Origin of the sequence: Acinetobacter sp. Ac_3412 (assembly GCF_013072675.1) — a bacterium.
Taxonomy (GTDB): domain Bacteria; phylum Pseudomonadota; class Gammaproteobacteria; order Pseudomonadales; family Moraxellaceae; genus Acinetobacter; species Acinetobacter higginsii.
In genome coordinates, this window is the sequence record NZ_LXUJ01000001.1 from 115,343 (window position 1) to 230,685 (window position 115,343).

Here is a 115,343-nt window from a genome sequence, read left to right on the forward strand (position 1 = left end):
TGACCAATGATAAATAGACTCAAATAAATGCTGATCAATATGATGGCATTCCCCAATGCAATGCCTGCACAGGTGAATCTCGCGGCCTTTTTCTGGTTCTGTATCAAGGTCTTTAAAATTAAAAAGAAATCTGCGCCGGGCGTCAGTAATGCAATAAAGTGGGTGATGGCGATGGTTAGAAAAAGCTCCATAGATGCTCTCCAAGTGAATCGGAGTCAGCTTAGAAAAGTGCGGTGCTTTGTTCTTGTATAAAATTGCGTGGGCTAAGATTTTTTATAATATTGCTTGGGTGTTATGCCTGTATGTTGCTTAAAAACACGATGAAAATGGCTTTGATCGCTAAAATCGAGTTCGTATGCCAATCGTGCTAAATCACGATCAGGTTCTCTTAAACGCTGCCGAGCTTGGTTGACCTTATAGTTCAACTGATAAGCATGTGGGGTTAATCCAAAGAAATGTTTAAATAATCGTATCAAAGCATAACGACTCATGTTCATCTTTTCGGATAGCTCTTGCAGAGACAGATTCTCAATATTGTCTTCAAGGCATTCCAATAAGTCTGGAAGGTGCTTCTGAAAATAATGAGAGGAATGTATCTTTTCCCAATGAAAACTCGGTATTAGAATCTCTGTTAAGGTTTGAATTAAACACTGTTCTTTTTCGAGTACTGAGATCTGCTCGTTAAATAGTAGCTGATTCAAAGCTGTAAATGCGTCGTAAGCTTTTACATCATGAGCAATCGTTGGTCTTAACTGAGGGAGATATATTGTTTGTCTGTCAGTTTCTAAAGCAATATCTTGGTGCAGTTCTTCAATCAAGGTGATTAACCAAGCAGCATCCAAATGCATCATCTGGTAACTCCATGCCTGATCAGGTAAAGGATTACAAGAATGTTCTACGTGCGCAGGAATAACCACCAAAGCCCCTGCCTGAATGACTTGCTCTTGTGCAAAAGTACTTGAAAAGCGGCTCTGTCCAATATCAACAGCACCAATTGAAAAGGTCGGATGGCTGTGGGATTTATAGCAAATTCGACTTTGACATGCCCTACGCGTTTCAACATAAGGCATGTCTGGATCACTCCAGAATTCAACAGTTGAGTCCAAAAGAATTCAAACCTCAACCAAAAACTTTGCTCATTTATTTCTTCGCCAATGCTTTTTCGATATCAGCTTCCAAAGCCTCTGGCTTAGTTGTTGGCGCATAACGCTCTAAAACCTCACCATTACGCCCCACCAAGAACTTAGTAAAGTTCCATTTGATATTTCGGCTCCCCAAAAGACCTTTTGCCTCACGAGTCAAATAACGAAAAATCACATGTGCTTCAGGCCCTTTGACATCAACTTTGGCAAACATAGGAAAACTGACCCCATAATTACGCTGGCAGTATGCGCCAATTTCCTTATTTGTCCCTGGATCCTGTCCTCCAAATTGATTACACGGAAATCCTAAAACCTCTAAGCCTTGAGCATTATATTTTTCATAAAGTTTCTCAAGTCCCGCAAACTGCGGAGTAAAACCACACTTGCTTGCAGTATTTACAATCAGCATGACCTTGCCTTTATAATCAGCGAGCGCTTTTGTTTCTCCCTCTAACAATTCAGCTTCAAACTGATAAATGTTACTCATGGATAAGTTTCCTCGTCGTTCTTTTCTTCTGTTTTAAGTTGTAATGATGCCGAATTCACACAATAACGCAGTCCTGTCGGCTGTGGACCATCCTCAAACACATGGCCCAAATGTGCATCGCAATCATGGCAGACAATTTCTGTTCTGACCATACCGTGTGATAAATCTTCATGTTCTTCGATTGCAACACTGTCAATAGGTCTAAAAAAGCTCGGCCAACCACAACCACTATCGTATTTTGTTTCTGAAGAAAACAATTCCGCACCGCAACAACGGCAAACATACGTACCATGTTGTTTATTGTTCCAATATTGTCCTGTAAATGCGGGTTCTGTGCCCTTTTGACGAGTTATGCGATATTCTTCAGGTGATAATTCTCTTTGCCATTCCCGGTCTGTTTTATTCACTTTTCCCATAACCTGCACCTTTTATTCTGATGTTAGAACTATCTTAATGATCAGGTTTTATATTTACGCCATTCAAAAAAAAAACTCTAGTCTCAGATCGTATAATTTGGTGAAATTTAAGCAATAAAATCACAAAAAGCAAAAAGAAAGCAAATTAAATCCATACAGTAAGCAATTTTTAACAATATTGTCTTTTGCGTAAGCAAATATGGTGTTATTCTAATTTCGCACGGTTGTATAGGACAAACAATGTCTCAGAAAAAAAGTGTGGTTTTCCAAAACTTATTACCAACCATCAGACAATATCAACAATCAGGTTTCACCCATGAAAAAATTGTTGAATTGCTGAGAGATCAACACGATCTAAATTTGGTAAGTGTTGAAACCTTTAAAAGTTATTTATACCGATATGCAAAAGTGAATCCAGCTATGTCAAAAAATACTGTTGTTCCCCAGTCTAATCAATCAAGCCGAGAAATTAAAAAATCATCTAAGCTTGAGCATGTTTGTTACGACATCCGTGGACCAGTATTACGCGCCGCCAATGAAATGGAGGAGCAAGGACATAAGATCATCAAGCTGAATATCGGCAACCCTGCACCTTTTGGTTTTGAAGCCCCTCAAGAAATTATTAACGATGTTGCATTAAACCTTCCAAATGCAATTGGCTATACCGACTCAAAAGGGATTTTCCCTGCACGTAAAGCCATCTGCCAGTATTACCAACAGAAAGGCATCTTTGATATGCATGTCAATGATGTGTATGTTGGCAATGGTGTTTCTGAACTGATCGTGATGGCGATGCAAGGTCTGCTTGATGACGGTGATGAAATGCTGGTACCTATGCCAGACTATCCATTATGGACAGCAGCAGTGAATCTTTCAGGGGGCACTGCAATTCACTATAAATGTGATTCTGAAAACTACTGGTATCCTGACATTGCGGATATGGAAAGTAAAATCACACCGAACACCCGTGGTATTGTGATTATCAATCCGAACAACCCTACGGGTTCTGTCTATCCACGTCATGTGTTAGAACAAATTGTTGCGCTAGCGAAAAAGCATGACCTGATTTTATTTGCTGATGAAATCTACGACAAAATCGTTTATGACGGCATTGAGCATGTAGCGGTTGCGGCTTTAGCTGGCGATCAACTGTGTATTTCATTCAATGGTTTATCAAAAGCATATCGTATCGCAGGTTATCGTGCAGGATGGATGGCAATCACGGGTAATAAAGCACGTGCTGCAGACTATATCGAAGGCTTAGATATGCTGGCTTCGATGCGTTTATGCGCCAACCATCAAGCGCAATATGCAATTCAAACTGCTTTAGGTGGCTACCAATCAATTAATGATCTAATTCGACCAGGTGGTCGTTTATACGAACAACGTAATATTGCATGGGAAATGCTGAATGAGATCCCGGGTGTGAGTTGTGTTAAACCTGATGGCGCAATGTATTGCTTCCCAAAACTCGACCCAACAATTTATCCAATTGAAGATGATGAAAAATTAATGTTGGATTTATTAAGAGCAGAGAAAGTTCTCTTGGTACAAGGCACAGGGTTTAATTGGCCAACACCAGATCACTTCCGTGTAGTGTTCTTACCTGCTGAAAATGAACTACGTGAAGCGATCAATCGCTTGAGTCGCTTCTTAGCCAAGATGCGTTAATAAAAAAAAGCCCCCATTAAATTTTGGGGGCTTTTTTTATTTAAGAATCAGAATCCTGTAACTCATCCCACTGCGCTTCATATTCTTTCGATTTTTTTAGGTTTTTAGTCAAACCATAACCACCTTTTTCATATAACCGAGCCAAATCCAGTAAGGCTTCGTCCTCACCTTGTGCCACTGCGAGCTCATAAAACTCTGCTGCTTTTTTATAATTCTTTGCAACACCTTTGGCCTCTTCATGGATATACGCAATATTAGAAGAACCCAAACCATTTCCTGCACCAGAAGCCAAACTAAATAAACGTAAAGCTTCTTTATAGTCTTGTTTTAATCCAGCCTTGCCTTCTAAATAAAAAATACCTAAGTTATTAATGGCAGAAGACTCTTCTTGTTTCACAGCTAACTGATAATAATGCAGTGCTTTTTTGAGATCTTGTGGCACACCTTCTTCACCATCATTGTATAAATGACCGAGTTCAGCTTGCGCCATATCCAAACCAGCATCAGCTGACTTGGTCATCCACTCCACTCCTTTTTTGCTATTTACACTCACACCATCATCACCATAGAGATATAAATAACCTAAATAGTATTGTGCATAGAGCTGACCCTTTTGTGCCGCTTGGGTATACCACTTCAAAGCAGTTGGATTATCTTCTTCTGTACCTTCGCCATAATCATACATATAGCCAACTGAAAAAATCGCATCTGCATTGCCTTTTGCTGCCGCTTTTTTAAACCATTCCAGTGCCTTACCAAAATCTTGATCAATCTCGTTTCCATAATAATAAGCATCACCTAAATTGTTCTGTGCCGTCGCATCACCCGCTTTCGCTTGTTGTACGAGTTCTTGGCTAAAGGACACATCATCCGCATGAGTGAAGGTAAATAAACTACCAGTCAATAATATTGAAAATACGATGTTTTTTAATTTCATTATTTCGCTCACATTGCTACATTTTTATTCGATTACATTCTAGCGGCAAAACACTTTGTGTAAATAGATATTTATATCTACTGATAAATCAAAAACTAATTTTTAATATTTTATAAAAATAACAAAGCAAACACACGGTTTGCCAAAATATTAAGCATGTCATTTTCGGTTTGCATGCTAAACTATGCGTTGCTTTAAAAAAGGATAGTCCTTCTATGCGGTTTGTTCATCTCGGTATCCACACAGAATTTTCGATCACGGAATCGATTGTTCGCATACCTGATTTGGTCAAGGCTGCCGTAACAAACGAAATGCCCGCACTGGCATTGACTGACTTATCCAATCTACATGCTGCAGTCAAGTTTTATGAATCCTGTTTAAAAAAAGGCATTAAGCCTATTCTAGGCAGTGTCATTCGCTTAAATGATGCTGAACATCGTGCAACCTTATTGGCCATGAGCAGTACAGGTTGGCGCAATCTGACTGAAATCGTGTCGCGCGGTTTTATTGAAGGCCAGCAACTCAGTCTCCCTTGTGTACAAAAAGAATGGGTACTTGAGCAAGCTGAAGATTTGATTGTTTTGCTGGGCCAACACAGTGATGTTGGTAAAATGCTCTGCTCTTCCAATCCACAAAAAGCAGAACCTTTATTAGAAGCATGGATTGAAAAGTTTGGAAATCGTGTCTATTTAGCTTTAACACGGACTGAACGTGTTGGTGAAGAAGATTTTATTCAACAAGCAGTAAAACTTGCCGCTAAATATCAAATTGGTGTAGTCGCGCATAATGATGTGCACTTTGTTAAACAAGATGATTTTGAAGCACATGAAGCTCGTGTTTGTATCGCCGACGGCTATGTTTTAGGTGATGATAAACGTCCTAAAAACTATAGTACTGAGCAGTATTTCAAAACTGGCGAGCAAATGTCTGAGCTATTCTCAGATATTCCAAGTGCGATTGAAAATACCTACCATATTGCAAGACGTTGTAATGTTGCATTGCAACTCGGCACTTATTTCTTACCTGACTTCCCGATTCCAGATGGCTATACCATCGACACCTATTTTGAACATTTGTCTCGTACAGGTTTAGAGGAACGTTTAAATCATCTTTATCCAATTGCTGAACGTGATGAAGATTGGGCTGAGATTCGGAAGCCTTATGATGAACGAATCAAATACGAAGTTGATATCATTCTCAAAATGGGATTCCCTGGCTACTTCCTAATCGTCATGGACTTTATTCAGTGGGCTAAAAATAATGGTGTACCTGTAGGTCCTGGTCGTGGTTCGGGTGCTGGTTCATTGGTTGCCTACAGTTTAAAAATTACCGATCTTGACCCATTACGATATGATCTACTATTTGAACGTTTCTTAAACCCAGAACGTGTTTCGATGCCCGATTTCGACGTCGATTTCTGTATCGCAGGTCGTGACCGTGTCATTGAATATGTAGCACAAAACTATGGCCGCCAAGCGGTATCACAGATTGCGACCTTCGGTACCATGGCAGCAAAAGGTGCGATTCGAGATGTAGCACGTGTCCTTGGTAAGTCTTATGGTCTTGCTGACCGTATTTCAAAAATGATTCCAACAAAACCGCTGGGTGTCGATTTGGTCACAGCGATTGACATGGAGCCGCAGCTTAAAGATATCGTCACCAACCCATCCAACCCTGACAATGATGATGCTGCTGAAATCTGGGAAATGGCACTCAAACTTGAAGGTATTACCCGTAATACAGGTAAACATGCGGGTGGTGTCGTTATTGCGCCAGGTAAAATTACCGATTACTCCGCGGTACTGTGTGATGCAGATGGTACTAACCGTGTCGCACAATACGATAAAGATGACGTAGAAGCAGCAGGTCTGGTAAAGTTTGACTTCTTGGGTTTACGTAACCTGACCGTGATTGAAGATGCGGTTCAAAATATTAATAAAAGAATCAAGGCTGAAATACCACTTAATATTGCCGATGTCCCACTGGATGACAAAGATGCCTATCTGGTCTTTGCAAATGCAAATACCACAGCGGTATTCCAGTTTGAATCCGTCGGCATGAAAAAAATGCTTAAGGAAGCAAGACCAAGCAAATTTGAAGAAATTATTGCTTTCGTATCCTTATATCGACCAGGTCCTATGGATCTTATTCCTGACTTTATCCACCGTATGCATGGTGGTGAGTTTGAATATCTACATCCTTTATTGGAAGGTGTGTTAGAACCGACCTACGGGATTATGGTTTACCAAGAACAAGTCATGCAGGCTGCACAGTTCTGTGCAGGTTATACCCTTGGCGGCGCGGATTTACTTCGTCGAGCTATGGGTAAAAAGAAACCTGAAGAAATGGTCAAGCAACGCCAAATCTTTATTGAAGGTGCATCGAAAAAAGATATTGATGAAGCAACTGCTAACCATATTTTCGACTATATGGAAAAATTCGCAGGTTATGGTTTTAACAAATCACATGCCGCTGCCTATGCCCTAGTTGCCTATCATACGGCTTGGTTAAAAGCACATTACCCTGCTGAGTTTATGGCGGCGGTTTTATCATCGGAAATGCAGAATACGGACAGTATCGTATTCTTGATTGACGACTGCCGTAATAACAAGTTAGAAGTACTACCACCTTCAGTGAATATGTCTTTATATCACTTCCATGCCAGTGACGAACAAACCATTGTCTACGGCTTAGGTGCAATTAAAGGTGTTGGTGAACAGGCGATGCAATCGGTCATCGATTCACGAATTAATGAAGGCCCATATAAAGATCTATTTGATTTCTGTCATCGTATTGATCTGAAAAAAATCAATAAGCGTACCTTAGAAGCTTTGATTCGTGCCGGTGCGCTGGATTGTCTTGGCATTGAACGCTCAAGTTTAATGGCTCAATTACCTGAAGCAGTCCAAGCTGCTGATCAAGCTCGAAGCAATCGTGAAACAGGTATCATGGACTTGTTTGGTGAAGTTGAAGAAGTTCAGCGTAAACCTGCCAAGCCTGTAAAACCATGGGCAGATGAAGTCCGCCTCAAAGGTGAAAAAGATACACTTGGCTTGTATCTCACAGGTCACCCAATTGATGTTTACCGCCCTGAATTAAAATCATTCATTTCTGCCAAACTGAATGAACTCACTCCGACACGTCGTGGTGTAACTACGGTTTTTGCAGGTCTGGTGGTTGATATTGCCAACTTCCCGAACCGTATCATGATCACACTCGATGATGGTACAGCACGTGTTGAAATTAGCTGTAACCATGAGCGTTTCCAACGCTATAAAGATATTGTTCGTTTAGAACAAGTTGTGGTGATTGAGGGTGAAATTTACGAGCGTGAAGGCTTTGATCGCCCGATGGCACGATTAAGTAAAGCTTTTAATTTGAATGAAATTCGCCAAAAACGAGCGCAAAGCATTCAAATTCGCCTCCCTCAAGATTTGATGACCAAATCTTTGGCCAAGGATCTACAGGCGATCCTATTACCTTATTGTAATATCGATATGTGTCAGCATATTGGTCTGCAAATCCTGCTTGAACAAAGCTTCGCAACTGCTGAATTACATTTAGGTGCACAATGGAAAGTTGTGCCATTAGATGAATTACTTGGAAAATTACGCGATTATTTTGGCAAAGAAACCATTTTCATCGAATACCAAGTGAAATCGAAGGCTGCAAAAGCAGCTGAGGCACCTAAAGTTGCAACGGTAGCTCCTCCACCAGACAATATGTCAATGGATGAAGCACTGGATCTTTATCAAGCTGAAGTCTCTCAATACTCTTAATTTTGGATAATATATGAACCTGTTTGACTCAAACAACGTGTCCAAACATTTGGATCATGTGCGTATTGTTATGGTCAATACCACCCTACCAGCCAATATTGGTAGTGCCTTACGCGCAATGAAAACCATGGGTTTATCAAAACTTGTACTCGTCGCACCTAAGACCTATCCACATCCGGATATTGATGCACTGGCAGCAGGCGCGCAAGATTTAATTGAACAAATTGAAATTGTTGAAACTTTGGAACAAGCCATTCAAGATTGTCATATGGTGTTTGGGACCAGTGCACGTAGTCGCACGATTCCATGGCCATTGCTAGATGTTCGACCTGCTGCAAAAGAAGCATTAGATGCTGCAACCAAACAACAAAATATTGCAATTGTGTTTGGGCGTGAAGATCGTGGACTCACCAATGAAGAATTAGCCCTAGCCAATTATCACTTAACCATTCCAGTAAACCCTGAATATGGCGTACTCAATGTCGCGCAAGCGATTCAAGTGGTTTGCTATGAGTTAAGAATGGCTGCGCTTGAACAAAATACTCAAGTTCAAGACAAGCCAGATGACCACATGCAACTGAAGCAACAACAAAGCATGGAATGGGATGAACCATTGGTTACACAACAACAAATGGAACAGTTTTATCCTCATTTAGAAAAAATGTTGACTGAAATCGAGTTTTTAGATCCAAATAATCCCCGTTTACTCCCATTACGCTTGCGTCGTCTATTCGGAAGGATACAATTAGATCGTATGGAGTATCATTTATTACGTGGAATCTTTAGCCGCGTACAGGCTTTAGCCCAAGGTTCATGGAAAAAGACCAATACGGAGGATCATAATCATGATTAAACAGCTAAAAGAAGATATCGAAGCTGTATTTGCGCGTGATCCTGCGGCTCGCAATACATTAGAAGTCCTGACCACCTATCCAGGTATCCATGCACTGATTATGCATCGCATGGCACATGAGCTTTGGAAAAAAGAATACAAAGGTACCGCCCGCCTACTTTCTTCTTTTAGCCGCTTTGCCACTGGTATTGAGATTCATCCTGGTGCAAAAATCGGTAAGCGATTTTTTATCGATCACGGCATGGGTGTGGTGATTGGTGAAACAGCTGAGATTGGTGATGATGTAACGCTTTATCATAGTGTCACCTTAGGTGGAACCACATGGAATAAAGGCAAACGTCATCCAACACTTGAAGATGGTGTGGTTGTTGGTGCTGGTGCAAAAATCTTGGGCCCATTTACAGTACATAAAGGTGCAAAAGTCGGCTCAAATGCAGTTGTAACCAAAGAAGTTCCTGCTGGTGTAACTGCCGTTGGTAACCCTGCCCGTTATATTTTCAAAGACAAAAGTCAAATCGAACAAGATGAAGTCAATCGCCGTGACTACGCGGAAAGTATTGGTTTCGAACCTTATGCGACAACACAAGATCAGTCTGATCCTATTTTAGAAGGCATGCGCGTTTTACTCGATCGTATGCAAAAAAATGAAAAACGCATGAACGTACTTTGCCAACGTCTGTCTGAACTTGACCCTAGCTTCACCTCGCAAAGTTCAAAAACTCAACCATTGAGTAAAGAAGAACTTAAAATTATTGAAGAAGTTAGACGTGAGTGCGAAGCACAGAACAAAACTTCGGCAACCTAGTCAAATATATAAAAAATGTAACAAGCTTCTCATTGCAAGTTGGTTTTGCTTTTCCTAGACTGGTGAAACCAACGATCTACTTCTCATTTAACTAAAATTAATGGATGTAAAGCATGAATTTTAAGCCTTTGGCATTACTTGTACTTTCAACTTCTTTTTTGACGGCCTGTGGCGTTGCCCCTGTTAAAAAAGAGAAGGTTGCTGAACCCTTTGTGTTCAAGGAACCAGACCCAACTCCTCCATTCTATGCTTTAAATCCAACCAAGTATGATGCCCCACCAAGCTTTGAAGTTGCGATCAAAGATGCTGCGGCTCAGCCTGTCACGAAAATGGTCGTGTCATTACAAAATGATCCATCAAAATCAACAACCTTGGATATCAACAAGCTCATTGTTCCAACGATTGACAACAAACAACGCAACATGAAATATGCGGTTCTTGCTGGTGAGAATGAAATTGATGTCACTGAAATCGATGACTTTTTACAATTAGTTGAAGGTAAAGCACGTCACTATCCACCTCGTTTCCCAGAACGTCAAGAACGTAAGGGCTATGAAGTGAAATTAAAAGAAACCACGCAGAAACTAGATGCTTTAGCCGAACAGCCAAATGCTTCTTTAGATATCTTAACTCGTGCGTTTAAAGCAAGCGTAATGGCACGTAACTTAGACTTAGGTACATCTTATACTTCAAAGTCATTAACTTATGCGCAACGTATTCTCGCGATCAGCCCGAATGACCCTGAAACAAACTTCTGGTTTGGTTTTGGCTTATCAGAAGGCGGTGGCCAACGTGAGGCTATTCCATATTTAGACAAAGCAATGAAAGGTGGCGTTCAAGAAGCTTACCTTTCTGCTGCCAATAACTATTTATGGTTAGAGCAAAAGAAAAATGCGCTTCAAACCTTGAAAAACTATAAAATCAACTATCCTGACGAAGCAGAAGTGACTGATCGTTTGATCAAAGAAGTGGAAGCTGGAAAACGCTGGAATGTGTGGCAAGTTCTGAACTAATTGGGCTTGTAGAATTGCATTACAAAAATAGACTGCTGTGTGCAGTCTATTTTTTTATCTATGATTGAAAAAACATTCGATTTTCGTATTATAGCTACAATCTTCCAGCGAACTTGCTGACATACCATGCTAGCATTTACACCGAATAAGCGTCTATTTTTTATCTCTCTCCTAAGCACCGTCGTGATGAGTGGCTGCCAAGTTGTCAGTATCAAACAACAAGCTCTCAATGTGACGATTGCCAACGAACGTAATAGCATTCTTACGCAAAAAAAACTTAGTGAAGCCAGCCTCAATGTCTTGTCGATGTCTGGCAAAGAAGCCAAAGTGTGTATGCAAACACCAAATGAGTGCATTGCAGATCTACACAAAATTCCGCAAATTCAGGATGAGCAACTTTTATCTACAGCGAGCGAACTCTATCTCTCAAAAGCGCTGAGTCTGTCCGACGCGTCCGAATGTAAAATCAGTAAACTGACAAAACATAAACCTGAGGAAGAACAGAAAGCCATACAAAAGACCTATGAGCAATGCTTAGATCAAGAGCTTGAAGCTTTAGATAAAAGCATCCGTTATAGCTATGCATATTTGTTCAAAACGGCACGACAACCGCAAGAACGCATTTTTGATAACCGTCAGGTCCAGATTCGAGACTTTTACAACCAAGCTTTAACCAAATTGGTGAATGTGCATAGTTTAAGAAATCCGTCTAAAACCATTAGCCCTACCATTCAAATTGGTAAAAGCACCTATACAATAGACATTCAATCCTATCAACGCTTACAAAATATGAAGCTGGAGAAATTTATCTCCAGCTATAACATGAACTTTTCAGGATTGAGAGCCATTAACCGCCGTGATGGTTTCGGTTCAGATTTCGTAGCCGTGTTTCCTTCAACGGATGCAACCCATGGCGAAAATAAATATATTCTTGATCCATTAAGTTATAGCTACCCAAATGGACTTAACCCTAATATTCATAAAGCACGTTATTTAGCTGCAACCATTATTGCGCAACCCAAGAATGCAGCCGCAACCATTAATGATGTTTTAAATAATCCAAACTTTGAAGTAAAGGTCTATGACCCTTATAGCGTAGAGAAAGTCAGTATTGCAGGTAAAGAATATTCGCTTGCAGCCAATTTCTCTGCACCTTATGGACTCTGGTTAGCTGAGAATAATTTAGGTGCATCGGCTTATTTAACTTTAATTGATCGTGATCAGCATCTGACCATGCCACATCTCTATATGCTTGAACCGTATAATCCGAATAAGAAAGTGATTGTATTGGTGCATGGTCTTGCCAGCAGCCCTGAGGCATGGATTGCGGTCACCAATGATATTATGGGTGATGCGGTACTACGTGAACACTATCAAGTCTGGCAAGTGTTTTATTCAACCAACATGCCGATTCTAGAAAGCCGTTTTCAAATTTATGCCTTATTAAAACAAGCCTTTGGCTCACTCAACAATAAAGATGCTGCAGCTCAAGATGCAGTTTTAATTGGGCATAGTATGGGAGGCATTATCAGTCGACTCTTAGTGAGCAATGCTGATATTTCCAAGCAGGCGCTCACCATGATGAGTAGCCGTCAACAAACACGTTTGCGTAAGCATCCTGTAATTGGTGAACGACTTAAAATGCAGCCGATTACTAATTTTGATCGTGCCATTTTCTTGGCTGCTCCACATAAAGGAACTGACTTTGCTGATCGCTGGTTTACACTGGCAGCACGTAAAATCATCAAACTACCAGCAACCTTCTTGACCACTTTGGCAGATACACTCACTAGTGATGATATGGATTTAAAAGAATTCGTTAAAACACTGACCAATGATGTGATTCAAAATGGGCCAAGTGATCTCAGTAAGAAATCTAAATTTATGGAATTAACCGCCTCTATTCCGCCTGAAAATGGACTGGTTTTTCACTCGATTATGGGCAACATTACCAAGAGTGATGATCCAAATGTCATTACAGACGGGATTGTTCCTTATAAGAGTGCACATTTAGATGGTGCTGTTTCCGAGAAGATTTTCACGGGCGGCCATTCAATTCAAGAGACCCCAGAAGCAGTTCTAGAATTACGCCGCATCTTACGTGAACACCTTGTCGATCACGGTTTATATAAACCTAAGAACTAAACACAATAAAAAAGCCCCAAATAATTGGGGCTTTTTTTAAGGGATTACTTACACACCAGAACGGATCATATAATCAAAGGCAGACAGCGATGCTTTGGCACCTTCACCTGTGGCAATGATGATTTGCTTATAAGGCACGGTAGTACAGTCACCTGCAGCAAAGACACCTTTGACATTGGTTTCGTTACGATCATTAATCACGATCTCACCACGGTTGCTGAGTTCAACCGCACTGTTATTTAAGAAATCTGTGTTTGGTAATAAACCAATCTGTACGAAGATCCCTGCAAGTTCAACTGTGTGTTCAACATCAGTGGCACGGTCTTTGTATTTCAATGCCGTCACTTGAGCACCATCACCAACCACTTCAGTACTAAGCGCATTCAAGATCACTGTCGTGTTTGGCAAGCTATTTAATTTGTCTTGCAATACTTGGTCTGCACGAAGTTTGGTATCAAACTCAACCAAAGTCACATGCTCAACAATCCCTGCAAGATCAATCGCAGCTTCGACACCAGAGTTACCACCACCAATCACCGCAACACGTTTGCCTTTGAATAATGGACCATCACAGTGTGGGCAGTACGCTACACCACGAGTACGGTATTCAGCTTCACCCGGTACATTCATTTCTCTCCAACGTGCACCTGTAGACAGGATGATAGTTTTCGATTCAAGCTTGGCACCATTCTCTAGTTCAACCTCAACTAGACCATTGGCAGTTTGATCTGCACCTGTGATCTTGCTGACACGTTGCAAGTTCATGATATCCACACCATATTCACGGACATGGGCTTCCATGTCTTGAGCGAACTGAGGACCCACGGTTTTTTGAACAGTGGTAAAGTTCTCAATGTCCATAGTATCCATCACTTGACCGCCAAAACGTTCAGCCACAATACCCGTTTTGATGCCCTTACGTGCTGCGTAAATCGCTGCTGTACCACCCGCAGGACCACCGCCAATCACCAATACATCAAATGCATCTTTGGCATTGATTGCTGCTGCATCTTTCTCAGCCGAGTTGCTATCCAACTTGGCTATGATTTCTTCCAAAGTCATACGACCTTGACCAATATGCTGATTGTCTTGGAACACCATAGGTACAGCCAAGATTTTGCGTTCTTCAACTTCGTCTTGGAAGAAAGCACCATCAATCATGGTTGCCGTGGTATTTGGGTTGTTAATCGCGATTAAGTTGAGTGCTTGCACAACATCTGGACAGTTATGGCAACTGAGCGATACAAACACATCAAAGTTCGCTGTTAAGTTTAAGCCTTTGATCTGAGTGAGTACTTCATCAGACACTTTAGGCGCATAACCTGATACTTGTAATAATGCCAAGATCAAAGAAGTAAACTCATGTCCCATCGGTAAGCCAGCAAAGAACACACGTGGTTGTTCACCTGCTTTGGCCACACCGAAACTAGGACGGCGAGCATTTGAACCGTCAAAACGCGCCGTAACTTGGTCAGACAGTTCAGCAATTTCAGTCACGAGTTCTTTAATTTTTTCTGCTTTGTCGGAGTCATCTAAAGCGGCAACCAACTCGATTGGACTTTCTAAACGTTCTAAGTAAGCTTTTAATTGAGTTTTAATATTTTGATCTAACATGTATTACTCCAAATTCTAAGACGTTCAAATCAGCTAAATTCATTCAATGACGCTATAGTACGCAAAAGTACTGAATAGGTAAAACAGTATGTTTTTATGAGTTTGATCGGATAAACCGAACTTAAGATTAAGAGACATCCAATTTTTGACCAATCCGCACACGACGATTTTTCAAATGTTTGGCGAGAACATATAAAATTGCACTTAAAGCAACAGCAAATACAATCAAGCCCCATAAAATGACATTCACAATCTGAGAAATACGTTCGGCTTGCTGTGCACGCAGGTCTAAGGGCTGCGTGATTGAGGTAATACTTTTACCGTAAAGCTGCTGTTGCATGACCCACAACTGCTCTGGCTTAAAATCATACGCTTTAAATTGAGTTGGATTGGTTTTCTCTGCACTAATTAATTGATTCACGTAGACATTAGCGGTCTTGCGATCGACAGGTTGATGCAATAAGGCCACTTGCGCCAAGACATAAGCTTTTTCAGTCGAAGAAATATTGGCCTGCTGTAAATCTTGAGCAATCTGACTTTCAACAATATTGTTTTGATAGCTCATCCATTGTTGATAAGCCTGCTTAGTTTCATCTTTCCAGTCATACTGGATGTAGGTCAGACCTGACCAAAGTAAAATAAATGAAATCACCCACGCCAGAATACGCTGTGTCCATGCCTGAAAACGTTGCTGAAAAAATTTAAATTTCTTGGCCCAACTAAGCAGTAAAAAAGCACCAATAAATGAGACAAAAAGTTTTAGGAACAGCCAGCCAAACCATGATAATAAATGAAAAAGATAATCGACAGGTTGCTTAAAAGGAACAAGATCCTGTACATGATAAGGCAAATCTAAAGCCTGTAGATGTACAGAAAGATCAAAGAAACGATAGATAAATTCTTTTTGCAAAAACAGACCAGCGATTGTAACAACGATGAATGTACTGGTCAGAAAAAACCAGATCATTAAGTTGCGTTGACGTTTTTTTAACACATCTAAACGCTGGTCAATCGGTTGTACACTAAAATCTTCTATGGGTGACAATGATCTTTCCTTCAAAAATTAGCAGTATCAAGATTTAGGTGGTTGGCTATTCTCAAGCACCAGATGATTCAAATTCTCTTGCAAAGCACGTAAACGAGTTGTTGCTTCGGCACGCTTTTGCATCCCTTCTTTCTGAATCTGAATCACATCATTTACTGTTTTAATGAGGGTGTTTTGTACATGTTCAAGTGTTTCAACATCGATCACGGAACGCTGATTGGCTTTTGCCGTATCAACAGAGTTTTGATGCAATAACTCAGCATTACGACGTAATAATTCATTGGTGGTATCATCAATGGCTTTGGCAAGCTGGACGCTATTCTTTTGCTCTTGCAGCGAAATTGCCAAACTAATTTGATTTTTCCAAGCTGGTAATGTGATGTTTTTAATCGCGTAAAATTTATCCACCAACATCAAGTTATTCGACTGGATAATCCGAATCATCGGCAAAGTCTGCATTGCAGACTGCTGTAAAACATGAAGATCACTGACTCTTTTTTCAAGATTATTTGCCACATGATTGAGATCATAAATCTGTTGAGTGGTCTGTTGATCTTGTTCCTGGCTTGTCAGAGTCGTAATTTGCTGTTGAATATCCTGCTGCTTCAACTGGCCGGCTGCAATATAAACCCCCAGTTGTTTATACTCATCTTGCACCGCATCAAACATTTTATCCAATGTCCCAACACGTGCTTTCAAGCCTGATTGTGAGCTTTCAATTTCTTTGACCAGTACATCAATCTGCTCTTTAGTGGTATTAAAATGCTGATCAAAATTTTGTTTAGCATTCTTAAACTTACTCAACAAACCACCTAAAAAACCAGAACTTTTAGATTTATTTAAAATACTTGAAGTATTTAACTGCTGAGCAACTTGCACCACTTCATTGAGTTTTTGTCCAGTTGCATCAAGGTCTTTGTTCTGTACCAGATTCAATAATTCATCGGTATAAGTTGAGGTTTTATTGGCAATATTTTTGCCATATTCTGCAACAGCAGTGGTACTGATATCGGCCAGTTCTTTATGCGCATCCATCACTTCAGCAAAATCTTGAGGTTGTAGGCCTAAGTCTTTTAAGTTCAACTGCTCAAAACGCTGCTCTGGCTTAATTTCAAGCTCATGAGATACCTTACTCAGTTCTGAATCTGACATCATATTTCCCTCTTATTTCTGTAATGATTTTTTCAAATTTTGGATTAAATCTTCGCGGCTTTTATCCAACTGTTCAATCGTCGCAGTCGAATTGGATTCCCGACTTTGCTTTAAATGATATTGCCATGCTGGAATTAAAACCTGTTGTGCCTCTTTAAAACGATCAAGCAAGCTAAAAGATAAATGCTGTGAAAGCTGCATCTGTTTGATTGCAATATCATTACTGGTCTGTAAGGTTTGTAAAGTATTTACCTTTTTAGATAAGCGCTCCACAAAATGATCCAGCACTTGCTGCTTACTAAACTGAGGATACTCAATCAAGAATTGATCGGCTGCCTGAATATAAGCAGCCATCTGCTCTCTTAAACCCAATACCTGCTGTAAACGCGATTGTGATTTTTGGATTTCAATCTGCAAACGTTGACTCAAATAATTCGCTTCATTAATCAAACGATCTAAATCTTTAACATATTTCACTTGCCCAGCATCATATTCAATATCAATGCCCAACCATTTTTGCAGTGCATTAAAACGGCGTGTGCCTAAAAACTTTTTGGATAAAGACAACTGCTGAATAATCTGAGTGATCACTTCGCTGAGCTGCTGATTTAACTTAGGATCGACACCATTCAGCAAGACGCTTTGAGCTTGAACCAAATGATCTGCGTAATGACTTAAACGATGCGGATCGTTCAATAAAGGTAATAAATCATTACGCTTGATCGCTAAAATATGTTCTTGATTTGATTCAATTTGCGATAAAGGTGTTAAGTCGAGCGGTAGCGTCATATCAATAGAAAATCGTGAGCACAAATAAATTTGAACAGCTTAGTTGTAGCATGTTCTTTGACTTTCTCATATCTAAATGTTGTTATGTTTTTTAAAATATAGTGTCGCCTTACTGACTAAAAACCCTCTAAATTACAATCAATAAAGAAGGTTCATCAATCAAATCATGCGTTACTCATCATTGAGCGCACATTCAAAGTTATTTGGATTTTGTTTGCAGCGAACTTTTTTCAAGAAGTTCATCATTTTTGGATCATAAATTCCTGCTTTAGTGAGTGAGATACGTGCTTCACGCATCATCTTCATATAGTTGACTTGTTCTTCAGGTGGGATAATCATCCAGTATTTGGTTGGAATTTCTTTTTCGTATTTTGAAATAATATTAAACGTTCGACCGAGTTGCCCCGCCACCCATTCACGCGATTTCTGCCCAAACCCGTCAGGAAATTTATCCTTTCGAATAATGAAATTTGCCGAAATTTGCGTCAGTGGAAATTTGACAATTCCGCCTTTATCACCGAGTCCCTTATAAAGCTCAAAAGGCTTATAAGCAACAATTGGCGCGGGAACAATATCAATTTGATGATTATTAAATTTTGCCCCTGCATTGGTCACATCGACTGAAACAGCTTGTGCACCTATTTGTGCAACCAATTTCGGTTGAGCTTCATCATAAGCAAATACACCAACTTTCTTACCTGCAGCCTTAGCCAAAGTATTTATATTACGATCAGCAACAAACAAATACGCAGGTCCAATCGTTCCAAGACCCGCAATTTCATAAGGGCCATTGATCATACTTTTTGCCGCTTGAGGCTTAGAGAGCAATTGATAAGCAAGAATTGCCGTTTTCAAATCAGTTAAAGCGCCAACTGCATCAAGTGAACCGACATATTTATTGAATTGTCGACCACGTAATCCACTGATAATTGCACCATCACATTGCCCTACTTTTAAATCTTCAGCTGCAACACGCTCATCGACATAGGCACGCAAATCAATCTCTGCGCCCCACTTTTTTGCTTCTAATGCATAATCTTTTGCCAGTGCAAATGCATCACCCGATTTACCAACTGGATCAAATACACAAACTGTTTGCTTCGCCTGCGTTGTTACAGCGAATCCGAATAATGCCAAAGCAATAAAACCGTTTTTAATTATCATCTCGTTCTTCCCAGATAAGATTTCTTTTATTTCTTTATCTCAACCTATTTGTGGATACTATCCTATGACGAGATTTTTATTTTTAACGGATTTACAGCCAATCATTCAGTTGCGCGAGTATTTTGAACGTTTCATCCGCCTAAGGTCGATGGTGAACTTTGTGGTAGTGCATAAGTTCCAATTACATGCGCAACTGGTTCTTCATCATCCAGAGAATATAGCCAAACTTCACCTGTGACCAAAGTTTTCCCGACTTTAATCAACTTACACACAGCCCGAATATCCCGATTACCATTGGGTTTACGAAAAAAATTAATGGTCATATTGGTGGTGACTGCCATTGCAACCAGTCCCAGATGCCCCAAGATGGCAATATAGAGTACATAGTCTGCAATCAACATCAGCGTTGGGCCAGAAACAGTTTGTCCTGGACGCAGATCCCCTGCATCGACACGATAAAGTAGCTGTGCCCCCTTAGGAGGAATCTCCTCAATGGTACTTTTTTGTAACGCCTGCGGAAATTCTTGTGCTAAAAATCCAATAATTTCTTGTTTATCCATTGCCATATGTTTTCCAACTTATTTGTCGTGTTATGTATAAAAATCTAAACCCCAGACCTAATCGACTTGATCTGAAAGCTCATTCAATACCTGCCAATACGTCGGTGGCGCAGATACATGTCCACGTTCACGGAGCATTTGATGCATTCTTGGCAATTTAAAATAAGGTACAGCTGCCATCAAGTGATGTTCTTTATGATAATTGACATTGATTGGTGCAACCAAAGCACGTGCGAGATAGCCCGCCTTGGTGGTACGGGTATTGGTTAAAGCACTATGACTGGTTTCCATTCCTGCATGCTCTGCCATTGAACGGACTCTGAGGAATAAAGGAAATGGAGTCAAATACGCCACGACCCATAATGCATAAAGTTTAGGATGCCCCGCTGCCCACAACGCTGAAAATAGAGCAGCGTTAGTTGCAATCGCACCGCCACTATTTTTTAGGAATGCTTTAGGATAATCGCTCCAGTGTTTGCCTTCCTGAGAAATCCAGCGGCGGTCGTTTGATACCGTCCACTCCATTTTTTCAATATCCATCAACACTCGGCCGACCGCAAACTTAAACCCCGTCACGCCAGACAAATCACGCATAAATTTGCGCATTAAGGATTTTTTCGTGGTTGGAAAACCTGTCACTAAGGATAAATCAGGATCATCGACCGTAGAGGTTTTACTATGATGACGCATATGATGGGCACGATATTTATGTAGATCATTCCAAATCGGACGCGCGCATAACCAATCCGTCAAGGTATCATTCAACCATTTGGTTTTAAATAAACTTTGATGGGAAGCATCATGCATGATGATCGCGAGTGCCAACTGACGGCCAGCCAAAATGACCAAGGCTGCAACACACATGAGTAATTTACCCCAAGCAGGTAAATACTCCCAAGAGCTAGCCACAGCTGCAAAAGTTCCACCAATCACAGCCCATGTCGAAAACACAGCCCAACTGCCGTGCGCATCAGACTTGACTGTTAACTCAGTAATTTCTTCTCGCGAGAATAAATCACTAATCGCTACACGTGTATTCATATCCCTATCCTGCATTTGTTTTATTTTTTAAAACTACACAATTTATATTTTTATTCTAAATTAAGTAATATTTCTGTCAATAAATTAAAATTAAATTTTATGTAATATTTGTAATGAATATTTACTCAAGACTACTTTCATAAAACTTCTGCCATGCGTCCAAACCTGTTTGATCCAACTGTTGTACACTCTGCGCAAATTGCTCGCGAAGCTGCACATCAACAAAACCTTCTGGCAATAATGGATCATTCATCAGCAAGGAAATGGTTTGTCGTCCCAATAATAAAGATTCTCGAGCTGCGTCTTCCAAACTGAGCTGATCAACAGTAAACAACCACTGTTGAATCATTTGGCTGTATTTTTGGTAGTTTTGATTCAGCGTTTGTGTAGACCAAAGCTCAACAATCGTAGTCAACGTTTCGGTATCAAAATGGTTAATCTGGCAAAACTTTGCACTACTTTCTAAACCAGAAGTTTTTAATTCCGTAATCAGTTGATCAAAACCAATCACCAAATTATCAGGACGGATATAAATACCTTGCTCTAATTCTTTAAAACCAAAATGCTTGAGTGCTCTTTCACGACGATTTAATGCAGTACGATCAACCCGCCCAAGCTGACCCGTAAAAACCGCTAGATACTGCTGATTCCATACTTTGGTTTGTTTAATTCCATGCTTACGATTCAGCATGACATTTGCCCATTCATGCGATTGAACTGTAAATTGATAGACGCCACGTTCAATGGCTTCAATCACGCCATCACTGGATAACCGTGTCACAGCAACCCGAATGCTATTTTCACTGATTTCAAAAAGCCGCGCTGCAATAATGATTTGTTTAATTGAAATCGCTCGACCTTGAAGTCCTAACAGCAAATCAATAATTAAGTCTCGAGCATTCATTTTCACTATTGTCATTGTGCTATCGAACCAGATCTGAAGGATTTAAAATAAAGAATGGGGATTTTAACTGAGAATCTCCCTTTTCGCAGTTGCCAAAAGGGAGATGTTTTTATTTTTATAAAAAGACAAATAACAGAATAATACCAAGCACAATACGATACCAAGCAAATACTCGTAAAGTATGGCGCTCCACAAATTTCACTAAGGCACTGACCACCAATAATGCAGAAATAAAAGCTGCTACAAAGCCAACAGCAATATTCAGCATATTGTCTTGCGTTAAGACATCCGCATTACGGGCCAAATCAAATACCGCCGCACCCAACATGGTTGGCATCGCCAAGAAGAACGAAAACTCGGTTGCTGCCTTACGAGACAATCCAGAGAACATCCCACCAACGATGGTCGCACCTGAACGTGAAGTCCCTGGAATCATCGCAACACATTGCGCACACCCCACCAAGAATGCTTGTTTATAAGTGATCTTGGTCGCATCTGTCGTTTTATGATCAAAATTCTTTGATTCAACCCAGAAGATAATCAGACCACCCACAATTAAAGCAACAGCAACCACCAGCGGGCTAAACAAGACACTCTTAATGAAATCGACCGCAAAAATACCAATCACGACTGCTGGAATGAAAGCGAGTAAGACACTAAAGGCAAAGTGACGTGCTTCCGCATCTCCACTAAAGAAACCTTTGACCAAGTCAAAAATCTTTTGACGATACAACCAGCACACAGCCAAAATCGCACCAAGCTGAATCACAACTTCAAAAACACGACCATCATCTGAATGAAAGTCGATCATATGACCAAATAAAATCAAATGACCTGTGCTTGAAATGGGCAAGAATTCGGTAAGACCCTCAATAAAACCTAAAAACAAGGCTTTTAAAATTTCAATATGTTCCATAACTTACTCAAAAGAACGTAATAGCAGAATAAAAATAAACGGCAAGCTTAACCTGAAATGTCATCATTTTATGTGTTTGTCACGTAACCTTTTAGCAAAAAATATTCAGACAAATGCCTGAATTTCTGTTAAATAATCATCAAACTATTTTTCTTCTGCATCTGTTCGACCACTTCATGTGTATCAAAGCCTAAACGCCAATACAAAAGCCCTAAAACATCTAATTCATCTTGGGTAATAATTCGATCATTCCAGAGACATCTTTCAGCGATTGACAAGATATTAAGGCGATCGCGTAATAACAAACCAGAGACATCATTTAAAATTTCCGCCAAGTCCAAAGGCTCATCTGAAATATCGGCATAAATTTGCATTTCATCTTCAGTTAAAAGCATCTGCAAGATACGTTCACGAACTTCGAGCTGGTTCGGACTATTAATTTGCTGTACATGCAGTAAGGCATCGATCAAATGTACAATCTGAGATTTGACATCTTCAAAAGCCGCAGGCAAATGTGCAGGCATTAAATTGAGTTCATGTTTCACCCGTTCCAACAACAATGCATCAAGCAAACCGACTTCACCATCTTCTTGAATGATACACGCCAACTTGGTTAAGAATTGACGTGCAATACTGGTCGGCATATGCCCAATATTTTTACAGGCATCATGGAAAATCTGCACATGAATACGACCATCCAAATTCAATAAAGCATCGACAATCGCATGGCTGACCGGTGCTTCTTGCGGAATAAATTCGCGATACTGACGAATCATCAAAATCGCAACCATCACCTCACGAGAACCTGTCGCTGTTTGCATTGCCCGTTGAATTAATTCAGGGCGTTTCTTATTCTTTCGAACTTCTGGATTAAGTGGTTTGATTGCATCATTTAGTGCAAAACTAATCGGTGATAAACGCAATAAAGGTAATGGCTGTGGCGAACTCCATGGCATGGTGAGCTCGGCACTTTCCTCTTCTAACGAGCGAAAGAGGCTGAATAACGGGCGATTACGAAGCTTGCGTAGATTTTCTAATTGCAGATCTTGCAACAAAGTTGGATTTAATTCGTAGATTCGTTCTTTAATACTGGGATGAATATTCATCCAGCTCTGCGGACTCAACGAGTTAGCAAAGCACATATGCGAAATCGACTCAGAATAAGCACTATGGATCTGCGAGCCCGAGTGATGCACATAAATCCGTAACAAGGTTTGAATATTGGCATTATTATTCATCAAGCGCATAGTCTTGAGATCATTACGGAAGGTACGGCCACTTAAGGTCAAATATTTAATACAACGTGTAATTAAAATACCCAAACTACCGATTAACCAAATTACCCCACCAATCGCAACAAAGATGGTCTCAAATTTATTTCGATAAGTCGTTGCATAGGGATTATAACCCGCCTGAGCAAGCTTACTGCCCCACTGGCTAAAAGTAGTTAAACCACTATATAAAATTTTTAGCTTGGTATTTTCAACAGCTTCACCTGATAGAATCTGATTAAACTCATAACTGAGTAAGCCATAAAGTTCAAGTTCATCCAGATTTTGTAATGCACCCCAAGTCAAAATAATCACAATATCCTGTGATCTAAACCCTGCAGTTAAAGCATTCACCCCAACTTCATCAGGGAGTACATAGACCGCTGGCGTATCAATATCAAAACTCTTGGCGACCTGTTCTACAACTTTTAAGGCGGTACTTTCTTCTGGCGTACTTTCATCGAAAACCAAGCGACGTGCTTTTAGCTGCTTTGCCAGCGAGTGACCGCCCTCACGTAATACATATAGCTCCGCGCCTACAGACCAAAATAAGACCAAAACAAGCAAACCGATAAAATACGGACTAAGTACATGCCACCAAATCGGTTGGGTATAATCAAAGAAATGAACGACCAAACCCAAAATTAAATTTAGAATAAAGACGGTTAATAACATTGCGATAAGACAGAAACTGACTGACCATGCAATATTTTTATTTTCAATTAAATAATGGCTCATTTCTTTCAATGTAAGTTTTCCTGATTACATTGTTTCAGTTAGGGTTTCCGTACCCACTATCATAAAATAAAAAAGCGGGAAATTCCCGCTTTTCTATAGATTAAGATGAGATTACTCTTCTTTGATCCCAGTTAAGTCAACTGATGCGGCATCGATATTCACATCGATATAGCCATCTGATTTACTTTTCGCAGCATCACTACGTTTTTGCTCAAGTGCATCTAGATATGCCTTATCAATACCACCCGCGACATAGACACCATCAAACACCGAACAATCAAATTCAGTTAAATCTGGTACCTTGCTGGTACGAACCGCATTTTTCAAATCTTCCAAATCTTGGAAAATTAAACGGTCTGCACCGATATTTTCACGGATTTCTTCGACTGTACGACCTGACGCAATCAACTCAGCCTTCGCAGGCATATCAATACCGTACACATTTGGATATTTCACCATTGGCGCGGCAGAAGCAAAGAAGACTTTCTTCGCACCAGAATCACGTGCCATCTGGATAATTTCATTACATGTGGTACCACGAACAATTGAGTCATCGACCAACAGCACATTCTTGTCTTTAAACTCAAGTTCTACAGGGTTCAATTTTTGACGAACCGATTTTTTACGTTGCTGCTGACCCGGCATAATGAAGGTACGTCCGATATAACGGTTTTTCATAAAACCTTCACGGAATTTCACACCTAAAATATTTGCCAGCTCTAATGCAGAGGTACGACTGGTATCTGGAATTGGAATCACAACATCAATATCATGCTGTTCGCCCCATTCTTTCAAAATTTTGTAAGCCAGCTTTTCACCCATTTTTAAACGGGCTTTATAAACTGAAATTCCATCAATAATGGCATCAGGACGAGCAAAATACACATATTCAAAAATACATGGACGGTATTCAGGATTCACAGCGCATTGCTTGGTAAACAACTGACCTTCTGAATCGATAAAAATCGCTTCGCCTGGTGCGATATCACGTTCAACTTTAAAACCAAGTGCTGTAATCGCAACAGATTCAGATGCGATAATGTATTCAACACCTTGTTCAGTTTCACGAGAACCATAAACCAAAGGACGAATCCCGTTTGGATCACGGAAACCGACCAAGCCATGACCGGTGATCATCGCTACAACACCATAAGCCCCTTTACAACGCTCATGTACGCGAGATACGGTGTGGAAAATATCATCTGGGCTTGGGTTTAAAGTTCTGATCTTTTGTAGCTCATGTGCGAAAACATTGAGTAAAACTTCAGAATCCGAATCAGTATTCATATGACGTAAATCTGTTTTGAACAGATCGTCATGAATTTCGGCAGCGTTGGTCAAGTTCCCATTATGAGCAAGTGTAATGCCATAAGGTGAGTTTACATAAAATGGTTGCGCTTCAGCACTGCTTGATGAACCAGCAGTTGGGTAACGAACATGTCCGATCCCGTAGTTACCAAGCAATGCACGCATATGACGCGTATGGAATACATCACGTACCATACCGTTATCTTTGCGGAGGAATAAACGCCCTTGATGGCAGGTTACGATCCCTGCAGCATCTTGTCCTCGATGTTGCAGCATCGTTAAGGCATCAAATAACATTTGGTTCACTGGTGATTTACCGGCTATCCCAACAACTCCACACATAGCAACCTCGCGACAAGCTAGCGATTAATAAAAAGGATTTTTCGTCGAATGATCAGAACGCTCATCAACTGAAGCACGTTCTGACTGGTCCATTTCAGTCGAAGGGCGATGTAACAACGCACCTTCTGATGTCATTTGATTTAAAGCTTGATTTGCTGCATCTTTGGACAATTCAGTTGCCAAAGGTGCATAAGGTAATAGAATTTGTACAAATTTAGACTGTTTCCAGTGCGGTGAACTCTCAACCCAAGGCCCTAAACCCTGCATTGCGATCAGCACAATCAGTAGTCCTTTGAGAGAACCAAATGCACCACCTGCTAAACGATTTAATGGGCCCAATTTCAGACTTTTCAAGAGCCCATTGAGTAATGCAGACACAATCCATGTACACACCACAATGATCAACACAATAAAGGCAAATGCTGCGATTTTTTGCACAACAGGATCTTGGCTTAGACTGCTCATCGCAGGTGCCAAAACCACAGCGTATTTTGCCCCAATGATCAATGCGAATATCCATCCGATCAAGTTCGCAAAGGCTTTGATAAATCCTTGACGCAAACCGTTCAGCCCTCCAATGAGCAAAATGACCAGAATGATGATATCAAGTGTGTTCATTTCACACAGTCATCGCATTAACACAATCTTTTACAAGTGTTGGGCCGGTATAGATCAACCCGCTATAAACTTGTACCAAACTCGCTCCAGCTTGCTGTTTGGCAACCGCTTGTTCACCAGACAAAATACCACCGACACCAATCAATGGAATTTGACCCGCCAATACTTTGGCAAATTGACCTAAACATTCGGTACTCTTTTCAAATACGGGTGCACCTGACAAACCACCTGCCTCGTTTCCATTTGGCAAGTTTTCAACACCTTCACGCCCTAGCGTGGTATTTGTTACGATTAGTCCATCAATTTTAAATTGCAATAATTGTGCTGCAATGAATTGAATATCTTCTGAAGTTAAATCTGGTGCCACTTTAAGAACGAGAGGAACATAATGATTATATTGATTTGCCAGTTCGAGTTGGCGATCTTTTAAAGTTTGTAACAACTCAGTGAGCGCATCACCACTTTGCAAACTACGTAAATTTTTTGTATTTGGTGATGAAATATTAACCGTAATATAAGAAGCGTAATTATAAACTTTTTCTAGGCAAATCAAATAGTCAGATACTGCATCTTCAACAGGTGTATCTGCATTTTTACCGATATTGATCCCTAAAACACCTTTAAATTTTGACGCTTTTACATTTTCAATCAGTTTATCCACGCCATCATTATTAAAACCCATGCGGTTAATAATGGCTTTTGCTTGAGGGATACGAAATAAACGTGGTTGAGGATTACCTGCTTGTGGACGTGGAGTAATGGTTCCAATCTCGATAAAACCAAAACCTAATGCAGCTAAAGCATCAATATGTGCACCATTTTTATCTAAACCGGCCGCAAGACCAACAGGATTTGGAAATTCAATTCCCATACAGGTCACAGGTTTTGCCGCAACTTTCTGATGCATAAAGCCAATTTTATGGGCTTTATCGAGCATAGAGAGAGTCAGTTCATGTGCACGCTCTGGTGCTAAAGTAAACAACAAAGGGCGAGCCAATGAATATAACATACCAATCACAGTCTACTGATTTTCAAGTAGGCACATTATAGGCATAGGCGTATCAAAACGCCATGCCTGACATAGGGTTTTTAATTGCTTACTGTACTGTTGCAGTTAATTTAATCTGATTATTGTTAGAGACCATATCCATTTTTTGGATACTGATACCCATTTGAGACAACTGCATCAAAAAGTTAGCCAACACAGCATAATTCTGGTGTTCTGCAACAAGCTGAATCTGCTCACCATTTTGCTGTGAAGAAACAGCTAAACCTTGTTGTTGGGCCGTTCGTTGTATTTTATCAGCTGCAGTCAATCCCACATCATTTGCAGGTTTCATTGTCGCCGCATTACTCTGCATCCACACGGTTAGATCTTTTAATTCATTTAACCGTTTTTGTTGTTGATCTGCCAATGCATGCGTTTTCCACAAAGCAAAACCAATCACGGTCACAATGACAAAAATGGTGGTAAAAATCACCATTACCCGTTCACGGACAGATAAGCCTTGTAAATATTCATTTAACGCTTCGATTTTCTGATCAAAGCTATTTTGTAATCGTGTTAATGCTTTCATTATTTTACTTTTACCACCCCAATTGCGCCAACTGTATCCGCCTGAATATTGCCTAATTCAGCTTGGAAACCTTGTTGGTTTAATTGTTGAGTTAATCCTTGTAAATCATCCGCAGATTTTGCTTTAAGTGACATAGCCAAAGTTGAAGCATCATAACTCACCTGCTGAGCAACGATTTGTTTTTGCATCAAAATTGGTCCAACACGGCTTAACAGCGAAAGTGCTTGCGTATCACCAAGTTGACTCATACGCAATTGGCTTTCAAACTGGCTTTTAATATTTTGTTCGGTGACACGGCTATTCTCACCAAACCAATATTTATATTGCTCAATCGCTTGGCTTGCGGTTTGATCCGCAACTTTTTTCAGCTTCGACCAACGCAAGGCATCATAACCAAGCTGTACAACAATCACAGCCAACAATACGGCAGCCGCAGCTTTCCAATATCCTGACCATTGTGTTTCAGCATTTTTAGCTTTAGGTAAAACATTGAAAGGATGCTGTTTAGGTCTTAATAGTTGTTCAAATTGATAACTAAATTCGGTCCGCTGATCTTTACTAGATGCGGTAGCTAAACTTTCCAGTTGGCTGGCATTAAGATTGGCAAATTTATATTGTGTTTCTGCAGTTTGAAATTCAAGGTATAAGGCGAGGTCATCGACTGAGTTTCCAAACCAAGTATTTTCTCTCACCAGCAAATGATCATAAAGATTGAGTAGTACCACTTGATCCTGTTCTGGTTCAGGTGCAATCAAAAAGTCAGGCAAGAATGCTGTAATCTGGATCGGCAAAAGACTCAGTGCATGTTGCCATGTTTCAATCGAATATTGCGCTACACCCAAGATATTGAGCTGATCATTTTGAAAATGATGAACTACTTTCATTTGATCAATTGGCAAGGTAACAAACTCTTCCAAGAGGTATTTAACGCCCTCCTGTCCTAATTGTTTGTAATGTGCCTTGGTCATTGGTTGTTGTAATAATTGCGCATTTCGGCTTGGAAAATAAACCACAGCCTCTTTTCCATGATGCTCTTGCAAGTCCTGAATCAACTGTTCAAGACTTTGTGCCTGCAACCAATTTTCCCCTGCCGACCAATACCATGTTCCATTGGTTTCGGGCATCCATAAATACAGCATCGGTGTTCAGTACCCTTATCCTATTGCGGATATATAAAAATTATAATGTTGGTGTAAAACGATTCTTTTGTGTCGACAAACCATTCGCGATCACAGCTTGATCATAAATACGTGCTTCTGCCAATGCAAATGGATTAAAGCCTTCATGCGTCAATTGTTCTTCAATATGTGCCACAACATTCATATGGCACACCACTGCAATCGATTCATAGGGTAATTTTGACAGCCATTCAATCGCATCTTTGGCATCATCATCAGGTTTAATCTTATCGCAAATTAAAACTGGAATACCGTGAAAATGCGCTTTGATATGGGCCAAAGTTTCCTGTGCACGTAATAAAGGACTCACCACAAAGATTTCTGGTTGAATCACATCTTTTAAGAAATGTCCTGTTTGCTCAGCTTGTTGATGCCCACGTGGTGTGAGTGGACGCTGCATATCATTTCCATTGATGGCTGGAGAGGCTTCACCGTGACGAACTAAAGTTAACTGCATAAAACGACCTTATTTTTTATAGCTGCATCATAACGCGAATAGATGACAGTTTTTTGATTAGACTTCATGATGCGGTAAAACAAATTCCACATCACTGCGATGACCATTTTTCATCAAAGACAACGCAATGGTCATTGGTGGCGCACCTTCAAAAATCACATCATACAGCGCATTGGTAATTGGCATATATACATCCAGCTCTTCCGCTTTGGTTCGAACCTGAACGATGGTATTAATCCCTTCCGCAGTTTGACCCAACTCTTTAGTCGCTTGGTCTAAGGTTTTCCCAGAACCTAAAGCAAAACCAATTTGGTAATTACGGCTTAATGGGCTGTTACAGGTGGCAAATAAATCACCGACACCAGACAGACCGAGGAAAGTCAAAGGATTAGCCCCTTGCTTCACTGCAAAACGGCTCATTTCTGCCAAAGCTCGGGTCAAAATCATACTTTTGGTATTTTCACCAATCTTATAAGCCCCCCCCATGCCCATGGCAACTGCATAAATATTTTTTAATGCGCCGCCTAGTTCAACACCATGCACATCGTCGCTACCAAACACGCGGAATAAAGCACTATGCAAAGCGTGTTGCACCGCATAACGAACTAGTTCTGACTCACTGGCGATAACCGTTCCTGAAGGCATACCCGCCATGATTTCTTTGGCAAGATTTGGACCAGATAAAACACCGTACGGCACTTCTGGTAATTCTGTGCGAATAATATCACTCATAAAACTAAAGGTTTTTGCTTCAATGCCTTTGGTCAATGAAACCACAGCCTGAGAAGTAATAAACGGCGCAATCTGTTTGAGTACATCTCGGAATGAATGACTTGGAATGGCAACCAAAATAATATCACGATCGCGTACAGCAAGCTCTAAGTCAGCCACTGCACGCAAAGCAGGTTCCAATGGATAATCAGGTAAATAGCGTTTATTGATATGCGTTTGATTAATTTCTTCTGCAACAGCAGCATCACGAATCCAAATCATGGTATCGCAACCATTTCTGGTCGCTAAATTTGCCATTGCCGTGCCAAAACTACCACCGCCCAAGACCGTAATTCTTAATGCTGTTTTCTGATCTACGGCAACTGGCTCAACTAAATCACTAAAATTTAACTCTGTCATTTTTTATCCTGAAACGAATTTCTTTCTTTAATCATGCAAAACAAAGCTTAGGTTACTTGCCATACTTTTACAAAATCTTGACTGTCTATTTCTGCTCTTGGCGCAATCGCTTTCGCTGCTGTTCCAATATAAATAATTCCAGAAATAAGATCCTGTTGTTTTAATCCCAATTGCTGTTTCAACCAATTCGATTCAACCACAGCCCCAGAACGCCACATGGTTGCAAAGCCTTGCGCTTGTAATGACAACAAGAAGTTTTGAATCGCAGCCCCTGTACTTAAAATCTGTTCAAAGTGTGGAACTTTAGGATGATCTTGAATCGTGGTTAATGCTAAAACCAACAAAGGTGCACGAAACGGATGCTGTTTCACTCGATCAAGTTGTGCAGAATCTGTCTCACCCAAATCTGCTAAAGCACTCGCCAATTGCTCACCAAAAGCCGCGCGTAACTCTGGGGTGACAACCACAAAACGAGTTGGTTTTAAACGATGATGATCAGGCGCAGTCAATGCAGCTTGCACTGCTTTTTCGAGTTGTTCTGTATTTGGTGCAGGCTCAATCAGTTGCCCAATAGATTGACGTTGATGAATATTTTGATGAATTGTCTCTATATTTGAGTCCGTCATTGAAATGAATCTAACTAACACAAGGATGGCGCTAGATTAGCATAATCTGAATGATTTCCACTATGCTTAATTCATGCTTGTCACAGACGTCTATATTGAATTTCGTGAGTAAATAACAAATATCATCATCGCTAAACTCATCATTCATTTGAGAAAATTTACAGAGTGTCTGCACAAACTGTACATAACCTGCAAAAGCGCTCAGAAATTCTATGTTCCAATAATACAATTATGTAACGACTTGAGAACAAGTAATGAAAAAAACCTTAATCATGAGTTTAGTTGGTGGTTTGGCACTCGGATTGACAGCATGTGCATCTACACCGACCAACACGTTGGCAATTCAAAAAGAAAATAATCAGTACGAAGTCACAGGTATTGGTAAAACCAACCTGATTGCAAAAAACAATGCAGTAACTGCCGCTCAAAAAACCTGTACCCGTAACACAGCCCCAGTCGTTGTTGACGAAAAAACCGCGTACCAAGGTGTATTAAAAGGTGTGGTCAATGAACAAACAGGTAAAATGGTTGAAGCTGCAGCAGGTGTACTCGGCACACTTACGGGCAAGAATGCCTCTTTAGCTCGAGATGATGATTATCAAACCACGCTTACCTTCTACTGCAAAGCTAATTCATAAATACAAAAAAGCCGATGTAAAAACATCGGCTTTTATTTTCTCAATTACTTAGTGCGCTTCGCTCGCAGCAACATCAGTATTCTTTTCATCTAAATTCGGTTTATCAATCGCATCAATTGCAGCTTGTTGCTCTGGGGATGTCTGTGTTGATACAGCAGCAGCTGTTTGGTCTTGCTGTTCAGCATTTTTCGCTTCTTCTTTCTTTGCACATGCAGTCAGCATGATTGGAGCAATAATTAGAGCGGCAAGGGTTAATTTAAATTTCATCACGGCTTTCCACAGTTACTTGGTTAAGTTATGACAATCATATTTCAGATATATGACATTTTAATGACGATAACGTTGTACAAAAGTAAAAAGAGCCGATAAATATCGACTCTTTTTAAATTATCTTATTATTAATCAATAAATTAAAACTTGATTAAGCACGCTCAAGTAAAACAGCAACAGCAGGTAAAGTTTTGCCTTCTACGAACTCTAAGAATGCACCGCCACCTGTTGAGATATAGCCAATTTGATCAGCAACTTGATATTTATCAATCGCAGCAAGCGTATCACCACCACCTGCAATCGAGAAACCAGCAGATTCAGCAATCGCCAATGAAAGTGTTTTAGTGCCTTCACCGAATTGATCGACTTCGAAAACACCCACTGGGCCATTCCAAAGAATTGTTTTAGACGATTTTAAGATGTCTGCAAATGCTTTAGCCGTTTCAGGACCAACATCCAAAATCATATCGGTATCAGTGACATCAGCCACGTTTTTCACAACAGCTTGTGCACTTGCCAATGAACCAAGGAAATCTTCAAAGTTGATTTGGCTTGCATCTGCAACCACAACATCTGTAGGTAATGGAACACTCACTTTTGCCGCAATTTGTTTTGCCGTTTCAACCAAATCCGCTTCGTAAAGTGATTTACCCACATTAAAACCAGCTGCAGCCAAGAAGGTATTGGCAATACCACCACCCACAATCAATTGATCACAGATTGTAGACAATGAAGTCAACACATCAAGTTTAGTTGATACTTTAGAGCCTGCAACAATTGCAACCATTGGTTTTTCTGGGGTTTGCATTGCACGGCCTAGCGCATCTAACTCAGCTGCCAATAAAGGACCCGCTGCTGCGATTGGCGCAAAACGTGCAACACCTTCTGTTGATGCTTCTGCACGGTGCGCTGTACCGAATGCATCCATAACAAATACATCGCATAACGCAGCGTATTTCTTCGCAAGCTCTTGGTTATTTTTCTTTTCGCCGTGGTTGAAACGAACGTTTTCAAGTAACACAACTTGACCCGCAGCCACTTCAACGCCACCTAAATAATCTGTGAATAATTTAACATCTTGACCCAACGCTTTGCTTAAGTAAGCAGCAACTGGTGCAAGTGATTGTTCTGGTTTTGGCTCACCTTCTACAGGACGACCAAGATGAGAAAATACCATCACTGCTGCGCCTTTTTCTAAAGCCGCTTTAATAGTTGGCAATGCAGCACGTAAACGTGCATCACTGGTAATTTCCCCATTTTTTACAGGAACGTTTAAGTCTTCACGAATAAGAACTCGTTTACCTGCTAAATCAAGATCAGTCATGCGCTGAAAATTCATGGATGGCTCTCTAGTTGATTTTAAAAACGGCGTAATTTTAAATGATTCTCTCAAATAAAGGTGAGTTTTTTTGCAGAAAAGCTGCCGAAAGCTTCAGTTTTGATTATGATAATCACCGTCACTAAATCTTTCTATTATTATGTCAATTCATCCAGATCCAAAAATTAATCGTTTAAACGTGCTTGGCGAACCTTTAGCCAGCTGTTGTTATGACCCGATCACTGGGTATTTTCGTAATGGCTTTTGCCACACGGCGGTCACCGATTTAGGTCAGCATACAATGTGTGCCCAAATGACCTCAGAGTTTTTAAATTTCTCGCAAAAAGTCGGTAATGATTTGATCACCCCTCTACCCGAGGTTGGCTTTCCTGGTCTCAAACCAGGTGACTTCTGGTGTATCTGTGTAACGCGTTGGGTTGAAGCTTATCAAGCAGGACAAGCACCGCCGATTAAGTTGAATGCTTGCCATAATGCCGTTCTGCATTATGTTCCCTTGAATATCCTTGTGGAATATGCAGTCTAATGCCTCAGCATGAACTGATTTTGGCATCCAGCAGTCAAACCCGCAAAGATCTGATGGATCGTTTAAGGTTGGATTATCACTGTATTTCTCCTGATATTGATGAATCAGCAACAGGTGAAATACATGCCGATGATTTGGCTAAACGTCTTGCTTTTGAGAAAGCAGGTGTGATTGCTCAGCAACATCCTGATGCGATTGTGATTGGTTCAGATCAAGTGGCTTGGCGCGAACATGCTCCGTATGACTTTATTGGCAAACCACTGAGTGTTGAAAATGCCATTCAACAATTACAAGCCAATTCTGGTCGAACTGTATTTTTTAGTACAGCACTCAGCGTACAACATTTGCAATCTGGCTTTGAAACCACATTGGTTGAACATTACCAAGTCAAATTTCGTCAGCTGACATTGCCAGAAATTGAACGTTATATTGAAATTGACCAACCCTTGCATTGTGCGGGTAGTTTTAAATGTGAATGTTTGGGGATTAGCTTATTTGAAAAAATGGTGGGTGATGATCAAACCACCTTGATGGGCTTACCCATGATTCAATTGTGTAAGATCTTACGTCAGTTTGGAATAAGTGCACCTTAACAAACACCCTGACCTAAACTCAGTTTAGATCAGGGACAGAGATTACTCTTCGACTACAGTGACTCTTTTTGGCAATGCAAACCAAATAAAAATCGACAGAATCAAGAACAACAGCGCAGCAACGTTCAATACAGAACGATGTGATTGACTAAAGGCCTGTTTTGCAGCTTGAATCAAATGCTCAGCAATTGTTGGCTGTAATTGTTTCGCCACTTGAATCGCTTCTCCAATTGAACTACTCGCCTGCTGCAGCATGTTATTCGGTACATCGCTTGGAATCACAATCGAGTTGGCATAGAACCATGACAACATCAGACCGAAAAAGGCAATTCCTAAACCTGCACCTAACTCGTATGCCATCCCTTCAATCGCACCTGCGGCAGTGGCCTTGCTCGGTGGAACAGAGGACATAATTGCTGAGGTTGAAGACAGCAAGGCAATTTCCACACTTAAACCTAATAACACCATCCATGCCCATGCGTGGATTTGTGCTTGCATCAAATTGGTATTGGCCAAGCCCCACAGACTGATTGCACTCATCAGCATACCAAGCGATGCGACAGAGCGTAGACCAAAGCGATTCACCAACATACTGGCAATAGGACCACCCAAACTAATCGCAATCATAAACGGTAGAATAAATGCCCCTGCGGCCAATGGCGAAAGCTGATACACAAATTGCAGTTCTTGCGAAACCAATAGCTCGAATCCAACCAAGGCCATCATCGAGACAATCGCCATAACGACGCCTGTTGCAATCACAGGATGTTTAAACAATTGGATATCGATCATTGGCGATTTTGAAGTCAACTGCTGACGAATAAAGCCAACCAACAAACTGAAACCGACGGCAAAAATTAAAATCGACCACACAGTAAAGCCATGCATTACCGATTTCACCGCGTAAATCATACTCAGGATGGCAACCACCAAGACCAAGGCTTGTAACAAATTCAGATTTTGCTTTGGCTGGCCTGTTTGCTTCGGAATCAGCAATACAGCCAATACCACTACAGCAATCATAATGGGCACATTGATGAGGAACACTGAACCCCAGTGGAAATGCTCAAGCAAAAAACCACCCAGTAATGGGCCAAAGGCAGCACCACCACCGCCGACTGTCGCCCAGATTCCTAAAGCGAAGTTACGCTGTTTTTCATCAAGGAAAGTATTACGCACTGCTGACAAAGTTGCAGGCAGAATCATTGCCCCGCCCACGGCCAATAAAGCACGTGAAGCAATCAATACCCATGCGGTTGGTGAAAATGCGGCTGCCAATGAGGCCAGACCAAATAACACCGCACCAATGATCATCAAGCGTTTATAACCAATACGATCCCCTAAGGCACCCATCGGTAAAATCAGCCCCGCCATGACCAGTGAATAAATATCAATGATCCATAACAGTTCGTTGGCTGAGGAAGAAAGCGACTCGCTCAAAGTGGGTGTCGCCACATGTAAAATGGTTGCATCAATCGCGACAGGAATATAGATCAATACAACAATTGCAAGAATTAACCACTTGCGTGACATAAATGCCTCTAAATTGGACAACTGTTCAAATTGGCGTTATTATAACCAAAATTGAACACATGTCCAACTTTTAAAGTTGAGTTAATTTGTCTCTGATTTGTATGTACTTATAGGTGCTAAAAAAGAATGGCTTATTTAAACCGCGAACAACGTCGTGAAATGATTTTACAAGCTGCGATGCAGGTCGCATTAAACGAAGGTTTTTCTGCAATGACAGTTCGTCGTATCGCCACTGAAGCCCAAACATCAACTGGGCAAGTGCATCATCATTTTGCATCTAGCTCACAGCTTAAGGCCGAAGCTTTTATTAAATTGATGCAACAATTGGACGAAATTGAAAATCAGGTGACAACGGTCAATTATCTACAACGTCTTTCTCTATTGCTCGGCTGTGAAAATATTGAACAAATTCAACCCTATTTACGCTTATGGAATGAGGCTGAAGTTTTAATTGATCAAGATCAGGAAATCAAACAGGCTTATAACATTGCCATGCAGGACTGGCATCGTTCAATTGTACGGATAATTGATGAAGGTCAAGCATTAGGTGAATTTCATTTTGAGACCAATAGCGATGACATCGCATGGCGTTTGATTGCTTTTGTCTGTGGCCTAGAAGGGATTTACAAACTGGGGTTGATTGGCTTAAATGAAAACGATTTTAAACGCCACACCGAAGCCATTATTCAGGCAGAATTGTTTAAAAAATCAAAATGAGTAAACAATGAAACGAGCATTATTACAAACAGCAAGACTCGATTTATTTGTATTTCAAATGGATGATCTTGTTGATATCTACCCTTGCGTGACAAAAACGTTAACCCGTTATATGGCTTGGGAGCCTGCTCAAAACCTCGCAGTCCAAGAAAAAATTGGGCAACAATGGCTGATCGCCGAAACAAACCATACCGATCGCCATTTTGTATTACGTCGTAAACAAGATCAGCTGTTTATTGGTCTCATCGGTGTGCATCGAATGCAGACATCAACACCTGAAGTGGGATTATGGATTCGGGAAGATTGCCACAATCAAGGCTTTGCCAAAGAAGCGATTTTAGAAGTATTTCGTTGGGCCTCTACTCACATATCCGCCCAATATTTCCTATACCCTGTTGCAGTGGATAATCAACCAAGTCGTAAACTGGCTGAATTTTTAGGTGGAACTATTGCTGCATACAAGACTGAAAGCAAATATGAAGCCGTGATTTACCACATTCCACCCTTTCAAATTAAGGCAAATTAAAACCAGCCTTTTCGACCTGTTAATATTTCATCTGCACAGCGGAGCGTTTCTTGGCTCAAGCCCCATAGACGATAGTCCCCTGTTGCCGAGGTAATATTAAAATTATGGGTATAAGCAAAACTGAGTTCACGATCAAAATCACACCATGCTCCTGAGCCATTAAAGCCAACATGTCCAAAACCATGCGGTGCACGTTTACCCATCGTTAAAATACGGTGATAGCCCAAACGCCAATGCATTGGAATCGGCATCACGCGATCACGTGCTTTGCTTTGTACCGTACTGAGTTGTTTAAACACTTCTGGGCGAATCAGTTGTTGCCCCTGCCATTGCCCTTGATTGGCTAGCATTGCATAAACTTTTGCCAAACTATCGGCAGTAAATACCCCATTGGCCGCAGGAATAACAGCTTGCAAACCTTCATCACTGTAGAAACTAAAATGACGCATGCCTTTTGGAATCATGGCATCTTGGAAATCTTGTGGATTTTGCCCAGAGAGCTCCAATAAGCGTTCTGATAAGGATGCTTTACGTGGTTGACTGTTTTTCTTTTGCTGCGGTTTAGCTTGAGGTGCCGTTTTCGGTTTTTCCAATAAACGTGCAACACGATTTAATTCTGCTGTTGGTGTCCCAAAATACGCACCATCCAGTTCAAGCGGTTGTACCAGATAGCGTTGCATCAGCCAACTTAAGGGTTGTTTGGCTGCTTTCTCAAGCACACCACCCAAAATCCAGCCATAGGTCAAAGGCTGATAAGCAAAACTTTGTCCAGCAGCAAAACGTGGTGTCGCTGCGGCAATCACATCCAGCATATGCGACCAATCCAGCATTTCTGTTGCAGTTTCAATGGTATTGCGAATGTCAAATAAACCGCTTTGATGTGATAAAACATGACGTAAAGTAATATTGGCTTTACCATTCTGGGCGAATTCAGGCCAATAATGTGCAATCGGTTGCTCATAATCCAGCACACCTTCACTCACTAAAATATGTGTAAGTGTTGCGAGAATACCTTTACCAGTTGAATAACACATGGCCAAGGTATTGGCTTGCCAATCTTCTTCTTGAGATTTCTTACCCGTATAAATATCAACAACTTTTTGACCTTGGAAATACACCACCAATGCAGCACCACCTTGCTGGGTTCGTGCATCTTGCAGACGGCTAAATTGGCTCGCCAAATCAATAAAGCGTTCATCAACACTGCCTTGATAATGATGTGTATCGGCAAATAAAAGTTCTTTAATCAAAGCTCAAATCCTTATGATATTTATACTTGTTAGCAGATCCCTGTTGCGAACAACAGGGATTATTTACATTATATGATAGTACTAAAGGGCTTTTACTGTACCCGCAACATGTGGCTTTTTAGATTTCACATTACGAATTAAAAAATCTGTTTGTTTTGGCTCGGCTGCAGTTAAAAACTCCACTGTAGATGGTAAGAACATCGGTAGTTTAAACCAAACATCTGCCTCATAAGCCGCAGGTAATTCGATACTTGCCAAAGCTTTAGCTTTGCTCCACATCCCATGTGCAATCGCCTGTTTAAAGCCAAACGCTTTTGCAGTCACAGCATGGATATGAATCAAGTTAAAGTCACCCGAAATCACGGCATAACGACGACCAGTATTTTCAGAAATATTCCATTCTGCTTGTGGTTGGTAAGCAGGTTCTTTCACTTCTTTGGCTTTTTCAACTGCTTTTTTCTCAGTTTTTTGGCGTGATAAATAAGTGGTTAAACTTTCCATCACCACTTCACCACCGACTTTCGCAGTCGTGATGAAATCAAACTGTAAACCTTTGTCATGCGGTTTTAGCTCGCCAAACTTGCACGATAAAGTGATTTGCTCATTCACAGCAATTTTGCGAGTTTGCTTGATTTGGTTACGAATATGCACCAAGCCTAAGATTGGGAATGGAAATGCTTCACTGGTCATCATATGCATTTGCAAACTTTGCGACAAAACTGCCAAATAGATTGCTGGCACGAAACCATCATTTTTAAAACCACAAATCTCGTTATAGCTTTCTAAATGTTTGCTATCAATCTTAAGTGTATCCACCACATATTCAACTTGTGGTAATACCTTTTCGCCCTTTGGCTTTTTAAAAATGAGACCTTGAATGACTTTTGGATAAGCTAAAAAAGGTTTTGGCAACTGACTAAAATGACGTGTATTCATAATGAACCTTTCAATATTTTTTATAAAAAAGGGATGCACAAGCACCCCTCTTCAAAACCCTAATGCTTAAGCACCTAACAAGCTTTGACCGCAGACGCGAACAACGTTACCTGTTACACCTGTTGAACCAGTAGAAGCATACCAAGCAATTGCTTCAGCCACATCTACAGGTAAACCACCTTGGTTCATTGAGTTCATACGACGACCTGCTTCACGAATTGCGAACGGAATCGCAGCAGTCATTTGCGTTTCAATGAAACCAGGAGCAACAGCATTGATGGTAATCCCGTTCTTCAATGTTGGCGCAGTAAATTTCACCAAACCAATCACACCTGCTTTAGACACTGCATAGTTGGTTTGACCAAGGTTACCCGCGATACCACTGATTGATGATACACAAACGATACGACCATTTGCATTTAAACCATCATGAGATAGTAAGTAATCGTTAACACGTTCAATCGCAGACAAGTTAATGTTGATTACAAGATCCCAAAGCTCTGGCTTCATGTTTGCCAAAGTTTTGTCACGGGTAATCCCTGCATTGTGTACGATCACGTCTAAACCGCCTTGTTTTGCAGCGGCAGTTTTGATTTTCTCACCAGCATCAGCAGCAGTAATATCGATTGCCAATACAGAACCGCCAATTGAACCTGCAACACGCTCTAAGTCAGCTTGTTGTTGCGGAACATCCAAACAAATCACATGTGCACCATCACGCGCCAATACATGCGCAATCGCTTCACCAATACCACGACTCGCACCAGTCACTAATGCTGTTTTACCTGCAAGTGGCTTCGCCCAATCCAAATCAACCACATCTGCTTTAGACACACGGATCACTTGACCAGATACATAAGCAGAACGTGGTGAAATCAAGAAACGTAAAGTTGATTCAAGGTTTGCTTCTGCACCTTGGTCTACATAAACCACTTGCGCAGTAATACCCTTTTTAAATTCTTTACCCACTGACTTGATAAAACCTTCAAGCGCACGCTGTGCAATTGCTTGTTTAACTGTTTTAGCAGTTTCTGGTGTGGTACCAATCACGATCACACGACCTGAACTTGAGATCTGGCGTGCAATTGGATTGAAAAAGTCATATAACGCTTTTAATTGTTCTGAATCTTGAATACCAGACGCATCAAATACAACTGCTTTAAATTTAGATTCTTTATCATCTACATTAAGAGGACGAAGATTTAAACCTACTTTTGCAGCCGTTTGTTGTAATTCAACATTATTGCCAACATAGCTATCTGCATGAATATTGCTAAGAACTTGAGCAATCGCAGCAGAAATCGTGCTTGATGGTGCTGCGCCAAACAATACTGCACCATTTACAACTGGTTGAGCACTTTCAAAACGATCTAGCGCAACTGGTGATGGTAAACCTAAATTTTTTACCACAAACTTACCTAAAGGTGATTGTGTAAATGCTTGGTACTGATCAGTCATGGTTATTATCTCTCATACAAATGAATTTGTTACAAACACATGAATCATGTTGGGATATGGCATGAAATCAATGTCTGATTGACTCATAGCAAATCATACTTGAGTTCATGTCTGGATGTCTTGACCTGAATGTGGTCTCAAGCGTCATTCTAGTCAATACAGCAGTATTGGAAATATGGTATGTTTGTAGCAAGAATATCGCAATTATGCTTGGAAAAGCCTTATGAGCAAAACAACTCAAGAAAATCCAGCAGTCGAGACTTCCGCTCAAGAGACTGTGTCAAATACATCAAAAGCAGCTTCAACTTCACGTAAAACTGCAAGCACAACATCTAAAGCGGCAACGACGACACCAAAAACAACGCGTGCTCGCTCTACAACACGTAGTGCGGGGACTACAAAAAGCACTGCTGCGTCTACGACGACAAAAGCAGCTACAGCTAAAACAACCAAACCTTCTGTTCAACAGGATAAAACCATGAGCCAAAACACTGTGCGCCGTGTTGCCATTATCGGCGGTAACCGTATTCCTTTCGCTCGCTCTAACGGCGCTTATTTCACAGCTTCTAACATCGACATGTTTACAGCTGCGTTAAACGGTTTGGTTGAGCGCTTCAACCTACAAGGTCAACGCCTAGGTGAAGTGGTTGCTGGTGCAGTATTAAAGCACAGCCGTGATTTCAACATGACTCGTGAGTGTGTTTTAAATACTCAACTTGCACCAGAAACGCCTGCATATGACATTCAACAAGCATGTGGTACAGGTTTACAAGCAGCATTTCTCGTAGCAAACAAAATTGCTTTAGGTCAAATCGAAGTAGGTATCGCAGGTGGTGTGGATACCACTTCTGATGCACCAATCGCTTTCGGTGATGGCTTACGTAAAGCATTATTAGAGCTTAACATTGCTAAAACTGGTAAAGACCGTTTAAAAGCTTTAGCAAAAATTAATGTTAAAGATCTTATGGATGCACCTAAAAATGGTGAGCCACGTACTGGTTTATCTATGGGTGATCATCAAGCTATTACTGCGCTTGAATGGGGTATTCCACGTGAAGAGCAAGATGCTTTAGCTGCTTCTTCTCACCAAAAAATGGCAAAAGCATATGAAGAAGGTTTCTTCGATGACTTGATCACGCCATTCTTGGGTTTAAACCGCGACAACAACTTACGTGCTGACTCTACTGCTGAGAAATTAGCAAAATTAAAACCTGCATTTGGTAAAGGCGAAGCTGCAACCATGACAGCGGGTAACTCTACGCCGTTGACTGATGGTGCTTCATGTGTACTTTTAGCTTCAGAAGAATGGGCTAAAGCAAATGGTCACGAAGTACTTGCTTACCTAACTTTCTCTGAAACTGCTGCGGTTGATTTCGTTGGTAAGAAAGAAGGTTTATTGATGGCACCTGCTTATGCAGTTCCACGTATGCTTGAGCGCGCTGGCCTTAAACTTCAAGATTTCGACTACTATGAAATCCACGAAGCATTTGCATCACAAGTTCTTTCTACGTTGAAAGCTTGGGAAGATGAAAAATTCTGTAAAGAGCGTTTAGGCTTAGATGCGCCTTTAGGTTCAATTGATCGTAGCAAGCTGAACATCAAAGGTTCGTCTTTAGCTGCGGGTCACCCATTCGCTGCAACAGGTGGTCGTATCATCGCGACTGCTGCGAAAATCTTAAATGAAAAAGGTTCAGGTCGTATCCTCGTTTCGATCTGTGCTGCTGGTGGTCAAGGTGTAACGGCGATTATTGAAAAATAATCTCTAACCTGATCAAAAAAAAGGGATTAAATCTTTGGATTTAGTCCTTTTTTTATTATTAATTCGGTTATATAAACAACAACTCAAAATAACATTTATCCTATGCAGTCATTCTTATTCGATCAACTTTTTTATATCGGTGCTTGGCATCCAGTTTTACTGGTTCTATTATTTTTATTTGGGTTTTATCTTGCGGAATTATCTTTTAAAAAAGCTTTAGCTAAATATCCAGTGGAAAGCCTACAAGGCTATAAAAGGACAATGAACAGCATATTTTTTAGTACTCTATTTTTTGCGATGAGCTATGTCTTTAATTTTAATTTTATCTTTTTCATTTCTTCATGCATTGCTCTACCCTATATGACAACTCGAAAAATAAACTATCAAATTACCAATGGGTATTAGAGATGTGGTTATTCATAATAAATATCTTCCTATTTTTAGGGCTATGCTTTGTACTACTTCACTTTTTAGCAGGTGAAGAAAGGCATTTATCTATTATTATATTTTTCGCTTCTTGTCTTTGGTTTATGAGCTTTATCGTTTGGATGTTATACTTTAAAGACCATCTTACTACTTAGGCTATTTAGCCCGCTTAAACTTCACATAATAGTCGTTTAACACTTTAATCACTTGCTTCAACTCTTTTAGATTTACTTCTGTATTTCCTAATCGCTCAACAAAGCGTTGTGAATGAATTTCCAAATCGATCTTTTCATTAATTTGTGGTGCAATCCGAAATAGCTTTTCTAAATCATCAAATCGATCTAATTTTCGATTAGAAAAATATTCCAAGCGAACACTCAACCCATTCAACACCACGCCATTTAGAATCGCGCCCTGCTCTGTATCAAATACTAAAGCATGTTCTTTTAAAAATAACTGCTCAGGTGTCTCTTTAGAACTTTTGAATAGGTTGCTCAGTTGGCTTAACATCGATCAATCACATCACTCTATTTTTCAATGATATTAAACCGCTAAAACGACCAATCAAGCAACACTCACATCACACAACCACCTATAAAAAAAGCATCTTCTACAAGATGCTTTTTCAACATTTATTTTCCGTACTGCGTTTTTAAATATTCCACAATCTTGGCAGATTCAAACATTTTTACGCCTGTGTTCGGATCAACCAAATACGGAACCTGAATATCTCGCCCCATCACTTCTACAACCTTTTCGCGTTTGCCATTGGGCAATGGAATATATTTCCCAGGTTTTAAACGTAAAGCTGCTGGTCCCATGTCCTGCCAACGTTCTTTTGAGACATTATGCAAAATATAAGGTAGTTCTAATTCCGTCAAAACTTCGCGCACTAAACGCGTATAAGGACTGGCCTCAAAGCTCCACAGCTCCAATAATTCAGCTGGCGCAGGGCGATCAACAATCTGCTGGTTAATCCATACACCACGTGCTGCATTGGCAACTGTTGCTAAAGTAGAGACATAAGGCAGTTTTGGGTAATGACTAAATTTCTTCGGTGTCTTCCCAGTGTTCCCATAATGTTTAAACAAGTGATGAATAATTTGTTGTGACTCATATAATTGGTCACCTGTATTTTCATCAATCAAGAATGGAAATTGGCGTTTCCCACCTTTTGCTTTGACAATTTGGCGGTACTTTTGACCACCTTTAGGACATGGATAAATTTCTACATCCAAATTCAACAAGGTGATCACTTCGCGGACACGACGACAAAATGGAGAACCTTCGAATTCATAAAGTTTGAGTGCTTTTGCAGGTTGATTTGGAAATGGTGTGCCAGAGACACCTCGCCCACCTTCAATCACACTTGCAAGCACAGATTGTAAAACCTTGAATTGATGGTTCACCATTTTCAACATAACGCTATCCTTTTAGCAATCGACTAATTTTTCTTTTGCAATCACAATACCGTTATTATCTGCATAGAGATAATCACCAGAATTGATCGTCACACTGCCAAAATACAATGTGATATCGACTTCACCTATGCCTTTACGATTACTTTTTTGCGGGATTGCAGCCAATGCATGTACGCCTAAATCCAATTCTGCAATCGCATCGACATCACGTACGCAACCATAGATCACCACGCCATTCCAGTGATGCTTTACCGCAGACTCCGCAATCAAATCTCCCATCAACGCGCAACGCATTGAAGCACCACCATCTACAACCAAGACTTTGCCAGTACCATCAGTTGCCAAAAGCTCTTTCACACGAGAGTTATCTTCAAAACACTTTACAGTGACCACTTGCCCACCAAAGGTCTTACGTGCACCATAACTTTTAAAGAATTTACCATCGAGTGAGGGTATTACCACTTGTAGGTCTTTTTCAGGATTATCATCTAACAAATCACACGTTACGAAAGGGATCGTTGTCACTGAAATTCTCCATTATTTGCTTTGTTGTATGCTTAAATTGTCATAGAGTTTGAATGCAGCTGTCTGCGTTTGTGCTGCAAGCAACATAGTATGCGCCAATTGCTCAGCCGTTACAGGTTTAAGTTTAAACGGTCTGGTCCATGTCTTTTCAACGAGCTTAAAAATCGTTTGAGCCATATCTTCCAATACCCGCACTTCACTTCGTTTACCAATTAATAGTGACGGCTGGAAGATCGATAGCTTATAAATTGACAGGCTTTTGAGGTAGTTTTCCAGCTCACCTTTTACTTTATTATAGAAAACTGGTGAATTAGCATTCGCTCCCAACGCGCTCACGACTAATAAATGAATATTTTTATCTTGAACTAAATCAGCAAAATGGGCATTGATTTCATAATCAATCGCATAAAATGCCTCTTTCGATCCTGCTTGTTTTATGGTGCTTCCCAAGCAACTGAATGCATGTGTATAAGTACTCACATCTTCATCATTGAGTAATAAGAAATCCTCTAAAACAAGCTGATTAACTTTACTGTAAGTTTTTAATGTATCTGATTTTTTTCTGACAACAACGGTAATCGCATTGAAGTCATCCGAATGTTGTAACTCATCAATGAGTGCTTGACCAACCAAACCTGTAGCACCGATGACGATTGCCTTTTTATCACCTATTTTCATTTTTATTTATTCCAATCAATATTTAAGGCTAATGTAACGTTTTCTTGCACAGTTTTCACCTGTTAAATGTACTTAAAAGTATCACAAGACTTGACTTCGCGGCTTAGTTTCCTCAAAATATGGCACTTGTTTACGGGCTGGTGAATGTTGCTAATGTTTTATTGGTTTTAACTTCAGCCCGCCCAGACCAACTTATTTTCAAGGAGTGCACGAGTGGCAAACTCTGCTCAAGCTAAAAAACGTGCTCGTCAAAACGTTAAAGCACGTAAACACAACGCAAGCTTACGTTCTATGGTTCGTACTTATATCAAACGTACTGTAAATGCGATTGCTGCTGGTGATTATGCTGTTGCTACAGAAGCTTATAAAACAGCTGTACCTGTAATCGACCGTATGGCTGATAAAGGCATCATCCACAAAAATAAAGCTGCTCGTCATAAGAGCCGCTTGAACGCTCAAGTTAAAGCATTAGCTAACTAATTTGATGCACATAAAAAAGCCCGAATTTTTCGGGCTTTTTTATTGCCTTTAATTTTTCACATAAGGCTGTAAGCCTGTTCCCGCCTCTGTCACGATCTTGAGCAGCTTCTGGCATAATGTATAACTCTCCTCCAACAAGCCCAAATCGCTCGCTCGGGCATTGCTCTGCATCAACAAGGCCTTATGCTGTTGATAGCGTTCTTGCAAATACAACTGATCTTGGCTTAATGCAATCATCATCAACTCAAAGCGAAAATCCAAATCGATTTTAATATCTACTGGCATATCACCGTAAGCCCATGCCTGTAATACTTCTAACCGACCTTGCCCTAGATTTGAAAAAATAAAATTGATATAAGCATCCAAGTTAGTAAAGAAATCCTGAATATCCGTTTGTGTATCCCAGCGTCCCATCAACGCAAAACTCGGTTCTACATTATTTTTTTGCCCCGTATTTTTATGCACATCCATTGAACGTAGACGAAAAATCAGGCGTTCAGGCAACTGCTCTTGCAATTGATCAGGAATAAAACGATCCGTAAAATCCATCGCAAAAGACAGCATTGGACTGACTGTTAATTTCCTAAGCACCATTTTCAACTGATAGAAAATACCAAGCTGCTTTTGGGTCAGTAAAAAGCATCGATATCCTGCATCCAACGCCAATTCAGGCCGTCCAATATTGCCCCAATTTGAAATAAAATCATGTGCAACATTAAATACATCCAACTTTAAATGCTGGGCATAACTTTGCTGCTCAAACCATTGACTAATCAATTGTTCCGCTTCAGGCATGCTTTGTGGTATTTGAAAATGATTTAATTGCTTTTTAGGCTCAGAAATTGGTTCAGTCACTTTGATTTTTAAAGGTTCTAACAAATATGGCTGCAACATATTTGAAACCGCATTTTCAGGGGATTGTAACTCACCCACTCCCCACACATTATAATTTGACTCATAGAAGCCAATTCCTGTTTCATGCGCGGCCTCATAAAAGACCCGATAGACCGCATCATTTTGTGCTTCATTTGCTAGAACATCTACTTGCACACTGGCACATAACCCTTGAGCGAACTTAGTCTTAATCCCTTGCACCCATTGTTGCGTCTGTTCAGAAAAATAAGATTGGTATTGCGGATCACAAATCTTGTTGCTAAATAAGTTCAACCATGCTTGCAAAGTTCTACCATGACTAGAGATATGGCGATATTGTTGATGCAGTTCAAAAGCAACTTGATGTGAATCATCTTCCGAAGGGACTTTACCTGTAAAAACCTCAGGCTCCCATAAGTAAATCGTGTTTAATAACATCTTTTTATCCAATTATGCGTCAAGTTTCTCTTTTTATAAGCCTATCATGACGAAAATTTCTACATTTTAAAAGTGCACTTTTATTATTTTTTTCAACTTTCTAAGAAAATACTCTGCATAAAAAAATATGAAGTCCCGAAGGACTTCATATCATCAACTTATGACGTTGAGATAAAATACCCAAATCATTAAGGACTAGCTTGTAAAAGCTTAGTCGCCAATACCAGATTCTTTGCAGACAAACCAGCAAGAATGAGGCTGTTATTTACGACCGGAATCGTCCATTTTTGATTGGCACCACTGGTACAACGATAGCGAATTAAACGCGCACGATTATTGGTTAAGTAGCCACCCTCCAAATCAAAGCACTGATTCGATTGCTTAATCGCCTGCGCAGTTGTATCAAGCTCCCACACTTGACTACTTGCACTGCTACAAGCTATCAGATTGATAACATTACCAGCTGTAGTCGTTAAACACTGATCTATATATTGCTTATTATGGATTTTACCCAATGCATCATAAATCCATTTCTCTGAGTCATTACCGACACAGCCTGTTGATCCACTAATAAATGCATTTAAATCACCATTCGCCAACTTCTCAGCTTTTAAACAATTGGTTCTGTTTAATAAACTGGTGCTTGATGCAAAATTCAAATCACCTTTGAGTTCTAACTTTTCAACAAAAGCATGGAATGCAGTTAATGCATCGGCATTTAAATTGGTCAAATCCGAACGATATACATTGATCCAGCGATTGAGTCGATAAAGCTTAATTTGCTGCTGGGTATAACGTACCATCTCATTCTGAGCATCAGGTGATAGTTGATCTTTAAAGGTTCTATATGAATCAAATAGTAACTTTGCATCCGTCGAAAGATTTACAACTGGCTTGTTTTTATTCTCGACTAAGGCCTGCTCTAATTGAGGCAACTCAATCGCTCTAAGAGCTGAGTATTCTGCTTCTTTACCAATTTCAACTGCAGGTGCTAGAGCCACTGTACTCACAGGAATAGATGTACTTGAAAGTAGCACTGCTGCTTGATTGGCCTTTTTACAATACAAATTCACTTGCTGCGGTGCTTCACTTTGCGCAAGGTTGACATGGAATTTATTGGCGTTGCTATTCGAGTTCATTCGTTGTGGTGCTAAAGCAATATTTTGACTCGTACTGGCAAACTGCACATTCAGCCAACAACTTGCTGTTACTGCATTCGGATTGGCTTGTGGTAGATCAAATACATTACCCCAATTCCCTTTCGCAGCAGGATAAACCAAGCCAACCTGCGCCTCTGGATCATATCCCCCCAAAATCGTATAGACTGGCACACCAAACATTTTTGGTTTCAAGTAATTACCATCAGCACGGTTATACCAAACATTACTTGAGTTTGGTGTTTTAGGCTGAGCAACCTCCATCATCCGAGTAGTGGCATTCCATTTTTTATAACCCGTTGGAGAAGTTGCATCCCAAACATAACGATCAAATGCAGGCTGAATTTTTAAATAGGTACTATAGCCGGTGTAATGAGTATATTTAGAAATGCTACTTGCCGTCGCACCACCAGACATCGCATCCCAACCATAGGCATATTTATTCAGAAAATTCGGTACACCATTTGCACCATCACCTAAATTAGTGGTAGTCCAATTGAGATTACCGCGCATTTTATTTCTAAACGCAATATAGCCCCAGCCACTATCAGCATGATGCGCTGCCCAGAACATATTATCCCCGACAGAACCAGGATAATGCCCCAATCCATAATGATGACCAATCTCATGACTAAACTCATTACCTACAGAGTCAATCAAGGTCAGCATACCATTCCCGCCACTGAGACCATGAGTTGCCTCACCGTTGCTGTATTTGCCGCGTGCATAATGCGCCACCACACTTTGCGTAATTTGTGGCTGTTCTTGGCTCGCCATTGAAGCACTGGTGATACCCCAATTGGCTAAATTAATCCCCACACCAAAAGTCGATTTAGCCGTGTTTTCACGCATATCACCACTATAAACATCACCCGTGGTTGCACTTGCCGAGTCGTAGATCACACCACTTGCGACCATGACTTTATTCAGCTTTAAATCCTCATATTTGGTCACAATCATACGTGCAGCAGGAATGGTCTGAAAATAATCTGTCCCCGCTTTGGCAGGTTCAAGCAACATATAGTGGCCTGTTGACTTCGGCGGGTCCGTTAATAAGCCCAAACGGATATTTTGCACCACCAATTCACCCGGTGCAGCCAAATCAATATTGTCGGAAGTTAAATCACCGCTACGATTATTCAGTGGATCAACCACGCGGAGATGTAAACCGGCACGAATTTCATTCCATTTTAAGGCAACCGTCCATGCTCTTTTAGAGTAACTCACAGGCGGACGCCCATCAGTATTGGATTGATCAGAGGCTGCAATTCTTGACGGCTCTTTCAATTTAACCGTTCTGAGTAGTTGATTGCCTTGATAAATTTCGACTTGTAGCTTCTGTAAATCACCCATTTCTGCCAATGGTGTCACCAACAACAAGGCATCTTTTTCTGTGGTTAGACGCGGCATTGAGTCTTTTTCATTATTCTTAGGATTGACCACATGACTTTGTGCAAATTGCAACATCGCAGCAAAACTGCCATTTAGATCATTACGCAGTAGACGTGGCAGTCCAAGCTTATCGTAATCATAAAAACCAAGCACCGATTCATCTATTATATTTTTACGAGGTTCTGGATAATTTTCTACCACAGGTGGAATAGATGGTGTTTCTGTATTTCCGCCTCCACCTTGGCTCGGTGTTTCTGGTGTCGTGTTATCCGAACCATTATTACCATTGTTCGGTGTTTCAGGTTTTGTATTTTCTGAACCATTATTGCCAGTATTAGGCACTTCTGGTGTTACACCACCTGAACCAGTATTACCACCATTTGGCGTTTCAGGTGTTGTCGTTCCTGAACTGTTATTACCATTATTCGGTGTTTCAGGTGTTGTCGTTCCCGAACCATTATTGCCAGTATTCGGAACTTCTGGTGTTACACCACCTGAACCAGTATTACCGCCGCCATTTGGTAGTTCTGGCACAGTAATTCCTGAGCCATTATTTGGTGTCTCAGGCGTCCCATCACCCGGTAACTCATTGGTTCCATCACCTGGCGTAGGATTGGTATTCCCTCCAGTACCATGATCATTTTTTGGCGGCTCGGTATTATTTGTTGCATTTGAATGATCTGCACCACCACCACCGCAAGCGACGAGCATGGCCGATAACAAACAAACCGTTAAATGTTTAAGTTGTAATTGCATCACACTTCCCCAAGAAAAACTTGATAAATTATCGTTAATGACAAATTAAGTTAATTAGTTAAAGTTAATATAAATCATGTATTTATATATACTATCAACTTAAATAGCAGGAAGGGAAATTAATTTATCGTAAAAACAAGAAATACTGGATTTATTACACTTTTAATCTAATTCAATTTTATTTACGTTTCCAAATTGAACATAACTCCACCAACAGCACTACACTTCCCTCACTCAAACTACCTATTTCAGGCATATAGAATTCATTTAAATTTAAGTTTTGAGCAACAATCAATCTACAAAAACTGGAGAGCCAAATGAATAAGAATGGGAAGTTTATCATCGCAGTCGCACTTTTTTCATGCAGTAGTCTCAGTTTTGCTGCAAGCTGCACAAATACGATCGAGAACAATACGGTCAGTGCTCTCACTGTTCCCGCAGGTGCAAATTGCACACTCAACAATTCGTCAATTGAAGGCGATGTAAATATCGGGAAAGGTGGCAGTTTGATTTTAAATAGCTCGTCTATCCAAGGCAGCATTCAAGCTAACCAAGCAAAAGCAATCAAATTAATTAACTCAAGTGTCAGTGGTGATATACATATTGCACAAGCTGCGACAATATTAAGTTTAGATAAGTCAATAATTTCAGGGAATATTCACTGCTCAGCCTCAACCAAGTTGCAAGCAAACCTCAGCAATATCGAAGGACAAAAAATTGGAAAATGTGGTTAATCAGACTTTAATTCAATCATGTCGATATTTGAATCCAAATGATCGGTTTGGATTCACATCAACAGCAGTCTAATGCCCTTGATTAGTGAGTTATTATCCGATTTGATTTTAATATTTCAAAGCAACATTTTTATTATCAATTAGAACTAGCGATTCAAAAACTGCTTTATTTCTAACGCTTGTCGCTCACCACGCCAAATCCATTTTAATTGACTTTCCGCAAAATCATCACCCTCAAACCATACAAACAAACCTTCCATCATGTCTGGCCAATCCGTTTGTTCAATTTGATTCTTACCTGAAATCACCGCAACAATTGCAGCAAGAATCGTGTCATGACTTACTGCCAAGCTTAAACCATTCTGTTGTGTAGGATGGGTATGATAAAGCAATTCCAATACATCAAATACGCCCGTAATGGGATGTTTCATCCCCGGCAAGGCATTATTCACAAAACTATTAATAAACCCTAATGCGCCCTGTTTACGAAAATAAGGCGCTGCCTGCTGTATGTCCAAAACAAAGCTGCCCGGTTCAACCAACAAACGCTGCTCAACAATTTCAATTTGATGGGTATTAACGACTTTACGTGTTTCATCAGCGCCTTCAATCATCAAAGCAGCAGTATCCACACAGCGCTGAATCGGGCTGGAAATACAATGTTGAATCGCCCGATCGGTATTTTGAATTAAATATTGCCCCCAAGCATAAGCCAAATCCCGACCTTGTTCAGTCAACTGCAAATCATAACCTGCCAAACCTTGCCCATTCACCAACTCACGTAAAGAGTGGCGCGTAAACAAAGTTACAGGAGTAGAAGCATCTGGCAGTAAGTCAATTGCTTCAAACATACTTTTAGGCAATAAATGCAGAGTCATATTCACATACAGGCTTTAATTTAACTCACTATAGCATGAGCCAGATAACACTCAATCTAAAATGCCAGAACGACTGAGCGCATCATATGCAATATTTTTGCAATGCTGATCTCGATAAGCGATAAAGCCGCCATTCAATACGGTCTCGCGCTGATTATAGAGGAAGGGCTTTTGATCCAAGGTCATCAGACCACCTCCAATACTTTCTAACAAGGCTTGTCCTGAACTCGTATCCCATTCTGAGGTTGGATGGAACCGAGGATAAATGTCAATTTCACCTTCAAGCATCATACAAAACTTGTAAGCACTGCCTGCTTCACGACGCTCTACCTTACGATTTTGTAAGATTGGCTCGATAAAGTTTTTATATTTTGGATTTTTACTGTTATGGCTCAAACCGATTTGCAACGGAGCCACCATATCATGCTCTTCAAGCTGATATTGGAACCACTCTTGTCGACTAAAACTATATTTATACGGTAATTGCGAGGTATGTCCGATGTACATCACCTGCTCGCATGGCACAGCAATAATCGCAAATATGGTCTGGTGACCGTCAATCAAACTCAGATTAATCGTGAACTCGTCACGCTCATGAATAAACTCTTTAGTCCCATCCAGTGGATCTAGCATCCAACAACGCTGCCATGCCGCTCGAGCAGAGTAATCACTCTCTTCTGATAACACAGGTAATTCAGGCGTCACTGTCGCTAAGTGCTTTAATAAAAAGTGATTTACCTTTAAATCAGCCTGCGTTACAGGCGAATCATCGCTTTTTTCCTGAATATTAAACTCGCAACCAGCACAATAACTTTGGTATTCTTCCAACAATATTTGACTTGCCTGCACCATGATCGGAACAAGTTGTGAAATTAACTGATCTTGTGGAGCAAGCGTTTTAATAAACATAGACCAACCTTATGTCATATTCAGATTTACAGCAGCAACCAATCGCCATGTTTGACATGGATGGCACCTTACTCGATTTAGCCTTTGATGATTTTATTTGGAATCATTGTTTGCCTGAACGACACGCTCAAGTACATCAATGTACGCTGGAGCAAAGCCAACAAACACTGTTTCAATTCTACCAACAACACAAGCATACACTATCTTGGTATTCTTCGGCGTACTGGACGGCTAAAGTTGGAGTTGATGTATTACAACTGCAATACGAGCATCGCGAAAAAATTCGTGCTCGCGTCGGCTGCCATCAACTCCTGCAGCAACTCAATGCCCAAGGTTATCGCTGTTGGTTACTGACCAATGCAGATCGTGCAGGCTTACAACTCAAACTTGAAAATGTAGAACTGAGCCCCTACTTTGAACTTATGATCAGTAGCGAAGAACTCGGGCATGCCAAAGAAGAAGTTGCTTTTTGGCAAAAGCTACAACAATTGCACCCATTTGATCCCGCACAAGCAGTATTTATTGACGATACAGTTGCCGTGCTCAAAGGTGCAGAAGACTTTGGTATCTGCCAGTTATTCAGTATTCTACAGCCGTCTAGTAGCAAAGCTGCGAAAGCCGCAACTGAGCTGCCATACCCTGCACTTGATCATTTAACCGAACTTTTTGATTATCTTGAAACCAACCAACAGGTAGCAGATGCCAAAACAGCATGAAGCAGAAAGCATGGATGCCATGCGCATTGATAAATGGCTTTGGGCGGCTCGTTTTTTTAAAACACGCTCAATTGCCAAAGCTGCGATTGAAGGTGGCAAAGTCCATCACAACAATGATCGCGTCAAAGTTTCTAGAGATGTGCGTGTTGGAATGGAACTCACCATTCAACAGGGTCTCGATAAAAAAACTGTGGTTGTGAAAGCACTTTCCGCCATCCGCGGTGGTGCACCAATGGCGCAACTGCTTTATGAAGAAACAGTAGAAAGTATTACCCGCAGAGAGTTGCATGCCTCACAACGAAAATTGCATAATCTAGCCCGACCCGATCACCGACCAAGTAAAAAAGATCGTCGTGATATCAATCGTTTTAAACAAGAAAATGTAGAATCCTGGTCTTATCATGATGAATAGACGGGATGAATATTTTCTATTTTTGGATGCGTCATCTCGTGTCGCATAGACACAGATCAGATGTAGAATAAACAACTAGAATCTGCCACTATACTCAAGTCCCAACAAGTTGAGATTCAATACATCCACTTGGGTTAGTCGTTAAGAAATAAAGTTTTGAGGTTTTGAGATGGATGATAATAAAAGTAAAGCGCTACAAGCTGCCTTAGGTCAGATTGAAAAGCAATTTGGTAAAAATACCGTGATGCGCTTAGGTGATAACACTGTATTAGCAGTTGAAGCTGTTTCTACGGGTTCTTTAACACTCGATATCGCATTAGGGATTGGTGGATTACCTAAGGGTCGTATTGTTGAAATTTACGGTCCTGAATCTTCAGGTAAAACCACCATGACATTGCAAGCGATTGCACAATGTCAAAAGAATGGCGGTACATGTGCATTTATCGATGCAGAACATGCCTTAGACCCTGAATATGCACGTAAACTCGGTGTAGATATTGATAACCTATTGGTTTCACAGCCCGACCACGGTGAACAGGCATTAGAAATTGCTGACATGTTGGTTCGTTCAGGTGCAATTGATCTCATCGTTGTCGACTCCGTTGCTGCATTAACGCCTAAAGCTGAAATTGAAGGCGAAATGGGTGATTCACACATGGGCTTACAAGCGCGTTTGATGAGTCAGGCACTGCGTAAAATCACAGGTAATGCAAAACGTTCGAACTGTATGGTGATCTTCATTAACCAAATCCGTATGAAGATTGGTGTCATGTTTGGTAGCCCAGAAACAACGACTGGTGGTAATGCGCTTAAATTCTACGCTTCAGTTCGTTTAGATATTCGTCGTATCGGTGCAGTAAAAGAAGGCGATGAAATTACAGGTAACGAAACACGCGTTAAAGTTGTTAAAAACAAGATGGCACCTCCGTTCAAAGAAGCGGTCTTCCAGATCATGTATGGTCGAGGTACCAACCAGTTGGGCGAACTCGTTGATCTAGCCGTTCAACAAGATATCGTTCAAAAAGCAGGTGCTTGGTATTCATACCAAGGTAATAAAATTGGGCAAGGTAAAAATAATGTGATTCGTCATTTTGAAGAGAATCCATTAATGGCTCAAGAAATTGAAAAAATCATTCGTGAACAGCTTCTCACCAAGAATAAAAACGAAGCAGCTCAAAATGAGATTGAAGAAGAACCAGATTTACTAGAAATCTAAACTGAAACGCCCTTCGGGGCGTTTTTTAATGAGGAAGGCATGTTTAATTCAGATCAAACAGAGAAACCCAAAACACTGACTGGGCAACGATTACGCTCCTATGCTTTTGCTCTGCTCACGCGTCGTGATTATTCAAAAGCCGAATTAATCAGCAAACTAAATCTCTATGCAATCAATCCAGATGAAGTGGCCAACCTTGTCGAAGAATTAGCACAACAGAACTATCAGAGTGACCAACGTGTCGCTGAGCTGACGCTTGCCAGCCAAATTAGAAAAGGTAAAGGTTTACAACGAATCAAACAGGCATTAAAAGCAAAACAACTGGATGCAGAACTGATTACTGAAGAACTTCAAGAAGTAGACTGGCTCGATCAAGCCTATCAGCTTAAGGTCAAAAAATTTGGAGAAGAAGTCTCAACTGACCCTAAAATCAAAGCTAAACAAGTTCGATTTTTACAATATCGTGGTTTTGATATGGGGGTAATTATGAAAGCGATTGCTCGAACGAGCGAAGAAGAATAAATGGTGGCAGCCCTACCAGCATGACTTCGGCACATCATAGTTCTACTACCGTTGCTACCTTCCGGTCCTGGCGGGGTTCGTAGAGTACAATTGCGAAGCTACCAGCAGGGCTACCATTGCCTGACAAAGTATAGAGATTTTTATCCGAGTTGCAAGCCTTGTCTCTGTTTTTCAGTGAGTTTTCAACTCAACTGCCTAATTCCTCATCAATCTCTATATATTTGTTATCTATTTATTTTCATTATGTTTAAACATTAAACAATAACCAACCAATTCCCTTCAAAAGTGCTTGAAGATTGTAAATGCTTATTGCATTTAAATGAGTTGCTGTTTTAATGGCTTAATCAAAAATCTATATCTGATGTGTTGCAAGTAAAAGGTGAAGACTTGTTCGACCGCAGCTTTATATTTCAACTTATGGATGAATTTTTATGCTAAAAAAGCATTCCGTACTTTTTATTGCCCTGCTCAGCAGTGCACATTTATATGCCAATGTTCCTATTGAATCGCGCTCGTTAAGCCAACAACAAGCCAATAATGTTGTTGCAGGTTCCCCAAGCTTGAACTGGGAAATCATGCAAAAGAACCAAAAACTTGAAGAAGAAATTCGTAAGTTACGTGGTCAACTTGAAGAACATGACAATGCGATCGAGCAATTAAAGAAAGAGCTCACCAATCGCTATACTGATCTTGATCAACGCTTAGAACTGCTTTCGCAAAAAATTGATCCACCAGAAGATAACCCTGAAGCTCAAGATGGAGCTGCGGCAGGCGCGGCCACAGATACGGCTGCACCTGTTATTGCACCGACAGCACCCGCAGCACAGCAACAGACACCACCTGTGAAACCACAAGCATCAGCCGCCGAGCAACCACCACAGCCCAATACAGCAACAACCAGCAATACCACCAATCAAATTGAGTTAGAAAAAGCAGCCTATACTGTTGCACTTGATGCCTATAAACAAGGTGGTGCAAAAAAAGCTATTCAACCAATGCAAAACTTCATTAAAAACCATCCGAATGGTATTTATGTTGGTAATGCATATTTTTGGTTAGCTGAATTTTACTTGGCCGTTGAGCCTGTAGATTATAAAGCTGCCAAACAGAACTATAATATTGTAGCAACACGCTATCCAAACTCTGCTAAAGCATCTCGTGCAGTTTATCAGTTATATAGTATTGCCAAAGAAGTAGACAAAAACACTGCTTTAGCAAATCAATATAAAAGCAAGCTGCTCAGCCAATACCCACAATCTGAAGAAGCTAAATTTATTCAGAAAAAATAGTTTATCGCCTCCAATAAAAAAGCCAGTTTGTTTAAACTGGCTTTTTTATGCTTAGAACAAACTTATTTGATCTTTGCTTGTGATTTCAAGTATTCAGTATAGTCTTCCAAGACCTGCTGACCACGGAACTGTTGATAAAGCTTATTCAACTCTTGTAACTGTTCTGCTGGTAAAGTGCTTGCTACGCTACTATTCACATTTGAAACTGCAACGATCACTAATTCATTTGGCAACTTGGCAGTCGTTGCAGACCATAAACCATCTTTGCTTGGTGCAGGAATACTAAATGCTGCACGCTCAATAGGACGTTTTAAACCTTGTGAACGAGCAAATGTGCCTGCATTTTCAAAAGTGACTTGAGATTTAGCAACCACCTGAGCCGCTGGCTGAGTTTTAAAGTCAGCAAGGATTGCTGCAATTTTCGCTTGAGCAGCTTTGTATGCTTTTGCTTCAATGACTTTCGCTTTGACATCAGCAGTTGCCTCGTTTAAAGGTTTTACACCTGCTGCATGGTAATTACGTACTTTGATCCAAATCGTATCACCATTCGCCATTTGAATATTTGAAGATGCATTACGATCACCGTTTTTTACATCATCATTGAACAATTTTGCTTTAACGCTCAAATCACTTAAATATGGATTATCGGTTGTTAAGGTTACAGCATCAGCAGATTCAATACGTGCACCTTTTACTTCTTGCGCAACAACATCAAGTGAATCGCCACCAACAACCATTTCGTTTAAATTATTCACTGTATCACTGAATAAATTCGCTGCTTTCGATTTTTCAACCTCAGCCGTTAAGCGTGCTTTTTCAGCCTCAAATGAAGGAATATTGGCAACTGGTGCATTGGCTTCAATGATGTGATAACCATATTGTGTTTTAACAGGTTTAGAAATCTGGCCATTTTTCAATGCAGTAACCGCATTATCAAAGTCAGCTGAGAATACCCCAGGTGCATAGGCTTCAACTAAACCGCCATTTGCTTTAGAGCTTGGGTCTTCAGAGTACTGAGCTGCTGCTTGAGCAAATGACTCACCTGCTTGAATTTTAGCGTAAACTTCATTCGCAAGCTTTTGAGCAGCCGCGTCATCACGCGCATCTGTGGTAATTAAGATATGCTTAACTTCACGCTTTACATCTTTTTGTTGCTTGTCCACAAATGCAGTATAAGCTTGCTGTAAATCAGCTTCAGTTACCGCAAGGTTTGCTTTCGGCAATAATGCTGGTGTAAGTACGACATAATCAACATCGACACTGGCAACTTGCTTAAACTCGTTTTTATGCTTGTTGTAATAGTCAGCAATTTCTTGATTCGATACAGTCACGCCTTTTTTATAATCATCTAGCTTAATACTTGCCAAATGCAAAGTACGTTGTTCCGTTTGCAAATTAGCTAACTGCTGTACATCAGACTTGCTCACCAATGCATAATCCATCAATGATGTTGAAATCATTTTAAGCGCATGGTCTTGACGCAAGCTAGCAATCAACGCCTGATTCGTCATCCCTACAGAACGCAAATAGTTTTCATATAATTTTTGTGAAAACTGTCCATTTTCTTGGAAGCTTGGCTGCTGAGCTAACATTTGCTCAAGCTGTACATCACTTAAAGTCATACCTAACTTTTCAGCTTGCTGTTGCAACAAACTGCGTGCAACAAGTGCATCCAATGCTTTTTCCTGAATGACAGGTAAATTTAAAAGAGACTCATCACCTTTGACCAATGACAAATACTGGTCTTTATAGTTCTTGGTTGCACTTTCTAATTCTTTATTAGAAATATCTTGACCGTTTACCGATTTCGCAACGTCTGCTTTATTGCTACCACTAAAATATCCTTCAATCCCTACAAGTGCTAAAGGGGTCAAAAACAAAACGAGCAGGACTTTACCCAACCAACCCTTAATGAGAGTACGAAACGATTCCATAAGAATTCCAATATTTTATTTCGGGGCAATTTTAACTGAAAAACAAAGACGAATGAATGCAGAATAAAGATCAAATTAACTTTTTCATTCAATAAATAAAAAACGCACCCTGAATGGTGCGTTTATTGATTTAAAAAGATTACGCAACCGAATCTTTTAAACCCTTACCAGCTTTGAAGCTAGGTACTTTGCTTGCTTTGATTTGAAGTTCTTCACCAGTCTTAGGGTTACGACCAGTACGAGCAGCACGTTCTTTCACGCTGAAAGTACCGAAACCAACTAAAGTAACCGTGTCACCTTTTTTAAGTGCTTCAGTGATTGATGCAATTGTCGCATCGAGTGCCTTACCAGCATCCGATTTAGACACTCCCCCTTTTTCAGCAATCGCATCAATTAATTCTGATTTATTCATGATAAAAAATATCCTCTTAATATCGTTTGTTAAGATCCAAGGCTATAGTTTAAAAGGCCATGACGCCTTTATAGCAATGCTTTGGGGGAGAACGCAATACTAGAAAGACCTTTTAATTAAAATAAATACTGAAAAACGACATAAACGGACCAGTTACCAGCATTTTTTTTACTTTTTATTCAATTTAGCCTTCAATTGGTTATTTTCTTCAATCAAAGCATCCACTTTGATATGCAACTGCACAAGAAGCTGTTCGATATGCTGAAGATCCTTCGGCGTCACCAAGCCAATACGATTCAAAGAGTGATTTACGCCCGTATCTAAAATCTTTTCAACTTTGTCTTTGGTATCTGTTACAGACTCTTTGGCTTTCTCTGTGACCTTGCCAACCGTATTGTCTGCGAAATCGACTGTTTTCGACTCAAGCTCTTCACCGACCTTGACCAGTGAGTCAAACAATTTATTTCCTTCTTCTTCAGCACGTGAAAAAGCACCCAAACCAGCAAGCCAAATTTGTTGTGTATATTTTTTGAAATCCAGTGCAGATTTTTTAGAACTCTTTGATTTTGGCTTAGTTTTTACTTCAGCTTCTTCGTTAGGATTTTCTATGTTTGAGTTATCCATTGACCATTACTCCTAAGCTCTTTACAAACAGTATGTCGTATTTAACCATAAAAATGTTTTTATAATATCAAAGTTAAGACTTGATCGTTTTAAAAAACTGTTCTACAAAGCAATAAAGTCATGTAAATTATTTTTAACAATTGAGTAAGGATACTCAAAGTTTACAGATTTTATTGTTTTAACGTTATTGGCAAGGAAAAAGAGATCTATGAGTGATACGCAACAAAGACATAAACACCCCCATTTGTTGCTAAACATTGTCATCATTGTTTTAGAAACTTTTTTCTCCTTCGTCCTTACGCATGATGCGGGATTGCGCTTGCAAGCAAAAAAGCTCATCGATAAAAAGATGACGATTCGTATCAATAGCTACATTCCGTTCTTTGACTTTTATATCCAATTTACCGAAAAAGGTTTGTTGTTCGATATGAAAGCACTGGATCGTAACATCGATTTAGAGATTAATAGCACACTCATCGATCTGATTAAGATTTTTGTGTTTAACAATCAGCGCAGCATTACCAATATGCGTATCCTTGGTGATGCCGTTCTCGCTGAAGAATTTTTAGATTTACTTCCACACCTTACGCTCTCCAGCATTCTGGCAAACTGGAAACAATGGTTAAATCTATTTAATGATGAAGCTGAAGCCGTTGCATCTCAGCAACGCATTGCCCCACTCTTAGATAAAATTGATCAGCAGCGCTCTGAAATCAACACGTTGTTGGTTGAAGTAAAACAATATCAAAACCGTATTCACCGCCTGCAAAAACGTCAGCGCTTGATTAATATCAGCTTTGCGGTATTGAGCTTTATTTTCATTGCCTTTTTTGTTTATAATACGTGGATACAATAATTCCAATATATTTTACTTTTCACACTGATAATGACAATTTAAAACTTGACTATTTTAGTCGGAATTCATAAAATTTACCTATCTAGTCTAACCATGTGTACCGAATCATGCGTCTTACAACTCGCGGTCGTTACGCAGTGACTGCTCTACTTGATTTAGCTTTGCAGCCAACTGAACAAACGATCACGCTTGCGGAAATAGCAGCACGCCAATCCATTTCAGTCGCTTATTTAGAACAGTTATTCGCAAAACTTAAACGTCATGGGTTAGTTTCAAGCGTTCGTGGTGCAAATGGTGGCTATCACCTTGCGCGCACTGCAAGTGAAATCACCGTGCTAGAAATTATCGAAGCTGTAAATGAAACTGTTGATGCAACCCGTTGTGACCACAAAGGCAACTGCCAGAATGGTGCAATGTGTTTAACGCACGACTTATGGCAAGAACTCTCCCACCATATTGCCGATTATCTCGCAAAAATCACGCTTGCTGATTTAATTGCGCGTGACAACGTTCAAACTGTTGCTCTACGCCAAAATTCACCAAGTTTAGATTCAGCCCTTCTATCGGTTACAGGTATTTGACATGAAACGTCCAATTTATCTTGATTACGCAGCAACCACTCCTGTACTGCCTGAAGTTGCAGAACGTATGGTGGAGTGTTTAACGTTCGAAGGGACTTTTGGTAACCCTGCGTCACGTTCACATGCTTATGGTTGGCAAGCCGAAGAAAAAGCTGAGTATGCGCGTGAGCAAGTTGCAAATTTAATCAAAGCAGACCCTCGTGAAATCGTGTGGACTTCAGGTGCGACTGAATCTGACAACCTTGCATTAAAAGGGATTGCTCAATTCTACGGCTCAAAAGGCAAACACATCATTACAAGTAAAATCGAACACAAAGCTGTGTTAGATCCTTGCCGTGAGCTTGAAGAACAAGGTTTCGAAATTACATATTTAGAACCAGAACCACGTACAGGTTTAATTACACCTGAAATGGTTAAAGCAGCTTTACGCCCTGATACCATTCTTGTATCACTCATGATGGTGAACAATGAAATCGGTACCGTAACAGACGTTGCTGCAATTGGTGAATTAACTCGTGCCAATAAAACATTCTTCCATGTCGATGCCGCTCAAGCAGCTGGTAAAGTTGAAATTGATCTTTCAACCATGAAAGTCGACTTGATGAGTTTCTCTGGTCACAAAATTTATGGCCCTAAAGGTATTGGTGCACTTTTTGTTCGCCGTAGCCCACGTGTTCGCTTAAAAGCACAAATGCACGGTGGTGGTCATGAGCGTGGTATGCGTTCTGGTACTTTAGCGACACACCAAATTGTTGGTATGGGTGAGGCTTTTGAAATTGCTGGCAAAACGATGCAAGCAGAGCAAGAGCGTATCCGTAAATTACGCGACAAGCTTTGGAATGGTTTACAAGACCTTGAACAAGTGTTCTTGAATGGCCACCCAACACAAAACGTTGCAAACTATCTAAATGTCAGCTTCAACTTTGTTGAAGGTGAATCACTGATGATGGCACTGAAAGATGTTGCTGTTTCAAGCGGTTCAGCATGTACATCTGCAACTTTAGAGCCTTCATACGTTTTACGTGCTTTAGGTTTATCTGATGAGTTAGCACACAGTTCAATCCGTTTCAGTTTTGGTAAATACACAACTGAAGCAGATATTGATCACGTGTTAACAATTACCAAAGCTGCAGTTGAGAAGTTGCGTGAACTTTCTCCGCTTTGGGATATGTACAAAGAAGGTATCGACCTTTCAACAGTTGAATGGGCTGAACACTAATTCATTGAACCCTCAATTGAAAAACGTGTTTTTACCCTCATATTAATATTAGGCTGACCCCGAGGTTTGGAGAAGCAACATGGCTTATAGCGAAAAAGTAATTGATCATTACGAAAATCCTCGTAATGTTGGCGTTTTAGACAAAAATGCAGAAAACGTAGGTACAGGTATGGTCGGTGCACCAGCGTGTGGCGACGTAATGCGTCTACAAATTCAAGTCGATGACAATGGCGTAATTGAAGAAGCTCGCTTCAAAACTTATGGCTGTGGTTCTGCAATTGCATCAAGTTCTCTTGTAACCGAATGGTTAAAAGGTAAAACGCTTGATGAAGCTCAATCAATCAAAAACATTGATATCGCGACTGAGCTTGCACTTCCACCAGTAAAAGTACACTGCTCTGTATTGGCTGAAGATGCAATTAAAGCTGCGATTGAAGACTATCGTGGCAAGAAAGCGAAAGCTTAATTGATGAACGAAATAACATTGGAGTTTTCATGATCCATTTAACTGAAAATGCTGCGAGTCACATCAGCAATTACCTGCAAAATCGTGGTAAGGGCGAAGGCATTCGTATTGGTGTGAAAACTTCAGGTTGTTCTGGGTTGGCTTATGTACTTGAGTTTGTCGATGATGTTGACACGCATGACCAAGTATTTGAACAACTTGGCGTTAAAGTTTTTGTTGACCCGAAAAGCTTAGTTTATCTCAATGGTTTAGAGATGGACTATGTCAAAAATGGTCTGAATGAAGGCTTTGAATTTAACAACCCAAATCAAAAAGGTGAATGTGGTTGCGGTGAATCATTTACTGTTTAACTGGCAACACCCCTCTTTCTTTTCGTCAAAACAGTGTGTTCCGCACTGTTTTAACGTATTTATCAATAGCGGAATTCATCTCCCATGAATCATTTTGAGTTGTTCCAATTACCCGAAGCACTCGATATAGATTTAGCAGCTTTAAAAAAACAGTTTTTAAGTTTGCAACAGCAATATCACCCAGATAAAGCCACTGACAAAGATCAGGCATTGATCAAGTCGAGCGAAATCAATCAAGCATTTAAAGTACTTTCACAAGTTGACAGTCGTGCTGCGTATCTGCTTGCCTTAAAAAAACAAGATCATCATCTGGATCAATCCATTAGTGATTTTGAATTTTTGCAATCTGCACTCGAAATGCGTGAACAATTAGATGAAGCAACATCTACAGAGCAATTAAATACACTAAAAGTTGAAATTCAACAGTGGATGGATGGTTTAGTTCGCGAATTTAAAATTGATTTTGCTGACGAAGACTGGGCAGAAGCACGTGATACTGTTCGTAAATTACGTTTTTTCCAACGTGTTATGAATGATATTGATAAAGCTGAAGATCGCATGTTGGACGAAGAAGAAAGCTTCGACCTCGATGATGATTTTTAATCCGCTGTTACCGATTATTTTCAAGGGATACCGCACGCATGGCGCTTTTGCAAATTGCTGAACCAGGTCAAGCTACTGCCCCGCATCAACATCGTATTGCGATCGGCATTGACTTAGGGACAACCCACTCTTTAGTGGCGACAGTGCTATCGGGAAAACCGAAAGTTCTACAAGATGACAAAGACCGAGTATTACTGCCGTCTATTGTTCACTATGCAAAGGATGCAACGACGTTTGGCTATGAAGCTAAACCTTTTATGCTGACTGATCCTAAAAATACAGTTGTTTCAGTAAAACGCTTTATGGGTCGATCACAAGCAGATATCAAATTCCAGCATCCCTACACACTCGTAGGTGCAGAAAATGAAATGCCGGCATTTGAAACCGCTGCTGGTCGTAAAACACCAGTCGAAATTTCTGCTGAAATTTTAAAACAGTTAAAAGATCGTGCTGAAGCAAGCCTGAGTAATCCGGTAAATGGTGCGGTGATTACCGTTCCTGCTTATTTTGATGAAGCACAACGTCAAGCCACGCGTGATGCTGCTCAGCTTGCAGGTTTGAATGTTTTACGTTTATTGAATGAACCTACCGCTGCTGCTGTAGCTTATGGATTAGACCAAGACACCAATCTCAGTACTGACCGCAACTACGTCATTTACGATCTAGGTGGTGGTACTTTTGATGTCTCGATTTTACGTTTTTCGCAAGGTGTATTTGAAGTTCTTGCAACAGGTGGACACACGGCCCTTGGTGGTGATGATCTTGATCGCTTAATCGTAAAATGGGCGAAAAAACAGCTCAATATCGATACTTTAAGTGATGAAGAATACGCTGTTTTCATCATGGCCGCACGTCAAGCCAAAGAACATTTAACAGACCATGATTCTGCTGAATTAAAACTATTGGATGATCGCCTGACTTTAGATCGTTCAACTTTTGAATCGATTATTCAAGTTGCACTCGATAAAACCATGAGCGTGTGCAAACGTGTATTACGTGATGCTAAGCTTGAACTTGACGACATTGAACATGTGGTTCTTGTTGGTGGCTCTACCCGCTCTTACGCAGTACAAAAAGCGGTACGTGAATTATTTGAACGTGAACCTCTTTGCACCATTAATCCAGATGAAGTGGTTGCGATTGGCGCGTCAATTACAGCCAATCAGTTGATTGGGAATAGTCAAGATGGTTCATTATTACTTGATGTGACCCCGCTCTCTCTTGGTTTAGAGACCATGGGTGGTTTGGTTGAGCGTCTGATTTCACGTAATACAGCGATTCCTGTTGCACGCCGTCAAGAATTTACCACTTATCAAGATGGCCAAACCGCGATGTTGATTCATGTGGTGCAAGGTGAACGTGATCTGGTTGAGCATTGCCGTTCATTGGGCCGCTTTGTATTACATGGCATCCCACCAATGACTGCTGGTCAAGCGCGTATTGAAGTAACGTTCCAAGTCGATGCCGATGGTTTATTGACGGTTTCAGCTAAAGAGACCACCTCTGGTGTTCAGGCGAAAATCGATATCAAACCATCTTACGGCCTATCTTCAGCAGATACTGAGCGCTTATTGGTTGAAGGTTTCCAATACGCCGAGGAAGATAAACATCTTCGTCACTTGCAAGAGACCAAGGTTGAAGCACAACGTGAGCTTGAAGCATTGGAGCAAGCCTTGAAAGCAGATACTGATTTACTCTCTCAGCAACAGGCTCGCGACTTAATTCTTGCTGCTGAAGCGTTAAAAGCCCGTCTTAAGACAGATGAGCTGGCAGCGATTGAACATGCCGTTCAGCAACTTAAAATTCATAGTGATGCCTTTGCTGCGCTTCGTATGAACCGACATATTGACCATGCCTTAAAAGGTACGAAACTTGAAGATTGGTCAAACTCAAACTAAAGGTATAGGTGATCAATATGCCACGTATTAAAGTTCTTCCTCATGCACAAATTTGCCCTGAAGGTGCAGAATTTGAAGTCGAACATAACGCCAATTTATGCCAAAGTTTATTAAAAAATGGCATTAAAATTGAGCATGCTTGCGACATGTCAGCTGCATGTACAACCTGCCATGTGGTTGTACGCAAAGGCTTTGACAGCCTTGAAGAAATGAATGACGTTGAAGCAGATTTGCTTGACCGTGCATGGGGCCTAGAACCAGATTCTCGTCTGTCATGCCAAGTTGAAATTGTTGATGAAGATTTAGAAATCGAGATTCCTAAATACACCATCAACCATGCTTCAGAAAATCACTAAGTCAACTGGTTTTCTCAGGTAAAAAAGCTAGAGTTAATCTCTAGCTTTTTTATTTATTAAGTAAAAATTAGAGAACGATGTGCAGCAGCACCTGCCATAGTGCCATCTCCAACAGCCAAAGGCACTGAGCTTCCCAAACGAGCAACATCACCACAAGCGAAAATACCTGCAACTGTAGTTTCCTTCATAGTATTGGTCTTTATTGCCTCACCCATCGCATTCTGTTCAATCTCACAACCTAGTTTGAAAATCCAATCCTGAGCAATCGTACATTTGGTGGTTGCAAAAATACCGTCCAACTGAATAACAGAACCATCTGCGAGTAAAACATCACTGTGTCCGATGATTTCTTGAATCAATCGTTTTTCTACACGGACACCTCGAGTGGCTAATTGGTCAAGTAACTCCTTTTCCACCGAATAATCATTCAAGAACAGCGTGGTATCACCCCAATCGGGCAACATCATCGCCATATGAACCGCATGCTCAGAGCTTGCAATAATCCCAATTTTACCTTGATTCAGCTCATAACCATGACAATAAGGGCAATGAAAAATGCTTTTCCCCCAACGCTCAGATAAACCCGAAATTTCAGGAAGCTGATCCGTGATTCCAGCGGCGATGATCAATCGTTTTGCTGTGATAAACCGAGTTGCATCAATACATACGGCAAAGCCATCATCAACTTTTTCAACACGCTTAACCCTACCATCTTCCCAATCCACGGTTTGGTAAGCTAAAAGCTGCTGCTTCGCTATCTCTACAATATCACTGGCCTTGCTACCATCCTGCGTTAAAAAGCCATGTGAATGCTCCGCAAAGCGATTTCGTCTTTGCCCTGCATCGATCAGTACTACTTTTCTGCGAGCTCTCGCCAATGGCATCGCTGCTGCCAAGCCTGCATAACTCCCACCAATAATTGCAACATCGTACTGCATAAGCCTAATCCCATATGTAACTTTAAAAGTTACAGTAATACTTTTTATTTAAATTTGCAACTTTTGATGTTACATTTAACTTAACTCCTTTTTTACTTATGGAATCAATGCGTACAGACAGCAAACTCTCGCGAATGCTTCATGTATTACTGCACATGGCGAGACAAAATAAGATCTTTACCTCTGATGAAATCGCGCAGATGCTTTCCACCAATCCAGTCGTGGTCAGACGAACTATGTCCGGTCTAAAAAAGGCAGGTTTTGTACACTCAGAGAAAGGCGCTGGTGGCGGTTGGCAACTCACAGGTAATTTAGAAAAAATTACACTTTGGGATATTTATCAAGCTGTGGGTGAGCCGACTATTTTCGCGATTGGCAATGAAAGAGAAAATCCAGAATGTTTGGTGGAGCGTGTCGTAAATGCAGCCTTAGATCATGCAATACAAGATGCGCAAAAGATGCTGACACAAAAGCTCAAGGCAACAACACTCGCCTCTTTAGCGCTTGAATTTGATCATTTATATGAGACACATACACATTAACGATGAACTTACAGAACATGCTTTTGAAGAATATGTGCACGCTTTGATTATCTGACTTCATCATCCAAAGTCAGTTTTGGGATACCCTGTGCATTGGTAATTTTTTGCTGAGTCTTGATTCGCTGAACCATATTTTCCAGGATCTCGACCAGTTCAGGATATTCATAGTTCTGTACTTCTTCGAGGTTAAGGACCAAATGGAAGCCTTTATAATCGAAATCAAACCATTTTTGCGTGTCTGATTTCTTACCTGTGAATTTCTCCATCACTTGCCAAGTTTTAACTGGACCTTGAATCCCTTTTAAATAAATTGGCACTTTAGGTACACATAAAAACTCATTCTTAATCAGTTGATGGGTATCATCTGCAATCAGAATTTCATCAACTTCAGCCGCAGACTGCAAACGTGCTGCCAAGTTTACGTCACGACCAACAATGGTATAGGCCATACGATGAGAAGCACCATAGTTACCGACGTGGCAATAACCAGTACTGATACCCATACGAATATGCAAAGCAGGATAACCCATTTTCTTCCAGCGTTCACGCAACAATTTCATTTGTTGACGCATCGCAATCGCCATTTCTACGCAAGATTTTGCATCTTGCTCAACGCCTTGCGAATTTGGATCGCCAAAGAAAATAAGAATCGCATCACCCATAAACTTGTCGACTGTCGCTTCATACTGTTTGGCAATTTCAGTCATATGACTCAAATAATCATTCAGTAAGAAGGCTAAATCGTCTGGGATTAAAGTTTCAGAAAGTTCAGTAAAACCTTGAATGTCTGAGAAGAAAATGGTTAATTTTTTACGCTTATATTCAATTTTTGCTTCTGCCTCGCCGCGCATGATTGACTGCCATAATTGCAGTGGTGCATAGCGACTCAGTTGGTTTGCAAAAGCAATATAACGCGTCATTTGATTATGATAATGCTGACGTTGCTGACCCAGAATATTCAAGCGACGATGCTGATAATAGTTACCTATCACGATAAACATCATCAAACCAAGCAGACTAACAACCGTTAATTCAGGATTAGTTGGTTCGAAATATTCTTCCGCGCCAAAAATCACAAAAGTACTGAAATAGAAAACAATGACGCCAATCAAACCGATTAAACAAGAGACTGGCAGAGAAATTTTATTGTTCAATCCGACATACAGCAATCCAAATAGGATCGTAAAGGTGGGAACTAAACTGAGATGCAATGCAGCAAGAACCAGCGCAATGATCACAGCCTCATTGCCGAAAAGAACATTTTTTTCTATTTTTTTATCAAATTTATATTGCAGCCATTTTTCTAAACGGGGACAAAACAGAAAATAAATGAGTAATAAAGGAAGAAGGTAGAGTTGATAGCTAGCACTAGTTGAGGTAAATGTATAAATTACCAGAATTAGTGACAGAATCGAATATCCCATCAAACGATGAAAATAAGCAAACTGTCTAGGTTCTTTATCAATCAACCTATCTAGTGGCACTCTATCCTCCTTTTTTTATTATAGAATACTGTATTTATTCTATTTTCTGGATCAGTCCATACGCCAATCAAATGGCATATCACCCTGTCCACGCAATGCCAGCATTAACGTTTGACGCATGTGCGCAAGTACTTCATTGCTATAAGGCACCGCTGGTGTTCCCCACACTGGCTTAGGCCATGCAACATCATTTTGATAACGTACCACATGATGAAAATGAAGCTGAGGAACAACGTTTCCTAAAGCTGCTACATTCATCTTGTCTGCACGGAATACACGTGACAATTGGCTTGATAACCAACTCGATTCACGTAAAAACTGTTCTTGGTCTGCTTGGCTTAATTCATATAATTCTGTGACACCTGGAACACGCGGAATCAGGATCAACCAAGGAAATTGCATATCATTCATTAAACGACATGTTGAAAGCGGGAAGTCGCCTACAAAAAATGTATCTTGAGCAAGTTGTGGATGCAAACTAAACATATCTTTATAAATGATGCAGAATAATGATGATCAATACTATCACATCAGTTTTGATGTGAATATTATTAGTAACCCGTTTGATTACAAATAACAATGATTTTCCTCATTTATTGCATGAACATCTGATCAAAAACAGAAATGCATTTGCTAAAAAACAGAACTTGCTCAATTAACCACCAAATCAAGCGCTTAAAAGCCTCAATTTAACTCACTCAATAGCTTGTTCAGCAAGTCCACAATAAACTGAATCCGTTTATCGTACTCTGCTAGTTGCACCATAACTTTCAAGCGTTGACCGCCTTCCATTCGGTAAAAGGTCGGATTTTTCTGCATCAGTTGGATAATACTGATCGCTTGTACAGGGGTATCAGGGGAGAACTCGATATATCCCCCATTACTATTGATGTCGATTTTGGTAATACCCAACTGCTCTGCACGCAAACGCAGCTGATGCACACTAAACAATTGCTTCACAGGTTGTGGCGGAATACCAAAACGATCAATCAACTCCATACGGATATTGTCGAGCTTCTCTTGGCTATCAGTATTACTGATACGTTTATAGAACAACAAACGTTGATGTACATCACCCAAGTAGTCATCTGGAATCAACGCAGGCATATGCAAGTTAATTTCAGCGGTTAAGGACAACGGCGCATCAAAATTAGGTGTTTTACCTTTTTGAATGGCTTTGGTCGCTTTTTCGAGCATTTCCATATACAGACTATAACCAATCGCCTGCATTGAGCCGCTTTGCTGCTCACCAAGTAATTCACCCGCGCCACGAATCTCCAAGTCTTCAGTCGCTAACATAAAACCAGCACCCAAAGTTGAAGCACGTTGAATGGCATCTAAACGTTTTTCAGCATCACCTTTCAGGTGCTTGATCGATGGAACCAATAAATAGGCATAGGCTTGGTGATGCGAACGTCCAACACGGCCACGCAATTGATGCAGTTGTGCCAGACCTAGTTTATCGGCACGTTCAATGATAATGGTATTGGCATTCGGCACATCAATACCCGTTTCAATAATCGTTGAACACACCAACACGTTATATTCTTTGTGATAGAACTGCTGCATCACTTGTTCTAGTTCACGCTCTCGCATTTGCCCGTGCGCTACAGCAACCCTTGCTTCTGGCACTAAATTACGAATGGTTTCAGCAGCACGCTCAATGGTATCCACCTCATTGTGCAACAAGTACACCTGACCGCCACGTAGTAACTCACGTAAAATCGCCTCTTTAATCGAATCATCAGTATGCTCTTGTACAAAGGTTTTCACTGCTAAGCGACGTGCGGGTGGTGTTGCAATAATCGAGAGATCACGCATCCCAGAAAATGCCATATTCAAGGTACGTGGAATCGGGGTCGCCGTTAGAGTCAACATATCCACATCGGCACGTAAGGCTTTAATCCGTTCTTTATCACGGACACCAAAACGGTGTTCCTCATCGACAATCATAAGTCCAAGATTCTTGAACTGGATATTTTCTTGCAGAATTTTATGCGTGCCGACCACAATATCGACTTTGCCATCTGCAAGATCTTCAATGATTTTTAAGTGGGTTTTATTGCTGCCAAAACGCGACAATACTTCAATACGTACCGCTGTATCGGCAAAACGATCTTTAAAGGATTCATAGTGTTGCTGTGCTAACAAAGTCGTCGGTACCAGAACTGCAACTTGCTTATTATTTTGTACCGCAACAAATGCTGCACGCATTGCCACTTCGGTTTTACCAAAGCCTACGTCCCCACATACCAAACGATCCATCGGTTTGGCCAGCTGCATATCATGGATGGTTGCTTCAATTGCGTTAGCTTGGTCTAAAGTTTCTTCATAGGCAAAGCCACTGGAGAATTGCATATATCCCGTATGATCCAGCTCAAAAGCAAAACCAGGTTTGGATTGACGACGGGCCTGAATATGTAATAACTCTGCGGCAACATCATGGATTTGTTCCAAAGCTTTGCGTTTCGCTTTGCTCCAAGTATCCGTACCCAATTTATGCAATGGGGCTAAATCAGGATCACCCCCACTATAGCGGCTAATCAGATGTAAATTGGTTACCGGCACATAGACTTTCGCACCATCTGCATAATCAAGCTGCAAGAATTCATGATCCTGCTCATCGATTTCTAGCGTAATTAAACCTGCATAACGCCCTACACCATGATCGATATGCACCACAGGTGCACCAATACTCAGCTCGGTTAAACTACGAATCAAGAACTCTTCAGATACTTCTTGCTGACGCTTACGACGGCGCTGCACCACACGGTGTTCATAAAGTTGATTTTCCGAAATCACCGACAGCTGATTACTCAGCAACAGCCCTCGATCTAGTGGCGCACTGGTAATCGCAACCTGCAACTTATCTTTTTGGAACTGAGCAAAACTGTCTACGTTTTGAATTTCACCCAATACACCACGCAACGCATCTTTTAAGGTCTCACGGCGACCAGCACTCTCAGCGACCAATAAAACAGGATGCTTGGCTTGGTCGATATAATGTTTTACTGCCTCAAACGGTTGTTCTTTTTTCGGATCAACTGCTAGTTTAGGTGGTTGTTCAGCCGCGACATTGAGTACACCCGCCTTGGTCTCGAAAGCTTCTGCTGAAGCCAAAATTCGAGGAAATTGATTCAATGCCTGTAACACATGATTTGGCATTAAAAATAATTCTTCTGGCGGCAGAATCGGTTGATCAATGTTATGACGACGATCTTCATAACGTCGTACAACTTCTTTCCAGAAATTGATTAAATCGTTCTCAACTTCATTATTTGTAATGACAACGCAATTATTTGGTAAGTATGTCGTAAGCATACTTTGTGCTTCCATCACCTTCTTTTCAAAGAATAAAGGTAAATAGAACTCCAAACCAGGTGTGGCAATTCCTTCTAACACATCTTGATAAATTGGATTTTTCTTGGGATTTGCAGTTGGAAAGCTTTCTGCATAACGATCTCTAAAGGTAGAACGCCCTTCTTTGAGTGGAAACTCTTTTGCAGGCAACACCGTAAAGTTTTTTAATGATTCTGTGGTTCTTTGCGTCTCTGGATCAAAGAACTTTAAACTTTCAATTTCATCATCAAACAAATCAATTCGAATCGGTTCATCTTGTCCAGATGCAAAAATATCCATGATGCTACCGCGAACTGCAAATTCACCATGATCATACACCGTGTCAACTAAACGATAGCCTGCTTGAACCAATTGTTTCTTTTGTGCTTCGAGGTCTAACTTCTGCCCGACTTTGATATCAAAGTGCTCACCCACAACCCACGAATAAGGTGCAACACGTTGCGCTAAGGTACTGGCAGAAACCAGTAAAATACCCTTTTGTGGCATATTCGATAAAATTGCCAAACGTTCAGAAACAATATCTTGGTGCGGAGACAAGCGGTCATAAGGCAAAATTTCCCAATCAGGGAAAATAACAGGCGTTATGCCGTAAAATTCAAGCTCACTTTCAAGCTGGGCAAGATGTTGATTATTCCTTGCAATAATCACATACAGATTCGAATTTTGAGTGGCAATTTCTTTAAATAATAATGCAGCTGATGATCCAAGTAAGGAACCGATCCAGCGTTTGTCACCCGCTTTGAATTGTTGTAGGTTTAATTGAGAGATTTCTTGTTGAAACATAGAGAAAATCGTGCAATCTAAAAAGATAAGTTCCCTATTTTAGCATGATGTTTTTTAGATAAAGAAGAAATTCGCCTTTTGATTAATATGATTTAATTTTGCTTAGGCTATTTTTCTATTCAAAGAAAAGAAAGCCCTGACAGAGCTTTCTTTTAATAATCATATTTTATACGTCTATTTTAAAACCTAAATTAACATCACAAGCTGCCTGACCACCACGAACACCAAAATTTTCTGAAGGCAACTCTCGAAGCATAATTTTCACATGATCTTTGGGAATGCCTATCGGCTCAAGATTATGCACAATCAATTTATACAGCTGACGCTTGGCATCTAAAGAGCGTCCAAGAAATGCATCAATACTAATCAAGGTATAACATTCTGGTTTTGCCTTTTCAGGCGGGCATTGAAAGCGATGTGCTTCATGCACAATTAAACGTACATTCCGATCACTGGCCATGATTTTAAAAGCATCTCTCAGTGCCGTATGCACTGCCTCCATGATCTCCAGTTCAACTGCGACTGGATATTGTTGCCTAACTTCAATAAGCACACTTGGCATGTTTTTATTCTCCTACGACCTAGCGTCATTAAATTTTGGTATTGTTTCTTATATTATTTAAAACTTGCCCTCACGATATTAAATAAACTTGAGCAATCTGACTTTATCAATACTGTAATCAAATCATGCTGAGCTGCAAGCAATAAAAAAGCACTCTTCAGTTAATCCCGAAGAATGCTTTTCATCAAACAATTATGATGATGCAAGTTTTGCATTTGGGAAGAAACGATCTTCTACCACGTCATAACACCACTGGAAGATGAATGTATACACCAAGATACACATGGTCAAACCAAAATCTAAAATCAAGGCTTCAATAAAGCTCATCTTCATCAAGTACGCAATAATTGGAATAGTTGCAAGCATCAAGCCGCCTTCAAACCCAATCGCATGCATAATACGCACTGGAATGGTTCTTTCCCATTGATATTTATGTTCTACTTTCTCAAAGTAATGGTTAAAAATCATATTCCAGAATACAGAAATGACCGCCATGATCGTACCTAAAATACCAGTTACTTCTAGTGGCATACTAAAAATAAAACTTAAAGCAATCGCGATGATGACCAATAAAATCACTTCATAGCTAATTGCATGAATGAGTCTTCTTTTGGAAATCAACATTTCATAACACTCTCTTGTTTGGATAAGTGTCATTTTATTTTTATAATACTGATCAATCCAATTAGGTTCTTTCAGTTTTTTTGACAGATGAATATTAATCAAGAACAACTCATCATGTTTCAAACCGTCATTGAAACAGGTTCATTTTCGGCTGCGGCACGTAAATTAGGCAAAGTCCCTTCTGCTGTAAGTATGTCGATTGCCAATTTAGAAATTGATCTCAATCTCAATTTATTTGAACGGGTTGGACGTGAACCTATTCCGACAGCAGAAGCCACTGTGCTCTATGAGAAAACACAACAATTATTGATTGAAATGAATCAATGGAAGCAGCATGCGCATGCACTGAGTACAGGCTTGGAGTCAACCTTAAATATTGTAGTAGTTTCAGAACTGCTTTATACCAACTGGACCGACTATATCACCCTGCTAGAACAGCAATTCCCTAGTCTGGCGATTAATATCTTTTCAGCACCACAAGAAGATGCTTTACAGATGTTACTTGATCAATCTGCACAACTTGCATTGATGTTTGAGCGAGAACAACTGGATAGTCGTGAACAATTTGTAGAACTTAAACGGGAAGCGCTTGTGCCTGTGATTGCAAAAAATCATCCATTGGCGCTCCTCGACAAAGTTTCTTTTGAGCAAGCAGTACAAATACGTCAAATTGTAGTTGCAAGCCGAGATCATAGCATCAAGCCCGAATTGCTTTATTCAAAGGACTATTGGCGTACCGACAATCATCATTCAGCGTGTATGATGATTATTCGTAATTTAGGTTGGGGTGTGTTGCCCTTGCAAATGTTCAATGAAAATCCAGAACTCAAAAAGAAACTGAAGATTTTGGATATGTATGATTTCACCCCTAAATTTGAATACTATGTTGATCTGGTCTGGAGCCGTGAAAGTGAATTAGGGGTCGCTGCCAAATACTTAATCGATCATATCCGACAGCAACGTAAACACAATGAGGGATAAGCGGTCGCCAGATAAACAATTCTGCAAACAAATGCAGGGCTTTGCTTTCATGTAGATTGTGTTATAACAGAAGTTACCAATAATATTGTTTAAGTAAGAACGCTATATCAATGACTCAGACCGCATTACACCAATTAAAAAATTTAACCACCGTTGTTGCTGATAGTAGTGATCTAGAAGCGATTGAAAAATTTCGCCCACTCGATGCAACGACCAACCCATCACTCATTACCGCTGCGGCTGAACAACCAGAAAGCCGCGAGCTGATAGAAGATGCTTATACTCAAGCTAAGCAGGAAGGCTATCAACGTGATGAACTGATTGAACGTACCATTGATATTTTGACTGTGAAGTTTGGTGTCGAAATTTTAAAATTGATCGATGGTCGTGTTTCTACCGAAGTTGATGCTTCTCTTTCTTACAACACTGAAGCGACAATTGCCAAAGCACGTGAGTTATCTCAGCTCTATCGAGGATACGGCATTGAACAATCCCGTATCCTAATTAAGATCGCGTCAACATGGGAAGGTATTCAGGCTGCAAAAGTGCTTGAAGCTGAAGGTATTCCATGTAATCTGACTTTGTTATTCGGTTTGCATCAAGCTCAGGCTTGTGCTGATGCGAAAGTCACGCTGATCTCACCTTTTGTAGGTCGTATTTTAGATTGGTATAAAAAAGCTGAAGGTGTCGAGCAATATCCAATTGCCAAAGATCCTGGCGTGCTGTCTGTGAAGAAAATTTATAATTACTACAAACAGCATGCCATTCCGACACAAGTAATGGGCGCAAGCTTCCGCAGTACTGCACAAGTGCTTGGTTTAGCAGGTTGTGACTTACTGACGATTGCCCCGAATCTGTTGGCACAGTTGGAACAAGACCAACAGCTTGTTGAAGCTCAACTGAGTGCCGAATTTGCGCAACACGCAGAAAAAATTGAACGTGCAGCACAAAGCAAAGAGAGTTTTAAAGCTGAACTTGAGCAAGATTTGATGGCTTTCCAATTACTGCAAGGGGGTATTGATGGCTTTATCAAAGCCCGTGATCAACTGAGTTTGTTGTTACGTCAGTCTTTTGGTATTGATGCTGAAATCAAACCTTAATTAGTCGATTTTTCACCAATAAAAACCGATTTTTGTTATATTAGCGAAAATCGGTTTTTTAATGAGCTCATTGTGTTCGGTATAACAGATTTAACCACTTATATTATTGGTACAATCTTAATTGTGTTATTACCTGGCCCTAACTCTCTTTATGTCATGTCCGTAGCTTCTCGTTATGGCATTCGTACTGGTTATGCGGCAGCTTGTGGTGTATTTACAGGAGATTCCATTTTAATCCTGTGTACGGTATTAGGTGCAGCATCCTTACTCAAAGCCTTCCCGATCCTGTTTATTATTCTTAAATTAACAGGGGCTTGTTATCTCGCATACTTAGGTTTTAAATTATTGCAAGGTGCTTATCAAACTTGGAATAAGCCGCCACATCATGCCGAGCTTGCTGATTTACCGAAACTTGATCAAGTTCATCCTTATCGAACAGCACTCAGTATCAGCTTACTGAATCCCAAAGCAATTCTATTTTTCCTGTCTTTCTTTGTACAGTTTGTAGAACCTGATTATGCCTATCCTGCATTAAGCTTTTTAGTATTGGCATTGATTGTCCAAATTGTAAGTTTTAGCTATTTAACCGCCTTGATTTTCTCTGGAATTAAACTGGCCAGTTTTTTCAAACATAATTATAAATTGGCAGCCGCGGGTATTTGTCTGGTCGGCATCTTATTCTTTGGTTTCGGTTTAAGATTGGCAACTTCGACGCTCAGCTAAGCATAAATTTGATCGAATGATCAATTTATCCAATCATTTTAGAACTACGATTTAAGACGCATTAACGATATACTTTTCAACAAATTTTAAACAAGTATAGATGCATAGATGCAACGTCTCCTCCAAGATTTTTCAATTCCAGCAGTTTTTGCTGGCTTTATTACGTTCTTAATCGGGATTAGTGTTTCCGCCATCCTCGTCATCCAAGGTGCACAGTCTTTAGGTGCTAATACCGCGCAAATCAGTTCTTGGTTTTGGGCATTGGGACTTGCGATTGGTCTCTCGGGCTTGATTCTATCTTGGAAATATAAATATCCCGTTGCTACCGCATGGTCAACTCCGGGGATTGCACTGATCATTGCCTCGACTGGGCATTATGATTTATATGAAGCGATTGGTGCTTTCTTGGTCTGTGGTATTGCCATTGCAATTGTTGGTTTTTCAGGAATCTTCCAAAAACTATTGGCCCATATTCCACAAAGTCTGACCTGTGCCATGCTGGCAGGTATTTTATTAAAATTTGGTATTCAGATTTTTAGCAGTTTAGAAAGCCATCTTGGCTTTATTCTCAGTATGCTTGTGATCTATTTGGTTTCAAAACGCTTATTTCCACGTTATAGCATTGTACTGACGGTGATTTTAGGTGCAGCAATCTGCCCACTGTTTATTGACTTTAAACTCCAGTCGATTACGTGGTCACTGACCCAACCGGTATGGATGCAGCCCTCTTTTTCTTGGTCTGCGATCTTAGGCCTAGCTTTGCCATTGTTTGTGATTAATATGACTTCACAAAACTTGCCAGGGATTGCCATGATTAAAAGCTATGGCTACCACCCGCATGTGAATCAATTGGTCGGTTGGACAGGTGTTGCTCATACTATTTTTGCGCCTTTCGGCTGTTTCTCAATAAACTTAGCGGCAATTAGTGCAGCGGTAAGTTTAGATGATCAAGTGCATCCCGATCCAAGTAAGCGTTATATCGCAGGCATTAGCTGCGGCCTGTTCTATATCTTAATGGGGCTCTTTGCAGCAACGCTCGTCAGCCTACTGATGTCATTCCCGCAAATCTTTATTGTGGCACTTGCAGGGATTGCCCTATTTGCGACGATCAGCCATAACATTGCAGTCGCTTTTTCAAATGTAGAAGAACGTGAAGCTGCGCTACTCACCTTTTTATGTAGTGCTTCTGGTGTCCAATTCTGGGGCATTGGCTCAGCATTTTGGGGTTTGTTATTGGGCATCTTCGTATTGATGCTCTTTAGATTTAAAGCAAAAAATAAGCCTTAGTTGAACTAAGGCTTATTCAAAGCATGCACGGAAAGCATTGCAGATTACTTTTCCTCTAAATCTTTTTGTGCTTCCTCATCATTTAAAATACGTGCTGCTTTTTTAGGGCGAATTAATGGTGCTGTTGGACGCGGATGTGAATGTGTATATTGTAAGCCTACACCTGCATAGACATCATCCGCAGCGATTTCTGTTTCAAAACGCTCATCATCACGATCACGAATTTCATCCGTAATGCGTTGTACTTCGTCTTCATCAACGCCTAATTCTTGCAAGATCACGCCGCCAAATTTGATCGCAGACTCGAAGGTTTCTCGAATCATATAATCCACTTTATGCTTCACTAAATAGAGTGAATGTTCACGGTCATAAGAACGAACCAGCAACTTGGCCAATGGAAATTCATGCGTGACCAATTCCACGATACGATTAGTCGTTTCTTTACTATCAACACAAACCACAATGGCTTGAGCGGTAGATGCACCCGAAGCATGCAGAATATCTAAACGGCAGCCATCGCCATAATAGATTTTAAAACCAAACTTTTCCGCGTTTTGAATCATGTCGATGTCATTGTCAATAATGGTGACATCCACCCCTCTTGCCAATAGTAATTGACTGGTCACTTGACCAAAACGACCAAAGCCAATCATCAGTACACTGCCACTCAAGCCTTCAGCAATATTGACATTGTCCAAATTGATCTGATCTTTGGTTTCGGTAAAACGTTTAAACACAATGCCTAAAATCGGGGTCAATACCATGGATAACACCACAATCGCCGTCAAATTCGACTTGACTGAATTATCAATGACCTGAGCACTGACTGCCGCTGCAAACAGGACAAAAGCAAACTCACCACCTTGTGCCATTAGCAATGCACGGTCCAGTGCCTCGGTATGAGAGCTTTTGGTGACTCGTGCCACGATATAAATCATCAGAGCCTTGGCAAACATCATGGCTAAAACACCACTGATGATGAGCTTCCAGTTCTGTGCAACGACGGATAAATCCAGTGACATCCCGACACCGAGGAAGAAAAGTCCCAGTAACAGGCCACGGAAGGGTTCAATATCCGCTTCAATTTGATGTCTAAAGGTCGATTCAGACAGCAATACCCCTGCCAAGAAAGCACCCATTGCCATCGATAAACCGCTGACTTGCATCAACAATGCTGCACCTAAAACCACCAGAAGTGCTGCCGCCGTCATCACCTCTCGGGCTTTTGCCGCGGCAAGCAATCTAAATAACGGATTCAGTAACCAATACCCTGCAGCAATCAAACCTGCAATCGCAATCAGACCAAGACCAATGCTTTCTAAACGGGTCGAAGTACTTTCCACTACATGATTTGGCGCCATAAAAGCAACAATTGCCAATAAAGGTACAATCAGCAAATCTTCAAATAATAAAATGGCAACAATCTTTTGCCCTTGTGGCTGAGCGATATCACCGCGATCTCCCAACAGCTGCATCACAATGGCCGTAGAAGTCAGGACAAAACCCGCTGCACCGATAAAGGCAACTTGCCAAGTAAAGCCAAACAGTAAGCCGACGCCAGTCAATGCCAAAGCACAGGCAACAATTTGCAAGGTGCCTAGTCCAAAGATTTCACGCCTTAAACTCCATAAATGTGAGGGCTGCATCTCCAGACCAATCACAAATAAGTACATCACGATCCCAAGTTCTGCAATGTGTAAGATCGAAGCCGAATCATGAAAAAATGCAAAACCAAATGGGCCAATAATCAGGCCTGCAATTAAATAACCAAGGACGGAACCTAAGCCAATACGTTTAAAAATTGGAACGGCAATTACAGCAGCGGCAAGCAAGACCACTGGCGCAATTAAACTGATTGAATGTGCTTCTGAACTCATACTGTTCTCATTGTTATCAAGCTGGCGTCATTTTATGTGAAACAATAGACATTTTATATATCATTAATGAGACAATGTATCCCAATGCCGTGATATAGAAACAATTTCTAATGGCTTAATTAATCGTATTTTTATCCCAAAATGCCTGTCGAATTTGCGGCATGGCATTCAGATGATTAGTAATATGCTGCGCTTCTTCTGCATCAATTGATGTAGCAATTAAAGTGACTTCAATTTCGACCTCTTTGTCACCAAAAGGGGTTACTTCAATATCTTTGGCAGGATAATTATGGTGTTGCAAGGTTAAATTCAATTCATCCATCACCACCTTACTCTGACTACGGTCACAAATAATATAGATGACATGTAAAACCTCGGTATCGTCATCAATTGGACGACGATCAATGGCATGAACAATCGGTCTTAACAGCGTATTGGCTGCCAAGATAAAAGCCGTTGCCAGTATTGCTTCAATAATAAGATCTGAACCCGCAGAAGCGCCCACGGCGGCTGAGCACCAGAGAGTTGCAGCCGTGTTTAAACCATGAATATTGCCTTCTTGGCGCATAATCACACCTGCACCCAAGAAACCAATACCTGAAACCACATAGGCAATCACGCGGACTGCGCCTTCTGCACCAGTTAAATTAGTGGCAATATCGACAAAAATTGCAGCACCAACAGCCACCAAAACATTGGTTCTGAGTCCTGCGGTGCGTTGTCGATACTGACGTTCAAAGCCAATTAATGCACCGAGAATAAAAGCAACGGACAGGCTGACCAATGTGTCCGCAATATTCGATAAATCAATATTTTGTAAAAATTTTAATTGCATCTTATACCTATATTCTTATCAATGATTTAATGATGGATCAACTGAATTTAAGCGCATTATGATGATGGCGTATAACTTAAACCGAGTCCAAACCAATGTTGTTTTAAACGATGTAGACGATCGCCAAAGGAGGCTTCTAAAGTAAGTACATTGGGAATCAAACTATATTGCAACGCTGTCTGGAAAAATGGCGCTTGGCGATCTTGATTATATGTTTCAAGTGTTACACCGACATGCTCAGTCACCGTATAGGTTGAAGCAATTCCCCAGCGAACGAGGCGCTCATCGGTCTGTTGATAACCGAGATTGGTATCCAATGCTAAACGTTGATCTAAAAGTTGAAAACTGACAGGAACATTCAAAAACCAGTTTAAATCCCCATGATGAGCAACATCATCACGGGATAGCTGTAAACTACTGGCAACGCCCCAGTCATTCTCCATTGGCTTTAAAATGCTTTTCGCTTGAATCGAAAAGCCATGAATCTGATCTTGATCTTTACTTGAGTGATAGCCCAAAGATACTTCTAAATTTTGGTTGAGATTACAAGCAGGTACGACTTGATAAGACCAAGTGCCGTCTTTGTTATAGCTATAAGTACTTTCTAGCTGACACTGCTGCGCTGCTGTAATAGAGACATCATCGGTGTTGATGAGTGGACCCGCCTTACTCTTTTGAGTCAGCAATAATCCACATAAAATAAATACGTTAAGAACAGCAAGCCATTGAATGGAAGCATGTAAAAACATAGGCTTCTCCCCATTTTAGGTGAGAAACTAAACAGGATGCAGTCAATACAATAAATTTTGTGGATACAGCAAAATTTTATAGGAGGGTTTAGATAATTTCTAGCAAAGCTATCTCATTGCAAGATAGCCGACCTAAATAGCTCGCTTGCTCAGTATTCGCTTTGGCTTAATCCTTTATTAAACCCGAACCTCGAACAACTTCCCATTTAGGATCTCCGTGAATAAACTCAACGGCATTATAGGACATGCGAATTGATTCACAAGCCCTATCGTATGAATTTTTTATTACATGATAAAATTTCGCTCTAAATTAAAGCTCTCTTACCACTACAGTTTTGGCCATTTTGTCGTGCCAGCCTTGCTTTTTAGAATCAAAAGCCACCCAGATTAAACCAATAAAAAATACTAATGTTGCAGGGATATAGCCAATGTAGCGAATGATAGCCTGCCCGACAGTCACATTTTCACCCGTTTTTTCATCCAGCACTTTTAATCGAAGTAAACGCTTACCGGGTGTTCCTGCAAATTTAATCCAGCAGAAAATATAAAATACTGCGGCGAGAATTTGCCAAATCCAATCTGCCGTAGACATAAATTGGAATGATGAAAAACCATCAGAAGCAACTGTGGTATTGCCACCACCAAAAATCATGGTTAATGGAATCATGGCAACCATCACAATGATTGAATCAATAATCGCGGCACCGAAACGTATCCAGAAGCCCGCGTATGCATATTGTTGAGACATATTCCCCTCTCTTTTTTATTTCTATAAATGAATCTTGGTCAATAATAACCTGTTGTTCCAATGATTTATATTGTGTTTTGTTTTAATTCTCGCTCAAAGAAATCGACAGTCCGCTGCCACACCACTTGAGCTTCAGGCAACCCCCGACTAACACTGCGGAAACCATGTGGCATGTTATAGGTATAAGCTTCAACCCGATCACCCAATTGCTGGATCAATTTATTACGCTTGGTTGTTGGGCAAAATGGATCTACGGTTGCCCAGTGCCCTTGTAGAATGCGAACTTCATCCAGAGACTCTTTGTTTGGAACACCCGCCCCTTGAATCCCCAGAGAATGATGATAAACCACAGGTGCTAGCATATCTTCCCGCTTCGCCATCTGAATCACATAGCCCCCCGTTAAGCACTGCCCTAACATGCCTAAACGACCATTGGATCGAGGATCTGCCTTTAATGCATCTAACAAGACATGAATTTCTTGATTGACTTCACTGTCAGCTGCATTGATACGTCCCGCTTTGCTTACCATGGCACGAATACAGTATTTAACTGCACCGCCATTAAATAGATTAGGCACATAAACCAAATAGCCACGATCTGCCAAGTCTTGAGCATCTTCACGGTAAACATCGAGAATGCCGAATAACTCATGCAGCAATAATATGGCTGGTGCTTTTTCCGAGCTTGATGAAGATGCATACACTTCAACTTCAATTTGACGTGTCGGTAATGTGATTGTTTTTATTTCCATGGCAGACATCCGTTGCGTTCGAATGATTTCCATACTATTTCTGACAATATTAATTGTCAAATAAAAAAGGATGCCTGACAGCATCCTTTTTTAATACATTTAACTAGCCTATTAAATACTTAATAAGCTGTTCAATGTTTCCACGACATTTTTAGATTTTACTTTAGGTTGCAATGCTTTAAGCGCTTGTTGCACCTGACTACGTTGTGGTTCAGCCAAGGTGTACCAACGTGATAGGACTTGTAATAAACGCGAACCTAAAATTGGGTTTTTCTCATCCAAATAAGCTGCAAGCTCAATGAAATGATCAACACCAAAGCTCCACGTATTGACTGGATTTGCTGCCAAACCACCACTTACGGCACGAATACGGTTTGGTGTACCCAAATCATAATCCGCATGTTTGGTGAGATATTCAATGGTTTCCGCTGTCGCACATGGATTTGAAGCTTGGATGCTAAACCACTGATCTAAAGACAAGGCTTCGTCTTTAAAACGATTATAGAAATCTGCAAGTGCAGCCTGCGCTTGCGGTGCATCATTCCAGACTAAAACACGTAATGCGCCTAAACGTTCAGACATATTGCCTGTTTGTTGATATTGGGTATAAGCCAAATCAAACACAGACTCATCACCTTGACGAGCCAACATATTCAGAGTGATATTCTTTAATGAACGCACGCCCATAGCCAAAGAAAACTCTTTTTGCTGGTCTGGATCTAAGGCCAAATAAGTATCTTTCCAGAATGAACCTAAATCTCGTGCTAAACGATCCAGCACAGCTTCACGCTTCTCACGAATCAATTCCGGCTCATAGTCTTGATCAATACGACTACCTAAATAGTTTTCACTTGGTACATCAAATAAACGCGATGCTAATAACGGATCTTTATTCACTAAGTCTGGCAAGGTATTTTTAATTGCTTGAATATAGGTATCTACCTTATGGTCTTCTAAAAGAATACGTTCCAATAAAGTTTGTGTCGCTTGCCATTGGTTAAAGCCATTGGTTTCGTGCTGAATCAAGAAGGCAAGATCATCATTGGAATAATCAAAGACTAAATTCACAGGGGCTGAGAAATTACGTAATAACGAAGCCACAGGTTGCTCCGTCACACCTGTAAATTCAATTGTTGCTTCATCTTGATCAAATAAATACACGCCATCTTTAACATCATTCACAAACAGATCACTGCTGTGCAAGGTATATTGTTCACCTGTATTGGCATTAAATAATGCCAGAGCCACAGGAATTGGCACTGCTTTGAGGTTTGGATATTTTGGATGTGCTTTCAAGCTTTGTTTGAAGCTTAAACGATAAGTCTGTTCAGCAGCATCATATTCACCTTTAGCTTCTAACTTTGGCGTACCAGGTTGGTTATACCAAGTGAGGAAGTTAGATAGATCAACACCTGAACCTGCACTCAATGCCGCAACCCAGTCTTCAACCGTGACCGCTTGCCCATCATGGCGTAGGAAATATTCATCAGTCCCTTGACGGTATTTTTCTTTACCCAATAAAGTTGCCATCATGCGGTTGATTTCAGCACCCTTCTCATACACTGTCGCGGTATAGAAGTTATTGATTTCGACAAAATGGTCTGGACGAGGCGGATGCGATAATGGGCCAGCATCTTCTGGGAATTGATGCGATTTCAATACCGCTACATCATCAATTCGTTGTACGGCTGCTGATTGTAAATCCTCAGAGAACGACTGATCACGGAAAACCGTTAAGCCCTCTTTTAAACACAACTGGAACCAGTCACGACAGGTAATTCGGTTGCCTGTCCAGTTATGGAAATATTCATGAGCAATGACTGACTGTACTCGCATGATCGCAGCATCAGTGGTGTATTCCTCATCGGCAAGCACACAAGACGTGTTAAAGATATTTAAACCTTTATTTTCCATTGCACCCATGTTGAACTGACTAACAGCGACAATCATGTAGTTATCGAGATCGTAAGGACGACCATAGTGTTCTTCGTCCCAACGCATCGAATGCTTTAATGCTTCCATGGCGATATGACATTTCGGAATATCTTTCTCGATTGCATAAATTTCTAAAGCAACATCACGACCTTCAGAAGTCGTATAACGATCTTTAAGTACCGCCAAATCACCAATTACACAGGCAAATAAATAGCTTGGTTTCTTGGTCGGATCTTGCCAGATCGCAAAATGACGACCTTCACCAGCCTCACCTGTTTCTAATAAGTTACCATTTGCAAGTAAAACAGGATATTTCTTATCGGCCTCTACACGCGTGGTAAATTCTGCGAGAACATCTGGACGATCTGGATAGAAGGTAATTTTACGGAAACCTTCGGGCTCATTCTGAGTTACGAATAAATCACCCGCCTTGTATAAACCTTCAAGCTGCGTATTTGACTCAGGGTGAATCACCACTTGAGTTTGCAAAATGACCTGATCTGGTGCATCAGTGATCAGCAATTGCTCATCGTCTAAATCATATTGCGCTGCACTCAGGATTTGCCCATTCAGTTGAATCGACTTTAATTCAAGATCACGCCCCAAAAGCACCAAAGCACCAGTCGTTTGACGTTTCATCACTAAGGTTGAGTCAACAATTGTATGATCATCATAGACTTGGATATCTAGGTTAATGGATTCAACCAAGAAAGATGGTTTTTGATAATCTTTGAGGTAAATGGTTTGATCTGCTTGTACGGGAGGTTGTGCCGCAATATTCATCAGTATTCCTTATCTTTCATCATGTCGGTTAGATGGTCTTGTTGGCAAGACTTCTTGATTAAAGTCATTCGGTTGCACAAATCATGCCTTATTTCGCCTAAATTCTTGTGACAAATCACTTTTGTCACAAGCATCGGTGAAACTCTATCAGATCATACGCCAACTTATAAAACCTGTCTTTACGGCTCGGTATCAGTTTTAATAATTTTATTGGGTTTACTATTCAGGTTTTCAAATTTGATCTGCAAATTGCCCGATCATTTAGACAAAATTACAACATCGTTTTCCAATCTTAAATAAAAAATACAGAACCAATTGCGTTCTATCGCGCAACTTACATTTTTTTCCTGAGTTTTACATTTTGTGCACGGTTATTGCTTAACCCTATATGCCAATCTAGGTAAATACAATAAAACAAGTGAGGGTTATGACGATGGAATTAAAAGCACACCTATATCGTTTAGAAAATATCAAAGCAATCCATGATCTGGCTAAAGCTGGCGTCGATCATCATGTAATTTCCGTTTTTTTAACAGCAGAAGGAATTGAACTGACAACCTTAGAAGTGACTAATATCGTGAATACCTATGATGCACTTGGCAAAGAAAAACTGCCGAGTAAAAAAGTCCAAGCACTTATTGCAGCCAAAAAAATCGGTCAGGAGGACGAAAACTTACCATGCCCTGTTTAATCACTTACTTTAACCCAAAAAAAACCTCGAAGCGAATTCGAGGTTTTTTTATTTTCGATTAAGGTGTTGCATTATCAGTACGTAACCAAACGACAGTACGACCCAATGCTGAAACGCCCATATATCCACGCATACGTAAACGTTTGCCTTCTCCAGTCACGACACCTTTGCCTTTATAGACACGGCCAGAAGTTGGTTCCAGAACGCGACCATCAATATATGAATCCGGTTTATTCGGATCTTCTTTAAAGCCTGATAAAATTTCCAGCCCAAGGATCGGTTTATTGGTGTTCGGTGCTGCACATTTGGTGCAATTCGTCAGCGCAATACCATGAGAGTTTGGATAACGATAAACAATCTTTCCATGATAACGGCCGTCATTTCCTTTACGGATTTCTACGATTGAGAGTTGTTCACCAGTACGTTCTTCAATACTTTTCCAGTAGCCTTCAATAGAAGCTGCGAAAGTCGTTGCGCTTGCACAAGCAAGAGTGAGCCCCATGATTCCGTTCATGAGCATACGATTTAGCATATTAACCCCGTCTTAAAAAAGTAACCTATTCATCTTTATAGGTTTAATGCACGGAAATTATCACACTTTTACCCAAGTTACACTGTACGCTAGCGTTCATTTGTATAAGAAATAACTGATCTAACCGCTCAATCTGACCCCAATATATGTATTCTTTAGTACAAATAAAAAAGCCCAAACGAGTCGTTTAGGCTTTCTAAAAAAACAATTATTATTTAAGGATTGGCACTATCGGTACGAATCCAGACTTGAGTACGCCCCAAGGCCGAAATTCCCATATAACCACGCATACGCAGACGTTTTCCATCCGAACTCAGTTGTGCTTTTCCTTTATAGATATTGCCTGTTTTAGGCTCTAGTACTCGACCATCAATATATTGATTTGGATTCTTAGGATCTTCTTTCAATCCCCACGCAATTTGTAGTCCTTGAATCGGTTTATTTTTAAAAGGTTCAGGACATTTCACACAATGCGTCAAGACATTCCCCCCGCCTGGAACAGGATAGCGATACGCAATGGTTCCAGTATAGGTATTATCTGGTTTTTTCTTAATTTCTACGATTGACAGTTGCTCGCCTGTACGATCATCAATACTTTTCCAAAATCCTTCAGGAGTTGAAGCAAAGCTCGTTGTGGTGAATACAACCAAAGAGATGCCCATGATTCCTTTCATGAGTGAGTTTTTTTGCATAATTCGCTCCGTAATGCAAAATTGATCCGCCTATCACTTCATTTTTATGCGAATGTATAGAAACAGTCAACACAACCAAAGCATATTTAATTGCTTAAAATCAAACAAAATTTTAAGCAATTCACATAATTAAAAATAAATGATTAGGGATTGGCACTGTCCTTGCGAATCCACACCACAGTACGGCCTAAAGCAGAAATTCCGACATAACCACGCATATGCAAACGCTTTCCATCAGCCGTTAAACGTGCTTTACCTTTATAAACTTTACCGGTTTTACTTTCGACAATCCGCCCATTGATAAAGTTATCTGGTTTTTTCGGGTCCTCAATCAGCCCTGTTAACACTTCTAAGCCTAAACGCGGCTTCCCTGTATATGGCGGCGGCGGGCAATTCACACAATGTGTGACCACGACGCCTTGTGCATTGGGGTAAATATAAACAATTTTGCCACGATAGGTATTGTCAGGAGCTTTTCTTATTTCAATGATGGTCAATTGTTCTCCGGTTCGATCATCAATACTTCGCCAATACCCTTCGATTGAGTCTGCGTATGTGAAAATACTGCCCAAACACATCATTACGCCAATAACGGTTTATATCCAAATCCGATTATTCATGTTTTCCCCTTTGCTTTTACTTTGTTCAATTCATATTGAGTTATGATTCTAATTGGTGCAGAAATTTACCATAATTTAAAAAAAGCAAAGTTGTAGGATTATCTTTTATATAAAATTCAGTCAATTAAGTCTCATTTTAGTCTTAATTTTTATCTGTATATAATCTTTGCATCACTCCTTGGATTCAGCATGTATAATTCTCTATTTAAAGGTTATAGGCTTAATATCAATGGATTTACAGATTCTACAAAAACAGTTAGATGAAAGTAGCCATTGCCCTCTATGCCAAGCCTCTATGTTTTGGGTTGAAGCAGAGCAATACAACCAAGAATTTCAATTTCACGAATGCAGCCACTGCCAGCATCGTGTCTTTAAAAGTGATAGCAAGCTGAATTGTCACTGTGCTCAATGTACAGCCCTTCGGAAAAAACAGACCCAACAAACAATTTTACAAGAACAACGCAAATATAAAATCAAAGACGAAGTGATTTATAGTCTGAATCAACTTAGTTTTTTACATAAATTATTCTTATTGAGCCTTTTAGATAGCTATGCACGTGAAGATGTACAGCATGATGAACTGATTCATTGGCAGAATATTAAATATCGCGAATTTACTCCCAATTACTTGTTTCAGAATCATTTAGTTCAAGAATTAATTAAATTAGGCGTGTTTAAGCCAAAAGATCCGAGCTTAGAAACTGAGCATTTCTATCTCAACATCCGACTAGATGGCTATTCCGACCCTAGCTTGTTTAGTGTAACTCAGCAATTACGCCACTGGTTCTATGAGAACTTGAGTCAAGGTATTCCATTTAAAAGCACCGATGAAGTCAAAGATGCATTGTATCTCGTGCTCTATCAAGAAATTGTGCAGTTTATGCAGTTCTATTGTCGGACTTGGGGCATTCAAATTGCAGGTAATCGACCATTTCAAGCCTTTTGCTACCGCTTAATGGAAGGTTTAGCTGTGGGACAGATTTTTTACCTAATCCAAACCGCTTTAGAATATTTACATAAACAAAATGCGTTGCAACCCAGAAATGATAAATTTATCAATACCAGTTTGCTCAAAAAGACTTTGGAACAATATCGTGAACGTGCTTTGACCGAGCGTTGGGAAACCACGACCTTACCAAGACCGTACATGATTCCATTTAGTAAAATGAGTGAAGTCCTACTGTTTAAATTTTTGGGTTACGACGAGAGTATATTTATTCAGCCTGTCTGGAAGTCTTGGCGAAAAATAGAACCTCGCTTAAGTTTTTACTCGGTTAAACGTTGTATGTATTGCGGCTCAAATGACTTGATCGTGGATTATGATGCGACAGATTATGTGTCATTGATTTGTCGCCGATGTAAACATCAAGACCATTATTTCACTCGTTAATAAAGACTTTATTCTGGATATCACATGTTACAAAAACAACAACTCATTGATCAAGTTATCGATGCTTGGCGTGCATTGCAGCAACAAACACCTTTAGTGCAATGTATGACCAATAGCGTTGCCAATAATTATGTGGCGAATATCTTGCTTGCAGCAGGTGCCTCACCTGCCATGATTGATAACCCTTTTGAAGCCGAAGATTTCACCAAAATTAGTGCTGCCTTAAGTATCAATGTCGGAACACCAACCACAGAACAAACCCAAGCGATGTTGATTTCAGCTCAAACTGCGCAACAACATCAAGTGCCGTGGGTACTTGATCCAGTTGGCTATGGGGCAGTGTTAAAGTGGCGTAGTGAAACAGTCGATCAACTGTTAAGGTTCCAGCCGAGTATCATTCGTGGCAATGCCTCTGAGATCAGTACCTTAGCAGGCAGCCAAACTCAGTCTAAAGGTGTAGACAGCACTTTAAATAGTCATGAGGTTTATGCACAGGCGAAAAGCCTATTGCAACATACTGAATGTATTGCAATTTCAGGTGAATCAGACTTCATTATCTCGAAACAACTCGATGCTGTGATTCAAGTCAATGGGGGCTGTTATTTACAACCTAAAATTACTGCAACAGGTTGTGCCCTAGGTGCCTTAACCGCAGCTTATCATGCGGTCAGTACCCCAAGCATTGCTGCTCTCGCCTCACATATTCATTTTGCCATTGCAGGTAAATTGGCCTATGACCATGCACAAACGGTGGGCAGTTTTAATGTAGCATTTTTAGATTATGTGCATATGCTGGATGACAATTTAATTCAGCAATATGTTGATATTGAAATCATTTAAGTTTTTATGCAGTAAAAATTCTGTACTTATGTTTCATAAAAAACACATCAAAAGATGTGTTTTTTATGATCAAGCTCAATTACAGCAATATGCTGATTTGCTTTGCTTATCTAAAAATCGATCACTTTCTCATAATGTGCTGGATTAAGTCGAATCATCAATCCTGCAACAATCACCACCATACATAAATGCCAGATCCAACCGGCTGCATAAGTTCCCGTTATGTCATGCAATACTGCAACCCACCAAGGGGCAATAGCAGCCAGTAAAAATCCTCCACCTTGCATCAAGGCTGAAAGTTGTCCCGCATGGGCAGGATCAGACAAATGGTCGAGTACCACGATCATCAACAAAGCAAAACATCCCCCTAAACCCGCTCCTACGGTAATTGCCCAAAGGTAAGGCCAAACATCTGCAAAAAAAGCCAAGCCTGAAAAACCAATCAGTTGCAAGATTAGAGTTAATCCCACCCAGATTCGACGATCTCGCTGTTTTCGGGATAAATAAGGTAACAGCAATGCTGCCCCTGCTTGACTCAGGGTTAGCACAGCCATCAGATTGCCACTGGCTGTTGCAGCCCAACCTTGTGCTTGAAAAGCAGGTGCAAGCCAAGCCACAATCGAGCTATAGCCGCCATTGATTAAACCAAAACAGCAGATCAGCAACCATGTTCTTGGCTGATTGAGCAGCCGCATCACCGAAGGCATTTTTTTATGCTGCTGTGCGGTCTGAGTCAACACACACGTTGCAAAGATCAACGCCAGCAATGCAGGCAATACAAAAACAGCCAGCCCGATTTTCCAGTCACCGCTACTGCTTGTCACCACGGGTGCAAGCAATGCTCCAAGCGCTCCACCACCCATTAACGTGGCTGAATAAAGTCCCATCATCGGACTCAGATGTTCATGGAACTCTCTTTTAATCAGACTGGGAAAAGCTGCTTGAATCATAGCAACGCCAAAGCCAATCACGGCAGCGGTAAAGATTAAAGCCCAGCCATGTACAGTAAAAAAGCGTAAACCACAGCCCACGCAGATCATCAGCAATGCGCCAACAATCGCACGACGTTCACCAAACAGATTTTGCAGAGCTGGGCCAACAAAGGCGATTAGTCCCATCAACAACATCGGTACCAGGGTTAATAGCGCAATGCCTTGTAGGCTCAAACCGGTAGTGGCACGAATCTGATTGGCAACAGGCCCAACACTGGTCATAAATGGCCGAAGATTCAATCCAACCAAAGCAACGGTAATGATCAACAATGATCGATGCTTGATTGCACTCATGGTTTTAACCATATATCAATCATGAGATAGACGTCCAATAACCATATAAATCAGGCTTGTTATCAATTCTTATAGGAGCATAACGGATCATCATAGACTGCTCAGCAAAGGGTTTTGCCAAATCCGCATAAATAGCCGCTGTCGATAAGCCATATGCCTCCGCATCATCATTGGAATGTGCATACGTTACACGGTTAATCCCTGCCATACGCATGGCTGCCATACACATTGGACAAGGCTGCCCGCTAGCATATACAGCACAGCCTTCTAAATTAGCTGTCCCTAATTGTTGGCTTGCGGCACGTATTGCCAACAGTTCTGCGTGCGCGGTTGGATCATTGCTTTTCAGTATTTCATTTACACCTGACGCAATCACTTGGCCATCTTTCACCAAGACAGCACCAAAGGGGCGTCCACCTTGCTCACAGTTTTGATACGCCAGTTCAATCGCCTGGCGCAAAAAATCATGATCCTGCTGCATTTTAATGCTCCAATAACGTTGCTTTTGCGCCTGCACGCAATAAAGCTTTTTCAATAGCGGTATAGCCACGTGCATGGGCATGCTCAAGCGGCGTAATTCCATCGCCATCAGCAATATTGACATTGGCTCCTGCTGCGATGAGTAAATCGATAATCTGTTGATAAGGTTGAGTACCATTACCTAAAATGATCGCTTCCAATAACGCCGTCCAGCCTAAGTTATTGATGTGATCGACATCCACACCCGCCTCAATCAGTGTCCGTACGGTATCGACATGACCTCGTTCAGCCGCAGGAATCAAAGCTGTGCCACCATAGCGGTTAGTACTTTTCAAATCCGCACCGTGCTTTAAGCTCAGCTTTAATATTTTCAAATAGCCACGTGCGCCCGCATAAAGATAAGGACTGTCCTGAATCCGATCTTTGGCATTTACATCAGCCCCTGCATCGATCAGGACTTGTGCAGCATCGGCATTATTGGCACGTGTTGCAATCATTAAAGCGGTTGAGCCTGATGCATCACGTGCATCAATTTGAATGGGTTGAGCGAGCAACTGCTGGATTTGTACGACATTATTGCGCGCAGCCGCAGTATGTAAGGCGTTGTCTGGCATAGCATCTCCTGAAGTTGCGTAGCTACATGCGGTCAAAGCCAGCGCACATACAGCCGACAGAAATGATTTGTGCATAAAGCCCTCCATGAATCAGCCCAAATTAGTAAATCAAAAATAAGATCTATGTTTAGGATAATCAGCTTTATTACTATTTAAAAATTAAATTATTTAATCCAATGTATTAAGATTATGAATACAAAATTCAAAGCTCCATTTTCAACACTGGTCTTCCGAGTAATTCGATATGTTTGATCCGCGCTTGCTCCGCGCCTTTGTCAATATTTTTGAAGCTGGTAGCTTTACCTTAGCTGCCGAGCGCTTGCATATGACTCAATCCACGGTCAGCCAACAACTCGCCCGACTGGAGGAATCTGTGGGCAAGAGCTTGATTGATCGCAATAGTCGTCCCTTACAACTCACAAGCTCAGGTGAATATTTGATTAGCTATGCACGGCGAATTTTAGCCCTGCAACAAGAAGCCCAGATGATTTTGGGTGATCCATCAGGCACGATTCCCATTCGAATTGGTTTGCCTGAAGATATTATGAATAGCGATATGGCTTTGGCCTTAAGTGCCTTTAGCAAACAACACCGTACGGTACGGCTGGATGTGACCGCGGGGCTCAGTCGTGATCTCATGGAACGTTACCGCAATGGGCAACTTGATATAGTGATCGTCAAAGAAACAGCGGCCAGTTCAGATCATCATGCCAGCTTCCCTGAGGAAATGGCCTGGTTTGAAAGTATCGATCATGGTGGAGAATGGTCTGATCCCCTGCCATTGGTGACTTTCCCACAAGGTGGACTCTATCGAGATGAGATGTTTGAAGCGATTGAACGTAACCGCCAACATGGCTATATCGCCTTTACCAGCAACAGTTTGGCCAGTGTATTGGTCGGGGTTGAAACAGGTCTCGGTTTATCACTTTTGCCAGTCGCCACCACCACAGGTCATCGGGTACGGGAATATCTACCCTTGGGTAAAGCACAAGCCATGACCGTTTCCATCTATGCTTGGAATAAAGAAGGACTGGTCGCCAATCTATTGCAGCAGATGACCACGGTGCTGCAACATCGTTTTGAACAAAGCAAAGCCCAATGATTGAACGGCAATATCCGTTTTAACCCTCGAATTAAGCGTCTTTAAGTGCCAAGTCATATGCTGCATGTGCCAAGAACATATGGCTTGGCACAAGAAGTTAAATTCCATCCTTTGGTGTGTTGAGTACCATCCGTAAGATCTTGCAACAACCTGAGATTTGTCCCTTAAAAATCGAATTTTCCGCCACTGCACCTGTTGATATCACCCCTTATGCCGAGGTATATGGCTGTCCCGTCAGTTTCGATTCAGATGTATTAAGACTATGGTTGCCGCTTGAAATTCTGCATCTGCCGATCCCAAGTCGTGATCCACATTTAAAAAAACTGCTAGACCAACAAGCAGAAGCCCTGCTCAAAAGTATTCCCAATCCAGATACCTTCTTGAAGGACTTGCAGTTGCTGATTGTGAATATGCTTAAAATTGGCGAACCTTCTGCGGAAAATATTGCCAAACAGATGAACCTGTCGCTAAGAAGCTTTTATCGTAAACTCAGTGGCTATAATTTACAGTACAGTGATCTGGTCAAAAGCATTCGCTTAGAACTGGCAAAAACCTACCTGACCAAGTCAGCACTCTCACTCACAGAAATCGCATTATTACTGGGTTATGCCGAACAAAGTGCCTTCAGCCGTGCCTTTAAACAATGGGAGAATATCTCTCCATCTGAATATCGAAAAAATCACCTTGCTTAAAACCTCTCAAAATAAAAAGAGTGAATCATAGAGATGACTCACTCTAACCACTGATTCATCGGAAGGTTTAGAAACTAAAGCCAATATTGAGATTGATGCGGTATAACCACTGGTCGCTATACGGCGAAACCGTGGAACTAAAACCTGTGGCATTGGAAGCCCCACCAATAATATTGGCATTTTTACCCCAAGTATAATCTGCCCACACCATAAACGGCGAAGCAATAAACATCATCCCTGTGGTATTCATTTGTGAAGCCGACCAGTCATCACGTTTCTTGTCCATATAACTATAATCATTATAGAAACGGATGGCTTTGAGTTTGCCCATGTCCTGCACAGGCAAGGTATAAGCTAGGTTTAAACTGGCCACGGTGGCTTCCGAAGCAATGAAATAGGCAGGGGTAAAGCCATTATTGCCCATCAAGGTCATGTCATTGCTGACCCCTTCTGGGTTTTTGGCATCATATTGATAATGAATCACAGAGCTCTGTAAATTAAAGCGTTTGTAATTATTATCGCTATGTAATCCGACCGCATAATACTGACCATTTTTATCGGTAGTTTTATTATGCAATTGCGCAATAGCACCTGACATACCAAACTCTTGCTTACCGAATTCGGTTTCTAGCTTGCGTACAATACGTGTATTCAATTGATGGCGCTTTTCATTTTGATAGGCTTTTTGGGTTGGAAAGGCATTCTCGGCCAAATCATCATAGGTGGCACTTTCAGGTGAATAACGCAGACTGGTCTCCAGCATTTGTGGATAATAGCCCAGTTTGATATCCCAATCCTTGTTATTAAAATTCCAGTTCAAACCCGGTGCAATGTTGTTGCCGTAGCCCAAGAAAAATGGAATATGATAGGTCCAGCCATTTTGCGGATAAGGATAAATTGCAAAAGGTTTATACACCAGCCCAGCTTCGATACTGTTATTTTGATCAAGCTTATAGCCAACATAAGCTTTCTCAATCGAGCGTTTCTCTTGATCTTGGAATAAATAACTGGCATTGAAATAGGCATCGTCAAATTTACCTTTTAGGTCAACCCTGAAAATATCAAAATATAGCTTACCAAAACCGCCATTGGGCCCCTCCCAATTTTCATAACGTTGGTTGAGTCGAACCACACCACCGACTTGTATTGAATCCGTTCCATCTTCACTTTTCCATTCTAGCGCTGAGCTTTGTGCAAAAACATGGGATGTGGTCCCCAAATAAAATGCAGTACATAGCATGGCTATAGAGGTCTTTTTCATCTCTTGATTCCTTGGTTTTTGTTCCAACGATCCTGTTGGTGTTGTTTTTGTTTTACCTATAAAACATAGTTTTTATCGTTTTATGAGCAAAAAAATTTGCCCATAAAACGGTCTTCACATCAGCACGGGCTGCCAATGCTCAGAGGGGTTAATACAATTTTTTCTGTGGTGGCCCTGCGAAGTTCAATGGCCCAATTGAATGCATATCCAGCTCAATCACACTTGGCCCTTGGAATGCAACGGCCTCCTGAATCACGCTCTTGAATTCATCCGCGCTGCCTACTTTCCAGCTCTTCACCCCCATGGCTTCGCCTAAAACTTTATAGTCTGGGGTATGCAATTCATTGAAATACTGGCGACCACCGAAGTAATTTTTCTGGATACCACGCATCACGCCATAACCACCATCATTCATGATCATCAGTACCATATTGGTATTTTCTTGCGCCATGGTTGCAATTTCACCAATACCTAACATCAAACCACCATCACCGACCAAGCCAATCACTTTCTTGTCGGGATTGGCAATCGATGCACCAATTGCCGTTGCCAGACCTAGACCAATGGCCCCTGCTAAAGAGTGAATATTTTGATTCGGTGCCTGTACTGGGAATAAACGACTGCCCCAAGTACTACCAGACATGGTAATGTCGCGTACGAAAATGCCATCTTGTGGTAATGCAGCACGTAAGTGATCACAGATTAAAGCGTACTGATCTAACTGGGTACGTAGCGCATCGATTGCGGCCTGTTTTGCCTTCACCACCGCGGCATCATAGTCTGCATCGACTTTGGATACGCCTTGTAAGCCCGTCAATACACGTTGTAATACATTTTTGGCGTCGCCACAGATGAAGTTACGCACTTTGTAATTACGTTGTTGTGCCACAGGATTGGCGTCAATCTGGATAATATTGTCAGGGAACTGCACTGAATAGGTTTTGGTTTCATTACTACGTAAACGCGAGCCCACCACTACCAATAGATCAGCATCTTTAAGCAACTGCTCAACGCCAGCCGAGTTATGGAATGCACCTAAACTACGCGGATGATCATCGGCCAATACACCACGCGCATGTGTTGATGACACCACAGGAATACCAAGATCAGCAATCGCTTTGACTTCCGCAACACTATTTAGCGTCCCGCCACCGATCCAAAACACGGGGCGTTTGGCTTTTTTCAGTTCTTCAACGATTAAATCAACTTCGACCTGTTCAGCTTGTGGCAATTCAAGGGCTTTTACTGGCCCTAAGTTTAGCGGTAAATCAATTTCGGCTGCTTGCACATCAATCGGTAACTCAACACTGACTGGCCCCATCGGTACCGTCGTAGCTACACGAATCGCTTCACGAATCACACCCACTGCATTGTCAGGGCTGGTGATACGGAAAGCAGCTTTGCTGGATGCACGTAAGAACGTGAGCTGATCTTTGGTTTCATGAATAAAACTGGCATCACGATCCAGATATTCACGCTCCACTTGCCCAGTTAAGTGTAAAACAGGACTGCCTGCATTCATTGCTTCAATCAGTGAACCAACTGCATTACCTGCACCTGCGCCAGTACTGGTGAGCGCCACACCGAGTCCTTTAAAACGCGAGTGACCATCGGCCATCGTCACCGCACCCGCTTCACCGCGAGCCGCCACAAAACGGATTTTTTCACGGCGACCCACTGCATCGGCAATCGGTAAGTTATGGATCGAGATCACCCCATAAATACTGTCTACTTGATGTGCTTCTAAAACACGGGCGATAGCTTCGCCGACATTTACACGTTCTGTCATTTGTATATTCCTCAAAAACTGTTCATTCCATGAATGTATTAATTCGCCCAAGGATTTGGCTGCTCGCTTAATCCCATATAGATGCTTTTTTGTTGCATATAAGACAAAATGCCTAATCGACCTTTTTCCCGCCCGATACCACTTTCTTTAAAGCCACCAAATGGCGCAGAAATCGAAAATTTCTTGTAAGTATTGATCCAGACCGTACCGACTTCTAAAGCACGGGCAATTTGCCATGCCTTACGGTAGTTTTCAGTCCAGATGCCTGCGGCAAGCCCAAAACAGCTGTCATTGGCTTGGGCAAGCAAGTCTTGTTCATCGTCATATTTCATCACCACCAGCACAGGGCCAAAAATCTCTTCCTGACAGGTTTGTGCTGAATTACTTAAACCCGTGATAATGGTTGGCAAGTAATAACTACCTTTGGCAAACTCACCTTCGGTTAAGGCATGACCACCAACTAGGACTTGACCACCTTCTTGTTTCGCTAGCTGTACATAGTCATCGACAGAAGCCAAATGCTTCGGGTTAATCAAAGAACCGAGATGTACACCTGCGGTTTCTGGATGTCCGACACGTAAGCCTTTGGTGATTTCAACCAAACGACTGAGAAATTGATCATAGATACTGCTGTGTACAAATAAACGCGAACCCGCAATACAAGCTTGTCCAGCCGAACTAAAGATGCCGTAAGCCACGCCTTTGGCTGCCAATTCAATATCTGCATCTGGCAATACAATCGTTGGTGATTTTCCACCCAACTCCAAAGAGGTTGTAATCAGTTTATCTGCGGCAAGATGTGCCAAATGACGACCCGTCGTGGTTCCACCCGTAAATGAAATCTTACGCACCAAAGGGTGCTTTACGATTGCATCACCAATCACCGAACCGCGTCCGACCAGTACACTGAGCAAACCTTTTGGTAAACCTGCTTCTTCAAAGATTTTGGCTAATTCCAATGCGATTAAAGAAGTCACTTCTGCCGGTTTTAAAATCACCGCATTACCACCCGCAAGCGCAGGTGCCAATTTCTGTACCTCACTGGCAATTGGTGAGTTCCACGGGGTAATTGCAGCGACCACGCCCACAGGTTCATGCACACTCATGGTCATAAAATCTGCGGCACGTTGCGTGGTCAACTCATCATTCAAGGTTTCACAGGCTGCTGCCACATAACGCGCTGTTGCCGCAGCACTCATGGTCAAAGCACGTGTTTCCGCCAATGGCTTACCATTATCACGGGTCTGTAGCTTTGAAAGCTCATCCACACGCGCTTCAATGATATCTGCCACTTTATATAAAATACGGGCACGTTCATGCGGCATGCTGTTGCGCCACTCAGCTTTACGCCAAGCTGCATCTGCCTTTTCGATGGCTTCATTGACATCTTCCAGACTCGCCGTTGAAATTTCAGCATTCACCGATTGATCTGCTGGAAATAAACTTTGAATCATCCCGCCTTTACCTAATCGCCATTCACCAGCGATATAAATTTCCTTGATCATGTCAAATCCTTTTAAATCTGAATTGCTTCAACACTATTGCGACAAGCACGAATCACACTCAATGCAGCCAAAGTTGAAGTTTTTGGGTTACTTGCCAACGGCACGCCGACTAATTCAATGGTCATTTCACCGAATACACCTTCTGCCACAATGGTGTGCTTGTTTTTGTTGATACTCGGATCAACCGTCAGCTCAACCATGGTGTCATCCATACCCAGTCCTGCCAGTGCAATCGTGGCTGCCACATTGGCATTGGCTGGAAACTTCAAGGCTGCTTCTCTGGCTGTACCACGGAAAAAAACCGTTGCTTCGCTGACCTGATCGAGATCAACCAATTGCTCTGCATAGCTACCACGCCAGCTTTTCGGACTCTTACAGCCTTTATAGGTGACCTTTTCCAAACCGCCTTCTTTGGCTGCAGAGATACCATCAATCCCTGCAATCGCACCCGCTAGTAAATGCAAATGCGCATCATGTTGTTCAGCAGTGGTTTTTAGTTGAATTAAAAATTCGTTATCCGCCAACGTCCCTACTGAAATCAGGCCAATGGTCCAGCCTTTTTCTAGAACTTTTTGCGCGTGTTCTTTCACAGCAGCTTGGCCTGCCACTTCAATCACATAATCAGGTGTCCCCTGACATTGTTCGATTGAACTAATCACTTGCACATCAGCTGCAACCTGTGCCTGTACTTTTTCGACACTGCGTGCAGGGACCACAATCCATTTAAGTTGCAGGTCTTGTGGCATGTGGGCATACACTTCTGCCGCCATCGCTCCAAAACCAATCATCATCAACTGTTTCATGTGAACACCTTATAAATGTTTGTTAAATCCACCAGAGACATCAAGTGTCGAACCTGTGGTATAGGATGCCAAAGGCGATGCTAGGAACACCAAGGCACGTGCTGGCTCTTCTGGCTTACCTAAACGTTGCATTGGGATACCACGGTTTTTGGCAATGTTGCCTGTCCACTGTTCCCAAGTCGCATTGGGATCAGAACGGGTTTCAAAACGGCGTTTCCACTGTGCTGATTCCACCATGCCCAACAGAATAGAATTGACACGAACGCCGTACTGTGTAAATTCATGCGCCAGTGAATGAGTTAAATTCAGCAATGCTGCACGTGCAGATGAAGTCGCAATCATGTGCGGTTCAGGTTGCAGTGCCAGCAAAGAATTCACGTTGGTAATCGACCCGCATGCCGAATGTTTTAAATCATTTAAAAATGCACGTACTGGATGTAATACACTGAAATACTTCAGTTCAATTTCTTTCATCCAGTCTTCGTCTTGGGTATTTTCAAAATTAGACACACGCCCCTGACCTGCGTTATTGATCAGCATGTCGACATTGCCCAGATTTTGGTTTACCTGTTGTGCAAAACGTTTTACATCTTCTTTATCCAAAACATTGCAAATACTGGTGAAGATGTTGGCATGCGGATATTTTTCTAAAATATACAGTTTTGATGCCGCCAAACGCTGCTCATCTCGACCACACCACGCCACCTTGGCACCTTCTGCAACTAAAATTTCGACTGCAGCCAAACCAATGCCTGACGAGCCACCTGTTACAACTGCTACTTTTCCTTCAACTTGGAAGCTCATATCCATATCTCTCGTTTAAGTCTTAATGTACCGATAGAACAATGTCGTTAAACTGTTCAGGTTGATCGACATAACTCAGATGACCTGCATCTGTAATGAGATGACATCGGCTCAATTGCATTTCTACAGCAAGTTCCTTGATCGCTTGCGCAGGCGTAATTCCATCCTTGTCGCCCGCAATCACCACACAAGGAACAGTAAGTTCTGTTAAATAATTTCGAATTTCGTCATAGGCCAACAAATAAGATGCTCGGGTAAAACCGTCTAATGTCAGTTGACGCATCACCTCACTGACCAAAGCCAGTGCCTGAGGTTCTTGTTTATAAATCAAATGCGGTCCACGGCTGGCAGCCATGCCTGCATTGCCCAAACTTTTCAACATATTCGGGCGTTTTTGATAAACCTGTACTTTGGTCTCTTCATCAGAACGTTGATAACCTTGTGCTGCATTGGCAATCACTAAGGTCTGTACCCGTTCAGGATAAAGATGAGCAAAAGCACTGGCCTGTAAGGCACCCAAGGAATGACCAATTACAACGGCTTTTGGAATGTTCAACGCATCCATCAAACCCAATACTCGCTCCGCATAATCGGCTGCATTGGGTTGATCTGTGTTTAAACCATCGGATAAGCCATAACCCGGTGCATCCCAAGCAATGACATGAAAATGCTGACTGAGTGTCTCCAGCTGATTAATCCAAGAAGCTGAACCTGAGCTAATCCCATGTAGCAAAATCAGCGGCTGGCCTTGACCTGCTTCACGATAGGCTTGCATCTGACCATTTACTGCAATAGTTTTGATTGGGTATTTCGCTAAACGCTCAATCAGTGTCATCATGTCATTCCTTCAACATTTATAAAATCAACCGGATTAACGTTTGATTTGCGACAATGGATGCTCAGGTGGATAGTTCGGAATGGTTGGTTTACCAGCACCCAACATCACACACATCAAGGCATCTTCCTGACCCGGATTGAACAGACCGCGATAAATACCCGGTGGAATTGAAATCAGATCACGCTCTTTCAATCTGGTCTCAAATTTTTCCCCGTTATGTTCAATAAACAGGTCAATTTCGCCACGCAACATGAAAAATACTTCTTCAACATCGTGATGAATATGCAAAGGTCCTTCACACTGAGCTGGGAGTACCATGGTTGAGAAGGTAAAGTTTTCTGCTGGAACCGTATTGCCATCATTAACCACACCTGTTGCACCAGTACCCATATAACGCATTTGTGCACGACGATATTTTGGGTCGTAGTCCGCTTGGAACTTCAAAGCATCGAAATCATATTTACGTGTTTCAAAGCGTGCGATACGTGTATTCAACCAGTCTTGTAAATTTGTACCTTCAGGTTGTGTCCATGATTCGAATTGTTGAGTAGTCATGTTTTAACTCCTAGGTTTTGTTCAATATTTTGATTAATAACGTTTCAATAAAGGAACTAAGAAGAACGATCCAATCACAGCGACGGCTGCCAAGAAGGTAATTCCTAAATTAAAACTATGTGTTTGCATCACGATATAACCGATCAGAACAGGTGCAATTGCACTAGCAAAATTCCCCATCCCGTTGAAAATTCCACCCGCAGTTGCACCAACATCGGCAGTTGTGACACGGGCAAGTAAAGCGAATACTGCTGCGACACCGAAGCCCCAAGCCATTGCGCTTAAAGACATCGCTGCGATCACCAGAATTGGGTCAGTCATAATGACCATGACATACATAAAGATGCCTGCCACCAACAGACCACTAAATACTTGAATGGCACGGCGGCCTAACTTGTCAGAAAGGAAAGCACCAATCACTTCACCAATCAGCATGGCAATAAATGGAAGGCTTGAATAAACACCAAACTCTTTGAGGTTAAAGCCCTTGTCCTGAATCAGATAAGAAGGCACCCAGCTGTTTAAGCCCCAGAGATAGGTCATCAATGCAATATTGAAAATGCACACCAGCCAGAAGGCACGGTTCTGTAGGAGTACCTTAGTGTTATGAATGTGCCCTTTGAAATTGACGCGTTTGCTAGTCGACTCCAATTCAATGGTTTTCTTGAGTTGTAAATTGCGTAGACCAAATGCAATCGCAAGTAAAGCAATGACCGTTAAACCCGCCATCACAAAGAATGTGGTATGCCAATCATGCTTTGCCAATACGGCAGCGGTAATTGGAAAACCGAGGAATGCACCAATCGGGGTTCCTAATAAGAACATGGTCGAAGCACGCGCTTGCTGGCGGTCGGTATAGGTTTGTTTTACGATGGCATAAGCCAGTGCAAACAATGGTCCTTCAGCCAGACCAAGCAAAACGCGCAGGATCAACATGCCAGTATAGTTGGTGGTAAAACCCATACAAAACATGAGCAAGCCCCACGATGCAACGCTCCAAAACAGCATTTTCTTCGGATTAAAAATGTCACCTAGAAAGCTTAAAAACACCGATGAAAAACCATAAGCCAACAAGAAGCTGGTCATGAGCCATCCGAGTTTTGCCTTGTCTTCTGCAATTCCCATCGCACCTTGAAAGTGCGGGTCAGCAAACAAGACCGCGATACTAATTTTGTCGAAGAATGCCAGAACGACACATACCATCAGGACGAAAGCAGGAACCCAATGCTTTAATCCACTTTTCTCTTCATTACTCATACTTCATTCCTTCGATTGAGTCATGAACCGGATTTAATGTTTATGGTTTTAATTTCATGACATTAAATTCAGGGTCTGCTAATAGTTTTGGGTCTAACTCGGTATTGGACTGCATCCAACGCTTTGCCAGCTTGACCAGTTTTGAATCATTAATGGCAATCATGTTCAACAAACGGCTTTGATCATCTAAATACAAATAACTGCATTGATCATCTGCGCTTTTTCGAACCACAATCTGCTCGGTTTTTTCAGGTTGATAGGTGCCCAATATCTGAATATTAAAGTGATATTGATCTGACCATAACCAAGGAATATCGCTATATTCGGTTTCAATACCCAACATTGATTTTGCAGCGGCAATGGCCTGATTCTGTGCATTAGCCCAGGACTGAATGCAATACCCAAGCCCGGGATGAATTGCAACATCACCTGCGGCATAAATATCCTGATCAGAAGTCTGCCCAAAACCATTCACCACAATGCCATCTTTCACATCCAAGCCTGCATTCACGCCAAGCTCTTTGGCAATATCTGCACCTGCACCCACAACCACACAGTCAAATAACTCACTCACATTGGGATGATTGACCACTTCAACTTTTTGCTGACCCGCTTCAATCAAATGCAGATTTTTACTGTCTAAATGAATCTGAGTACCCTGTTGCTCATGCATACTTTTCAGAAAAGCAGAGACATCAGGGCTGACACTACGTGCGCAAAGACGATCACCGTATTCAAAAATATGAACTTCTTTACCCTGTTTACGTGCGGTCGCCGCAATTTCCAAACCGATCCAGCCACCACCAATCACGGCTAACTTTTGCGAATGCTGCAAGATTTCGGCTAAACGCTCACAATCCTGAACATTACGTAAAGTCACCACATTGGGAATAAACTGCCATGTGTTCACAGGCACACGGGCACGGCTACCTGTGGCGATCAATAATTTGTCATACGGTAAAACCTGACCGCTTTCCAGAACCACCTGCTTCTGCTGGCGATCTACCTGAGTAGCAACTGCAGGCTTGTGCCATTGGATATTAAAATCCTGCACCTGCTCTGGAGAAAACAGATGCAAGCTTTCATAAGTGGCTTCTTTTGAAAGTACCTGTTTTGACAATGGTGGGCGTTCGTAAAACACACGGTCTTCATTTGAGACCACATGAATTTCACCTGAATATCCATTCTGGCGCAAAGTACTGACTGCCCAACCTGCTGCTTGTCCTGCACCCACAATTACGATTCTTTCCATAGCTTGTTCTCCCTGCCTGATCTGTACTTATGCAGGTTTAACCTGACGACGGGTATGATCATCCAGACCGCCTTCAATCGCCCATTCTGTAAAGAGTTCCAGACGATGTTCTTCGATACGTGGTTGCCATTCTTCAGTCAGGTAGTCATCGTTGGTGTAATACTCAAATGCGCCACCAAGCGGTGAATTGACATACCAGAAGTAAGCTGAAGAAATCGGATGACGTCCTGGGCCAATGAAAGTCGACCAGTCAGAACGGTTCATGTGCAATCCACCACCAATCACCTCATGGATATCACGAACGACGAATGCAACGTGATTGAGTCCAGCAGGTTTATTTGGTACTGAAAGCAAGAACAGGTCGTGGTGGAAACCTTTACCGCGACAGCGTAAGAATGCACCACGATTGCGATAAGCATCTGATAAGAAGAAACCAAGCTTTTCAATATAGAACTGTTCCGTCTTTGCTAAATCAGGCGTGAAAAAAACCACATGTCCAATCGCAACAGGTTGTCCTTTGTCATATACAGGACTTGCTGCATTGACACGTTGTACATTGCCGTACTGGTTAATGCCTTCTGTTTTTAATGCAGGCAGCTCTTGGGTAAAACTCTTTTGAAAACGGATGGTCATACCATTTGGATCTATGCATTGCACCATATCCGTACTGGCTTGATAACCCTCCACATCATTCAGACGAAGTGCTAAATTTGCCAAATCCTGTGCCGCATCATCTAACCCCCAAGTCACTTCACGTAAAGTTGAACCTGACTCGATTGCTTTAGGTAAACGATGATCATCACAATCAAATAAGTAAATCTTGCTGCCATTTTGTGTCTGGTAAAGATCTGTCCCTTCAATATCTGACTGACTTTGCTTGAGACCGAAATCTGCCAAAAATTTATTCGAAGCAGCTCTGTCTTCAACGCCAAACTTTAAAATCTCAATCCCTGTAATCATGAGATTACTCCTTAATTAAAGACAAAACCGCCATTTACTGGAATATTCTGTCCTGTCACAAACGAGGACAAATCTGATAGCAAATAAAGGGCTGTTCCGTTCAAATCCTGTGGTAATTGCTGACGTTGAATCGCACGACCATTCACATATAAATCATGACGTTCTTGTGGCACATAGGCTGTTGCTTCAACCAAAGTCAATCCCGGTGAAAGCGTATTAATACAGATATTGAAAGGCCCAAGTTCTCTCGCCATGGAACGCGTCATTGCAGTCAAGGCACCTTTGCTTGCCACATAGGCCATCAGATTCGGCGCACCCCATAAGGCGGTATCCGAAGCGACATTAATGATCTTGCCTGCATTCGATTCGCTGAGATAAGGCACACATGCCTTTGTGACTAACCACGTGCCTTTGACATTGATGTTCATCACCCGATCCCACAGATCAGCGTCATAATCCATCATGCTTTTGCCACCCACATTGGTTGCCAGTGCAGCACAATTCACCAAACCATCAATGCCACCTAAATGCTCAGCAGCCTGTTGAACCGCCTGTTCAATCGAGTTCGCATTTGCCAGATCAATGCTGACTGCATCAACGCTTAAACCTTGTGCCCGTAATGCTGTTGCTTCGCTTTGCACCAGATCTGTCAAGACATCTGCCATGATCACTTGAGCACCTGCTTCCGCAATCGCCTGTGCAAAGTCTCGACCCAAGCCTCTTGCCGCACCTGTGACAAGGACTTTTTTGTCCTGTAACAATGCGACATTAACCATGGACTTGTTCCTGCATTTCAATACGGTTTGAGCTATTGAGTGCTGCAATTTTCTTTAACTGTTTTTCCGCTTCTTTTTTCATTAAACGGCGTAAACGTGAAAGACCGACATCATGTTGATAGAGAAATTCATGGCGACGTGCATTTGGTGCAAGATTTTCTAAAATAATCCGATCTTGCTCCAACACATCCCAATGCAATTTTTCTAAATGGTTACGATACAGAAAACGCCACACATGACGTTGCCAGCCACTGACTTTACGACAACGCCAGAAGAATACACGGGTATTTTTTTCATCAATTGGTGTGGCATAACCGACAATCCAGAATTCACCGCCTGGACCAAAATCTTTACGATACGGGATTGAGAGACGTAACCAGCTTGCACCGGTATTGGCATATTCAACCCAGTCAAAATTCACACCGACTTGACCTTCTTTTTCAAAAATAAAACCATTTGGGGTCGAACGGTGTTTCATTTCCGCAGTACGGTCGCCCTCTGCCATTGAGTGTGAGGTGCAATGCAAATAGCTACCGTGCATCGGATCCATCACATTATCAATCGCGTACTGATGATTCACTTTCCAGTCCGCCTGACATAAGAATGAACTCCATTCTTCACTTGCCAGTTGTTCAGGAAAATCTAGCGGCTTAGGCGCTTCATTGGCATCAATACCAAACCACATAAAAATTGCACCATGCTGCTCAATCACAGGATAGCTTTTGACACATGAGCTGCCTTTCATTGGACAATCATGTACTGCAGGCACATCTTCCACCACACCATCATGGCGAACTTCAACACCGTGATACCAGCAAGCAACACGATTGCCCAGATTCCAACCTAAAGAAAGACGTGCGCCACGATGCGGACAGCGATCTTCCAAAGCATGAATCTGACCTTCCGCATCACGCCAAACCACGATATTTTCGCCTAAACGGGTAATACCGACTGGATTTGCAGCCACTTCCCAGCTTGCTAACACAGGATGCCACTGATCACGTAAACCTAAATCTAAATACTCTTCTACACTTGGAGTAACTGATACTGCTGCGTTCATCACTATTCTTCCTTGAATTAATAACCTAAACGTTGCATTTCTTCTGAGAATTTTTCAGAAGTCCAAAGCTCACCAGATTCACAGCGAAAACCTTGCTGGTTTAAAGACTGGACTAAATCAGTAAGTTCAGTGACGCCTATAGAAAAGGCTTTGATGAGATGTTGAACAAAATCCTGTTCATAGACAGTTGGCTCTTTATAACGTGTTTGCCAAACCAGCAGCTCTGCCTGTCCCGGTATCTGAATATTGTTAATCCCTGCTTCAGTCGCTGGCGTGGCATGAATCCAGTTCGCTAGCTTCTCATTAAAAGTTTTCATGAGATTCCATCCTTTAAAATAAAACTTATAGTTGAATTTGAACGTCCTGCCCTTCAACACGTACAGGATAGGTGCACAAATCACGGCATCCAGGTCCACTCTTCAACTCACCTGTCTGGATATCAAAGATCGCCTCATGCAATGGACATTCCACTGTTTGATCTTCGATAAAGCCTTCTGTTAACAAGGCAAAGGCATGTGGGCAAACATTCTCGATGGCAAAGTAATGATCATCGATGAAAAATACGCCAATTTTCTTACCGTCGACTTCAATGGCTTTCGGCTCGTCTTCGGTCACGTCGTCTTGCTGACAAACTGAGATCCAACTCATCCTTGCATCCTCATTTGTTTTATATATAAAACAATATTTGATATAACAAACTTTAATAAAGAATACTCCGATGCTGTTTTTTATGTCAAACAATATAAATCTTTAAAAATCATTAATTTGATATTTATTACACATTCTTTTACGTTTTACTTGGGAAATTTTGTTTCATATATAAAACTATCTTTTCGTTATGCTTTGCAGTTAGAATAGAATTCTAAGAAAATTAAATTTTTATGATTTGCGTTTTTTTGTAGGAAAATTAAACTGATGAATTCAAGCATTGAAACAGACTCTCAAGAATCTGAACTGACAAAAAATGATGATCGCTATTTAGTCCCTGGCTTAGTGCGTGGCTTGGCAATTTTGCAAGCCTTTAATCAACAAACCCAAGAAATGACCATTACTGAAATTGCCGAAGTTCTCGATGTCAACCGTTCCAGTGCCTTTCGACTGATCTACACACTGGAATCATGTGGCTTTCTACGCAAGGCGTCACAAAAGACCTATGCACTCGATTCAAAAGTCATGGAGCTCGGCTTTAATAGTTTGTCTAAACAATCCTTATTAGATTTAGCTACACCTTTGATGAAAGAACTGCGTGATCAAACCCAACTGGCGGTGCATTTATCCATTCTGGAAGGCACGCATATTGTCTTTATCAATAACATTCAATCGAATGGCACCTTCACCAGCAATATTGGGCTCGGCACGCGCTGGCCCGCACATGCCACCGTGATTGGACAAATGATGTTGGCAGATCTGAGCGAAACGGAAATTCGTGACCGTTATAAACACTTTAATCAATGGGATACATTCTCAGAACTCACCCCTAAAAACCTCAAAGAGCTGTTACAACGCCTCAGTTTTGTCAAAACCCAACGTTCTATGGTCAGTTGGGGACATTACAATCACGATATGGCAGCCTGTGCTGCACCGATTTTTAAACAATCCACCCATCAAATGGCGGCGGTACTCTCTGTCAGTTGCCCTTTAGGCAGTTATGATGAACATTATTTTAGAAATGAAATTGCCGATACAGTGATTCAGAGTGCAGATAAAATTTCTAAATTTATCTATTAAGGGATAACAAAAAAACAGCGAAAGCTGCTTTTTTGTTTAGATTTTCAGACTTCAATTATCAGGTTTGATCTGTCTTTAATTTATTTTTTAAACGTTTATCCATTGCATCGAATAAAGGACGCGACAAATTCATCATCCATGTAGGTACTGTATTCAATACTGCATTGGCAACCAAACCTGTTTTACTACTGACACGATAGGATTTTTCTTGAATCGCTTTCACAATCCAACCTGCAGCAGCAGGTGTATCTAACATTTTCATGTGTTTGTAGATTGCGGTCTTGGATGACATTGGCGTTCTGACCATTGGAAAATACACAATACTGACATCAATGCCTTTATCTTTCAGTTCCATGGATAATGAACGGGAAAAAGACTCGAGTGCAGATTTACTCGCGAGATAAGCTGAGAACAACGGAATTGGCACTTGAGTGGACATGGTCGAGATATTGACAATATGCCCTGCGCCATTGGCCAAAAAATGCGGCAATAAACCCAGTGTCAAATTCACTGCTGCAAAATAATTAATTTGCATGGTACGTGTATAGTCATGTAGACGATCAAGCGATTCAAGAATCGGACGGCGAATGGAACGGGCTGCATTATTCACCAAAACATCAATGTTCTGATGTTCAGTCAAAATCTGAGCGATGCAGCTTTGTGCTTGTTCTACATCAGTCAAATCGGCCTGATAAATAAAGACTCGTCCCCCTTGAGCCTGAATGCCGGTTTGAATTCTTTGCAACTCATCTAAACGACGCGCAATCAGACAAACTGTAGCTCCTGCTTGCGCCAGTTGTATGGCAGCTTGTTCACCAATCCCACTTGAAGCACCCGTAATAATGATGGTCTTGTCCATTACATCCATTGCTTTCTCCTTGATCAGAATACCACTTCAAATCTGTCGATTTACTTATCCTACAGTAGCTATAACGTATCGCGATCAAACTTATGTTGTTTTCTATTTTTTATCAGCTACTCATTGGCTATAAGGCCTTAATTTGAAACTGGTTAATTTTAGCTGCAATTTTCTTTAGCCCATGGTTTGCCGATGTCTGCAACTGCATCAAGGTTATTTCTGTAAGGAATGGGACTTTGCTCTCTAACCAGATGGGTACGTCCATCTAATTCTTCAAACTCCAATCGCCCCAAATGATAACTGAACAAGCAATTCTTTAGCATTTGATATTCAATCATCTGATTGGGCAAACTCTGCGTGATCTCTTCTTGAATCGGTTTAAAGATCCCGAAGCCCATCTTTCGTATTGAACCCACACCATCTGTATTGTGATCATCCGTAGAAGCTTTAATCACAACCGATTGTAGCGGCCATAAAACCGTATTAAAGGTTCGATGTTTTGAAAAAAGATGAAAAATAAGGTCTACTGGTGCATTAAAGTTTTGTTTCATTACAACAAATTTGGGCATTCGACATCATCCTTCTCATCGTCTCCCCCGAAAATTATGTAATATAAAACCAGCTTCACTCTGAATTAAATCAAAACCTGAATAGTACTATATAGCTGCTTATTGATATAAATTTCGGGACTACTTTCCTGAGCATTATATAGACTGCCGATGATTTATCTTGACACTGCGTCTTTAATTTGACTTTTTGTGCCAATTTCTATCCCTATAAAACGCATAAAAACCATAATTTTAGCTAAAATAAAGCCAATAAAGTACTTAACATTCACACGTCCCAAACATGTTATAGACAAAATATACAGGTGCATCTTCTGGATAGACATCGCTGTCTTTAATCATGAATAAAACGCCCTCACTCAGTATGATCAAAACATCTTGATTACGGCTAACAACCGTCCCTTTACTTATTATTTTATTTAGCTTACCGATATTATCAGCATCATGTATAAAAAAAACTTTTCGTCCTGACTTAATACTACTTGGAATAACTTTCTTATATAAACCACAGTTCTTACACACCCATTTCTTCACTATCAATTCTCAAGAACAAAAGGAAGATCATATTAAAAATTACCCACATTAAGTGGACATAAAAAACCTAATAAATTAACAATACAGTCTTTTCTTTATACGATAAAACACGCTAAATGCCTAACCAACAAATTAAACATAAAATAAAAACAGATTAGGACAAAATTATAAATTTATTTTAGAGTTTAATATAAAATCCAAACCTATCTGATGATACATCTCATAGATCACATATCAACCACAACAATATAATATTCAAACCAATTAAAACTGGTATTCAGCACATAATGAGATTGGATAACTGATGAATCGTTTTTATTCTACACATCATGCATATATACACTCTCTATTGTTCTTTCTCTGTAGCTAAATACAGCTACATATTCGTGAGATGAAAATAGTACTAGTTTCTTCATTTTCCTATACATTTTAGGTCATTTATTCATAAGTTATTGTCCATAGCTTAGAAAAAAAACTCTGTTTTATGCTTCTTCGAACTCGCGTCAACTCATTCATATCTTTATTTATTTTATTTTTCCGTTCTCTTTAAATCGGCAATTTAACCAGTATTTAAACCTTGAGATTTCAAAAAAACTGATAGCTCCTTTATTTAACATTCAAAATATCTGAACTAATATCGGATCAATGAAACCTGATATGAAGTTTAAGCACATGAAAAATCATATGTATAAAATGCCCGCAGAATGGACGCCACAACAATGTGTTTGGATGATTTGGCCTTATCGTACCGATAACTGGAGACAAGGTGCATTGCCTGCACAGCAAGCCTTTGCCAAAGTCGCTGAAGCGATTTCTAAAACCACACCGGTATTTATGGCAGTTCCCCATGCTGAAATGAATAAAGCAAAAGCCACGATTCCCGCCCATGTCACCTTAGTTGAAATTGAAAGTGATGATGCGTGGATGAGAGATACCGGACCAACCATCGTGAAAGATCCAGCAGACAATAATGTCGCTGTTGATTGGGTCTTTAATGCATGGGGTGGTAAAAATGGTGGCTTGTATGATAATTGGGATAAAGATCTTGAGGTTGCCAGTCAGGTCGCCCATTTTCATTCCATCCCATTACATCAGTCTGGCATGGTCTTAGAAGGTGGTGCCATTCATGTCGATGGTGAAGGAACATTATTAACAACCAAAGAGTGTCTACTGCATCCCAATCGTAATCCAGAAATGACACAAGCGCAGATTGAGCATGAACTTTCCACCTTACTTGGCATTGAGAAATTCATTTGGTTGCCATTGGGTGTGTATAACGATGAGACCGATGGGCATATCGACAACATGTGTTGCTTTGTCCGTCCAGGCGAAGTGGCACTACATTGGACAGATGATCAGAATGATCCACAGTATGCAAGTTCAAGACAGGCATTAGACATTCTCGAATCAGTAACTGATGCAAAAGGCAGGAAGCTGAAGGTGTGGAAATTACCCGCGCCAGGACCTTTGTATGCCAGTGAAAATGAAACCATTGATGTTGAAAAAGGCAATGCCATTGAACGTTTTGAAGGTAATCGTTTAGCGGGATCATATGTGAATTATCTGATCAGTAATCAGCAGATTATCTTTCCTTTATTGGATGAAAGAACCGATGATCAAGCCTATATTTTGTTCCACAAAATGTATCCTGATTATCAAATCACTGGCGTTCCTGCACGTGAGATTTTATTAGGTGGCGGCAATATTCATTGTATTACCCAGCAAATTCCCAAATAGCATCTGCACGGATTGCTTATTTGTTCATTAATCTACTTACGGTGAGTTCTTATGGCTTGGTTATATTTATTCATTGCGAGTTCATTCGAAATACTTTGGGCCATTGGCCTAAAGTATTCTCGAAACTTATTTGAATGGTCATTTACGGTTTTCTTTATTGTCGGAAGTTTCCTATTTTTATTCTTAGCAGCAAAAAAAATGAAGCCCTCTTATGCCTATGTTTTTTTTGTTGTTCTTGGAACCTTAGGAACGTTTCTGTTTGACACTTATATTATTGAGAATCCAGTCAATTTTATTTCCGTGATTGCAATTGTGATGATCATTATTGGTGTGGTCAAATTAAAACAGATCGGAGACTAAAGCATGAGCTGGCTATTGTTAATTGCATCTGGGATATTAGAAATATTTGTCGTGAAAAGTATTCGTGACCTGATTCATAAAAAATACCGAACTGCGATTCCACTCTACATTGTGTCACTTTCAGCTTCGCTGTTTTTATTACATATGGCGATGAAAAACATTGATGTTTCAATTTCTTATGCTGTTTATACGGGTATCGGTGTGATCGGTACTATTTTAATGGGCATTTTCTTTTGGGGTGAACGAAAAAGTATGGAGAAGTTTTTTTATGTCGGTGTCATTGTCACGGGTGTCATTACCTTAAAACTTGCCAGTTAAAAACCGTTTAGATTGTTCCAGACAGCGATATAGCACC

At 41.0% G+C, this 115,343-nt stretch carries 115 protein-coding genes, 1 other RNA gene and 2 pseudogenes (1 of these 118 cut by a window edge); 42 read left to right on the forward strand and 76 right to left on the reverse strand.

What is annotated here, in order from left to right:
• The 4 genes from A7P54_RS00565 to msrB form a co-directional block, all read right to left on the reverse strand.
• Nucleotides 1–191, reverse strand: partial view of a LysE family translocator gene (locus tag A7P54_RS00565; RefSeq protein ID WP_171548327.1) — the start only. Its footprint begins 433 nt before the window's first position; the window shows 191 of its 624 coding nt (coding positions 1–191); its start codon is at nt 189–191; its stop codon lies beyond the left edge, outside the window.
• 72 nt (nt 192–263) lie between these two features.
• Nucleotides 264–1,112 (reverse strand): AraC family transcriptional regulator, encoded by an 849-nt coding sequence (locus A7P54_RS00570; protein ID WP_354667332.1) that lies wholly within the window; start codon nt 1,110–1,112, stop codon nt 264–266.
• Between the two features lie 28 nt (nt 1,113–1,140).
• A complete protein-coding gene (locus tag A7P54_RS00575) occupies nt 1,141–1,629 on the reverse strand; it encodes a glutathione peroxidase (protein ID WP_004653049.1) in 489 nt (162 codons plus the stop codon).
• On the reverse strand, nt 1,626–2,045 hold the full coding sequence (msrB, locus tag A7P54_RS00580) for a peptide-methionine (R)-S-oxide reductase MsrB (RefSeq protein WP_004653048.1): 420 nt from the start codon (nt 2,043–2,045) through the stop codon (nt 1,626–1,628). The genes A7P54_RS00575 and msrB overlap by 4 nt, the downstream gene beginning before the upstream one ends.
• 240 nt (nt 2,046–2,285) lie before the next feature.
• Between msrB and A7P54_RS00585 the strand changes: the two genes are divergently transcribed.
• Complete coding sequence (locus tag A7P54_RS00585; protein WP_005202960.1) at nt 2,286–3,716, forward strand: pyridoxal phosphate-dependent aminotransferase; 1,431 nt, start codon at nt 2,286–2,288, stop codon at nt 3,714–3,716.
• A 40-nt stretch (nt 3,717–3,756) separates the two neighbouring features.
• On the opposite strand, the gene A7P54_RS00590 is transcribed toward A7P54_RS00585, so the two are convergent.
• Nucleotides 3,757–4,653: a tetratricopeptide repeat protein gene (locus A7P54_RS00590; protein ID WP_171548328.1), complete on the reverse strand. Its 897-nt coding sequence runs from the start codon at nt 4,651–4,653 to the stop codon at nt 3,757–3,759.
• Nucleotides 4,654–4,868: 215 nt separating this feature from the next.
• Between A7P54_RS00590 and dnaE the strand changes: the two genes are divergently transcribed.
• The 5 genes from dnaE to A7P54_RS00615 all read left to right on the forward strand — a co-directional run bounded on the left by dnaE (nt 4,869) and on the right by A7P54_RS00615 (nt 13,248).
• Nucleotides 4,869–8,432, forward strand: a complete 3,564-nt coding sequence (gene dnaE, locus A7P54_RS00595; RefSeq protein ID WP_171548329.1) for a DNA polymerase III subunit alpha — start codon at nt 4,869–4,871, stop codon at nt 8,430–8,432.
• 13 nt (nt 8,433–8,445) lie between these two features.
• Nucleotides 8,446–9,285, forward strand: coding sequence for an RNA methyltransferase (locus A7P54_RS00600; protein ID WP_004807869.1), 840 nt, complete (start codon nt 8,446–8,448; stop codon nt 9,283–9,285).
• Nucleotides 9,278–10,090 carry a serine O-acetyltransferase gene (gene cysE / locus A7P54_RS00605; RefSeq protein WP_005202954.1) on the forward strand — a complete coding sequence of 271 codons (813 nt, stop codon included), beginning with the start codon at nt 9,278–9,280 and terminating at the stop codon, nt 10,088–10,090. Before A7P54_RS00600 ends, cysE begins: the two co-directional genes overlap by 8 nt.
• A gap of 113 nt (nt 10,091–10,203) precedes the next feature.
• A complete protein-coding gene (locus tag A7P54_RS00610) occupies nt 10,204–11,103 on the forward strand; it encodes an ABUW_2363 family tetratricopeptide repeat lipoprotein (protein ID WP_171548330.1) in 900 nt (299 codons plus the stop codon).
• Between the two features lie 126 nt (nt 11,104–11,229).
• Nucleotides 11,230–13,248, forward strand: coding sequence for an alpha/beta fold hydrolase (locus tag A7P54_RS00615; RefSeq protein WP_171548331.1), 2,019 nt, complete (start codon nt 11,230–11,232; stop codon nt 13,246–13,248).
• Nucleotides 13,249–13,296: 48 nt separating this feature from the next.
• Here A7P54_RS00615 and ahpF read toward each other — a convergent pair whose 3' ends face one another.
• From ahpF to A7P54_RS00705, 18 genes are all read right to left on the reverse strand, one after another.
• The gene (gene ahpF, locus A7P54_RS00620; protein WP_171548332.1) at nt 13,297–14,862 is read right to left on the reverse strand and encodes an alkyl hydroperoxide reductase subunit F; all 1,566 of its coding nucleotides are present in this window, start codon (nt 14,860–14,862) and stop codon (nt 13,297–13,299) included.
• Nucleotides 14,863–14,989: 127 nt separating this feature from the next.
• Nucleotides 14,990–15,907: a hypothetical protein gene (locus A7P54_RS00625; protein WP_171548333.1), complete on the reverse strand. Its 918-nt coding sequence runs from the start codon at nt 15,905–15,907 to the stop codon at nt 14,990–14,992.
• Nucleotides 15,908–15,934: 27 nt separating this feature from the next.
• The gene (locus A7P54_RS00630; protein WP_171548334.1) at nt 15,935–17,059 is read right to left on the reverse strand and encodes a toxic anion resistance protein; all 1,125 of its coding nucleotides are present in this window, start codon (nt 17,057–17,059) and stop codon (nt 15,935–15,937) included.
• 12 nt (nt 17,060–17,071) lie between these two features.
• The gene (locus tag A7P54_RS00635; RefSeq protein ID WP_033134073.1) at nt 17,072–17,848 is read right to left on the reverse strand and encodes a hypothetical protein; all 777 of its coding nucleotides are present in this window, start codon (nt 17,846–17,848) and stop codon (nt 17,072–17,074) included.
• 171 nt (nt 17,849–18,019) lie between these two features.
• A complete protein-coding gene (locus A7P54_RS00640) occupies nt 18,020–19,012 on the reverse strand; it encodes a putative solute-binding protein (RefSeq protein WP_004807883.1) in 993 nt (330 codons plus the stop codon).
• 131 nt (nt 19,013–19,143) lie between these two features.
• Nucleotides 19,144–19,578, reverse strand: a complete 435-nt coding sequence (locus A7P54_RS00645) for a PaaI family thioesterase (protein ID WP_033134074.1) — start codon at nt 19,576–19,578, stop codon at nt 19,144–19,146.
• 51 nt (nt 19,579–19,629) lie between these two features.
• Nucleotides 19,630–20,613 carry a fatty acid desaturase family protein gene (locus tag A7P54_RS00650; protein WP_171548335.1) on the reverse strand — a complete coding sequence of 328 codons (984 nt, stop codon included), beginning with the start codon at nt 20,611–20,613 and terminating at the stop codon, nt 19,630–19,632.
• A 121-nt stretch (nt 20,614–20,734) separates the two neighbouring features.
• Nucleotides 20,735–21,532: a PaaX family transcriptional regulator C-terminal domain-containing protein gene (locus A7P54_RS00655; RefSeq protein ID WP_171548336.1), complete on the reverse strand. Its 798-nt coding sequence runs from the start codon at nt 21,530–21,532 to the stop codon at nt 20,735–20,737.
• Between the two features lie 100 nt (nt 21,533–21,632).
• Nucleotides 21,633–22,433, reverse strand: coding sequence for an undecaprenyl-diphosphate phosphatase (locus A7P54_RS00660; RefSeq protein ID WP_004807892.1), 801 nt, complete (start codon nt 22,431–22,433; stop codon nt 21,633–21,635).
• 128 nt (nt 22,434–22,561) lie between these two features.
• Entirely contained in the window at nt 22,562–24,451 is a 1,890-nt protein-coding gene (locus tag A7P54_RS00665) for a M48 family metalloprotease (RefSeq protein ID WP_171548337.1), read from the reverse strand.
• A gap of 102 nt (nt 24,452–24,553) precedes the next feature.
• Nucleotides 24,554–26,092: an amidophosphoribosyltransferase gene (gene purF, locus A7P54_RS00670; protein WP_005316269.1), complete on the reverse strand. Its 1,539-nt coding sequence runs from the start codon at nt 26,090–26,092 to the stop codon at nt 24,554–24,556.
• Nucleotides 26,093–26,116: 24 nt separating this feature from the next.
• On the reverse strand, nt 26,117–26,710 hold the full coding sequence (locus A7P54_RS00675) for a CvpA family protein (RefSeq protein ID WP_004807899.1): 594 nt from the start codon (nt 26,708–26,710) through the stop codon (nt 26,117–26,119).
• 1 nt (nt 26,711) lies between these two features.
• Nucleotides 26,712–27,719 (reverse strand): quinone-dependent dihydroorotate dehydrogenase, encoded by a 1,008-nt coding sequence (locus tag A7P54_RS00680; RefSeq protein WP_171548338.1) that lies wholly within the window; start codon nt 27,717–27,719, stop codon nt 26,712–26,714.
• Between the two features lie 88 nt (nt 27,720–27,807).
• Entirely contained in the window at nt 27,808–28,287 is a 480-nt protein-coding gene (gspM, locus tag A7P54_RS00685) for a type II secretion system protein GspM (RefSeq protein ID WP_005189530.1), read from the reverse strand.
• Complete coding sequence (gene gspL / locus A7P54_RS00690; RefSeq protein ID WP_171548339.1) at nt 28,287–29,426, reverse strand: type II secretion system protein GspL; 1,140 nt, start codon at nt 29,424–29,426, stop codon at nt 28,287–28,289. The genes gspM and gspL overlap by 1 nt, the downstream gene beginning before the upstream one ends.
• 40 nt (nt 29,427–29,466) lie before the next feature.
• Nucleotides 29,467–29,922 carry a phosphoglycerate mutase family protein gene (locus A7P54_RS00695; RefSeq protein ID WP_171548340.1) on the reverse strand — a complete coding sequence of 152 codons (456 nt, stop codon included), beginning with the start codon at nt 29,920–29,922 and terminating at the stop codon, nt 29,467–29,469.
• Between the two features lie 57 nt (nt 29,923–29,979).
• Nucleotides 29,980–31,053, reverse strand: coding sequence for an NAD(P)H-dependent glycerol-3-phosphate dehydrogenase (locus tag A7P54_RS00700; protein WP_004807911.1), 1,074 nt, complete (start codon nt 31,051–31,053; stop codon nt 29,980–29,982).
• A gap of 47 nt (nt 31,054–31,100) precedes the next feature.
• The gene (locus A7P54_RS00705; protein WP_151715811.1) at nt 31,101–31,679 is read right to left on the reverse strand and encodes a nitroreductase; all 579 of its coding nucleotides are present in this window, start codon (nt 31,677–31,679) and stop codon (nt 31,101–31,103) included.
• 254 nt (nt 31,680–31,933) lie between these two features.
• Here A7P54_RS00705 and A7P54_RS00710 point away from each other — a divergent pair, with 254 nt between their 5' ends.
• Nucleotides 31,934–32,317 carry a hypothetical protein gene (locus A7P54_RS00710; RefSeq protein ID WP_005202905.1) on the forward strand — a complete coding sequence of 128 codons (384 nt, stop codon included), beginning with the start codon at nt 31,934–31,936 and terminating at the stop codon, nt 32,315–32,317.
• A gap of 48 nt (nt 32,318–32,365) precedes the next feature.
• On the opposite strand, the gene A7P54_RS00715 is transcribed toward A7P54_RS00710, so the two are convergent.
• Together A7P54_RS00715 and A7P54_RS00720 are read right to left on the reverse strand one after the other, a co-directional pair.
• Complete coding sequence (locus A7P54_RS00715) at nt 32,366–32,584, reverse strand: hypothetical protein (protein WP_171548341.1); 219 nt, start codon at nt 32,582–32,584, stop codon at nt 32,366–32,368.
• A gap of 154 nt (nt 32,585–32,738) precedes the next feature.
• Nucleotides 32,739–33,926: a phosphoglycerate kinase gene (locus A7P54_RS00720; RefSeq protein ID WP_171548342.1), complete on the reverse strand. Its 1,188-nt coding sequence runs from the start codon at nt 33,924–33,926 to the stop codon at nt 32,739–32,741.
• A 139-nt stretch (nt 33,927–34,065) separates the two neighbouring features.
• On the opposite strand from A7P54_RS00720, the gene A7P54_RS00725 reads away from it, so the two are divergent.
• Both A7P54_RS00725 and A7P54_RS00730 read left to right on the forward strand, forming a co-directional pair.
• Entirely contained in the window at nt 34,066–34,449 is a 384-nt protein-coding gene (locus tag A7P54_RS00725) for a DUF2237 domain-containing protein (protein ID WP_004653014.1), read from the forward strand.
• Nucleotides 34,449–35,042 (forward strand): Maf family protein, encoded by a 594-nt coding sequence (locus A7P54_RS00730; protein ID WP_171548343.1) that lies wholly within the window; start codon nt 34,449–34,451, stop codon nt 35,040–35,042. Before A7P54_RS00725 ends, A7P54_RS00730 begins: the two co-directional genes overlap by 1 nt.
• A 42-nt stretch (nt 35,043–35,084) precedes the next feature.
• Here A7P54_RS00730 and A7P54_RS00735 read toward each other — a convergent pair whose 3' ends face one another.
• Nucleotides 35,085–36,575, reverse strand: a complete 1,491-nt coding sequence (locus A7P54_RS00735) for an MFS transporter (protein ID WP_171548344.1) — start codon at nt 36,573–36,575, stop codon at nt 35,085–35,087.
• 126 nt (nt 36,576–36,701) lie between these two features.
• Here A7P54_RS00735 and A7P54_RS00740 point away from each other — a divergent pair, with 126 nt between their 5' ends.
• Both A7P54_RS00740 and A7P54_RS00745 read left to right on the forward strand, forming a co-directional pair.
• Entirely contained in the window at nt 36,702–37,292 is a 591-nt protein-coding gene (locus A7P54_RS00740; RefSeq protein ID WP_171548345.1) for a TetR family transcriptional regulator, read from the forward strand.
• Between the two features lie 7 nt (nt 37,293–37,299).
• Nucleotides 37,300–37,818: a GNAT family N-acetyltransferase gene (locus tag A7P54_RS00745; RefSeq protein WP_005316313.1), complete on the forward strand. Its 519-nt coding sequence runs from the start codon at nt 37,300–37,302 to the stop codon at nt 37,816–37,818.
• Here the strand turns inward: A7P54_RS00745 and A7P54_RS00750 are convergent.
• The 3 genes from A7P54_RS00750 to A7P54_RS00760 all read right to left on the reverse strand — a co-directional run bounded on the left by A7P54_RS00750 (nt 37,815) and on the right by A7P54_RS00760 (nt 41,462).
• Nucleotides 37,815–39,068 carry a serine hydrolase domain-containing protein gene (locus A7P54_RS00750; protein ID WP_171548346.1) on the reverse strand — a complete coding sequence of 418 codons (1,254 nt, stop codon included), beginning with the start codon at nt 39,066–39,068 and terminating at the stop codon, nt 37,815–37,817. The two genes, A7P54_RS00745 and A7P54_RS00750, sit on opposite strands and share 4 nt — an antisense overlap.
• An 81-nt stretch (nt 39,069–39,149) precedes the next feature.
• Nucleotides 39,150–40,004 (reverse strand): MaoC/PaaZ C-terminal domain-containing protein, encoded by an 855-nt coding sequence (locus tag A7P54_RS00755; RefSeq protein ID WP_171548347.1) that lies wholly within the window; start codon nt 40,002–40,004, stop codon nt 39,150–39,152.
• 66 nt (nt 40,005–40,070) lie between these two features.
• On the reverse strand, nt 40,071–41,462 hold the full coding sequence (locus A7P54_RS00760; RefSeq protein WP_171548348.1) for a 3-oxoacyl-ACP reductase: 1,392 nt from the start codon (nt 41,460–41,462) through the stop codon (nt 40,071–40,073).
• Between the two features lie 223 nt (nt 41,463–41,685).
• On the opposite strand from A7P54_RS00760, the gene A7P54_RS00765 reads away from it, so the two are divergent.
• The gene (locus A7P54_RS00765; protein WP_171548349.1) at nt 41,686–43,221 is read left to right on the forward strand and encodes an acetyl-CoA C-acetyltransferase; all 1,536 of its coding nucleotides are present in this window, start codon (nt 41,686–41,688) and stop codon (nt 43,219–43,221) included.
• Between the two features lie 582 nt (nt 43,222–43,803).
• On the opposite strand, the gene A7P54_RS00770 is transcribed toward A7P54_RS00765, so the two are convergent.
• The 4 genes from A7P54_RS00770 to A7P54_RS00785 all read right to left on the reverse strand — a co-directional run bounded on the left by A7P54_RS00770 (nt 43,804) and on the right by A7P54_RS00785 (nt 46,271).
• Nucleotides 43,804–44,157, reverse strand: coding sequence for a hypothetical protein (locus A7P54_RS00770; RefSeq protein WP_171548350.1), 354 nt, complete (start codon nt 44,155–44,157; stop codon nt 43,804–43,806).
• A 122-nt stretch (nt 44,158–44,279) separates the two neighbouring features.
• Nucleotides 44,280–45,068, reverse strand: a complete 789-nt coding sequence (locus A7P54_RS00775) for a glutathione S-transferase N-terminal domain-containing protein (protein ID WP_171548351.1) — start codon at nt 45,066–45,068, stop codon at nt 44,280–44,282.
• A gap of 12 nt (nt 45,069–45,080) precedes the next feature.
• Nucleotides 45,081–45,593, reverse strand: coding sequence for a ribonuclease E activity regulator RraA (gene rraA, locus A7P54_RS00780; protein WP_005189586.1), 513 nt, complete (start codon nt 45,591–45,593; stop codon nt 45,081–45,083).
• Between the two features lie 12 nt (nt 45,594–45,605).
• Nucleotides 45,606–46,271 carry an NAD(P)H-binding protein gene (locus tag A7P54_RS00785; RefSeq protein WP_171548352.1) on the reverse strand — a complete coding sequence of 222 codons (666 nt, stop codon included), beginning with the start codon at nt 46,269–46,271 and terminating at the stop codon, nt 45,606–45,608.
• A 213-nt stretch (nt 46,272–46,484) separates the two neighbouring features.
• Between A7P54_RS00785 and rpsT the strand changes: the two genes are divergently transcribed.
• Nucleotides 46,485–46,751 (forward strand): 30S ribosomal protein S20, encoded by a 267-nt coding sequence (gene rpsT / locus A7P54_RS00790; protein WP_004807943.1) that lies wholly within the window; start codon nt 46,485–46,487, stop codon nt 46,749–46,751.
• A 48-nt stretch (nt 46,752–46,799) separates the two neighbouring features.
• Here rpsT and A7P54_RS00795 read toward each other — a convergent pair whose 3' ends face one another.
• Entirely contained in the window at nt 46,800–48,062 is a 1,263-nt protein-coding gene (locus A7P54_RS00795) for a hypothetical protein (protein ID WP_171548353.1), read from the reverse strand.
• Nucleotides 48,063–48,250: 188 nt separating this feature from the next.
• Complete coding sequence (locus A7P54_RS00800; protein WP_171548354.1) at nt 48,251–51,367, reverse strand: M66 family metalloprotease; 3,117 nt, start codon at nt 51,365–51,367, stop codon at nt 48,251–48,253.
• 317 nt (nt 51,368–51,684) lie between these two features.
• Here A7P54_RS00800 and A7P54_RS00805 point away from each other — a divergent pair, with 317 nt between their 5' ends.
• Entirely contained in the window at nt 51,685–52,101 is a 417-nt protein-coding gene (locus A7P54_RS00805; protein ID WP_171548355.1) for a hypothetical protein, read from the forward strand.
• A 146-nt stretch (nt 52,102–52,247) separates the two neighbouring features.
• On the opposite strand, the gene A7P54_RS00810 is transcribed toward A7P54_RS00805, so the two are convergent.
• Both A7P54_RS00810 and A7P54_RS00815 read right to left on the reverse strand, forming a co-directional pair.
• The gene (locus A7P54_RS00810; protein WP_171548356.1) at nt 52,248–52,979 is read right to left on the reverse strand and encodes a phosphoglycerate mutase family protein; all 732 of its coding nucleotides are present in this window, start codon (nt 52,977–52,979) and stop codon (nt 52,248–52,250) included.
• A gap of 51 nt (nt 52,980–53,030) precedes the next feature.
• Entirely contained in the window at nt 53,031–53,888 is an 858-nt protein-coding gene (locus A7P54_RS00815) for a 3'(2'),5'-bisphosphate nucleotidase CysQ (protein WP_171548357.1), read from the reverse strand.
• Nucleotides 53,889–53,899: 11 nt separating this feature from the next.
• On the opposite strand from A7P54_RS00815, the gene A7P54_RS00820 reads away from it, so the two are divergent.
• From A7P54_RS00820 to A7P54_RS00835, 4 genes are all read left to right on the forward strand, one after another.
• Complete coding sequence (locus A7P54_RS00820) at nt 53,900–54,604, forward strand: HAD-IA family hydrolase (RefSeq protein WP_171548358.1); 705 nt, start codon at nt 53,900–53,902, stop codon at nt 54,602–54,604.
• Entirely contained in the window at nt 54,588–55,016 is a 429-nt protein-coding gene (locus A7P54_RS00825; RefSeq protein ID WP_171548359.1) for a S4 domain-containing protein, read from the forward strand. The genes A7P54_RS00820 and A7P54_RS00825 overlap by 17 nt, the downstream gene beginning before the upstream one ends.
• 169 nt (nt 55,017–55,185) lie before the next feature.
• Nucleotides 55,186–56,232: a recombinase RecA gene (gene recA / locus A7P54_RS00830; RefSeq protein WP_004807961.1), complete on the forward strand. Its 1,047-nt coding sequence runs from the start codon at nt 55,186–55,188 to the stop codon at nt 56,230–56,232.
• Nucleotides 56,233–56,271: 39 nt separating this feature from the next.
• Entirely contained in the window at nt 56,272–56,754 is a 483-nt protein-coding gene (locus A7P54_RS00835) for a regulatory protein RecX (protein WP_171548360.1), read from the forward strand.
• A 10-nt stretch (nt 56,755–56,764) separates the two neighbouring features.
• Here the strand turns inward: A7P54_RS00835 and ffs are convergent.
• Nucleotides 56,765–56,861: signal recognition particle sRNA small type (ffs, locus tag A7P54_RS00840), an RNA gene on the reverse strand.
• 324 nt (nt 56,862–57,185) lie between these two features.
• Between ffs and A7P54_RS00845 the strand changes: the two genes are divergently transcribed.
• Entirely contained in the window at nt 57,186–58,043 is an 858-nt protein-coding gene (locus tag A7P54_RS00845; protein ID WP_171548361.1) for a YbgF trimerization domain-containing protein, read from the forward strand.
• 62 nt (nt 58,044–58,105) lie between these two features.
• Here A7P54_RS00845 and A7P54_RS00850 read toward each other — a convergent pair whose 3' ends face one another.
• The 3 genes from A7P54_RS00850 to A7P54_RS00860 form a co-directional block, all read right to left on the reverse strand.
• Nucleotides 58,106–59,977, reverse strand: coding sequence for a SurA N-terminal domain-containing protein (locus tag A7P54_RS00850; RefSeq protein WP_171548362.1), 1,872 nt, complete (start codon nt 59,975–59,977; stop codon nt 58,106–58,108).
• Nucleotides 59,978–60,116: 139 nt separating this feature from the next.
• Entirely contained in the window at nt 60,117–60,389 is a 273-nt protein-coding gene (locus A7P54_RS00855; protein ID WP_004639426.1) for an HU family DNA-binding protein, read from the reverse strand.
• A 168-nt stretch (nt 60,390–60,557) separates the two neighbouring features.
• Nucleotides 60,558–61,013, reverse strand: coding sequence for a phasin family protein (locus tag A7P54_RS00860; protein ID WP_004807968.1), 456 nt, complete (start codon nt 61,011–61,013; stop codon nt 60,558–60,560).
• 208 nt (nt 61,014–61,221) lie between these two features.
• On the opposite strand from A7P54_RS00860, the gene A7P54_RS00865 reads away from it, so the two are divergent.
• The 8 genes from A7P54_RS00865 (at nt 61,222) to fdx (ending at nt 67,342) form a co-directional block, all read left to right on the forward strand.
• Nucleotides 61,222–61,869, forward strand: a complete 648-nt coding sequence (locus A7P54_RS00865) for a hypothetical protein (RefSeq protein WP_004807970.1) — start codon at nt 61,222–61,224, stop codon at nt 61,867–61,869.
• Between the two features lie 107 nt (nt 61,870–61,976).
• On the forward strand, nt 61,977–62,450 hold the full coding sequence (locus A7P54_RS00870; RefSeq protein WP_004807972.1) for an Rrf2 family transcriptional regulator: 474 nt from the start codon (nt 61,977–61,979) through the stop codon (nt 62,448–62,450).
• Between the two features lies 1 nt (nt 62,451).
• A complete protein-coding gene (locus A7P54_RS00875) occupies nt 62,452–63,669 on the forward strand; it encodes an IscS subfamily cysteine desulfurase (protein ID WP_004807975.1) in 1,218 nt (405 codons plus the stop codon).
• A 79-nt stretch (nt 63,670–63,748) separates the two neighbouring features.
• Nucleotides 63,749–64,135 (forward strand): Fe-S cluster assembly scaffold IscU, encoded by a 387-nt coding sequence (gene iscU / locus A7P54_RS00880; RefSeq protein ID WP_004652980.1) that lies wholly within the window; start codon nt 63,749–63,751, stop codon nt 64,133–64,135.
• 29 nt (nt 64,136–64,164) lie between these two features.
• Nucleotides 64,165–64,485: an iron-sulfur cluster assembly protein IscA gene (gene iscA / locus A7P54_RS00885; protein WP_004807977.1), complete on the forward strand. Its 321-nt coding sequence runs from the start codon at nt 64,165–64,167 to the stop codon at nt 64,483–64,485.
• 84 nt (nt 64,486–64,569) lie between these two features.
• Nucleotides 64,570–65,088 (forward strand): Fe-S protein assembly co-chaperone HscB, encoded by a 519-nt coding sequence (gene hscB, locus A7P54_RS00890; RefSeq protein ID WP_171548363.1) that lies wholly within the window; start codon nt 64,570–64,572, stop codon nt 65,086–65,088.
• A gap of 38 nt (nt 65,089–65,126) precedes the next feature.
• Nucleotides 65,127–66,986, forward strand: coding sequence for a Fe-S protein assembly chaperone HscA (gene hscA, locus A7P54_RS00895; RefSeq protein ID WP_171548364.1), 1,860 nt, complete (start codon nt 65,127–65,129; stop codon nt 66,984–66,986).
• Nucleotides 66,987–67,003: 17 nt separating this feature from the next.
• Complete coding sequence (gene fdx / locus A7P54_RS00900; RefSeq protein ID WP_004652975.1) at nt 67,004–67,342, forward strand: ISC system 2Fe-2S type ferredoxin; 339 nt, start codon at nt 67,004–67,006, stop codon at nt 67,340–67,342.
• Between the two features lie 56 nt (nt 67,343–67,398).
• Here fdx and A7P54_RS00905 read toward each other — a convergent pair whose 3' ends face one another.
• On the reverse strand, nt 67,399–68,280 hold the full coding sequence (locus A7P54_RS00905; RefSeq protein ID WP_171548365.1) for an NAD(P)/FAD-dependent oxidoreductase: 882 nt from the start codon (nt 68,278–68,280) through the stop codon (nt 67,399–67,401).
• A 107-nt stretch (nt 68,281–68,387) separates the two neighbouring features.
• Between A7P54_RS00905 and A7P54_RS00910 the strand changes: the two genes are divergently transcribed.
• The gene (locus A7P54_RS00910; RefSeq protein WP_171548366.1) at nt 68,388–68,822 is read left to right on the forward strand and encodes an Rrf2 family transcriptional regulator; all 435 of its coding nucleotides are present in this window, start codon (nt 68,388–68,390) and stop codon (nt 68,820–68,822) included.
• A gap of 47 nt (nt 68,823–68,869) precedes the next feature.
• On the opposite strand, the gene A7P54_RS00915 is transcribed toward A7P54_RS00910, so the two are convergent.
• The 5 genes from A7P54_RS00915 to aceI form a co-directional block, all read right to left on the reverse strand.
• Nucleotides 68,870–70,306, reverse strand: coding sequence for an adenylate/guanylate cyclase domain-containing protein (locus A7P54_RS00915; protein ID WP_004807987.1), 1,437 nt, complete (start codon nt 70,304–70,306; stop codon nt 68,870–68,872).
• Between the two features lie 51 nt (nt 70,307–70,357).
• Nucleotides 70,358–70,792, reverse strand: a complete 435-nt coding sequence (locus tag A7P54_RS00920; RefSeq protein WP_004807988.1) for an HIT family protein — start codon at nt 70,790–70,792, stop codon at nt 70,358–70,360.
• A gap of 198 nt (nt 70,793–70,990) precedes the next feature.
• Nucleotides 70,991–74,449, reverse strand: a complete 3,459-nt coding sequence (mfd, locus tag A7P54_RS00925; RefSeq protein WP_171548367.1) for a transcription-repair coupling factor — start codon at nt 74,447–74,449, stop codon at nt 70,991–70,993.
• Nucleotides 74,450–74,615: 166 nt separating this feature from the next.
• Nucleotides 74,616–75,011 carry a tautomerase family protein gene (locus tag A7P54_RS00930; RefSeq protein ID WP_004652967.1) on the reverse strand — a complete coding sequence of 132 codons (396 nt, stop codon included), beginning with the start codon at nt 75,009–75,011 and terminating at the stop codon, nt 74,616–74,618.
• Between the two features lie 192 nt (nt 75,012–75,203).
• A complete protein-coding gene (gene aceI / locus A7P54_RS00935; RefSeq protein WP_005316384.1) occupies nt 75,204–75,635 on the reverse strand; it encodes a chlorhexidine efflux PACE transporter AceI in 432 nt (143 codons plus the stop codon).
• A gap of 87 nt (nt 75,636–75,722) precedes the next feature.
• Between aceI and A7P54_RS00940 the strand changes: the two genes are divergently transcribed.
• From A7P54_RS00940 to A7P54_RS00955, 4 genes are all read left to right on the forward strand, one after another.
• Complete coding sequence (locus A7P54_RS00940; RefSeq protein WP_033134097.1) at nt 75,723–76,616, forward strand: LysR family transcriptional regulator; 894 nt, start codon at nt 75,723–75,725, stop codon at nt 76,614–76,616.
• A gap of 110 nt (nt 76,617–76,726) precedes the next feature.
• On the forward strand, nt 76,727–77,716 hold the full coding sequence (tal, locus tag A7P54_RS00945) for a transaldolase (RefSeq protein ID WP_171548368.1): 990 nt from the start codon (nt 76,727–76,729) through the stop codon (nt 77,714–77,716).
• Between the two features lie 72 nt (nt 77,717–77,788).
• Nucleotides 77,789–78,439, forward strand: a complete 651-nt coding sequence (gene leuE, locus A7P54_RS00950) for a leucine efflux protein LeuE (protein ID WP_171548369.1) — start codon at nt 77,789–77,791, stop codon at nt 78,437–78,439.
• Nucleotides 78,440–78,547: 108 nt separating this feature from the next.
• Complete coding sequence (locus A7P54_RS00955) at nt 78,548–79,726, forward strand: benzoate/H(+) symporter BenE family transporter (RefSeq protein ID WP_171548370.1); 1,179 nt, start codon at nt 78,548–78,550, stop codon at nt 79,724–79,726.
• Between the two features lie 44 nt (nt 79,727–79,770).
• Here the strand turns inward: A7P54_RS00955 and A7P54_RS00960 are convergent, their stop codons facing one another.
• The 6 genes from A7P54_RS00960 to pepN form a co-directional block, all read right to left on the reverse strand.
• Nucleotides 79,771–81,603, reverse strand: coding sequence for a monovalent cation:proton antiporter-2 (CPA2) family protein (locus tag A7P54_RS00960; RefSeq protein WP_171548371.1), 1,833 nt, complete (start codon nt 81,601–81,603; stop codon nt 79,771–79,773).
• 115 nt (nt 81,604–81,718) lie between these two features.
• On the reverse strand, nt 81,719–82,438 hold the full coding sequence (locus A7P54_RS00965) for an MgtC/SapB family protein (RefSeq protein ID WP_004808004.1): 720 nt from the start codon (nt 82,436–82,438) through the stop codon (nt 81,719–81,721).
• A gap of 56 nt (nt 82,439–82,494) precedes the next feature.
• Nucleotides 82,495–83,187, reverse strand: coding sequence for a hypothetical protein (locus A7P54_RS00970; RefSeq protein ID WP_171548372.1), 693 nt, complete (start codon nt 83,185–83,187; stop codon nt 82,495–82,497).
• Nucleotides 83,188–83,497: 310 nt separating this feature from the next.
• The gene (locus A7P54_RS00975) at nt 83,498–83,935 is read right to left on the reverse strand and encodes an RDD family protein (RefSeq protein ID WP_005189657.1); all 438 of its coding nucleotides are present in this window, start codon (nt 83,933–83,935) and stop codon (nt 83,498–83,500) included.
• A gap of 65 nt (nt 83,936–84,000) precedes the next feature.
• Nucleotides 84,001–84,687, reverse strand: a complete 687-nt coding sequence (locus A7P54_RS00980; protein ID WP_171548373.1) for a dienelactone hydrolase family protein — start codon at nt 84,685–84,687, stop codon at nt 84,001–84,003.
• Between the two features lie 111 nt (nt 84,688–84,798).
• Nucleotides 84,799–87,405, reverse strand: a complete 2,607-nt coding sequence (pepN, locus tag A7P54_RS00985; protein ID WP_171548374.1) for an aminopeptidase N — start codon at nt 87,403–87,405, stop codon at nt 84,799–84,801.
• A gap of 433 nt (nt 87,406–87,838) precedes the next feature.
• On the opposite strand from pepN, the gene A7P54_RS00990 reads away from it, so the two are divergent.
• Nucleotides 87,839–88,096, forward strand: coding sequence for a hypothetical protein (locus A7P54_RS00990; protein ID WP_004652954.1), 258 nt, complete (start codon nt 87,839–87,841; stop codon nt 88,094–88,096).
• A 58-nt stretch (nt 88,097–88,154) separates the two neighbouring features.
• On the opposite strand, the gene A7P54_RS00995 is transcribed toward A7P54_RS00990, so the two are convergent.
• The 3 genes from A7P54_RS00995 to A7P54_RS01005 form a co-directional block, all read right to left on the reverse strand.
• On the reverse strand, nt 88,155–88,628 hold the full coding sequence (locus A7P54_RS00995; RefSeq protein ID WP_005189664.1) for a DUF2147 domain-containing protein: 474 nt from the start codon (nt 88,626–88,628) through the stop codon (nt 88,155–88,157).
• A gap of 215 nt (nt 88,629–88,843) precedes the next feature.
• A complete protein-coding gene (locus A7P54_RS01000; RefSeq protein WP_171548375.1) occupies nt 88,844–89,320 on the reverse strand; it encodes a DUF2147 domain-containing protein in 477 nt (158 codons plus the stop codon).
• A 143-nt stretch (nt 89,321–89,463) separates the two neighbouring features.
• On the reverse strand, nt 89,464–89,901 hold the full coding sequence (locus tag A7P54_RS01005; protein ID WP_171548376.1) for a DUF2147 domain-containing protein: 438 nt from the start codon (nt 89,899–89,901) through the stop codon (nt 89,464–89,466).
• Between the two features lie 268 nt (nt 89,902–90,169).
• Between A7P54_RS01005 and A7P54_RS01010 the strand changes: the two genes are divergently transcribed.
• Both A7P54_RS01010 and thiM read left to right on the forward strand, forming a co-directional pair.
• A complete protein-coding gene (locus A7P54_RS01010; RefSeq protein ID WP_171548377.1) occupies nt 90,170–91,330 on the forward strand; it encodes a hypothetical protein in 1,161 nt (386 codons plus the stop codon).
• Between the two features lie 24 nt (nt 91,331–91,354).
• Nucleotides 91,355–92,170: a hydroxyethylthiazole kinase gene (gene thiM / locus A7P54_RS01015; RefSeq protein WP_171548378.1), complete on the forward strand. Its 816-nt coding sequence runs from the start codon at nt 91,355–91,357 to the stop codon at nt 92,168–92,170.
• A gap of 110 nt (nt 92,171–92,280) precedes the next feature.
• Here the strand turns inward: thiM and A7P54_RS01020 are convergent, their stop codons facing one another.
• The gene (locus A7P54_RS01020; RefSeq protein ID WP_171548379.1) at nt 92,281–93,456 is read right to left on the reverse strand and encodes a cyanate transporter; all 1,176 of its coding nucleotides are present in this window, start codon (nt 93,454–93,456) and stop codon (nt 92,281–92,283) included.
• Here A7P54_RS01020 and A7P54_RS19045 point away from each other — a divergent pair.
• Nucleotides 93,439–93,486 (forward strand): CRISPR-associated DxTHG motif protein, encoded by a 48-nt coding sequence (locus A7P54_RS19045; RefSeq protein ID WP_171548461.1) that lies wholly within the window; start codon nt 93,439–93,441, stop codon nt 93,484–93,486. The two genes, A7P54_RS01020 and A7P54_RS19045, sit on opposite strands and share 18 nt — an antisense overlap.
• On the opposite strand, the gene A7P54_RS01030 is transcribed toward A7P54_RS19045, so the two are convergent.
• Both A7P54_RS01030 and A7P54_RS01035 read right to left on the reverse strand, forming a co-directional pair.
• A complete protein-coding gene (locus A7P54_RS01030) occupies nt 93,476–93,937 on the reverse strand; it encodes a nucleoside deaminase (protein WP_171548380.1) in 462 nt (153 codons plus the stop codon). The two genes, A7P54_RS19045 and A7P54_RS01030, sit on opposite strands and share 11 nt — an antisense overlap.
• Before the next feature lies 1 nt (nt 93,938).
• On the reverse strand, nt 93,939–94,625 hold the full coding sequence (locus tag A7P54_RS01035; RefSeq protein ID WP_171548381.1) for an ankyrin repeat domain-containing protein: 687 nt from the start codon (nt 94,623–94,625) through the stop codon (nt 93,939–93,941).
• Nucleotides 94,626–94,794: 169 nt separating this feature from the next.
• Between A7P54_RS01035 and A7P54_RS01040 the strand changes: the two genes are divergently transcribed.
• Nucleotides 94,795–95,652 (forward strand): LysR family transcriptional regulator, encoded by an 858-nt coding sequence (locus A7P54_RS01040; RefSeq protein ID WP_171548382.1) that lies wholly within the window; start codon nt 94,795–94,797, stop codon nt 95,650–95,652.
• 113 nt (nt 95,653–95,765) lie between these two features.
• Nucleotides 95,766–96,344: pseudogene (locus A7P54_RS01045) on the forward strand (helix-turn-helix domain-containing protein); the annotation flags it as partial.
• A 67-nt stretch (nt 96,345–96,411) separates the two neighbouring features.
• Here A7P54_RS01045 and A7P54_RS01050 read toward each other — a convergent pair.
• From A7P54_RS01050 to A7P54_RS01115, 14 genes are all read right to left on the reverse strand, one after another.
• On the reverse strand, nt 96,412–97,605 hold the full coding sequence (locus A7P54_RS01050; protein WP_171548383.1) for a hypothetical protein: 1,194 nt from the start codon (nt 97,603–97,605) through the stop codon (nt 96,412–96,414).
• Between the two features lie 148 nt (nt 97,606–97,753).
• A complete protein-coding gene (locus tag A7P54_RS01055; protein ID WP_171548384.1) occupies nt 97,754–99,394 on the reverse strand; it encodes a thiamine pyrophosphate-binding protein in 1,641 nt (546 codons plus the stop codon).
• A gap of 38 nt (nt 99,395–99,432) precedes the next feature.
• The gene (locus A7P54_RS01060; protein ID WP_171548385.1) at nt 99,433–100,899 is read right to left on the reverse strand and encodes an aldehyde dehydrogenase; all 1,467 of its coding nucleotides are present in this window, start codon (nt 100,897–100,899) and stop codon (nt 99,433–99,435) included.
• An 11-nt stretch (nt 100,900–100,910) separates the two neighbouring features.
• Nucleotides 100,911–101,702, reverse strand: coding sequence for an aspartate dehydrogenase (locus A7P54_RS01065; protein WP_005295295.1), 792 nt, complete (start codon nt 101,700–101,702; stop codon nt 100,911–100,913).
• A 9-nt stretch (nt 101,703–101,711) separates the two neighbouring features.
• Nucleotides 101,712–102,506, reverse strand: a complete 795-nt coding sequence (locus A7P54_RS01070; RefSeq protein ID WP_005202798.1) for an SDR family oxidoreductase — start codon at nt 102,504–102,506, stop codon at nt 101,712–101,714.
• 22 nt (nt 102,507–102,528) lie between these two features.
• The gene (locus tag A7P54_RS01075; RefSeq protein ID WP_171548386.1) at nt 102,529–103,344 is read right to left on the reverse strand and encodes an alpha/beta hydrolase; all 816 of its coding nucleotides are present in this window, start codon (nt 103,342–103,344) and stop codon (nt 102,529–102,531) included.
• A gap of 33 nt (nt 103,345–103,377) precedes the next feature.
• The gene (locus A7P54_RS01080; protein WP_004652930.1) at nt 103,378–103,899 is read right to left on the reverse strand and encodes a cupin domain-containing protein; all 522 of its coding nucleotides are present in this window, start codon (nt 103,897–103,899) and stop codon (nt 103,378–103,380) included.
• A gap of 33 nt (nt 103,900–103,932) precedes the next feature.
• The gene (locus A7P54_RS01085) at nt 103,933–105,156 is read right to left on the reverse strand and encodes an MFS transporter (protein WP_171548387.1); all 1,224 of its coding nucleotides are present in this window, start codon (nt 105,154–105,156) and stop codon (nt 103,933–103,935) included.
• A 40-nt stretch (nt 105,157–105,196) separates the two neighbouring features.
• Entirely contained in the window at nt 105,197–106,408 is a 1,212-nt protein-coding gene (locus A7P54_RS01090; protein WP_171548388.1) for an FAD-dependent oxidoreductase, read from the reverse strand.
• Between the two features lie 27 nt (nt 106,409–106,435).
• Entirely contained in the window at nt 106,436–107,368 is a 933-nt protein-coding gene (locus A7P54_RS01095; RefSeq protein ID WP_005187266.1) for a VOC family protein, read from the reverse strand.
• Between the two features lie 11 nt (nt 107,369–107,379).
• Nucleotides 107,380–108,144, reverse strand: coding sequence for an SDR family oxidoreductase (locus A7P54_RS01100; protein WP_216077006.1), 765 nt, complete (start codon nt 108,142–108,144; stop codon nt 107,380–107,382).
• Complete coding sequence (locus A7P54_RS01105) at nt 108,137–109,204, reverse strand: aromatic ring-hydroxylating dioxygenase subunit alpha (RefSeq protein WP_171548389.1); 1,068 nt, start codon at nt 109,202–109,204, stop codon at nt 108,137–108,139. Before A7P54_RS01105 ends, A7P54_RS01100 begins: the two co-directional genes overlap by 8 nt.
• Nucleotides 109,205–109,221: 17 nt before the next feature.
• Nucleotides 109,222–109,521 (reverse strand): recombinase-like helix-turn-helix domain-containing protein, encoded by a 300-nt coding sequence (locus tag A7P54_RS01110; protein ID WP_171548390.1) that lies wholly within the window; start codon nt 109,519–109,521, stop codon nt 109,222–109,224.
• A gap of 25 nt (nt 109,522–109,546) precedes the next feature.
• Nucleotides 109,547–109,852 carry a non-heme iron oxygenase ferredoxin subunit gene (locus tag A7P54_RS01115; RefSeq protein WP_004808056.1) on the reverse strand — a complete coding sequence of 102 codons (306 nt, stop codon included), beginning with the start codon at nt 109,850–109,852 and terminating at the stop codon, nt 109,547–109,549.
• Between the two features lie 267 nt (nt 109,853–110,119).
• On the opposite strand from A7P54_RS01115, the gene A7P54_RS01120 reads away from it, so the two are divergent.
• Nucleotides 110,120–110,932: an IclR family transcriptional regulator gene (locus tag A7P54_RS01120; protein ID WP_004808058.1), complete on the forward strand. Its 813-nt coding sequence runs from the start codon at nt 110,120–110,122 to the stop codon at nt 110,930–110,932.
• A 58-nt stretch (nt 110,933–110,990) separates the two neighbouring features.
• Here A7P54_RS01120 and A7P54_RS01125 read toward each other — a convergent pair whose 3' ends face one another.
• The 3 genes and pseudogenes from A7P54_RS01125 to A7P54_RS18870 all read right to left on the reverse strand — a co-directional run bounded on the left by A7P54_RS01125 (nt 110,991) and on the right by A7P54_RS18870 (nt 112,891).
• Nucleotides 110,991–111,800 (reverse strand): SDR family NAD(P)-dependent oxidoreductase, encoded by an 810-nt coding sequence (locus tag A7P54_RS01125; protein ID WP_171548391.1) that lies wholly within the window; start codon nt 111,798–111,800, stop codon nt 110,991–110,993.
• A 118-nt stretch (nt 111,801–111,918) separates the two neighbouring features.
• Nucleotides 111,919–112,360, reverse strand: a pseudogene (locus A7P54_RS01130) (SRPBCC family protein).
• A 258-nt stretch (nt 112,361–112,618) separates the two neighbouring features.
• Entirely contained in the window at nt 112,619–112,891 is a 273-nt protein-coding gene (locus A7P54_RS18870; RefSeq protein WP_005202776.1) for a hypothetical protein, read from the reverse strand.
• Nucleotides 112,892–113,536: 645 nt separating this feature from the next.
• Here A7P54_RS18870 and aguA point away from each other — a divergent pair.
• Genes aguA through A7P54_RS01145 form a run of 3 tightly spaced genes read left to right on the forward strand, consistent with a single transcriptional unit; the run spans nt 113,537 to nt 115,306 of the window.
• On the forward strand, nt 113,537–114,628 hold the full coding sequence (gene aguA / locus A7P54_RS01135) for an agmatine deiminase (protein ID WP_171548392.1): 1,092 nt from the start codon (nt 113,537–113,539) through the stop codon (nt 114,626–114,628).
• A 51-nt stretch (nt 114,629–114,679) separates the two neighbouring features.
• The gene (locus A7P54_RS01140; protein WP_004808070.1) at nt 114,680–114,988 is read left to right on the forward strand and encodes an SMR family transporter; all 309 of its coding nucleotides are present in this window, start codon (nt 114,680–114,682) and stop codon (nt 114,986–114,988) included.
• A gap of 3 nt (nt 114,989–114,991) precedes the next feature.
• Nucleotides 114,992–115,306, forward strand: a complete 315-nt coding sequence (locus A7P54_RS01145) for an SMR family transporter (protein WP_005202770.1) — start codon at nt 114,992–114,994, stop codon at nt 115,304–115,306.
• The last annotated feature ends 37 nt before the right edge of the window (nt 115,307–115,343 follow it).

Coding starts and splice junctions, on each gene's coding strand:
- purF (WP_005316269.1), bottom strand. CDS start 26,092: ATGTGTGGAGTTGTTGGGATAGCCGGTAAATCACCAGTGAACCAAATG.
- aguA (WP_171548392.1), top strand. CDS start 113,537: ATGAAACCTGATATGAAGTTTAAGCACATGAAAAATCATATGTATAAA.
- gspM (WP_005189530.1), bottom strand. CDS start 28,287: ATGAAAGCATTAACACGATTACAAAATAGCTTTGATCAGAAAATCGAA.
- A7P54_RS00740 (WP_171548345.1), top strand. CDS start 36,702: ATGGCTTATTTAAACCGCGAACAACGTCGTGAAATGATTTTACAAGCT.
- A7P54_RS00800 (WP_171548354.1), bottom strand. CDS start 51,367: ATGCAATTACAACTTAAACATTTAACGGTTTGTTTGTTATCGGCCATG.
- A7P54_RS00610 (WP_171548330.1), top strand. CDS start 10,204: ATGAATTTTAAGCCTTTGGCATTACTTGTACTTTCAACTTCTTTTTTG.
- A7P54_RS00615 (WP_171548331.1), top strand. CDS start 11,230: ATGCTAGCATTTACACCGAATAAGCGTCTATTTTTTATCTCTCTCCTA.
- A7P54_RS00785 (WP_171548352.1), bottom strand. CDS start 46,271: ATGAAAATAGGTGATAAAAAGGCAATCGTCATCGGTGCTACAGGTTTG.
- A7P54_RS00635 (WP_033134073.1), bottom strand. CDS start 17,848: ATGACGCTACCGCTCGACTTAACACCTTTATCGCAAATTGAATCAAAT.
- A7P54_RS00820 (WP_171548358.1), top strand. CDS start 53,900: ATGTCATATTCAGATTTACAGCAGCAACCAATCGCCATGTTTGACATG.
- A7P54_RS01010 (WP_171548377.1), top strand. CDS start 90,170: ATGGATTTACAGATTCTACAAAAACAGTTAGATGAAAGTAGCCATTGC.
- A7P54_RS00640 (WP_004807883.1), bottom strand. CDS start 19,012: ATGATAATTAAAAACGGTTTTATTGCTTTGGCATTATTCGGATTCGCT.
- A7P54_RS00725 (WP_004653014.1), top strand. CDS start 34,066: ATGTCAATTCATCCAGATCCAAAAATTAATCGTTTAAACGTGCTTGGC.
- gspL (WP_171548339.1), bottom strand. CDS start 29,426: ATGCTGTATTTATGGATGCCCGAAACCAATGGAACATGGTATTGGTCG.
- A7P54_RS01005 (WP_171548376.1), bottom strand. CDS start 89,901: ATGATGTGTTTGGGCAGTATTTTCACATACGCAGACTCAATCGAAGGG.
- A7P54_RS01140 (WP_004808070.1), top strand. CDS start 114,680: ATGGCTTGGTTATATTTATTCATTGCGAGTTCATTCGAAATACTTTGG.
- A7P54_RS00865 (WP_004807970.1), top strand. CDS start 61,222: ATGAGTGATACGCAACAAAGACATAAACACCCCCATTTGTTGCTAAAC.
- A7P54_RS01125 (WP_171548391.1), bottom strand. CDS start 111,800: ATGGATGTAATGGACAAGACCATCATTATTACGGGTGCTTCAAGTGGG.
- iscA (WP_004807977.1), top strand. CDS start 64,165: ATGATCCATTTAACTGAAAATGCTGCGAGTCACATCAGCAATTACCTG.
- A7P54_RS00905 (WP_171548365.1), bottom strand. CDS start 68,280: ATGCAGTACGATGTTGCAATTATTGGTGGGAGTTATGCAGGCTTGGCA.
- A7P54_RS01055 (WP_171548384.1), bottom strand. CDS start 99,394: ATGACAGAACGTGTAAATGTCGGCGAAGCTATCGCCCGTGTTTTAGAA.
- A7P54_RS00920 (WP_004807988.1), bottom strand. CDS start 70,792: ATGTTTAGTTTGCATCCACAACTTGCTCAAGATACATTTTTTGTAGGC.
- A7P54_RS00600 (WP_004807869.1), top strand. CDS start 8,446: ATGAACCTGTTTGACTCAAACAACGTGTCCAAACATTTGGATCATGTG.
- A7P54_RS00755 (WP_171548347.1), bottom strand. CDS start 40,004: ATGAATACACGTCATTTTAGTCAGTTGCCAAAACCTTTTTTAGCTTAT.
- A7P54_RS00795 (WP_171548353.1), bottom strand. CDS start 48,062: ATGTTATTAAACACGATTTACTTATGGGAGCCTGAGGTTTTTACAGGT.
- A7P54_RS00965 (WP_004808004.1), bottom strand. CDS start 82,438: ATGCAATTAAAATTTTTACAAAATATTGATTTATCGAATATTGCGGAC.
- A7P54_RS00705 (WP_151715811.1), bottom strand. CDS start 31,679: ATGACGGACTCAAATATAGAGACAATTCATCAAAATATTCATCAACGT.
- A7P54_RS00710 (WP_005202905.1), top strand. CDS start 31,934: ATGAAAAAAACCTTAATCATGAGTTTAGTTGGTGGTTTGGCACTCGGA.
- A7P54_RS01115 (WP_004808056.1), bottom strand. CDS start 109,852: ATGAGTTGGATCTCAGTTTGTCAGCAAGACGACGTGACCGAAGACGAG.
- A7P54_RS00990 (WP_004652954.1), top strand. CDS start 87,839: ATGGAATTAAAAGCACACCTATATCGTTTAGAAAATATCAAAGCAATC.
- A7P54_RS00575 (WP_004653049.1), bottom strand. CDS start 1,629: ATGAGTAACATTTATCAGTTTGAAGCTGAATTGTTAGAGGGAGAAACA.
- cysE (WP_005202954.1), top strand. CDS start 9,278: ATGATTAAACAGCTAAAAGAAGATATCGAAGCTGTATTTGCGCGTGAT.
- A7P54_RS01030 (WP_171548380.1), bottom strand. CDS start 93,937: ATGCAGCAGGATCATGATTTTTTGCGCCAGGCGATTGAACTGGCGTAT.
- A7P54_RS00765 (WP_171548349.1), top strand. CDS start 41,686: ATGAGCAAAACAACTCAAGAAAATCCAGCAGTCGAGACTTCCGCTCAA.
- A7P54_RS00805 (WP_171548355.1), top strand. CDS start 51,685: ATGAATAAGAATGGGAAGTTTATCATCGCAGTCGCACTTTTTTCATGC.
- A7P54_RS01095 (WP_005187266.1), bottom strand. CDS start 107,368: ATGATTACAGGGATTGAGATTTTAAAGTTTGGCGTTGAAGACAGAGCT.
- A7P54_RS00630 (WP_171548334.1), bottom strand. CDS start 17,059: ATGTCAGATTCAGAACTGAGTAAGGTATCTCATGAGCTTGAAATTAAG.
- A7P54_RS00810 (WP_171548356.1), bottom strand. CDS start 52,979: ATGACTCTGCATTTATTGCCTAAAAGTATGTTTGAAGCAATTGACTTA.
- A7P54_RS00930 (WP_004652967.1), bottom strand. CDS start 75,011: ATGCCAAGTGTGCTTATTGAAGTTAGGCAACAATATCCAGTCGCAGTT.
- A7P54_RS00675 (WP_004807899.1), bottom strand. CDS start 26,710: ATGAACACACTTGATATCATCATTCTGGTCATTTTGCTCATTGGAGGG.
- tal (WP_171548368.1), top strand. CDS start 76,727: ATGACTCAGACCGCATTACACCAATTAAAAAATTTAACCACCGTTGTT.
- A7P54_RS00995 (WP_005189664.1), bottom strand. CDS start 88,628: ATGCTAAATCGTATGCTCATGAACGGAATCATGGGGCTCACTCTTGCT.
- A7P54_RS01085 (WP_171548387.1), bottom strand. CDS start 105,156: ATGAGTAATGAAGAGAAAAGTGGATTAAAGCATTGGGTTCCTGCTTTC.
- recA (WP_004807961.1), top strand. CDS start 55,186: ATGGATGATAATAAAAGTAAAGCGCTACAAGCTGCCTTAGGTCAGATT.
- A7P54_RS01145 (WP_005202770.1), top strand. CDS start 114,992: ATGAGCTGGCTATTGTTAATTGCATCTGGGATATTAGAAATATTTGTC.
- A7P54_RS00745 (WP_005316313.1), top strand. CDS start 37,300: ATGAAACGAGCATTATTACAAACAGCAAGACTCGATTTATTTGTATTT.
- A7P54_RS00760 (WP_171548348.1), bottom strand. CDS start 41,462: ATGACTGATCAGTACCAAGCATTTACACAATCACCTTTAGGTAAGTTT.
- A7P54_RS01100 (WP_216077006.1), bottom strand. CDS start 108,144: ATGGTTAATGTCGCATTGTTACAGGACAAAAAAGTCCTTGTCACAGGT.
- A7P54_RS00980 (WP_171548373.1), bottom strand. CDS start 84,687: ATGGAAATAAAAACAATCACATTACCGACACGTCAAATTGAAGTTGAA.
- mfd (WP_171548367.1), bottom strand. CDS start 74,449: ATGTTTCAACAAGAAATCTCTCAATTAAACCTACAACAATTCAAAGCG.
- A7P54_RS00845 (WP_171548361.1), top strand. CDS start 57,186: ATGCTAAAAAAGCATTCCGTACTTTTTATTGCCCTGCTCAGCAGTGCA.
- A7P54_RS00650 (WP_171548335.1), bottom strand. CDS start 20,613: ATGAATACACGTGTAGCGATTAGTGATTTATTCTCGCGAGAAGAAATT.
- A7P54_RS00645 (WP_033134074.1), bottom strand. CDS start 19,578: ATGGCAATGGATAAACAAGAAATTATTGGATTTTTAGCACAAGAATTT.
- A7P54_RS01070 (WP_005202798.1), bottom strand. CDS start 102,506: ATGAGCTTCCAAGTTGAAGGAAAAGTAGCAGTTGTAACAGGTGGCTCG.
- A7P54_RS00695 (WP_171548340.1), bottom strand. CDS start 29,922: ATGCAGTTAACTTTAGTTCGTCACGGTGAAGCCTCTCCAGCCATCAAT.
- A7P54_RS00655 (WP_171548336.1), bottom strand. CDS start 21,532: ATGACAATAGTGAAAATGAATGCTCGAGACTTAATTATTGATTTGCTG.
- A7P54_RS00975 (WP_005189657.1), bottom strand. CDS start 83,935: ATGTCTCAACAATATGCATACGCGGGCTTCTGGATACGTTTCGGTGCC.
- thiM (WP_171548378.1), top strand. CDS start 91,355: ATGTTACAAAAACAACAACTCATTGATCAAGTTATCGATGCTTGGCGT.
- A7P54_RS00735 (WP_171548344.1), bottom strand. CDS start 36,575: ATGTCACGCAAGTGGTTAATTCTTGCAATTGTTGTATTGATCTATATT.
- msrB (WP_004653048.1), bottom strand. CDS start 2,045: ATGGGAAAAGTGAATAAAACAGACCGGGAATGGCAAAGAGAATTATCA.
- A7P54_RS00585 (WP_005202960.1), top strand. CDS start 2,286: ATGTCTCAGAAAAAAAGTGTGGTTTTCCAAAACTTATTACCAACCATC.
- A7P54_RS00770 (WP_171548350.1), bottom strand. CDS start 44,157: ATGTTAAGCCAACTGAGCAACCTATTCAAAAGTTCTAAAGAGACACCT.
- fdx (WP_004652975.1), top strand. CDS start 67,004: ATGCCACGTATTAAAGTTCTTCCTCATGCACAAATTTGCCCTGAAGGT.
- A7P54_RS01040 (WP_171548382.1), top strand. CDS start 94,795: ATGTTTGATCCGCGCTTGCTCCGCGCCTTTGTCAATATTTTTGAAGCT.
- A7P54_RS00870 (WP_004807972.1), top strand. CDS start 61,977: ATGCGTCTTACAACTCGCGGTCGTTACGCAGTGACTGCTCTACTTGAT.
- A7P54_RS00850 (WP_171548362.1), bottom strand. CDS start 59,977: ATGGAATCGTTTCGTACTCTCATTAAGGGTTGGTTGGGTAAAGTCCTG.
- A7P54_RS01065 (WP_005295295.1), bottom strand. CDS start 101,702: ATGAAACAGTTGATGATGATTGGTTTTGGAGCGATGGCGGCAGAAGTG.
- A7P54_RS00860 (WP_004807968.1), bottom strand. CDS start 61,013: ATGGATAACTCAAACATAGAAAATCCTAACGAAGAAGCTGAAGTAAAA.
- hscB (WP_171548363.1), top strand. CDS start 64,570: ATGAATCATTTTGAGTTGTTCCAATTACCCGAAGCACTCGATATAGAT.
- iscU (WP_004652980.1), top strand. CDS start 63,749: ATGGCTTATAGCGAAAAAGTAATTGATCATTACGAAAATCCTCGTAAT.
- A7P54_RS01060 (WP_171548385.1), bottom strand. CDS start 100,899: ATGATCAAGGAAATTTATATCGCTGGTGAATGGCGATTAGGTAAAGGC.
- A7P54_RS00910 (WP_171548366.1), top strand. CDS start 68,388: ATGCGTACAGACAGCAAACTCTCGCGAATGCTTCATGTATTACTGCAC.
- A7P54_RS01110 (WP_171548390.1), bottom strand. CDS start 109,521: ATGAAAACTTTTAATGAGAAGCTAGCGAACTGGATTCATGCCACGCCA.
- A7P54_RS00775 (WP_171548351.1), bottom strand. CDS start 45,068: ATGTTGAAAATGGTGAACCATCAATTCAAGGTTTTACAATCTGTGCTT.
- dnaE (WP_171548329.1), top strand. CDS start 4,869: ATGCGGTTTGTTCATCTCGGTATCCACACAGAATTTTCGATCACGGAA.
- A7P54_RS00730 (WP_171548343.1), top strand. CDS start 34,449: ATGCCTCAGCATGAACTGATTTTGGCATCCAGCAGTCAAACCCGCAAA.
- aceI (WP_005316384.1), bottom strand. CDS start 75,635: ATGTTGATTTCCAAAAGAAGACTCATTCATGCAATTAGCTATGAAGTG.
- A7P54_RS00700 (WP_004807911.1), bottom strand. CDS start 31,053: ATGACAGAGTTAAATTTTAGTGATTTAGTTGAGCCAGTTGCCGTAGAT.
- A7P54_RS00590 (WP_171548328.1), bottom strand. CDS start 4,653: ATGAAATTAAAAAACATCGTATTTTCAATATTATTGACTGGTAGTTTA.
- A7P54_RS00955 (WP_171548370.1), top strand. CDS start 78,548: ATGCAACGTCTCCTCCAAGATTTTTCAATTCCAGCAGTTTTTGCTGGC.
- A7P54_RS00660 (WP_004807892.1), bottom strand. CDS start 22,433: ATGGAACATATTGAAATTTTAAAAGCCTTGTTTTTAGGTTTTATTGAG.
- A7P54_RS00825 (WP_171548359.1), top strand. CDS start 54,588: ATGCCAAAACAGCATGAAGCAGAAAGCATGGATGCCATGCGCATTGAT.
- A7P54_RS01020 (WP_171548379.1), bottom strand. CDS start 93,456: ATGAGTGCAATCAAGCATCGATCATTGTTGATCATTACCGTTGCTTTG.
- A7P54_RS00940 (WP_033134097.1), top strand. CDS start 75,723: ATGAATATTAATCAAGAACAACTCATCATGTTTCAAACCGTCATTGAA.
- A7P54_RS00835 (WP_171548360.1), top strand. CDS start 56,272: ATGTTTAATTCAGATCAAACAGAGAAACCCAAAACACTGACTGGGCAA.
- A7P54_RS01035 (WP_171548381.1), bottom strand. CDS start 94,625: ATGCACAAATCATTTCTGTCGGCTGTATGTGCGCTGGCTTTGACCGCA.
- A7P54_RS00960 (WP_171548371.1), bottom strand. CDS start 81,603: ATGAGTTCAGAAGCACATTCAATCAGTTTAATTGCGCCAGTGGTCTTG.
- A7P54_RS00875 (WP_004807975.1), top strand. CDS start 62,452: ATGAAACGTCCAATTTATCTTGATTACGCAGCAACCACTCCTGTACTG.
- A7P54_RS00720 (WP_171548342.1), bottom strand. CDS start 33,926: ATGAATTTTCAGCGCATGACTGATCTTGATTTAGCAGGTAAACGAGTT.
- A7P54_RS01080 (WP_004652930.1), bottom strand. CDS start 103,899: ATGACTACTCAACAATTCGAATCATGGACACAACCTGAAGGTACAAAT.
- ahpF (WP_171548332.1), bottom strand. CDS start 14,862: ATGTTAGATCAAAATATTAAAACTCAATTAAAAGCTTACTTAGAACGT.
- A7P54_RS01120 (WP_004808058.1), top strand. CDS start 110,120: ATGAATTCAAGCATTGAAACAGACTCTCAAGAATCTGAACTGACAAAA.
- pepN (WP_171548374.1), bottom strand. CDS start 87,405: ATGAATATTGCGGCACAACCTCCCGTACAAGCAGATCAAACCATTTAC.
- A7P54_RS00970 (WP_171548372.1), bottom strand. CDS start 83,187: ATGTTTTTACATGCTTCCATTCAATGGCTTGCTGTTCTTAACGTATTT.
- A7P54_RS01000 (WP_171548375.1), bottom strand. CDS start 89,320: ATGCAAAAAAACTCACTCATGAAAGGAATCATGGGCATCTCTTTGGTT.
- A7P54_RS01105 (WP_171548389.1), bottom strand. CDS start 109,204: ATGAACGCAGCAGTATCAGTTACTCCAAGTGTAGAAGAGTATTTAGAT.
- A7P54_RS00815 (WP_171548357.1), bottom strand. CDS start 53,888: ATGTTTATTAAAACGCTTGCTCCACAAGATCAGTTAATTTCACAACTT.
- A7P54_RS00715 (WP_171548341.1), bottom strand. CDS start 32,584: ATGAAATTTAAATTAACCCTTGCCGCTCTAATTATTGCTCCAATCATG.
- A7P54_RS01050 (WP_171548383.1), bottom strand. CDS start 97,605: ATGAAAAAGACCTCTATAGCCATGCTATGTACTGCATTTTATTTGGGG.
- A7P54_RS01075 (WP_171548386.1), bottom strand. CDS start 103,344: ATGATGACACTGATTGAGCGTTTAGCGAAATACCCAATCAAAACTATT.
- A7P54_RS01090 (WP_171548388.1), bottom strand. CDS start 106,408: ATGGAAAGAATCGTAATTGTGGGTGCAGGACAAGCAGCAGGTTGGGCA.
- A7P54_RS00680 (WP_171548338.1), bottom strand. CDS start 27,719: ATGTTATATTCATTGGCTCGCCCTTTGTTGTTTACTTTAGCACCAGAG.
- A7P54_RS00855 (WP_004639426.1), bottom strand. CDS start 60,389: ATGAATAAATCAGAATTAATTGATGCGATTGCTGAAAAAGGGGGAGTG.
- hscA (WP_171548364.1), top strand. CDS start 65,127: ATGGCGCTTTTGCAAATTGCTGAACCAGGTCAAGCTACTGCCCCGCAT.